Below are 112,960 nucleotides of genomic sequence, written 5' to 3'. Positions count from 1 at the left end.
TGCGTCAAGCGATGGGCGTGGTCCCAGCGCCGAATGGCGTGCTCGCGGCCAACATCGCGCACGCGGCCGAGAACGCCGCCGACCACCTCACGCACTTCTACATCTTCTTCATGCCCGACTTCGCCCGCGACGCCTACGCGTCTCACGCGTGGCACGGCGAAGCGGCCGAGCGCTTCACTGCCACCAAGGGATCCGCGGCCCGCGAGGCGCTGCCGGCGCGGGCGCGGCTGCTGGAGATCATGGGCGTCATCGCAGGCAAATGGCCGCATAGCCTGGCGTTCCAGCCGGGCGGCACGACGCGTGCAATTGAGCTTGGCGAGCGTATCCGGCTGAATGCGATCGCGGCGTCGTTTCGCGGCTTTCTCGAACGCGTTGTGTTTGCCGACAAGCTCGAACACGTGCTGGCGCTGTCGACGCCGGATGAACTCGATCAGTGGCGCGACGGGCGCGGCGGCGACTTCGCGCACTTCCTTCGCCTGGCCGATGCGCTCGATCTCGCGCATCTGGGGCCGGGACCCGGTCTGCTGATGAGTTTTGGCGCGTATCACGATGCTGATGCTGCGCGCTTTCGGGCCGGGCTTCGGACCTCCGATGGAAAGATCGAAGCGCTGCCGTCCGGTCAGATCACCGAGGACGTGTCGCACGCCTGGATGCGCGATACGTCGCGCGATCCGGCCGAGAGCCGCACCGAGCCGGATGCCGACAAGCCTGACGCCTATAGCTGGTGCAAGGCGCCGCGGCTTGCGGGAGATCCCGTCGAGGTCGGCGCGCTGGCGCGGCAAGCGGTCCACGGCCAGCAGCTGATCACAGCATTGCTGTCCGAGAGCGGCAGCAATGTCCGCAATCGCGTCATCGCACGCCTGATCGAGACGGCGCAGCTTGCAATCTCGATCGAAGGCTGGATCAAGGGTCTGCGCCTCAGCGAGCCGTTTTGCGAAGCCAGCGGCGAAGCGGCCGATGGCAACTATGTCGGCCTTGTCGAGGCCGCGCGCGGCAGCCTCGGCCACTGGCTCGCGGTCCGCTCCGGCCGGATCGCGCGCTATCAGATCATCGCCCCGACCAGCTGGAACTTCTCGCCGCGCGATGCCGATGGCGTCGCGGGCCCACTCGAACAGGCGCTGGTCGGAACAGAGGTCGGCGATGCCGGCGCGCGTGCCGTCAGCATCCAGCATGTCGTGCGATCGTTCGATCCCTGCATGGTCTGCACCGCGCATTGAGCGCGCTTCGCGAGGGCGGAAACTAGCTTATCGGGTGCAAAGCGCGTGATTTCCGATATGCGGCCGATCAGCGAGCCCGAACTGCTTGTCTCTTAACGAGCCTCATCCCAACCATCTGGAATCATTATGATTCAAATCTAGCAATGATGCTGGCCCGCATCTTGCTGTCCCCTCTCGCCAGATCGCGATCGGATGATCGCCAAGGCGATAGCAGGGGGAGGACTCATGGGCGCGACGACGGAAACTTTTTACAGCGTGATCCGGCGCCAGGGCATCACGCGGCGCAGCTTCCATAAGTTCTGCAGCCTCACCGCGACGAGCCTCGGCCTCGGGCCGCTGGCGTCGGCGCGCATCGCCAATGCGCTGGAGACCAAGCCGCGCACGCCTGTCATCTGGATGCACGGGCTGGAATGCACCTGCTGCTCGGAGAGCTTCATCCGCTCGGCGCATCCGCTGGTGAAGGACGTCGTGCTGTCGATGATCTCGCTCGACTATGACGACACGATCATGGCGGCGGCCGGCCAGCAGGCCGAAGAGATCCTCGAAGAGACGCGCGCGAAGTACAAGGGCCAGTACATTCTCGCCGTCGAAGGCAATCCGCCGCTCAACGAAGGCGGCATGTTCTGCATCGACGGCGGCAAGCCGTTCGTCGAGAAGCTGAAGGTGATGGCCGAGGACGCGATGGCGATCATTGCCTGGGGGGCCTGCGCGTCCTGGGGCTGCGTGCAGGCGGCAAAACCCAATCCGACGCAGGCAACGCCGATCGACAAGGTGATCACCAACAAGCCGATCATCAAGGTGCCCGGCTGCCCGCCGATCGCGGAGGTCATGACCGGTGTCGTCACCTACATCACCACCTTCGGCAAGCTGCCCGAGCTCGACCGCCAGGGCCGGCCGAAGATGTTCTACTCGCAGCGCATCCACGACAAATGCTATCGCCGGCCGCATTTCGACGCCGGCCAGTTCGTCGAGGAATGGGACGACGAGGCGGCGCGCAAGGGCTATTGCCTCTACAAGATGGGCTGCAAGGGCCCGACCACCTACAACGCCTGCTCGACCGTGCGCTGGAATGGCGGCGTCTCGTTCCCGATCCAGTCGGGCCATGGCTGCATCGGCTGCTCCGAGGACGGTTTCTGGGACAAGGGCTCGTTCTACGACCGGCTCACCACGATCAAGCAGTTCGGCATCGAACGCAACGCGGACGAGGTCGGCATGGCCGCCGCGGGCACTGTGGGCGTCGCGGTTGCGGCGCATGCCGCGGTTACCGCCGTCAAGCGGCTCGCCACCAAGCGCGACGACGCCAGCGCCAAGCAAGATCATTAATTCAGTTCAGGGCAGGCAACGATGGGCATCCAGACTCCCAACGGCTTCAATCTCGACAATTCCGGCAAGCGCGTCGTCGTCGATCCGCTCACGCGCATCGAGGGACATCTGCGCGTCGAGGTGAACGTCGACTCCAACAACGTCATCCGCAATGCGGTGTCGACCGGCACGATGTGGCGCGGCATCGAGACCATCCTGCGCAATCGCGATCCGCGCGACGCCTGGGCCTTCACTGAGCGGATCTGCGGCGTCTGCACCGGCACGCATGCGCTGACCTCGGTGCGCGCGGTCGAGAATGCGCTGGGGATTTTGATCCCCGACAATGCCAACTCGATCCGCAACATCATGCAGCTCTGCCTGCAGGTGCACGATCATCTCGTGCACTTCTATCACCTGCATGCGCTCGACTGGGTCGACGTCGTCTCGGCGCTGAAGGCCGATCCGAAGGCGACCTCGGCGCTGGCGCAGTCGATCTCGGACTGGCCGCTGTCATCGCCGGGCTATTTCAAGGACCTGCAGATCCGGCTGACCAAGTTCGTCGAATCCGGCCAGCTCGGCCCGTTCAAGAACGCCTATTGGGGCCACGCCGCCTACAAGCTGCCGCCGGAAGCGAACCTGATGGCGGTCGCGCATTATCTGGAGGCGCTCGATTTCCAGAAGGAGATCGTCAAGATCCACACCATCTATGGCGGCAAGAACCCGCATCCGAACTGGTTGGTCGGCGGCGTGCCCTGTGCGGTCAATGTCGACGGCACCGGCGCGGTCGGCGCCATCAACATGGAGCGGCTCAACCTCGTTTCCTCGATCATCGACCGCTCGATCGAGTTCGTGCAGAAGGTCTATCTGCCGGACGTCGTCGCCATCGGCTCATTCTACAAGGACTGGCTCTATGGCGGCGGTCTCTCCGGCAAGAGCGTGATGTCCTACGGCGACATCCCCGAGAATGCCAACGACTATTCGGCCAAGAACCTCAAGCTGCCGCGCGGCGTGATCCTCAACGGCAATCTGAACGAGGTGCTGCCGATCGATCATGGCGATCCCGAGCAGATCCAGGAGTTCGTGACGCATTCCTGGTACAAATATCCCGACGAGAGCAAGGGTCTGCATCCCTGGGACGGCGTGACAGAGCCGAACTATCAGCTCGGACCGAATGCCAAGGGCACCAAGACCGACATCAAGGAGCTCGACGAGGGCGGCAAATATTCCTGGATCAAGGCGCCGCGCTGGCGCGGCAACGCGGTCGAGGTCGGGCCGCTGGCGCGCTACATCATCGGCTATGCGCAGAACAAGCCGGAATTCAAGGAGCCGACGGACAAGCTCCTGAAGGCGCTCAACCTGCCGGTCACGGCGCTGTTCTCGACGCTCGGCCGCACTGCCGCCCGCGCGCTGGAGTGCGACTGGGCCGCGACGCAGATGCGCTACTTCCAGGACAAACTGGTGGCGCGCATCAAGGCGGGCGACTCCTCGACCGCCAATGTCGAGAAGTGGAAGCCGGAGAGCTGGCCGAAGGAAGCCAAGGGCTACGGCTTCACCGAGGCGCCGCGCGGCGCGCTCGCGCATTGGATCAAGATCAAGGACACCAAGATCGACAACTACCAGTGCGTCGTGCCGACCACCTGGAACGGCTCGCCGCGGGATCCCAAGGGCAATATCGGCGCCTTCGAGGCGTCGCTGATGGATACGCCGATGGCGGATCCGGAGAAGCCGCTGGAGATCCTGCGGACGATCCATTCGTTCGATCCGTGCTTGGCGTGCTCCACGCACGTCATGAGCCCGGATGGCCAGGAAATGGCGACGGTCAAGGTCAGGTAGCGGGAGAGCAGCATGATGGATGCCGTTGCACGTCCGCCGGAGACCGAGTCCAACCTCGCCGCGATCGCGGCCGACGCCGCCGGTGAGCGCGCGATCGGCCGGCCCACGGTCTATGTCTACGAAGCCCCGGTGCGCATCTGCCACTGGGTCAACGCGTTCGCGATCGTCGTGCTGATGGTGACAGGCTATCTGATCGGGACGCCGCTGCCGACTGTCGAAGGTGAGGCCTCAGCCAGCTTCGTGATGGGCTACATCCGGTTCACGCATTTCGCGGCCGGGCAGGTGTTGGCGGTGTTCTTCCTCGCCCGCATCCTCTGGGCCTTCGTGGGCAACCACCACTCGCGGCAGATCTTCTACATTCCCGTGCATCGCAAGCAGTTCTGGAAGGAAGTGCTGCACGAGATCCGCTGGTATGCCTTCCTGGAGCGCGAGCCGAAAATGTATGTCGGCCACAATCCGCTGGCGCAGACGGCGATGTTCACGGGCTTCACGGTGTTCGTCGCCTTCATGATCGTCACCGGCTTCGCGCTGTATTCGGAAGGCGAGGGGATCGACAGCTGGCAGTACAAACTGTTCGGCTGGGTGTTCTCGATCTGGCCGAACAGCCAGGATGTGCACACCTATCATCACCTCGGCATGTGGGCGCTGGTGATGTTCGTGATGGTGCACGTCTATGCCGCCATCCGCGAGGACATCATGTCCCGTCAGAGCATCATCTCCTCGATGATCTCGGGCGAGCGGCAGTTCCGCGAGTAGGAGCCGCGTGATGGCTGAAGCAAAGCTCGACCGCATCCTGGTGCTCGGGATCGGCAACATCCTATGGGCCGATGAAGGGTTCGGCGTGCGCGTGGTGGAGGAATTCCACCGCCGCTACGCCGTGCCCGACAACGTCACCATCCTCGATGGCGGCACGCAGGGGCTCTACCTCGTCAACTATGTCGAGGAAGCCGACGGGCTGATCGTGTTCGACGCCATCGACTACGGCCTCGCTCCGGGCGAGCTCAAGCTCGTCCGTGACGAGGAGGTGCCGCGCTTCACCGGCGCCAAGAAGATGAGCCTGCACCAGACCGGCTTCCAGGAGGTGCTGAGCGCCGCCGACCTGCTCGGCCGCTATCCCCAGCGTCTGGCGCTGATCGGCTGCCAGCCGCTGGATCTCGAGGACTGGGGCGGGCCGCTGACCGCGCCGGTGCGCGCGCAGATTGCCCCGGCGATCGAGTTGGCCTGCGCTGTGCTCGCCGAGTGGGGCGTCTCGGCGGTGTTGCGGCCCGAGCCGCTCGCCGGAGACGCGCGCCTGCTCGCCAACGACATCGATCATCATAGCTACGAAATGCGCGCGGACCCGGCCGAATAACCCGGGGGATCGCGAGGGAGTCTGCCATGTGCCTGGGCCTGCCGATGACGATCGTGGAGACCGACGGCGTCTCGGCGCGGTGCAGCTTCGACGGTGAGGAGCGCCGCGTCTCGGTGCTGCTTCTCTCAAGCCCGCCGGTCGGCGCGAAGGTCCTCGTCTATCTCGACAACGCGGTGCGCCTGCTCGATGACGAAGAGGCGCGGCTGATCGGTGAGGCGCTGCGCGGCCTGCAGGCCGCGATGAACGGCGAGAACTGCGACGACTTCTTTGCCGACCTGGTCGGCCGTGAGCCGCAGCTGCCGGAGCATCTGCGCTGATCTCGGGGCTGTCATCCTGTCAGGTTTCTGACAATATGGTTTCCACAAGAAAACAAACTTACCATCTCCTGTATGGAAACCAACTTTGCCGTTTCCTGCTGAAAACTTAATCGTCTGAAAATATTTTGTTAAATCAAAAGCTTGCCTGAGTTGGTCGGACGCCGGCATCTGGCACGTCGATTGCTGACCAATGGGACGACGGAAACGATAACTGGTCAGGGGGAGACATCCATGGAGATGCTGCAGCACGAGCCTGCGCGCAGGCGAGGTGGGCTGCCGGAGGTCGATGCTGGCTCCGTCGATCGCTTCCTGGCTGAGGCACACGGCGCTGGTGCCGTTGCCGTGCTGCTCTCGGCCGGCGATCCCGCAAGGTTTCCGGAAGCGCTCGACGTGGCCATCGTGTTGCCGGAGCTGATCACCGCGTTTCAAGGACGGCTGCGCGGCGCGGTGATCGCGCGAAACGCTGAGGCCGAGCTCGGCGCGCGCTTTGGCGTACGCGTGCAGCCGTCGCTGATCCTGTGCCGCGGCAGCGACGTGCTCGGCGTCATCGCCAAGATCCAGGACTGGTCCGTCTATGTCGACCGCATCTCGCGCCTGATCGATCGCCCGGTCGGAGCCGCCGCAACGGTCGTCGCCAGCATCGTTCCCGCGCATCAGCCTTCAGGAGTCGACCGATGAAGCCCGGATTCTGGATTGCGCCCGAAGGCGCCGAGCAGCCGGTCAGCGTGTTTCCGATCGGCGAGGAGGCGCTCGATGTTCAGTACAAGGGGCTGACCGCCTCCGGCGCCCTGGCCAAGCTCGCGACGCTGGATTCGGAGGAGTTGGCGCGGAGCTGTCCGCGCGCCGTCGAGTTGCTGTCGACGATCGCGTCGGCCATCGGATCGCAGACCGCGGATGCTCCAACTCAGTTGTTTCGTCTTGCCGGCCTCAACGATCTCGAGCGCCGGCTGATCGACGACGTGCTCGGCGAGGGCGAGGTCGCCGGCGTGGTGGCACTGCCCGACGGCTCGCTTGCGCAGATCCAGGAATCGGTGCTCGCGGGCATCTGGCGCGTCCGGCTCGAGCGCGACGAGAGCCACGACTATATCGAGATCGGCGCGGTGCCGGAAATCGTCGCGCGCGCGGCGATCGATCTGACGGCCGGCGACGTCGTGATCGGGCCGGCACCGGAGGGCACGATGAACGCGCTGCCGGTGCTCGCCGAGATTCGCGAGCGCGCGCTCGCCTGGCGGCCGGGCCAGCGCTCGCAGACCATCAACTTCACGCTGCTGCCGATGAGCCCGGTCGACATGAGCTTCCTGCAGCAAACGCTCGGCAATGGTCCCATTCAACTGATGTCGCGCGGCTACGGCACCTGCCGCGTGCTCGCGACCGGCGTGCGGCATGTCTGGTCGGTGCAGTTCTTCAACGCCATGGACACGATCATCCTCGATACGCTCGAGGTCGGCGGCGTGCCTGTGGTTGCGCTCGCCGCGCCCGAGGATTTCGAGGATTCGGCCGAACGCCTCAAGCAGATCATCGAGGCGTATTTCACATGAGCGCCGGCTTCGAGAATTTTGGTGTGCGCAGCGATCTCGCCGACGAGGTGACGCTGGAGTGCGGCATCTGCTGGACGCGCTACAACCCGGCCGAAGGCGACGGCGTCGCGCAGATCGCACCGGGCACGCCGTTCTCGGCCCTCCCTGATGATTGGCATTGCCCGAATTGCGACGCCCCGAAGGCCAAGTTCATGGTGGTGGAGTCATGAGTGCGATCGCGGCCGGGCAGGAGATCTACGAGCTCGCGCCGGCCGCATGGGGCGAGCGCCTTGCCGGCGCCTATCGCGAGATCGGTGAGCGGGCCATGCGCGACTTGCCGATCTACCACGATGTGCTCGACGTGGAGGCGGTCGGCTTCACCAGCGTCCAGGGACGGACGATCGGGATCATCATCACGCCCTGGTTCATGAACGTGGTTACTCCGGGGGAACAAGGCAGCGTCGGATCAACCATCGAGATCGCGCTGCCCGCCGGCGCATTTGAGTTCACCGTCGGTGACGTCGCCGAGGTCGGGCGCATCGCCAGTTGTTCGCTGTTCTCGCCGATGTCCGAGTTCGAGGACATGACCGCCGCGCGAATCGCGGCCGAGGCCGCGCTGGCGGCCATGCTGACCGCGTCCGAAGACGAAGCCCATGCCGCGCGGGCGTCGCGCGCCATCGATCGCCGAGCGTTGCTGCGTGGAGCCTTGTCGGAGCGCCGCGCATGACGCTCGCCTTCCGCAACCGGATCGACGTGACGCTGTCGGTGGCCGACGGGCGGATCACGCGCGTCGAGATCCAACCGCGCACGCGGCCGCCGGTCGGGCGTCTTGGCGCGGGTAGGCCCGTCGAAGTGCTACTCGCAGCCTTGCCCCGATTGTTTTCGCTGTGCGCCACGGCGCATCAGGTCGCGCTGCTCACGGCCATCGAGGCCGCGCGCGGTCAGCCGGCGGCACCGTTGACGCGGCATCGCCGGATCAAGGCCGTGCTGACCGAGCGCGTTGCCGAGTTGTTGCGCGGCCTGCTGCTCGGACCTCTCTCCGGCGATCGCGAAACGCTGCCGCTGGCGCAAGCCATTGCGGCGCTGCAGAACGGCTTTCGAGCCGAGGCATCCGTAAGCTCCCGCGCAGAAACCTTGTCACAGATCAAGATGGCCTTGGAGAAACTGGGGGTAGGCTCCGCCTCGGGGATCTTTGCGCCGGGAACTCCACTCGCAAGGCTGATGGCGGCGCTTCGCAAGGCCGCCGAAGATGGAGGATGGAGGCACATGCCGTCAGCGCATGGCGCGCTGTCTGCTGCTGACGATCGCGCCGTCGTCACCCGGCTGATGGAGGAGGGGCCCGCATTCGCGGATGCGCCCGAGCTCGACGGCCGTGTCCCCGAGACCGGCGTCTGGGCCCGTCAGGCACGCAACGCGCCGCACGCGGCGGGGGCAGCCGAGCGGCTGTCGGCCCGGATCGCAGAGTTGACCGCGCTGCTCCGCTGGATCGAGGACGGTGAGACCGAGGATGCCACTGAGGAGGACCTGGTCGCGGGTTATGCACTGGGGCCTGGCCGTGGTGCGGCTGCGGTGGAATGTGCGCGTGGCCGGCTGCACCACGTCGTCGAGCTGGATGCGCTGGGCAACATCGCAAGCTTCGACTATCTCGCCCCGACGGAATGGAATTTTCATCCGCGCGGGCCGGTCGTGACCTGTCTGACGGGCGCCATGCTGCGCGGCGCCGAGGATCGTGATTCCGTCCATGGCATGATCGCATCGTTCGATCCCTGCGTCGGCTTCGGCCTGACGGTGCGGGAGATGGCCGATGCATGAGATGGCGCTGTGCGAAGGCATCGTCGAGATCGTCGAGGCGGAGGCGCGCAAGGGCGCGTTCTCCAAGGTGAAGACGGTGTGGCTCGAGATCGGCGCGCTCAGCCATGTCGCGCCGGAGGCGCTGCGGTTCTGCTTCGAGGCCGTCACGGCGCATACGATCGCGCGCGGCGCGGCGCTTGAGATCATCGAACAGAAGGGCACGGCCTGGTGCCTCGGCTGCTCGCGCAGCGTCGAGATCAGCCAGCGTTACGAGCCCTGCCCCGAATGCGGCAGCCATCAGCTGCAGGTGACGGGCGGCGAGGACATGCGGGTCAAGGAGCTGGAGGTCGAGTGATGTGTACGGTGTGCGGCTGCGGCGACGGCAAGTCCTCGATCGAAGCGGGTGATCATCATCACGATCACGGCGATCACGATCATCATCATGCGCATGGACATGATCACAGCCATGATCATGCCGGGCATCATCACCATCACGGCCATCACCACCATGATCACGACCACGACCACGATCATGGCCACCATCATCACCATGATGATCATGCGCATGACCATCATCACGCGCATAGCGCGGCGGATCATATCGACTGTGCGGCCAATCCGGCGGGCCAGGAGATCGCCGGCCTGTCGAGTGGACGCATCATCCAGATCGAGCGCGATATTCTCGGCAAGAACAATCGCCTCGCCGCCGAGAACCGCGCGCGGTTCGCCGCGCACGACGTGCTCGCGTTCAACTTCGTCTCCAGCCCCGGCGCGGGCAAGACCTCGCTGCTGGTGCGCGCCGTCTCGGAGCTGAAGCAGAGCCGCCCGGTCGCCGTGATCGAGGGCGATCAGCAGACTTCGAACGATGCCGAGCGCATCCGCGCGACCGGCGTGCCCGCGATCCAGATCAACACCGGCAAGGGCTGCCATCTCGATGCGGCCATGGTCGGCGAGGCCTATGGTCGGCTGCCGCCGCTGCGCGGCGGGCTGCTGTTCATCGAGAATGTCGGCAATCTCGTCTGCCCGGCGGCGTTCGATCTCGGCGAGGCCTGCAAGATCGTGGTGTTCTCGACCACCGAGGGCGAGGACAAGCCGCTCAAATATCCGGACATGTTCGCAGCCTCGGCGCTGATGCTCATCAACAAGATCGATCTGGCCGCGGTGCTCGACTTCGATCTGGCGCAGACCATCGAATATGCCCGCCGCGTCAATCCCAAGATCGAGGTGCTGACGATCTCGGCCAAGACGGGCGAAGGCTTCTCCGCCTTCTATGCCTGGATCAGGAAGCAGGCTGACCGCATGCGCGCGGGCGCGCTGGGCGCGGTGCAGAGATGACCTCAGCAGGCCCGACATTGGCGGCGGATCGCACGCGCCTCAGGCTCCGCGTTCGCGGCGCCGTGCAGGGCGTCGGCTTCCGTCCCTATGTCCATGGCCTCGCCACGCGCCATCGCCTCGGCGGCTTCGTCGCCAACGACGCGGAAGGCGTCGTGATCGAGATCGAGGGCGAGAACGTCGTGCCCTTCGTCGAGGCGCTGCCGCAGCAGGCGCCGCCTCTGGCGCGCATCGACGACATCGCCGTCGAGGCGATCGCAATTGAAGCCAGCGCGGACTTCCGCATCGACGAGAGCGTCGGCGGCCGGGTGACGACTCGCATCGTTCCGGATGCCGCGACATGTCCGGCGTGCCTCGCAGAGCTGTTCGACCCCGATAGCCGTTTCCACCGCTATCCCTTCGTCAACTGCACCCATTGCGGTCCGCGCTACACCATCGCCGAGCGGCTGCCCTACGACCGCGCGACGACGGCAATGAAGCGCTTTCCGATGTGCGAGGCTTGCCGCGCGGACTATGAAGATCTGCGCGGCCGCCGGTTTCATGCCGAGGCGATCTCCTGCCCGGATTGCGGACCTCGCCTCAGCCATAGTGTCAACGACATCGCTTCCACGCTCGCCGACGGCAAGATCGTCGCCATCAAGGGACTGGGCGGCTACCAGATGCTGTGTGATGCGCGCAAAGAGCGCGCGGTTCAGCGGCTGCGCGCGCGCAAGCAGCGCGATGGCAAGCCGTTCGCGGTGATGTTGGCCTCGGCCGAGGCCGCCGGCCAGATTGCCGTGATCGATGCGGCGGAATGCGCGTTGCTGGAACAGGTCGCGCGACCGATCGTGGTGCTGACGTCACGCCACACTGTTGCGCCCTCGGTTGCGCCGGGCCTTGCCAGGATCGGCGCGATGCTGCCGGTTGCGCCGCTGCATCATCTGATCTTCGACGCGCTGCGCGCGCATGGAGATGAGGCGAATTGGGCGCTGGTCTGCACCAGCGCCAATCCGAGCGGCGAGCCGCTGCTGACCGACAATCATGAGGCTCTTGCCGAGCTGGCTGATATCGCCGATCTGATCGTCACCCATGACCGCGACATCGTGATCCGTGCCGATGATTCCGTCGTGGCCATGATGGCAGGTGCACCGCGATTCATCCGGCGCGCGCGCGGCTATGTGCCGGAGCCGATCCGGCTGCCGCGCGCTTTGCCGCCGCTTCTGGCGGTCGGTGCTCATCTCAAGTCGACGGTGACGGTGATCCGCGGCGACGAAGCGTTCGTCTCGCAGCATCTTGGCGATCTCGACACTGTCGCATCAATCCGCTTCTTCGAGGAGACCATCGAACATCTCACGTCCATCCTCGACGTCGCGCCGGTGGCGATCGCGCATGACCTGCATCCGGACATGGCGTCGACGCGGTTTGCGCAGGCGCAAGGCTTGCCCACCTTCGCCGTACAGCATCATCACGCCCACGCGGCGTCGGTGATCGCTGAGCACGCCGTACGAGAGCCCGCGCTGGCGGTGGTGCTCGACGGCTACGGCTATGGCAGCGATGGCGGCGCCTGGGGCGGCGAACTGCTGCTGTGCGAAGGCATCCGCTTTCAGCGCCTTGGCCATCTCGCGCCGCTGAAGATGCCGGGCGGCGACCGCGCGGCGCGCGAGCCGTGGCGCATGGCGGCGGCCGTGCTCCATGACCTCGGACATGACGCCGAGATCGCCGCGCGCTTCATGGATCAGCCCCAGGCGCGCCATCTGCCGATGCTGCTCGATCGCACCGATGCGGCCGTGACCACCAGCGCCGGCCGATTGTTCGATGCCGCGGCGGGATTGCTCGGCGTCAATGCGGTTCAGAGCTACGAGGGCGAGGCCGCGATGCGGCTGGAGGCGCTGGTGCGCGCACCGATGGTGCTCGAACGCGGCTGGTCCATGGCCGACCGCGTGCTGTCGCTGCGTCCGTTGCTCGCGCATCTCGTCGCGAACGACCTCGACCAAGCCGAAGCCGCCGGCCTGTTTCACGGCACCCTGGCAGCGGCCTGCGTCGATTGGATCGCGGACGCCGCACGCGCGACCGGCGTCGACACCGTCGTGCTGAGCGGCGGCTGCTTCCTTAATACGCATCTGGCGGAGCTGATCGTCAGCGGCTGCCGCGCTGCCGGCATTGCGGCGCTTCTCCCCCGCCGTCTGCCGCCCAATGACGGCGGCCTGAGCCTGGGGCAGGCCTGGATCGCCGGGCTGCGACTGATCGACAACGACAACACAGCTGGAGGGATCGTCTGATGTGCCTGGCCATTCCCGCCGAGGTGATCAAGCTGCTGCCCGACGACATGGCGATCGTCTCGATCGACGGCGTCAGCAAGGAGGTCTCCGTCGCGCTGATCGAGCAGGTCGCGGTCGGCGACTACGTCATCCTTCATGTCGGCCACGCGCTGGCCAAGATCGATCCGGAGGAGGCGCGCGAGACGCTGGACCTGCTCCGGCAGATGGGCGCAGCGACGGCGGAGGTTGCATCATGAAATATGCCGACGAGTTTCGCGACAAGGAGCTGGCGCTGGGCCTCGCGCGAGCCATCCGCGCCAAGGCGGATCCTGCGCGTGCCTATCGTTTCATGGAGTTCTGCGGCGGCCACACCCATGCGATCGCGCGCTATGGCCTGGAAGACATGCTGCCTGAGAATGTCCGCATGATCCACGGCCCCGGTTGTCCGGTCTGTGTGCTGCCGGCCGGGCGCATCGACATGGCGATCGCGCTGGCGGAACGGCCGGAGGTCATCCTCTGCGTCTATGGCGACCTGATGCGCGTGCCGGGCTCGCGCGGCGCCTCGCTGCTCAAGGCCAAGGCGCGCGGCGCCGACATCCGCATGGTCTATTCGACGCTCGATGCCATCGCGCTCGCGGAGCAGAACCCAAGCCGGGAGGTCGTGTTTTTCGCCATCGGCTTCGAGACCACGACGCCGCCGACGGCGGTGATGATCTGCGCCGCTGAGAAGAAGCGGCTTTCGAATTTCAGCGTGTTCTGCAACCACGTGCTGACGCCCCCCGCCATGCGCGCGATCCTCGACAGCGAGACGCCGATCGAGATCGACGGCTTCGTCGGTCCGGCGCATGTCTCGACCGTGATTGGCACCGAGCCCTATGCGCCGTTCGCGCGCGACGACGGCAAGCCCGTCGTCATCGCCGGCTTCGAGCCGCTCGACATGATGCAGGCGATCCTGATGCTGATCGAGCAGGTCAATGACGGCCGCCACGAGGTCGAAAACCAGTATCGCCGCGCCGTCACTGGCAGCGGCAACCAGCGCGCCATCCGCGAAGTGGCCGAGATCTTCGAACTGCGCGACCAGTTCGAATGGCGGGGCCTCGGCAGCATTCCGGCGAGCGCCTTGAAGCTGCGGCCGGCCTTCGCGCATCTCGATGCCGAGCTGCGTTTCGCAATGCGTGAACTCGTCGTCGCCGACAATCCGGCGTGCGAATGCCCCGCGATTTTGCGCGGGCTGAAGAAGCCGGTCGACTGCAAGCTGTTCGGCACGGCGTGCACGCCGGAGACGCCGATCGGCTCCTGCATGGTGTCGTCGGAAGGCGCCTGCGCGGCGCATTGGACCTATGGCCGCTTTCGCGACCATCAGCGGAGGCTCGCCTCATGAGCATGCATCAGCGCCGGCTGGACATGAAGAACGGCTGCGTCGATCTCTCGCATGGCGCCGGCGGCCGCGCGATGGCGCAGCTGATCTCGGGCCTGTTCCACGAAGCCTTCGGCAATGAATGGCTGGCACGCGGCAACGACCAGTCGGCATTCGACGTGGCGGCCGGCCGCATGGTGATGACAACGGACGGCTATGTCGTCTCGCCGTTGTTCTTTCCCGGCGGCAATATCGGCTCCCTCGCCGTGCACGGCACCGTCAATGACATCGCCATGGCCGGCGCGAAGCCGCTGTATCTCTCGGCGAGCTTCATCATCGAGGAGGGCTTTCGCTTCGACGATCTGAAGCGGATCGCCGATGCGATGGGCGAGGCGGCGCGCGAGGCCGGTATCGCGATCATCACCGGTGACACCAAGGTGGTCGAGCGCGGCAAGGCCGATGGCGTGTTCATCTCGACCGCAGGCGTCGGCGTGTTGCCGGAGGGGCTCGATCTTTCCGCCGACAAGGCGACGCCCGGCGATCGCGTGCTGCTGTCCGGCAGCCTCGGCGATCACGGCGTCGCGATCATGTCGAAGCGGCAGAATTTGACCTTCGATACCGAGATCGTCTCCGACTCGGCCTCGCTGCACGGGCTCGTTGCCGACATGGTGGCCGCCGGCGGTCGTGGCATCAGATTGATGCGCGATCCCACGCGCGGCGGGCTCGCCGCCACGATGAACGAGATCGCGCAGCAGTCCAATCTCGGCTTCCGCTTGCAGGAAGAGGCCATTCCCGTGAAGCCGGCGGTCGCCGCGGCCTGCGAGCTGCTCGGGCTCGATCCGCTGCACGTCGCCAATGAAGGCAAGCTGATCGCCGTGGTGGCGCCTGACGTGGCCGGCGCCGTGCTCGCGGCGATGAAGGCGCATCCGCTGGGTTACGACGCCGCCGACATCGGCGAGGCCGTGGCGGATGATCATCGCTTCGTCCAGATGGCGACGAGCTTTGGTGGAGGCCGCATCGTCGACTGGCTGTCGGGCGAGCAGCTGCCGCGGATCTGCTGAGACATGGGAATCCAGGGAACCATATTGGTCGTCGACGACGAGGTCCGGTCGCAGGAGGCGCTGCGCCGCGTCCTCAACCAGGATTTCGAGGTCTTGTGCGCCGGCAACACGGCCGATGCGGAGAAGCTGCTCGAAGGCGAGATCGTGCACGCGGTGATCTGCGACCAGCGCATGCCGCAGGAATCCGGCGTCAGCTTCCTGAAGCGCGTGCGTGAGATGTGGCCCGATCCGGTCAGGATGATCATCTCGGGCTATTCGGATTCCGAGGACATCATCGCGGGACTTAACGAAGCCGGCATCTATCAATACATTACCAAGCCCTGGCAGCCGGACCGCCTGATCGACATCGTGCGCGAGGCCGTGCAGCTCTATCGTCTGCAGAAGGAGACGGAGACCGCCGGTGTCGACGTCAAGGCGACGCCGGCGCACATCAAGCAGGTCGTCTCGGTCAAGCGCGGCGCGGCCAAGAAGCTGTATGATTTCGATCGCATCGTGCACTCGGCGGCGAGCCCGATGCGCAATGTGATCGATCTCGGCCGCCGCGCCGCCGACTACGACATCTCGGTGCTGATCACGGGCGAGTCCGGTACCGGCAAGGAGCTGCTGGCGCGTGCGATCCATTACGGCTCGGCCCGCGCCAACAAGGCGTTCGTCGTCGAGAACTGCGGCGCGCTGCCGGACGAGCTCTTGGAAAGCGAGCTGTTCGGCTGCAAGAAGGGCGCCTTCACCGGCGCCTATCAGGACCGCATCGGCCTGTTCGAGGTCGCCGATGGCGGCACCATCTTTCTCGACGAGATCGGCGAGACCTCGCCGGCGTTCCAGGTCAAGCTGCTGCGCGTGCTGCAGGAGAGCGAAATCCGGCCGCTCGGCGCGCAGCGCGTGCGCAAGGTCGATGTCCGCGTCGTCGCCGCCACCAATCGTGACCTTGAAGCCGAGGTCGAGGCCGGCCGTTTCCGCCGCGATCTCTATTACCGGCTTGCCGCGTTCCCGGTGCACATGCCGTCGCTGCGCGAGCGGCCGATGGACATTCCGCTGATCGCCGAGGGCGTGTTGTCGGCGGTGAAGACCTCGTTCAACCGGCCGCATCTGCGCTTCGCACCCGCGGCGCTCGACGAGTTTTCCAAGTATCACTGGCCGGGCAACGTCCGCGAGCTGCAGAACGAGATCCAGCGCATGGCCGTGCTGGCCGATGCCGACGAGCTGCGCTGTCCGCCTTTCGCGGGCCGCCGTAGCGCGCGCCGGGCGGCGCCCGCCGCCGCCAACGGCAAGCTGAACGGCAGCGGCAGTCTGAAGGACCGCGTCGAGGATCTCGAAAAGACGATCATTGTCAGCTGTCTCGAAAAATACGAGGGTAACATCAGCCGCGTCGCCAGCGAACTCGGCCTGTCCCGCGTGGGCTTGCGCAACAAATTGTCGAGATACGACCTGAAGAAAAATGGCAAAGGCCACGCACTCTCCTGAGTCCGGCGCTGACACGCTGCTGAAGCTGATCGCGAGCAGCAGCTCGCTGGAATTCGACAGCGAGCGCGAGGGCGTGTGGATCGAGGTCATCCGCAAGATGGACGAGGTCTATTCAGACCTCCTGCGCTACGAGGTCGACCTCGAGCACAAGAATGCCGAGCTCGAGGAGGCGCAGGCCTTCGTCACCAATGTCATCGAGTCGGTCTCGGACATCCTCGTCGTCTGCGACGCCCGGGGAACGGTGCAGCAGGCCAACTCGGCATTCCAGCGGACATCCGGCCGCACTCTGCCGGAGATCGCGGGACGCAATATCGCCGAGATGATCGATCTCGACCACCACGGCAGGCTGGCGGCACTGTTGAACCCGCGCAGCAATGCCGAGGTCGTCGATGGCGAGCTGCGCTTTGCGGCGGGCGGATCGAGTTCCGATCTGTTCGCCATCAACAGCTCGCCGCGTCACGACCATCGCGGCCGCTTCATCGGCGTGGTGCTGACGGGGCGTCCCATCGGTGAGCTGCGCCGCGCCTATGAGGCATTGCACAAGGCGCATCAGGAGCTGCAGCGCGCGCAGCGGCAACTGGTCGAGCAGGAGAAGATGGCGAGCCTCGGCCGCCTCGTGGCCGGCGTCGCGCACGAGCTGAACAACCCGATCAGCTTCGTCTATGGCAACGTTCACACCTTGATGCGCTATCGAACGGCGCTGGTCGGCTATCTCGACGCGGTCCATGAGCAGCCGGTCTCCGACGAGGTCGCAGCGTTGCGCAAGGACCTGCGCATCGACGCCATCCTGGAGGATTTCGGGCCGCTGATCGAGGGCACCATGGAAGGCGCGGTGCGGATCAGCGAGATCGTCAAGAATTTGCGCCGGCTGTCGTTCTCCAAGCTCGGCGAGGTCGAGCGCGTCAACATCGAGCGGCTGATCAACACGGCCGTGCTGTGGGCCGGGCGCACCAAGCAGCATCGCGTCGATATCCAGATCGAGGTCGAGCCGGATCTGTGGATCTCCGGCAATGAGGGCCAGCTGCATCAGGTGATCGTCAACCTGGTGGAGAACGCCATCGACGCGATGCGATCGATCGAACTGCCGCGCCTCGTCGTTGCGGCCGCGCGGCAAGGGAACGAGATCGTGTTCCGGATCACTGACAATGGCCCGGGGATCGACAGGGATCATCTCACCCACATCTTCGAGCCGTTCTTCACCACCAAGCGCGTCGGCGAGGGCACCGGGCTCGGGCTGTGGATCAGCTATGGCATCGTGCGGGAGCACGGTGGCGAACTGGTGGTGAGCAACGAGCCCGAGGGCGGCGCGACATTCTCGTTCGCTCTGCCTGCCGCGTGATGGCCGGCTCGTGCCCGGTCAGTCGTCCTGATCGAGCTCGGCCGCGACCTGCCCATAGTTGAGAATAGCCACCAGCGTCGTGCCGCCGACGATGTTGCCGAGCAGGGTCGGGACGAAGAACGCGCCGGCATAGTCGGCAAGCGAGACCTCGCCCTTGAAGACGAGGAATGCGCATTCGACGGAGCCGGCGACGATGTGCGCGAACTGCCCGAGCGCCACCAAATAGGTCATCACCACCACGATATGGGCGCGGGCGCCGCGCACCGCCGGCAGCAGCCAGGCCATCAGCGCGATCAGCCAGCCTGCGAACACGGCGCGCGCGAACGTCGTCGAGAACGGGCCCTCGACCGTGTGCCGGCTGATCTCGATAAAGGCATCGACGATCCGCGGCTCGAACACGTGCGTATACGCCAGTGCGGCGGCCGCCGCCCATGTCCCCGCCACATTGGCTGCTAGCACCAGGCTCCACAGGCGCGCGACCTGTCCGAGCGTCTTGAGGTCGCGATGATGCAGCAGCGGCAGGATCGGCGTCAGCGTGTTCTCGGTGAACAATTGCTGCCGGCCGAGCACCACGACCAGAAAGCCGGCGGTATAGCCGAGCGGAGCAAACAACCGTCGCACCGCCTCGTCGGAGACGAAGGCATGGAATTCCCCCTGCACGATGAGCGACAAACTGATCGACAGGCCCGCGGCGAGTCCCGACAGCAGGATGGCCCACCAGCGCCGTTCGAGCTCGCTCTCGCCCTCGGCGCGGATCGTCTCGTGAATCAGTGCGGCGTTGGGCCGGCTCTGCGCTTTGATCTGCTGCCGCTGCTCATCCGAGACGCCCTCGATGTCGTCGGCGGGGCTGAAGGTCGGCGCGGTCGCCTTGCTGCTCACGTTGGTCGTTCCGTCGGCTGGCGTGGGCACGTGCCGACGCTGGGCGGAGAGCTGTAATCTCCGTGCGGCCAGAACGTCCGACGCGTTGGCTAGGTTCCAGGACGGGGGCGCGACAACGTTGCGCGGCAGCGTGCGGACATCATCAGGTCGGCGTGGCGACCGGCACGCGGTCGCGCTGCCTGGACAGCCGGGCCAGCAGCACCGCGGCGGTGCGCGTGATGTGCTGCCGGGCCAGATCCTCGGCCCTCTGCGCATCGCCCGCGATCACGGCGTTGAGGATGTCCTCGTGCTGATCCCAGATCCGCCGCGGCGTCTCGTCACGCATCAGGACTTCGCCCATCAGCCGGCGCAGATGCAGCCAATGCGGCTGCGTGGTGTCCTGAATGACGGAGTTGCCTGAGATCTCATAGAGGAACTCATGAAACTTGACGTCCGCCTCGATCAGTTGCTCGACCGAATGCTCGCGCTCGGCGCGACGGCCTTCCGCGATCAGCTTCGGTCCTTCCTCGGCGGCGCGCTCGGCGCCGCGGGTCGCTGCGAGTCTGCACGCGAGGCCCTCCGCGACGGCGCGGATTTCGTAGACATTGCGGATGAAGTTGGTGTCGATCGGCATGACCTCTAGGCCGCGTCCCGGCGCCTCGCGGACAAAGCCCTGGTTGCGCAACAGCAGCAGCGCCTGCTGCACCGGCTGGCGCGACACGCCGAGGTCGCGCGCCAGATCGTCCTGGATCAGCCGCGCCGATTCCGGCAACTCCCCGCCGACGATGTCGGACAGGATGCGCTGGTAGACGCGCTCCGTCAGGTTCGGCTGGGTCTTCAGCGGCGCCACGCGGCCTCCTGCATCCGATCGGCAATGTCTCTTCCGCGACCGCTCATAGCGACGTCTTTCGTCCCGAGAGCGTGCGGCGCTGCTTCGTCCTGTCGCCCTGCTGGGCCTCCAGATGGTGAATGAAAACGCCCGCCGCCTGCGAAATGTGGTCGCGGCTCAGCCGTTCGGCCTCGGCGCTGCGGCCCGCGATGATGGCAGCGAGAATGTCCTCGTGCTCGTCCCAGACCGTCTGGGACATCCTCTCCTCCTTCTGCAGCACGTCGGACATCACGCGCTTGAGGCAGGGCCAATGCGGCGTCATCGTCTCGTCGATCAGGGCGTTGCCCGAGAGTTCGCCGAGAAAGCGGTGGAAGGCGATGTCACTCTCGATCTTGCGGCTCACGAGTCCGCTTTTGACCGCCTCGTGGCCGGCGGCGATGTAGGCGGGGCCTTCGCGGGCCGCGCGATCGCTGGCGCGTTCGGCCGCGAGCCGCGCCGCCAGGCCTTCGAGCACGGCGCGCATCTCATAGAGATCGCGCACGAAGCTCGGGTCGAGCGGCGCCACGATCAAGCCGCGTCCGGGCGCGCTCTGCACCAGCCCGCAGCCGCGCAGCAGGATCAGCGCCTGCTGCACCGGCTGCCGCGATACGCCATAGGCCTGCGCGAGATCGTCCTGAATCAGCCGTGAGCCGGACGCCAGCACGCCGCTGACGATTTCGTCAGTGATCGCTTCGACGACCTGATCGACCAGGGATGGAGCAGGGGGCACGATTCTCATGGGCATCACATTTTCGGGAACACTAACACGCGGAGCGCGAAAATCCATTTGCGAGGAATTCGTATTCAGAGTACGAATTCAGAAGCAAGGAGCCAAGCGAAAACGGCTTCAACATCTCCGGGGAGGGCGTCCGTGTCGGATCAACCGGCTCGTTCGAGGCGTGATGACGGCTGCGCGGCGTCCTTGGAGGGCAGCGCGCGCTCCGGTGTGTGGGCGCTCGTCTCGCGAGGGGGAGCGGCAGCGTCTGCCGTTCTATTTGTCGCGTTGGCATCTCAGGCGGCGCTGGCTGGCGAAGGCCTCACCTTGTCCGATGCCTGGGTGCCTGCGGCCCCCGAAGTCGGTCGCGATATCCCGCTGTCGCTTACAATCAAGAACGAGACGTCGGCGCCGGAAGCCTTGATGCGCGTGCGCTGTCCGATCGCGAATTTTTCCGAACGCCACACCGTCGACCGCGGCGAGGGCGCCCCGTCGATGCGCGCCATCCCCAACATTCCGATTGCCGCCGGTAGCACGCTGGTGCTGTTGCCGACCGCCTATCACGTGATGCTGCTGCAGACGCGCGAGCCGCTCGAGCCCGGAAAGCGCTTCACCTGCACCATCGTGTTCCAGAAGGCTGGATCCATCGAAACGGAGGTTGAGGTTCGCAAGTCCCCCTGATGCTTGTCTGTCGCCTGCTGCCCTTCGCTACACGGCGGAGCGGTGTTCGATCCAACTCATAATCAAAAAGTGGGAGAAGGAAACGATGAGGAATCACGTCAGGTCTACGTTGCGGGCAGTACTGCTCGCCGGCGCAGCCTTTGCCTGTTTCAATCTGGCAGCACCGGCGCAGGCCGCCGACGAGATGACGCCGGAGCGGCTGCTCAACGCCGACAAGGAAGCCGGCAACTGGCTGCATCATCACAAGAACTACTCGGGCACGCGCTTCTCGACGTTGAAGGAGATCAACAAGGACAACGTCAAGAATTTGAAGGTCGCCTGGACGATGCATCTCGGCGGCGTCGAGGGCGGCGGCATCTGGAGCCATGGCGGTCTCGAAGGCACGCCGATCGTCGAGAACGGCATGATGTATGTGACCGACGGCTGGGGCTCGGTCTACAAGATCGATGCGCGCGGCGGCAAAGGCCAGATGGTCTGGAAGATGGATCCGAAGACGGATCATGACTGGGCCGGCGCCATCGCCTGCTGCGGCGTCGACAATCGCGGTGTTGCGCTGTGGGGCGATCTTGTCGTCTCGCACACGCTCGACGGCCGGCTGATCGCAACGAACAAGGAAACCGGTCAGGTCGCCTGGCAGCGCCAGGTCGCCGATCCCGACAAGGGCGAGGTCATCACCGGCGCGCCGCTGATCGTGAAGAACATGGCCATCTCCGGCGTCGCCGGCGCCGAATACGGCATCCGCGGCTGGATCGCCGCGACCGACCTGACCACGCAGAAGGAAGTCTGGCGCACCCACACCATTCCGGCCAAGGGCGAGCCCGGCAGCGAGACCTGGAAGGACAGCAACGACGCGGCCGCGGCCGGCGGCGGCTCGACCTGGGTGACCGGCACCTACGACCCGGCGACCGACACCATCATCTGGGGCGTCGGCAACCCCGGTCCGGACTGGGACAACGCCTATCGTCCGGGTGACAACCTCTACACGGACAGCTCGCTGGCGCTCGATGCCAACACCGGCAAGATCAAGTGGCACTACCAGCACACGCCGAACGATCCGTACGACTATGACAGTGTCGCCGAGAACGTTCTGGTCGACGTGCCCGCGCCGAACGGCCAGACGTTGAAGCTCGCGCTCGAGGCCGACCGCAACGGCTTCGCCTATGCGATCGATCGGACCAACGGCAAGTTCATCTGGGGACTGCCCTTCGTCAAGAAGGTGACCTGGACCAAGGGCCTCGATCCCGAGACCGGCAAGCCGATCGAGTACGATCCGAAGAATCCGGTGCAGCGTTACAACGCTGCGGTGACACCGCATCGTGAGAACAAGGTCGCGGACATCTGCCCGGGCAACATGGGCGGCAAGAACTGGCCGCCGACGTCCTACAATCCGGATCTCAAGCTCTGGTACATCCCGGTGATCGAGAGCTGCAACCGGATCACGGTCGAGGAAGCCACCAAGGACAAGCTCAAGCCGCGCGAGTTCTGGACCGGCGGCGGGCCGAGCCAGCCGTTCCGGATCACGGGCAGTGTGACCGCGATCGACGTCACCACCGGCAAGATCGCCGGCAAGATGGAGACGCCGTTCCCGAATCTCGGCGGCATGCTGTCGACGCCTGATCTCGTCTTCACCGGCCAGCCTTCGGGCGAGGTGATGGCGCTCGACGCCAAGACCCTGCAGAAGCTGTGGGAGTTCAACACCGGCGGCGGCGTCAACGCGCCTCCCGTGACCTTCTCGGTGGACGGCAAGCAATATGTTGCGATCCTCGTCGGTCTCGGCGGCGCCTGGGACAAGTGGTTCATCGAATCCACGCCCGAGCTGAAGAAGATCCAGCCCGGCTCGATGCTCTACGTCTTCGCGCTGTAAGTCGATCAAGGAGCGGAGGCACTGCCTCCGCTCCTCCCGTTTTCGCGTTTGAAAAGAAGATCAGATGAAATTCAGTGCGATCACGTCCGCCATGGCGTTGGCTTTCGTTCTCGTCTCCGGTTCGCTCGCCTCGGCTCAGTCTGCTGCCCCCACCGATCCGACCGAGGCCGGCAAGGCGGTGTTCAAGCGCGCCAACTGCGTCGGCTGCCACAAATGGCACGGCAATGGCGGCGGCGGCTACGGCGGCGACGCGCTGTCGCTGCGCAAGACCGAACTCGACCGTCAGCACATCATCGAGACCGTGACCTGCGGCCGCCCAGGCACCGGCATGCCGTATTTCGCCCGCGGCTCGTACGACACGACGAAGTGCTACGAGATGAACCGCCAGGACGTCGGCGAGCGCATGCCTCCGGAAGGTGGCACCTTCCTGCGCCCCAACGACATCGAGGCCGTCGCGGACTACGTGCTCGCGCACATCAAGGGGCGAGGCGAACCCACCTATGACGAGTGCACCGCCTTCTTCGGCAACACGTCGCGCGTCTGCGACATCTACAAGGCCAACGCAACCCAGCCCGCAAGCGAGCCATCCAAATGAAGCGCTCAACCTGCACAGCGATTTTTGCGACCTTCCTGCTGAGCGTCGTCATGCACGCGGCCTCGGCGCAGGCCGTGCCGAGCTATGACCTGCGGGACATTACGGTCGGCATGTCGATCGGCAACCTGCCGAACGAAGGCTATGTCAACCTGAGCTGCGCTGGGCAGCCTGATCGCCAGCTCGCTGCTTGGTCGAGCTGGCGCGATTGTCCGGCCGATGAACAGGGACGGCGCGCGGTGCGCTTCGAATTCGATCCGGAGACGAGTCAGGACGGCACCAAGGTGGCCGGCCATCCGGTGCTGCTCACGGCCGTCATCGACGGTAACGCCACGGTGTTCGGGCTCACCATCCAGACCGATCCGAAGGCGCGCCTCTACATCCGCAAGAAGGCGTTCCTGCTCGGCAACCAGGTGAAGTCGCGCTACGGCGCCGAGGGCTGGGATTGCAAGGAGCAGCAGCCGAGCGCAGGCGAGCAGCCGGTCGGCGGCGTCTTTCTGCGCGAGGTCTGCAAGAAAGCCATCCCCGGCCGGATGCTGACGGTCGAGCGTGAGCTGTTCCGCAAGCCCGACCAGGACATCAAGAACTTCGTCGACCAGACCATGGTCCAGATCACGAAGCTGACGAACTAAGCATTGGGTTCCGCGCCTCGCCCCAGCGCGGCGAGGTTCGCGTGTCATGCCTGCGATCGCCGGGTGCGGAGAGTTGCCGGAGATGCAGGGCGCCGTCTGTCGTGCGGCGATGATCATCCTCTCCGGGAGAACGAGCATGAGCTGGACTGCCCCCAAGATCGTCGAAGTGCCGGTCGGAATGGAAATCAACATGTATGCCTGCGCCAGCCGGCAGTCCGCTCAGCGCAAGAGCTGAGCCACGACCGTTCAAGGTCTGCGGTGGCAGCGATCGCAGCCGTTGTTGTCGCTGCCACCGATTGAGCTGCAATTCACCCTCGGACACCGCGCGAATGATGGGGTAGCGCGTTGCCGAGACGTGCCGGAACGCCGATGGGCGTTCGCTTCAGAGCAAATCCGTCCCGTAAGGAGGTTCTTGGCAATGGCGAAACTTAGTATCAACGGCAGAGACGTCTCTGTCGACGCGGCGAACGACACGCCGCTGTTGTGGGTCATCCGCGAGGAATTGCAGATGACCGGAACCAAGTTCGGCTGCGGCGCCGGGCTGTGCGGCGCCTGCACTGTGCATGTCGAGGGCGAGGCGGTGCGCTCGTGCCAGACCATGGTCGGCGACGTCGCCAACAAGAAGATCACCACGATCGAGGGCCTGTCGGAGAAGGGCGATCATCCGCTGCAGAAGGCGTGGATCGCCGAACAGGTGCCGCAATGCGGCTACTGCCAGTCCGGCCAGATCATGCAGGCGGCCTCGCTGCTCGCGAAGACCACGAGCCCCAGCAAGGAGGAGATCACGGCGCATATGGACGGCAATCTGTGCCGCTGCATGACCTACTCGCGAATCCAGAAGGCGATCTCGCGCGCCGCAGCCGAAATGCGCACCGCCTCCAACGCCACCTCGAACGAGCGGAGCCCCACATGAATACGCATGTGACGAACGCCGCGGGCGAGCGCATCGCCAATCCCACGACCGATCTCAGCCGCCGCTCCTTCCTGGTCGGCACTGCCGCCACCGGCCTCGTGCTCGGCTATGCCGGTTTCGCCGACAGCGCGCTCGCGGCGACGACGCCCTCGGCCTTCGAGCCGACCGTATGGTACTCGATCGCGCCGGATGGTCTCGTCACTGTGACCTGCGGCAAGGCCGACATGGGCCAGCACATCGCCTCGACGATGGCGCAGATCATCTGCGAGGAGCTCGGCGCCGCCTGGAAGGACATGCGCGTCCAGCTCGCCTCCAACGATCCGAAGTTCAACGATCCCGTGCTCGGCGCCCAGATCACCGGCGGCAGCTGGAGCACGATGATGAACTTCGACGCGATGAGCCGTGCCGGCGCCGCCGGGCGCATTGCGCTCACCGAAGCGGCTGCGACCGCGATGGGCGTGCCGGCCAAGGAGCTCGTGGCGCGTGACGGCGTCGTGGTGCATCCGAAGTCGAAGAAGCAGATGAGCTATGCCGAGATCGTCAAGAGCGGCAAGATCACCAAGAGCTTCACGCCGGACGAGCTGAAGGCGATCACGCTGAAGACGCCGGATCAGTACACCATGATCGGCGTCTCCGTGCCGCAGCTCGACATTCCCTCCAAGACCAATGGAACGGCGAAGTACGGCATCGATACGATGCTGCCGGGCATGGTCTACGGCAAGGTGGTGACGCCGCCGGTGCGCTTCGGCGCGACCGTGAAGTCGGTCGATGACTCGGAGGCCAAGAAGGTCCCCGGCTTCATCAAGGCGGTGACGCTCGACGACAAGACCGGCTCGACGTCGGGCTGGGTGGTGGCCGTGGCCAACACCTACGCCAATGCCAGGAAGGCGGCGGACGCGCTGAAGATCAGCTATGACAAGGGGCCGTACGCCAATGTCAGCACCGAGAGCATCCTCGCCGAGGCCAAGAAGCTGCAGGCGCAGGACGATTCCGGACAGTTCTTCGTCAAGGACGGCGATCCAGCATCGGCGCTGTCAGGCGCGGCCAAGGTATTGGAGGCGGAGTACACCACCAGCATCAACATCCACGCGCCGCTGGAGCCGATGAACGCGACCGCCGAGTTCAAGGGTGACATCCTGCACATCTATTCCGGCAATCAGTTCGCCACCCGCTCCGGCGCAATCGCGGCGGGCGCGGCCGGGATCGATCCCAAATATGTCGTGATGCATCAGGCCTGGCTCGGCGGCGGCTTCGGCCGCAGGCTCGATGCCGACATGATGGTGCCGGCGGTGCAGGCGGCCAAGGCCGTCGGCAAGCCGGTCAAGGTGATCTATTCCCGCGAGAACGATATGACGATGGACTACTCGCGGCCGCTCACCTACCAGAAAGTGAAGGCCGGTCTGGACAATGACGGCAAGCTCATTGCGCTGAGCCACGACGTCGTGTCGGCCTGGCCGACGGCACGCTGGGGCATCCCGGACTTCCTGACGCCCTCGGTCGACAAGAAGGGCCCGCTCGACTCGTTCACGGTCAACGGCGCCGACTTTTTCTACACCGTGCCCAACCACCATGTGCGCGCGATCAAGAACGAGCTCGCGCACAATGCGACGCCGTCCGGGCAGCTCCGCTCGGTGGCGCCGGGTTGGACGTTCTGGGCGGTCGAGAGCATGATCGACGAGATCGCGGTGGCCTCCGGCCAGGACCCGGCGCAGTTCCGCATCGCGCTGCTCGACGGCAAGGGCAAGAACGATGGCGGCGCGCAGCGGTTGCGCAACACGCTGCTCGCGGCGATGGGCCTGTCCGGCTACGGCGCCAAGAAGCTGCCGAAGGGCGAGGGCATGGGCGTGGCCTGCGTGTCGTCCCAGGAGCGGGCGACCGCGAGTTGGACGGCCTGCGTCGCCCATGTCGCGGTGGCTGAGAGCGGCGAGGTCACGGTGAAGAAGCTCACCGTGGCGACCGATGTCGGCACGCAGGTGCATCCCGACAACATCCGCGCCCAGGTCGAGGGCGCGGCGCTGTGGGGCCTGTCGCTGGCGATGTACGAGAAGGCGACCTTGAAGGATGGCGGCATCGAGCAGACCAACTTCGACAGCTACACGCCGCTGCGCATGAGCCAGGTGCCGGAGGTCGCAATCGCCGTGATCGCCAATGGCGAGAAGGCCACCGGCGTCGGCGAGCCCGCGGTGACGGTGGTGGCGCCCGCGCTCGGCAACGCCATCTACAACGCCTGCGGCGCGCGGCTGCGCGCGCTGCCGATCACCGCTGCGGCAGTGAAAGCGGCGATGAAGGCGTAGCGTCTACAAGCAGGGTGGGGCGGCCTGCGCCGCTCCACCTCATCATTTGAGAGTTTTCGTTTGGACCCATACGGCCCGTGGCTCAGGCCTGTTTTTCGCGATGAGTTCGTCGATTTTGATGTCGGCTCTATGACTCGACGCCCGCGGCAGATCGTTCGCCTGCAGATGCCAACGCTGCCAAACTCAAGGCTCAGTGTCGTCCCGGACAAGCGCGCTCCGGCAACGCGGAGCGTTGCTGGCATTCGCGCGCAGATCCGGGACCCATAACCCCAGGGAGATGTGCGAGGCACCATGGCTGACCGATCTCGCCCAGCCGCGTCCGCCACGGGGAATGGATGCCGGGTCGGCGTCCGCCAACGCTGCGCGTTGCCGGACTTGCCCGGGATGACACCTTTGCTTGTCGCGGCCCGTGTGACCGAACCAGACACAGTAACGCCTCTTCACCTCGGGACGGGATCATGCGAGGCGCCGAACAAGGCTATTGCTTTGAATTCGAATTCGGAATACGAATTCGTGAAGGGGAGGAGCCTGGAATGAGGGACCTGCTGAACTTCGGGCAGATGCTGTCGGCGCACGCCCGCATGTCGCCGGAGCGCACCGGTGCGCGCGACCGAGAGCGCGCGATGAGCTTCCGGCTCTGGAACGAGCGCGCCTGCCGGCTCGCCAATGCGCTGCTCGGCCTCGGTCTGGCCAAGGGCGATCGCGTCGCGATCCTTGCCTACAATTGCGTCGAGTGGTGTGAGATCTATGCGGCGACGGCCAAGGCTGGCCTGGTTGCGCTGCCGATCAACTTTCGCCTGACAGCGCCCGAGGTGCTGTTCATTGTGCAGAACGCCGAAGCGTCCGCCGTCATCGTGCAGGACGAGCTCGTCGGGCTCGTCGAGGAAACTCGCAAGGATCTCGGCATCCCCGACGATCGCTTCATCCACTTCGGTACAAAGCCGCGCCCGGCCGGCTATCGCGGCTATGAGGACATCATCGCTGCAGCGTCGTCCCGCGAGCCGGATCAGCACGTCGCGCTGTCCGATCCCTGGACCCTGATGTACACCTCGGGCACGACTGGCAAGCCGAAGGGCGTGCTGCGCAGCCACCGCAGCGCCGTGCTGCTGTCGATGGTCACCGAGATCGAGCTGAAGCTCAGCCGCAACGACGGCGCGCTGCTGGTGATGCCGATGTGCCATGCCAATTCGCTGAACTTCTTCGGCGCGTTCGGCTACATCGGCGGCGTCAGTTCGATCTATTCACGCAAGAGCTTCGATCCCGAGCACGCGGTGACGACGCTCGCCGATGGCGGCTCGACCTTCACCTCGCTGGTGCCGACCCACTACATCATGATGCTCGATTTGCCGCGCGCGATCCGCGCGCAGCACGATTTCAGCGCGGTGACCAAGCTGATGATCTCCTCGGCGCCGGCGCGACCGGAGACCAAGCGCGAGGTGATGGAGATGTTTCCGAAGTCCGGTCTCTACGAGCTCTATGGCGCGACCGAGACCGGCTGGGTGACGATGCTGCATCCGCATGAGCAGTTCACCAAGCTCGGCTCTGTCGGGCGCGAATGCGTCGGCGCAGCCCCCATCCGCATCCTCGACGAGGCCGGCCATGAGGTGCCGGACGGCGAGGCGGGCGAGCTCTATTCGTCCAACGCCCACACCTTCGACTGCTATTGGCGCCTGCCGGACAAGACCAAGGAGGCGTTCCGCGGCGACTATTGCTCGGTCGGCGACATGGCGCGCCGTGATGCTGACGGTTACATTCACTTGGCCGACCGCAAGAGCAACATGATCATCTCCGGTGGCGAGAACATCTATCCGTCCGAGGTCGAGGCGCTGGTCGGCGCACATCCCAGCGTCAAGGACATCGCGGTGATCGGCCTTCCCGACGACAAATGGGGCGAGCGCGTCCACGCCGTGATCGTGCCGCGCGACGGGGTGACCGTGAAGGAGGGCGAGCTGGTCGACTGGGCCAAGGAACGTCTCGCCGGCTTCAAGCGGCCGCGCTCCTACGCCTTGATCACCGACGCCGAGATGCCGCGCAACGCCACCGGCAAGATCCTGCACCGCGAGCTGAAGAAGCGATTTTCGTGAACGGGTGGCTGCGATGTGGTGCGGTCTGATATGTAGCTGCGATGCAGGCCGTTCTCAATTCCGCTCTTCCCATTTTCGCGCTGATCCTCACCGGATTCCTGTGCGGACGCTTCGGTGTGTTCGACCGCACCGCAACCGACAATCTCAACCGCTTCGCGGTGTACCTGGCGCTGCCGGCGCTGATCTTCACGGCGATGTCCAGGATCGGCGTCGAGCAGGTCAGCCAGTTCGGCTTTATCGGCGCGTTCTGCGGCGGCATCGCCGCGACCTTCGCGACCGGCTTTGTCATCAGCCGCTTGCGCGGCCGCCGCGTCGCCAACGCCAGCATCGAGGGGCTGGATGCCGGCTACAGCAATGTCGGCTTCATGGGCATCCCGATGTGCCTCCTGGTGTTCGGCCCGGACAGCGCGCCGGCCTCGATCATTGCGACCTTGTTCACGGCCTGCGTGTTGTTCCTCTTCGCGATCGTCGTCGTCGAGATGGATCTGCAGAAGGGCGCGACGCTCGGCACCACCATCGCCAAGGTCGCGCGCTCGCTGCTGACCAGCCCGCTGTTCATCGCGCCGGTCACAGGCCTCGCGGTCGGGCTCAGCGGCATCGCGCTGCCGGCGCCATTCATGAGCTTCACCAGCCTGCTCGGCGGCGCGGCCTCGCCTGCGGCGCTGGTCTGCATCGGTCTCTTCTTGGCGCAGGAGCGTGTCGTTACGCACGATGCGACATCGATCGCCATCCTCGTCTCGTTGAAGCTCGTGATGCAGCCGGCCGTGACCGCGCTGCTCGCCTTCCACGTCTTTGCGATGCCGCCGCTGTGGTCGCATTCGGCCGTCATCCTGAGCGCGCTGCCGATCGGCTCGGGGCCGTTCACGATCGCCAAGCTCTACGGCCTCGAAGCCGGCGTCACCTCGGGCTCGATCCTGGTCTCGCACATCTTCGCCGTCCTCACGGTCTCGCTGCTCGTGGCTTGGCTCGCCCCGGGCTGATCGCATCTTCATCCGGAGTGGTCCGATGAAAGTCTTGCCCGACAGTGCCGCCGACCTGATCGCCCGCCTGCTCAAGCGCCGTGGCGTCACCCGCGTGTTCGCGCTGTGCGGCGGCCACATCATGCCGATCTGGATGCGGCTTGACGCGGAGGGCATCCGCATCGTCGACGTGCGCGACGAGCGTGCCGCCGTGCACATGGCGCAGGCGCATGCGGAGCTCACCGGCGAGCTCGGCGTCGCCCTGGTCACGGCGGGACCCGGCATGACCAACGCGATCACCGGCATCGCGAACGCCCATGTCTCGCGCGCGCCGGTGCTGGTGATATCTGGCGGCAATCCGCGGCCGCAGGAAAATCGCGGCGGCCTGCAGGACATGGATCACACCCAGCTGGTGCGCTCGATCACGCGCTATGCCCGCACGGTGCGTGAGCCGTCACTGGTGTTGCAGGAGCTCGACGAGGCGATCGCGCGGGCGTTCGGCGATGGCGGCGAGCCGGGGCCCGTCTTCATCGATTTCCCGGTCGACACCCTGCGCGGGATCGTGCCGAAGGCACTGCAATTGGAGGAGCATCTCGGACCGAAGCCGCGCGCGGCGACGCGCCCCGATCCGGCCGAGGTCGAGAAGGCGGTCGAGCTGCTGTGGTCGGCCCGCCGCGTGCTCGTCATCTCCGGCCGCGGCGCGCGCGGCGCAGGGCCCGAGCTGATCGGCCTGCTCGACCGGCTTGGCGCGGTCTATCTCGACACCGGCGAGAGCAGGGGCCTCGTGCCCGATGATCATCCGTCCGTGGTGGGCGCGATGCGCGGCGCCGTGATGGGCGATGCCGATGTCGTACTGACGGTCGGCCGCAAGCTCGACTTCCAGCTCGCCTATGGCTCGCCGGCGGTGTTCAAGGACGCCAGGTTCGTGCGCATCAGCGACACCGCGTCAGAGCTGCGCGATAATCGCCGCGGCGCGGCCGAGATCCTGGCGTCGCCGGCCGAGACGCTTCGTGCGATCGTTGCGCTCGCGGGCAATCGCGAATCGGCTGTCGATCGGCAATGGGCCGCGAAGCTGCGCGCGGCGCATCAGGAGCGCGCCGCCAAGCTGAAGCAGAGCATGGCGACGGCGGCACCGGGCTCCGACGGCCGGCTGCATCCGAACCGCGTGCTATCTGCGATCCAGGACGCCATCGGCAACGACGCCGTGGTCATCACCGACGGCGGTGACTTCCTGTCCTTCGCCCGTGTGGGCCTGAGTGCGCCCTTGATGCTCGATCCCGGCCCGTTCGGCTGCATCGGCATCGGTGTGCCCTACGGTATCGCCGCCAGCCTCGCTTATCCCGACAAGCCCGTGGTGGTCGCGACCGGCGACGGCGCGTTCGGCTTCAACGCGATCGAGGTCGACACCGCCGTGCGCCACAAGGCGCCAGTGTTGATCGTCGTCGCCAACAACGGCGCCTGGCAGATCGAGGTGTACGACCAGACCGTCACGCATGGCAAGGTCGTCGGCACGAAATTGCAATTCGCCGATCACGCCGCCATGGCGCGCGCCTTCGGCATGCATGCCGAGCGGGTCGAGACGGAGGAGCAGCTCGGGCCTGCGATCGAGCGCGCGCTGGAGAATCGTCCGTCTCTGCTAGACATGATCGTGACGCCGGAGGCGGTGTCGTCGGATGCCAAGACGGGACTTGCCTGGGTGCCGGACCTGCAGCCGCTCGCGGCGTGGGACGACGCGGAGCGGAAGTGGCGGGGGAGTTGATCTGTCGTTGGTCTGCAACGTGTCGCCTGTCTCGGAACCCCACTCTCTCCATGAACACGCCTCTCGGCGTGTTCATGGTCCGGTGTGCAGTGCCGCCCCGGCTGTTGAACCTCATGGTGAGGAGCGCCGCGCCGCAAGCTGCTTGACGCAAGCTGAGATGGTTCGGGCGCGGCGCGTCTCGAACCATGAGGCCCGAGCTGTGGCCTCGCCCTTCGAGACGCCCGCCTTCGGCGGGCCCTCAGGGTGAGGGTGGAAGTCGTTCCGAGCAGGGCGAAGCGCGCAATTCCGAGCGAAGCTTTCGATCGTCTTGATCAATACGCTGCTCGCGGCCGGAAGCTCACTCAGTCAAAGAGGACCAAGTGAAGCGAATTGTGTCGCCCCGCTTACTTCTGCTCCAGCTGCCGCGGCGCACTCAGCCACAGCGCGAGCAGCGTGCACACCGCGCCGGACAGCAGATAGCCGCCGGCCGACAGCAGGCCGAAATACGACGCCAGCAGCAGCGCCGCCAGCGGCGCAAAGCCTGCGCCGAACAGCCAAGCCAGGTCCGCGGTCAGCGCCGAGGCGGTGTAGCGATAGGTGCGGGCGAAGTTGGCGGCGATCGCGCCCGAGGACTGGCCGAACGACAGGCCGAGCAGGATGAAGCCGAGCACCATGTAGACGGTCTCGCCGACCGGGCCGGCATCGAGCAGCTGCGGCGCGAAGCCGGAGAACACGGCGATCGCGATCGCGGAGCCGATCAGGAGCGACTTGCGGCCGATGCGGTCGGCGAGCATGCCGGAGGCGATGATCGCGACCACGCCGAACACGGCGCCGACGGCCTCGATGATCAGGAAGCGCGCCGGCGTCTCCTTGGTGAACAGGAACACCCAGGACAGCGGAAACACCGTCACCATGTGAAACAGCGCAAAGCTCGCCAGCGGCGCGAACGCGCCGATCACGATATTGCGGCCCTCGTGACGGATGGTGTTGGCGACGCTGGCGGGCTGCAGCTCACGCGACTGGAACAGCTCGTCATATTCGGGCGTCACCACCATGCGCAGCCGCGCGAACAGCGCCACGACGTTGATGGCAAACGCGACGAAGAACGGATAGCGCCAGCCCCAGTCGAAGAAGTCGGCCGCCGAGAGATGACCGACGAAGAAGGCGAACAGCGTGCTGGCGACGATCAGCCCGAGCGGCGCGCCGAGCTGTGGGATCATCGCATACCAGCCGCGCTGATGCTCCGGCGCGTTCATCGCGAGCAGCGAGGCGAGGCCGTCCCAGGCGCCGCCCCAGGCGAGGCCCTGGCCGATTCGCGCCAGCGCGAGCAGCCAGATCGCCCCGGCGCCCACGGTGTAGTAGCTCGGCAGGAAGGCGATCGCGACGGTCGAGGTGCCCAGCAGGAATAGCGCGATGATCAGCTTGGCGCTCTTGCCGTAGCGGCGGTCGATCGCCATGAAGATCACGCTGCCGAACGGGCGGGCGATGAAGGCGAGCGCGAACAGCGCGAAGGAATACAGCGTCTGCGTCAGCTCGTCGGCGAACGGAAAGACGAGCCGCGGAAACACGATCACCGAGGCGATGGCGTAGACGAAGAAGTCGAAGAACTCCGACGTGCGGCCGATGATGACCCCGATCGCGATCTCGCCGGGATTCGCCTCATGCCTGCGGGAGAGATCGGTCTCGCCGTCCATGGCCGCTGCCTGTGTCATCGCTGCTCGCCGTCCTCTCGCGCACTCTATCTCCGCCCGTAAATGTCTGCCCGGGCGTCGGTCCGGTATTGGACAAATTGTCCAATGTTGGGCGTGACGTCCGGTCGTTACGTGAGGCCTCGTTCAGAGATCCGCGCTTCGACGAGGTTAATCGTGCGTTACTGGAAAACGTTGGCCCTGCTCCCCCTGGGGCTTGCGCTCGGGGGCTGCAATCTGGTGGTGCTCGCACCCTCCGGTGACGTCGCGGCCCAGCAGCGCGATCTCGTGATCATCGCCACCGTGCTGATGCTGCTGATCGTGGTGCCGGTGATGGTGGCCACCGCCATGATCGCCTGGCGCTACCGCCAGTCCAACAAGACCGCGACCTACACGCCAGACTGGGACCACTCCACCCAGCTCGAGCTCCTGATCTGGGCGGCGCCGCTGCTGATCATCATCTGCCTGGGCGCCGTCACCTGGATGGGCACGCATCTGCTCGATCCCTACCGCACGTTGGGCCGCATCTCGGCCGATCGCGCGGTGACGCCGCAGGACAAGCCGCTCGAGGTCAACGTCGTCGCGCTCGATTGGAAGTGGCTGTTCATCTATCCCGAATACGGCATCGCCAGCCTCAACGAGCTTGCCGCGCCGGTCAATCGCCCGCTCGATTTCCGTATCACCTCGTCCTCGGTGATGAACTCGTTCTATATTCCGGCACTCGCTGGCCAGATCTATGCAATGCCGGGCATGCAGAGCCGCCTGCACGCCGTCATCAACAAGCCCGGCGTCTATCGCGGCTTCTCCGCGAACTACAGCGGGGCCGGCTTCTCCGGCATGCGCTTCGCTTTCCATGGCCTGTCCGATACCGAGTTCGCGGGATGGGTCGAGAAGGCCAAGGCGAGCGGCAATGCGCTGGGCAAGCCTGAATACCTGACCCTGGAGCGTCCGAGCGCCAACGAGCCGGTGCGCTACTACGCTTCCGTCGACAACGACCTGTTCCGCGCCATCCTCAACATGTGCGTCGAGACCGGCAAGATGTGCATGAGCGAGATGATGGCGATCGACGCCAGGGGCGGCATGGGCATGGCCGGTGTGCGCAACACGCTGCCGCTCGCCTATGACAAGTTCGCCGGCCGCGGCGCCGTGTTCGGCGCCGAGCCGAGCTTCGTCGCCGGCGGCGTCTGCCTGCCGGGCGACCAGGTCACGCGCATGGCCGAGGACTCCTCGCCCACCGTGCTGGCGCCGCTCGACTGGACGCCGCTGCAGGGCCGTGGCCTGGAGCGGCCCGGCCTGATGCGGCCGTCCAAGGCGTCGTTCATCCCGTTGCCGACCTCCAAGTCGAATTCCTGACGTTCGGATTCGCGAGGATCACATCATGTTCGACACTGCCAATCTCACCAAGCTCATCTTCGGCCGGCTGACCCTGGAGTCGCTGCCGCTGCACGAGCCGATCATCGTCGGCACCTTCGCAATGGTCGCGCTCGGCGGCCTCGCGCTGTTGGGCGCGCTGACCTATTTCCGGCTCTGGGGTTATCTCTGGAAGGAGTGGTTCACCACCGTCGACCACAAGCGCATCGGCATCATGTACATGGTGCTCGGCATCGTCATGCTGCTGCGCGGCTTCGCTGATGCGCTGATGATGCGGCTACAGCAGGCGATCGCCTTCAACGGCTCCGAGGGCTATCTCAATTCGCACCACTATGATCAGGTGTTCACGGCCCATGGCGTGATCATGATCTTCTTCGTGGCAATGCCGCTGGTCACGGGCCTGATGAACTATGTCGTGCCGCTGCAGATCGGCGCCCGCGACGTGTCGTTCCCGTTCCTGAACAATTTCAGTTTCTGGATGACGACCGCCGGCGCCGTGCTGGTGATGTGCTCGCTGTTCGTCGGCGAGTTCGCCCGCACCGGCTGGCTCGCTTATCCGCCGCTGTCGAACCTGTCCTATAGTCCCGATGTCGGCGTCGATTATTACATCTGGGCGCTGCAGGTGGCCGGCGTCGGGACGCTGTTATCCGGCGTCAACCTGATCTGCACCATCGTCAAAATGCGCGCGCCCGGCATGACCATGATGAAGATGCCGGTCTTCACCTGGACCTCGCTGTGCACCAACGTTCTGATCGTCGCCTCCTTCCCGGTGCTGACGGCGGTGCTGGCGCTGCTGTCGCTCGACCGCTACGTCGGCACCAACTTCTTCACCAATGATTTCGGCGGCGATCCGATGATGTATGTCAACCTCATCTGGATCTGGGGCCACCCGGAGGTCTACATCCTGATCCTGCCGGCGTTCGGCATCTTCTCCGAGGTCACCTCGACCTTCTCGGGCAAGCGGCTGTTCGGCTACACCTCGATGGTCTACGCCACGGTCGTCATCACCATCCTCTCTTATCTGGTCTGGCTGCACCATTTCTTCACCATGGGCTCCGGCGCCAGCGTGAACTCGTTCTTCGGCATCACCACGATGATCATCTCGATCCCGACCGGCGCGAAGATGTTCAACTGGCTGTTCACGATGTATCGCGGCCGCATCCGCTTCGAGCTGCCGATGATGTGGACGGTCGCCTTCATGCTGACCTTCGTGATCGGCGGCATGACCGGCGTGCTGCTCGCGGTGCCGCCGGCCGACTTCGTGCTGCACAACAGCCTGTTCCTGGTGGCGCACTTCCACAACGTCATCATCGGCGGCGTGCTGTTCGGCCTGTTCGCCGGCATCGCCTACTGGTTCCCGAAGGCGTTCGGCTTCAAGCTCGATCCGTTCTGGGGCAAGATGTCGTTCTGGTTCTGGACCATCGGCTTCTACTTCGCCTTCATGCCGCTCTATGTGCTCGGCCTGATGGGCGTGACCCGTCGCCTGCGCACCTTCGATGATCCGAGCCTGCAGATCTGGTTCATCATCGCCGGCATCGGCGCGTTCCTGATCCTCCTGGGCATCGCCAGCTTCCTGATCCAGATCGCCGTCAGCGTCCTGCGCCGCGAGCAGCTCGTCGACACGACAGGCGATCCATGGGATGCCCGCACCCTGGAGTGGGCGACGTCGTCGCCGCCGCCGGCCTATAACTTCGCCTTCACGCCGGTCATCCACGACAATGATGCATGGTGGGACATGAAGCGCCGCGGCTACGTCCGTCCGCTCACCGGCTTCAAGGCGATCCACATGCCGAGCAACACCGGCACCGGCGTGATCCTGGCGGGGCTCAGCACGACCATGGCGTTCGGCCTGATCTGGTACATGTGGTGGATGGCCGCCGGCAGCTTCGTCGCGCTGCTGGCGGTCGCGATCGGCCATACCTTCAACTATCACCGCAGCTTCCACATTCCGGCCGAAGAGGTCGTGAGCGTCGAACGTGCCCGCACCGAGCTGCTCGCGGCAGGAGCCAAGTCATGACGATCGCAACAGGCACCATGAAGGCCGGCCAGCCGGTCTTCTACGTCGTCGACGAGCACGACCATCCGGAAGGCAGCAGCACGCAGCTCGGCTTCTGGATCTATCTGATGAGCGACTGTCTCATCTTTGCGATCCTGTTCGCCGTCTATGGCGTGCTCGGCGCCAAATACGCCGCGGGCCCGGCGCCGAAGGATCTGTTCGACCTGTCGCTGGTCGCGCTCAACACCTCGTTCCTGCTGCTGTCCTCGCTGACCTACGGCTTCGCAATGCTGTCGATGCAGCAGAATCGCGTCGGTGCGATGCAGGCGTGGCTCGTGGTGACCGGTCTGTTCGGCCTCGCCTTTCTCGGCATCGAGCTGACCGAGTTCGCGCACATGATCCATGAGGGCGCGACGCCGCAGCGCAGCGCCTTCCTATCGTCGTTCTTCACCCTGGTTGGAACCCACGGCCTGCACGTGACGTTCGGCCTGATCTGGCTCGTGACCCTGATGGTGCAGGTCAAGCGCTTCGGCCTGATCGAGGCCAACCGCCGCCGGCTGGTCTGCCTCAGCATGTTCTGGCACTTCCTCGACGTGATCTGGATCGGGGTCTTCACCTTCGTCTATCTGATGGGGATGCTTCGATGAGCTCTGACGCCCACGCTCACGCCCACGCCGATGCGCACGGGTCGGCCGATGACCATGCCGGCACGCGCTCCGGCCAGTTGATCGGCTTCGGCCTCTCGGTCGTCCTGACCGCGATCCCGTTCCTGCTGGTCATGACCGGCTCGCTCGACAAGCAGGTCACGGCGCTGATCATCATGGCGTTCGCGGCCGTGCAGGTCGTCGTCCACATGATCTTCTTCCTGCACATGAACACCAAGGCCGAGGGCGGCTGGACCATGATGGCGCTGATCTTCACCATCATCATGGTGGTGATCGCGCTCTCGGGCTCGCTCTGGGTTATGCATCATCTGACCACCAACATGATGCCGGTGCACGAGATGGGCTCGACGCCGTGATGTCGGGCCCTGCCAATGGGGCAGGGGGACGAGAAGCGCCGGCCGCGTGGCGGCCGGCGACGTTGGCGATCGGCACCGCGTGGGTCGCCTGCGTCGCGGTCCTGCTGGCGCTCGGTGTCTGGCAGGTCGAGCGCCGCGCCTGGAAGCTCGATCTGATCGACCGGGTCGATCGGCGCGTGCACGCCGCGCCGGTGCCGGCGCCTTCTCCCGCACAGTGGCCGGCGATCAATCGCAGCGACGACGAATACAAGCGGGTGACGCTCAGCGGCCGCTTCCTCAACGATCGCGAAACGCTGGTGCAGGCGCTCACGGTCGAAGGCCCCGGCTATTGGGTGGTGACGCCGCTGCAGACGGCCGACGGCCTGGTGCTGGTCAACCGCGGCTTCGTGCCATCCGAGCGCCGTGAGCCCGCCAGCCGCAGCGCCGGGAACCCGGACGGCATCGTCAGCGTGACCGGATTGCTGCGGATCTCCGAGCCCGGCGGCGGCTTCCTGCGCCACAATGATCCCGCGGCCAACCGCTGGTATTCACGTGACGTTGCGGCGATCGCCGCGGCGCGCGGCCTGTCGCAGGTGGCGCCCTTCTTCGTCGATGCCGATGCGACGCCGAACCCGGGCGGTTACCCGATCGGTGGTCTGACCGTGATCGCATTTCCGAACAACCATCTGGTTTACGCGCTGACCTGGTTTACATTGGCCCTGATGCTGGCCGGGGCCGGCGTGCAGCGGCTGCGCCGTGCGCGCGGTCCGGCGGCAACGCAGGATGTGGAATGGGATCATCGGCAGCAGAGCATGCACGGGCACGGGGCTTCGCCATTGTGAGCGAATGCGGCTCGCCGACAGCTGCGCCGATCCCGGACGCCGCCGCATGAAGAACGAAGTGCCGAACCTGCCGATCGGAGCGGTCGCCGCGATCGCCGCGCCGGAAATCCACGCGCCGGTTCCGACCAAGGACGCAACCAACCGCAAGAACATGGTGTTGCTGATCCAGCTGCGCTGGATCGCGGTGGTCGGGCAGATCGTTACCATCGCCTTTGTCACTTTCTGGTTCGGCATCGCGCTGCCGGTGGTGCCGATGGCCGCGATCATCTGCGCGCTGGTGGTGCTCAATATCGCCAGCCACGTCTGGCTGCGCACCCGCGATGACGTCGGCAACCGCGATTTGCTGATCGCGCTGATGCTCGACGTCGTGGCGCTGACCTCGGAGCTCTATCTCACCGGCGGCGCGTCGAACCCGTTCACCTGTCTTTATCTGTTGCAGATCACACTCGGCGCCGTGCTGCTCGATGCGCGCTCGTCCTGGTCTCTGGTCGCGCTGACGGTGCTCAGTTTCGTCTGGCTCACCATCGAGTACCGGCCGCTGGCGCCGCCGCTGCATCATGTCAGCGATCCGTTCGACCTGCACATCACCGGCATGTTCGTCGGCTTCGTGCTCGACGCGGTGCTGCTCGTCGTGTTCGTCACCCGCATCAACCGGAACCTGCGCGAGCGCGACGCCAAGCTCGCCGATCTGCGCCAGCACGCCGCCGAGCAGGACCACATCATCCGCATGGGCCTGTTGGCCTCCGGCGCCGCGCACGAGCTCGGCACGCCGCTCGCGTCGATCTCCGTGATCCTCAACGACTGGCGGCGGATGACGGCGATCTCGGCCGATCCTGCACTGGCGGAGGACTTCACCGAGATGGAAGCCGCGGTGCAGCGCTGCAAGTCGATCGTCACCGACATTCTGGTGTCGGCGGGGCAGGCGCGCGGCGAGGGCTCGGCGCCGACGACGTTGAAGGCCTTCCTGACCACGCTGGTCTCGGAATGGACCACGGCACGTTCGGCACGCAATCTGATGTTCCGCAACGAGTTCGGCTCCGATCCCGCGATCGTCTCCGATGTCGCGCTCAAGCAGGCGATCGTCAACGTGCTCGACAATGCCTTCGAGGTCTCCCGCGACTGGGTCGAGTTCGTCGCCGAGCGCGACGGTGAGTCATTGCTGCTCAGCGTCAGCGACCGCGGGCCGGGCTTCGATCCGGCGATGCTGGCGCAGATCGGGCGGCCCTATCAGTCGAGCAAGGGGCGTCCGGGGCGCGGCCTCGGCCTGTTCCTGGTGGTCAATGTGATCCGCAAGCTCGGCGGCGGCGTTTCGGCCTGGAACCACCGGGGACGCGGGGCAACCGTGCGGCTGTCCTTGCCGCTCTCGATGCTTGCGATTGGAGAGCCCAGTGGAGATTGAACGCTCTCTCCTGATTGTCGAGGACGACGACGGCTTTGCGCGCACCTTGAAGCGCTCGTTCGAGCGGCGCGGCTACGAGGCCGTGATCGCGGCCTCGCTCGAGGAGGTCGACGACATCATCAAGGACAGGGCGTTCGGCTACGCCGTCGTCGACCTCAAGCTCGGCGGTGCCTCCGGCCTGGTCTGCGTCGAGAAGCTGCACGCACATGATCCGGAGATGCTGATCGTCGTTCTCACCGGCTTCGCCAGCATCGCCACCGCCGTCGAAGCGATCAAGCTCGGCGCCTGCCACTATCTGGCCAAGCCCTCCAACACCGACGACATCGAGGAAGCCTTCCGCAAGGCCGAGGGCAACGCCCAGGTCGCACTGCCCGAGCGCTCCACCTCGATCAAGACGCTGGAGTGGGAGCGCATCCACCAGACCCTGATCGATACTGATTTCAACATCTCCGAAGCGGCGCGGCGGCTCGGGATGCATCGGCGGACATTGGCACGGAAGCTTGAGAAGCGGCCGGTGAAGTAGGACGGAATCTTGTAGTTCCTAGCTAGCGATAGAAGAACGCTACTTCGACAGAGCGCGGCGCGCTCCCTCTCCCCGTCCTTCACGGGGAGAGGGTTGGGGTGAGGGGCCGCCACGAGCACCGGCCTCGCGGAGAGCCCCCCTCACCCGGATTGCATCTGGCGATGCAATCCGGCCTCTCCCCGCAAGCGGGGCGAGGTTGCGCCTGCGCAAGCTGCGACAGCAGCGGTATCACGCAGGCAGGTGAGCGTCTGCCCATCACACCGGGTGATGCGACATGTAGGCGGCCGTCTTCAGCACGACCATCAAGGTGAGCAGGGCGGAGGCGCCGGTCAGCACCAGCGCGAAGCGCGTGAGCCGGCCGAGCAGGGCGCGTGTGGCCGCGTTGGCGCGCTCGTCACGAAGAGACCACGACGCACGGTGAAGGTGGTTCTGCTCAGTGGTGAGAGGAGACATCGGATCCATCCCTATCGAGGGCCGGCGAAACCGGCCGTTGTCAGGATGAATATCCTCCGGCATGTCATAGGAATGCGAGACGCGGCCACAGGCGATCGCATAGGAATGATATAAGAGCGCGGTGCGATCCTACTACCAATGTCCGAGCGACGGCACCGCGCTACTCCGCCGCCTCGCTCTTGCCCTCGATCAGCAGCACGTCCAGGCTCTCGATCTCCTGCATCGCGCGTCCCGCGATACCCTGCAGGTCGCCGTACAGCCCCGCCGTCGAATCCAGAACGCCGCGCAGCTGCTCCTCGCGCTTGGCCCACAGACGCATCATGGTCTTGCGCTCGCGGTCGAGATCCGACTGCATCTCGGTGAAGCGCTCGACGATGGCGTCGATGCGGTGGCGGAAGCGGGGGCCTGTGAGATAGGCGTAGACCATCTCCATCTTGGTCTGCTGGCCCTCCTGCGCAAGCTTGCTCGAGGCGACGTCGATCAGCGACTGGCGCAGCGCCTGCGACAGCGGCAGCGCGAAGCGCGGCTCGGCGACCCAGACCCCGTCGATCAAATCGAAGCCGTCGACGCCCTTGGGCAGCGCTGACGAGACGATCAGCGCGATGTCAGCCTTGGCCGCGCGCAGGTCGCCACGCAGCTTGGCGAGCCACCCGTCGCTCCAGTTCTTGGTGCGCTTGGATTCCCACAGGATCGCGCCGCAGGCCTGTCCGCCGGGGCCGACCACGCGATGGATCACGTCGCCGCCGAACTCACCCTTCGGCACGGGTTCGACGAGGTCGCGCGGAAACCGCGCGCGCAGCTGCGATTCCAGCTCGATTTCCAGCGCCTCTCCCTGCAGCTGTTGCGAGCCCTGCTCGGCCTTGCGGCGGAGCTCCTCGATCTGGCGCTGCATGCCGGCGATCTGGGTCTCCTTCTCGGCGACCTTGGCCTTCAGCGATTCCTCGGCTTCGAGCCGCGCCTTGTCGCGGACAGCAACGAGGTTCTCCTGCACCTTGGTCTCGATGGTGAGATCGAGCTCGCGGCGGGCCTCGTCGAGCTCGCGCTGCTTGCGCAGCATCTCGGCCTGCGCCTTCTGCGCATCCGCGAGCTTGGCATCCTTGCTGACGATCACCTGATGCAGCTCGGCGAGCTGGCGGTCGCGGTTGCCCATCTCATCGGCGACAGCCTGGCGCGCCCGCTCGGCCTCGGCCTGCGCGATCGCGGCGCGCTCGGCCTTCAGCTTGGCGGCAACCTGCTGGTCGATCGCGGCCTTGGCTTGCGCGATCTGCTCCTGCGCGGCGCGCAGTTGCGCCTCTCGGCGGCCGAAATCGGCCTCCTTGGCGGCAAGCTGCTTCTCGAACTGCCGGCGCGTCTCCGCGATCAGGGGCGCTGCGAGCTGCTCGGTCAGCTTGATCTCGGTGCGGCAGGAGGGGCAGACGATCTGAGGATCGGTCATGATTCGCATCTCTCCATGGAGATGCAATCTAACCGGCCGCCGCGGGGCGTTTAAGCCACGCGGACGGCTTATCCCGTGCAATTATCCGCGATTCACGCCCCGTGCGGCTTGGCTTCCGGCTCGGTTGTCTCCGCGGGCGCCTTGATCCGGAACCAGGCGACATAGAGCGCCGGCAGGAACAGCAGGGTCAGCACGGTGCCGACGATGATGCCGCCCATCATGGCATAGGCCATCGGGCCCCAGAACACCTCGCGCGCGATCGGGATCAGCGCGAGCGAGGCCGCCGCCGCCGTCAGCATGATCGGCCGCATGCGGTGCTCGGTCGCCTCCATCACGGCCTCCCAGGGCGGGTGGCCCTCGTCGCGCAAATGCTCGATCTGCACGATCAGGATGACGGAGTTGCGGATCAGGATGCCGATCAGCGCGAGCACGCCGAGGATGGCGACGAAGCCGAGCGGCGCGCCGCTCGGCAGCAGCGCCGCGACGACGCCGATCAGCGCCAGCGGCGCCACCGCGAACACCAGGAACAGCCGGTGGAAGCTCTGCAGCTGCAGCATCAGGATCGTGGCCATCGTGAACAGCATGATCGGCACGACCGCGACGATCGGCGCCTGGCTCTTGGCGCTTTCCTCGACCGCGCCGCCGGTGACGACCTTGTAGCCGGCCGGAAGCTTGGCGTTGAAGGCTGCGAGCGCCGGCTTGAGCTGATCGACCACCGTGTTCGGCTGCACCTGGTCGATCACGCTGGCCTTCAGGGTCAGCGTCGGCAGCCGCGAGCGGCGCCAGATCTCCGGCTGCTCGATCTGGTAGCGCAGGGTCGCCAGCGCCGCGAGCGGGATCGACTGGCCGTTGGAGCCCGAGAGCTGCAGGTCGCGCAAGGTCTCCAGCGACTGCCGCTCCTTGGCCTGGGCGCGGCCGCGCACGTCGATCAGATAGATGTCGTCGCGCACCTGGGTGATCGAGGTGCCGTCGAGCACGCCGTTCAGCGCGTTGGCGATGTCGGAGGAGGTGACGCCGAGCTGGCGCGCCTTGTCCTGCAGCACGTCGACCTTCACGACGCGTGACGGCTCCATCCAGTCGAAGATGACGGCGCCGAGATGGCTGTTGCCGCGCATCACGCCGGCGAAGTCCTGGGCGATCTCGCGCACCTTCGCCACCTCAGGCCCGCTGACGCGGTACTGCACGGGACGGCCGACCGGCGGCCCGATGTCGAGCAGATGCACGTAGGCGTCAGTGCCGGGGAACGTCTTGGTCAGATAGGCCTGCAGCTTGCCGCGCGCGCGGTCGCGTGCCTCCAGGCTCTTGGTGACGATGATGATCTGGCCGAACGACAGATCGGCCGGCTGCACGTCGAACGACAGCACGAAGCGCTGCGCGCCGGAGCCGACATAGGTCGACCAATGGTCGATGTCGGGATCGCCCTTCAGCGCCTCCTGCTCGAACTTCGCCATCTGCGCGTCGGTCTCGGCAATCGAGGAGTTCTGCGGCAGGTTGAAGTCGATGACCAGCTCGTTGCGGTCGGAGGACGGGAAGAACTGCTGCTGCACGAAGCCCATGCCGAAGACCGACAGCCCGAACACCAGCACGGTCACGATGATCGTCGTCCAGCGATGTCGCATGCAGGCGTTGAGCATGGCGCGGAACATCCGCGTCAGCCGTCCGCCTTCGGCGTGATGGGCCGGCAGCGACGCGGGCAGGATGGTGACGCCGAGCAGCGGCGTGAACAGCACGGCCACGATCCACGACACCACCAGCGACACCGCGATCACGACGAACAGCGTGAAGGTGAACTCGCCGGCGGCGCTGTTGTTGAGGCCGATCGGAATGAAGCCGGCCACGGTGACGAGCGTACCGGTCAGCATCGGGAACGCGGTGGAGGTGTAGACGTAGGTCGCCGCCTTGCGCAGGGAATCGCCGACCTCGAGCCGCGCCACCATCATCTCGACCGCGATCATGGCGTCGTCGACCAGCAGGCCGAGCGCAATGATCAGCGCGCCGAGCGAAATGCGCTGCAGCGAGATGCCGGTATAGGCCATGAACAGGAAGGTGATCGCGAGCACCAGCGGGATCGAGATCGCCACCACCAGGCCGGCGCGCACGCCGAGGCTGACGAACGAGATCGCAAGCACGATGATGACGGCTTCATACAGAGCCTTGGTGAAGCCGCCGACGGCCTCCTCGACGATCTTGGGCTGGTCCGAGACGAGATGCACGCCGACGCCGACGGGCAGGTCGGCCACGACCTTCGTCATCTCCTCCTTCAGCGCATCGCCGAAATCGAGCAGATTGGCGCCGGCCTTCATGCCGATCGCGAGACCGATCGCGGCCTGGCCGTTGAAGCGGAACAGCGAGGTCGGCGGGTCTTCATAGCCGCGGGTGATGGTGGCGACGTCGGTGAGCGGGAAGAAGCGGTCGTTGATGCGCAGGTTGATCTGCTTCAGGCTCTCTTCCGAGGTGAACTGCCCGGAGACGCGCACGGCGATGCGCTCAGGTCCCGCCTGCAGCACACCGGACGGCGACACGGCATTCTGCGCCTGCAACGCGTTGAGAATGGTGCGCTGGTCGATGCCGAGGGCTGCGACCTTGCGCGGCGAGAATTCGAGATAGATCACCTCGTTCTGCGCGCCGACGATGTCGACGCGGCCGACATTCGGCACCGTCAGCACCTTGGCGCGGACCTCCTCGACGCGGTCGCGCAGCTGGCGCTGGCTCAATCCGTCGCTCGTGAAGGCGTAGATGTTGCCGAACACGTCGCCGAAGCGGTCGTTGAAGCCCGGGCCGACCACGCCCGAGGGGAAGTCGCCCTTGATGTCGTTGATGAGGTTGCGGACTTGCAGCCAGGTCGGCACCACGTCGCGCGCCTTCGTCGTGTCGCGCAGATTGACGAACACCGTGGTCTGGCCGGGCACGGTGAGGCTCTTGGTGTAGTCGAGCGCCGGCAGCTCCTCGAGCTTCTTCTCGATTCGGTCGGTGACCTGCCGCGTCATCTCCTCGGCGGATGCGCCCGGCCATTTGGCCTGGATCAGCATCGTCTTGATGGTGAAGGACGGATCCTCCTCGCGTCCCAGATGCAGGTAGGAGAACAGGCCCGCCGCCATGAAGGCGATCATGAAGTACCAGACCAGCGAGCGGTGCTCGAGCGCCCAGTCGGAGAGATTGAAGGACTTCACGGCTGAGATTCCTGATCGATGCGGATGGCCTGGCCATCCTTGAGACTGTTCACGCCGGCGGTGACGACGCGCTGCCCGGCTTCGAGGCCGCCGGTGACGCGCAGGCTGCCGTCCTCATTGGTGGCGACCGTGATTTCCTGCCGCTTCACCGTCTTGCTCGCGGCATCGACCAGCCAGACGTATCGCTTGTCGTTCTGCTCCAGCACGGCCGAGCGCGGCAGGCGGATGACCATCTTCTGCTCGGCGTCGATGCTGGCCGTGACGGTGGTTCCGAGGCGCATGATCTCAGGCGGGCTTTCCAGCGTGATGCGGATGCGGCGCGTGCGCGTCGTGGCGTCGGCGCGCGGCGCGATCTCGCGCACCTTGCCGGTCGCGCTGACGCTCGGATCGACCTGCAGCCGTACCGTGAACGGCGTGCCTGCCTGCAGGCCGCCGGCGATGTCGTCGCCGACATCGATGACGGCTTCGCGGATGTCCGGCCGCGCCACCGTGACCACGCTCTGGCCGGGCGACACGACCTGGCCGACCTCGGCGCTGACGGCGGTGACGATGCCGGCGAAATCCGCCTTCAGCTGCGCGTAGCCGAGCTGCTCGCGCGCCTTGGCGAGATTGGATTGCGCCTTGATCACCGAGGCCTGTGCGGCCGCGCGCGACTGCTCGGCGCTCTCCAAGGTGGCCTTGGTCGTCGCGTCGGTTTCGAGCAAGGTGCGCTGCCGCCCCTCGGTGCCCGTGGCATTGGTGAGCTGCGCCTGGCTGCGCGAGACCTCCGCGGCGGAGGCGCGCACCGCGAGTTCGAGCGCGGCCGGATCGATCGCGGCGACCACCTGGTCCTGCTTGACGGCGTCGCCGACATAGACGGGCCGCGCGATCAGGCGGCCGAGCACGCGGAAGCTCAGATCGGCCTTGTAGCGCGGCTCGATCGTGCCGGTGACCGCGGCGGCGTTGGCCGCCTGCGGCTCGACCTTCATCGACAGCACCGGCCGGACCGGCTCGGGCGCCTCGGTCTTTTCGTTACATCCGGCGAGCACGCCGAGCGCGAGCAGGGGAAACACGGTACGCATCGGCATCATCACGACCGAGCCTCCTCGTTGAAGCTGATCTGCTGTCCGACGCTCAGGAGCTTGCCGCCCTCGGTGACCACGCGATCGCCCGGCTTCAGTCCGCCGGACACGACGATGGCGCCGGTCTCGTAGTCCTCGATCGTGATCGGCTTCAGCGACACCGTCTTGTTCGCGTCGACCAGCCACACCGCCGGAGTCTTGCCGGCGGCATTCAGCGCGCTCCACGGCAGGATGATGCGCTGCTCCGGCTTGATGAAGCCGGTGGCGCTGACGGCGCTGCCGAGGACCATCTCGGGCGGCGGATTCTCGATCGTGATCTTGACACGCACCGTGCCGGATTTCGGATCGATGGTCGGCGACACCTCGCGCACGGTGCCCTTGGCGGTGACGGACGGATCGGACAGCAGCGCCAGCGCCACCTTGCTGTCGTCGAACTTCAGCGACAGCGCGGCTTCGTAGACGTCGATCACCGCATCGCGGTTGCCGTCATGCGCCAGCGTGAACACCGATTGCGCCGCCTGCGCGACCTGGCCGACCTCGATGTTGCGCGCGGTGATGGTGCCGTCGGCATCGGCGCGCAGTTCGGTGTAGGTCAGCGCATCCTTGGCGGTGCCGAGCTGCGCTCTCGCGGCTTCCAGTGAGCCTTCCGCCGTGCGCAAGTTCTCCTGCGCCTGGTCGAAGGTCGCGCGGGTCGTGAACCCGCTGGTGATCAGGGTCTGCTGCCGGTTGAAATTGGAGGTCGCAACCTTGACCTGCGACTCCGCGGCGGCGACCGCAGCCTGGGCGGAGTCGAGATCCGCCTGCTGCTCGGCCGGATCGATCCTGGCGAGCACCTGGCCGGCCTTGACGTGCGCGCCGACCTCGACCAGCCGCTCGGTGACCCGGCCACTGACGCGGAACGACAGCTCGGCCAGCACACGCGCCTGCACGTCGCCCGTCAACGTAACCGATTGCCGTCGCTCCGACAGTTTCACCACTTCGGTGCGGACAAGCCGGGCCGTCGGCGCGGTCGCGGCCGTCTTCTGCCCGCAGCCAGCGAGCAGCAGCCCGATGGCGGCACAGCCGAACAGGGACAGCAGACGGGGACTGAAGGCGCGCGCGGCGGGGGGAGATCGCGTGGATGACGTCATGGTTGCACGTTGGGACTCGGGGCTGGCGGGTTGATCGTCGTCGGTTCGACCGGGTTTTGAGACCCGGTCCTGAGACCTGCGGTCGTCGTGCGTCCGGCGCGTTCTAGGGCGTTTGCACATCGAGCCGATGAACCCACGCCGGGTTCGCCGGTTGGCAGGGCATGGCCTTCGGGAACAGCAGACCATCGTTCCCTTGACGGCGCGTGAATTAGACAATCATTTCTAGAAAAAATTGTCTAGTAAATTTCCCGTTGGCGGGCTTAAAATCGACGATGCGGGCCTGAAACGGGAAAAGCGGCGGGCCGCCAAAATCCGTTTCGCTGCAGCCGGGGCGATCCGAACGAGAGCTGAACCAGACGTGCGACGAAAAGATCCGACGAACGGGGAGGCTGCGGGACGCGCGACCGCCCGGGCGCCGCGCCAGGCGCGCGGGCGGGAGCGGCGCGAGCAGTTGCTCGATGCGGCCGCGGCGCTGATTGCCGAGTCCGGGCTTGCCGCCGTCAGCATGCATGCGGCGGCCGAGCGCGCCGGCGCCTCGATCGGCTCGGTCTATCACTTCTTCCGCGACAAGGATCAGATGCTCGATGCGCTCGCCGAGCGTCACGATGCCGAACTGCAGCCCGCCTTCGATCGCGTGCTGCAGCGGAGCGACGCCGAATGGGCGGCGCTGTCGGCTCCGGAGGTGATCGAGCATCTCATCGGCTGGGCGATCCGCTATTTCGTCCGCCATCCCGACGCGCTGGTGACGCTCGATCTGCACGACAAGACCATGCACGACGAGTTCAAGACCCTGATCGACCGCGTGATGCGCGCCAAGCTCGGCGACGAGCTGGGAGCGCAGGCGGCGACCACGCTGGATGCCGTCGTGCTCGGCACGCTGGTGTTCACGCGCGAGCAGGACGCGCGCAGCCGCGACATCGTGGTCGCCGCGTTGCCGGAGGTGATGGCGACCTATCTCGTGGCGCTCGAGGCGAAGCGGAAGCGGAGCTGATTGCCCGACGGCCGCGGCGCGCGACCGGCGCGGCTATTTGAAGGTCCATTCGCCCTTCTTGCGCGAGAGCGCGACGAGGCGCGGCGAGGCCGTGTCGCCGATCGGCTTGGCCATCAGGATGAGCTCGTCTTCGCCCTCCCAGCGCTCGAACTCATAATGCCACTTGCTGTTGTCGGGCGTGCGGAAGTGCCAATCCTTCACCAGCCGATCGCGCTTTGCTGGGATCACGTCGATCCCGTCCGGCGGACCGGACGGACCGAGACGGGATGTGACGGCCACCAGCCAGCGCCTCTCCGGCGAGTAGTGCGGTGGAGCGACGAGGCCGATTTCATCGCCATTGTCGGCGCGCACCAGCAGCCAGTCGATGCCCACGGAGCGGCCGCGCTCGAGCAGGATGAGGTCGTGATCGGGGAAGTAGCCGGTCAACTGGTACTTGACGCACTCCTCGGTCGCCTCGCCGGCGCATTTGGCGTCCTGATTACGGTACAGCCGGGTGCGCTTGTTGCGGAAGGTGACTTTCAGCGTGGCGCCGCTGCGCTGCGCGACGTCGGGGATCTGCGCGAGACAGGCCGGTTCGGAGCGATCGAGGTCGCCACGGCCTTGATCATCGACGCAGCGTCCATCCTGGGAGGGGCGATCGACGATCGAGAAGGCGGGCCGCTCGGCGTGGGCGATCCCGGTACCGATCAGCCCCAGCAGCAGCGCCGGCCAGATTGCATGAAGCCTGCTCATGGCACGTGTCCCGCAGTCGACGGAGCGTCGGTATGATCCACTGGCGTGATCGGCAGCGGCGTCCGATCCTGATAGGAAAGCAGGTGGCGTGCCAACTGCTCGTCGCCGCTGCGGTGACGCTGGCGCGGGAGCCGTTCGACCAGCCAGGCGACGGCGCCCACCACCGCAAAGCTGACGAGCAGCGAGATGCAGAGCAGGCTGAGATAGAGTTTCAGGACCGAGCTTGCGAAACAGGCAAGCGCAATGAGCGCGACAATGGCCAGTCGGCCTTTGACGGAGATCGACATGATGGGGCGTTTCGCTGGATGCTGGTTGTTGTTCTCACTGTAGCGCCGAGGCGTTCGTAGCCAAGCCAAGTCCAGACAGCTGGTAAATTTTGCCGCAAGTTCATGACGACAATCGGACGAGGTTGAACTCGATCGTACCTGTGTTGGCTGACGCTCAACTATCCGTTGCGATGATCCGGTTGTCCGGCCATGAGCTTCGCGCGATCGTCGCAGGACATCGACGCATGAGATCGGCGTTCGGAAGCGCAGGGGTCGTTGCCGCCAGCTTCGTAAGCGCGTCGCGATCTTGTACCGCTGATCACTCGTGAGGAGCGCAGGCCGGCAGCCTTGCTCCCCGCCGTCATCCCGGCGAACGCCGGGATCCATAACCACGGAATGTCCTCTGACGCACGCTGACAGTCGCGTTCTCCGCCACGGCGCCACAAGAAACGATATCGCGAGGCGCCCCGGCGCATGCGCGACTATCTCCAATTCGCCAGTCCTTTCAAACTGATTTGGCCTGTCCAGTAGGCTCGTGAAAAATATTCTGCTTTCGCTTTATCAGAATATGTGGTTCTCTCTCGCCATCCCGCCTCATGCAGAGGGACGTACGCGTCGTCACGATACGTGGAGGTGGGGAGTGGTGGCCGTGCCTGGCAGCGACAGACGAGCGTTGTCGGCGCGGACGTGAAAGCGTGTGGTCCTGGCGCCCCGAGGCTGGCGTCAAGTCTTCGCGGGAATTGATGACCCCGAAGGCGACGGTGGCTAACAGCCGGACACCGGGGAGAGCGCGCCATAAGCGTGAAAACCATCGCGCAGGGAGGGCTGGATCAAACCGGCTGTACCTGTGGTTCCTGCCCCGTGCATTTTTCTCGCACGGGGGCCACGGGCCTCAGCCGAGGTCCGGTCCTTCCTGCACCCTCTCGCTGCCGAGGGGGACACGGTCGATGCATCACCCGGGCGCGATGTGCCGCGGGATTGCGATCGCATGTCGCGTGATGCCCTGATGTTCGTACTGATTCCTGATGTTAGTACTGCCCCGCTACGCCGCGCTCTTTGAAATGTGAATCAGCTGCTCCCCCCATCGTCGTCCCGGACAAGCCACGACGCGCGACAGCGCGTCGCGGCGCCGATCCGGGAGCCCTGAGAAAAACCTCTCACCCAACCGAGCGTGCGGCACCTTCGTACATGCCCTCCCACAAGGGGAGAGGGCACTGCATTGGACAGCGGCGTTGTGCCTACTGTGCGACCGCCCACGCCGCAAGCACGGCGCGCTCCTCTCCGGTGATCTCGGTGATGTTGCCGGGCGGCATCGCACTCGACCACGCCGCGTTGCGCGCGATCAGCCGCGCATTGCGCTGGATGTGCTCGGCGGTATCTAGCCGCACGCCCTTGGGCGCGGTGACGATGCCGTCCCAGACGGGCTCAGCCGCGTGGCACATGCTGCAACGGGAGGTCACGATCTCCTCAACCTGCGCGAAGCTCGGCTGCGCGACAGCGGCGGCCTTGGCATCGCGCGGGCCGGCTGCCGACAACAGCAGGATCGCAACCATGCCCGCCGCAGCGACGCCCCACACCCACCATGGCGACGGATTGCCCCTGTGACGCTCGTTGAAGAAGTGCCGGATGACCGGGCCGAGCGCCAGGACGATGGCGAGGATCAGCCAATTGTAGCGGGTGCCGAACAGCAGCGGATAGTGGTTGCTGATCATCAGCACCACGACCGGCAAGGTCAGGTAGTTGTTGTGGACCGAACGCTCCTTGCCGGCCTTGCCGAGCTTGGGATCCGGCGCCTCGCCGGCGAGCAGCGCGGCCACGATCTTCTTCTGGTTCGGAATGATCACCGCGAACACGTTGGCGACCATGATGGTGCCGATGATCGCGCCGATCTGGTTGAAGGCGCCGCGGCCGCTCAAGACATGCGTGAAGGCATAGGTGAGCACGACGAGGAAGATGTAACCGCCGATCGCGAACGGCAGCTCATGCCGGGCGAGCCCGCTGCGGCAGGCGGCTTCATACAGCAGCCAGGCCAGCGCCAGCGAGCCGAAGCTGAACAGCCCCGCCTGAACAGGCGTGAGATCGAGGATCGACTTGTCGACCAGGAACAGGTCGGCGTTGAGGTAATACACCACGATCATCAGCACGAAGCCGGACAGCCAGGTGGTGTAGGCCTCCCATTTGAACCAGGTGAGCTCGCTCGGCATCTGCGCCGGCGCCACCAGATATTTGACGATGTGGTAGAAGCCGCCGCCATGCACCTGCCACGCTTCGCCCATCACCCCCTTCGGCAGCCCCTCGCGCGGCTTCAGGCTGAGGTCGAGCGCGATGAAGTAGAACGAACTGCCGATCCAGGCGACGGCCGCGACCACATGCAGCCAGCGGAAGATCAGGCTCAGCCATTCCGATACGATCGAAGCCCACATCGCGGGGTTATCTCCTGGTGTCGTTCATTTGAGTCCGCACGGTGCGACGGGCTCGGTCGTTACCTCTCCCCGCGTGCGGGGAGAGGTCGGATTGCATCGCCAGATGCAATCCGGGCGAGGGCGGCTTTCCGCGAGGTCGGTGGGTGTGGCTGCCCCTCACCCCAACCCTCACAGCGCGAGCGAAGCTCGTCGCGCCCCCGTGAAGAACGGGGAGAGGGAGCGCAGCTTCCGTGCGGCGATGACTCGATCGCTCTCTGCGAATTAACAGCCAACACGAGTCTAGGTGGTACTCGTCCGATGCAATGGACTTCTTCGATGCGATTGCGTTCAATGGGACCAACAGGGAAGCAAGGCAGTCGTGATGAAGAGATCGGGTCTGATCATTCTGGTAGCGGCGCAGTTCGCGCTGACGCAAGCCGCATGGGCGCAGTCTGCATCCGCACCGAAGGCCGCCGCCAAGCGCGCCGAGGCCTGTGCGCCGATCGGGCGGACCGAGGACGGCAAGCTGGTGTACTCGATGAAGTGCGAGACCATCCCGAAGCCGGTCGTGCCCGCGGCCCCGCCGCAGGCCGCCGCTCAACCAGCGCCGGAGCCGGCCGCGGAGCCGGAGCCCGAAACCCAGCGCAGCGGCCTGTTCGGCTGGTCGTACGATCGACGCCCCAAGCAGTAGCCCCCTCATGTCGCGCCTCAGACGTGCTGTGCCGAGGATGCGGCGGCGGCCGCATCGGCCTCCGCAGCCTTGCCGCTGCCGAGCCCGTTGAAGAACGCGTTGAGCAGCACCGCGACGAGCGCGCACAGCAGAATGCCGGATTCCAGCAGCGGCTGCAGATCCCTCGGCAGGTTGTGGAAGAAGCCGGGCGCGGCGAGCGGGATCATGCCGAAGCCGATCGCGATCGCGACGATGAACAGATTGAAGCGGTTGGTCTTGAAGTCGACTGTGGCCAGGATGCGGGCGCCGGTCGCGGCCACCATGCCGAACATCACGAGCCCGGCGCCGCCAAGCACCACCTGCGGCACGGCTTCGACGAGCGCGGCCATCTTCGGCAGCAGGCCAAGCAGCAGCATGATCGCTCCGCCGGTGATCGTGACCCAGCGCGTGCGCACGCCAGTGACGGAGACGAGGCCGACATTCTGCGAGAACGAGGTATAGGGGAAGGTGTTGAAGATGCCGCCGAGCAGGGTGCCGACGCCGTCGGCGCGCAGCCCGCGCGACAGCGCCTCGCGGTCGACGGTCTTGCCGGTCATCTCGCCGAGCGCCAGGAACATGCCGAGCGATTCGATCATCACCACGATCATGACGACGCACATCGTGACGATCGGCACCAGGCTGAACTGCGGCAGGCCGAAGCGGAAGGGGATGACCAGCGCGCCCCACGGCGCGGCGGCCACCTTGTCGAAATGCATCACCCCGAGCAGGGTGGCGAGCACCGCGCCGGCGATGATGCCGAGCAATACGGAGACGTTGGCGACGAAGCCGGTGCCCCATCTGATCAGGCCGAGGATGAACAGCAGCACGAACAGCGCGATGCCGAGCCCCTGCAACTGGCCATAGTCCGGATTGGGAAACGCGCCGCGCACGCCGTCAACGACCTTGGTGACCGTCGGCTGGCCGCCGCCGGCCCAGTTGATGCCGACGCGCATCAGCGAGATGCCGATGATGAGGATGATGGTGCCGGTCACGACCGGTGGAAACAGCGGCAGCAGCCGGCTGATGAAGGGCGCGACGACGATGCCGAAGATGCCGGCGGCAATCACCGAGCCGTAGATGCCGAGCAGTCCGACGTCGGGCGCGGCGGCCATCGACAGCATCGGTCCGACCGAGGCGAAGGTGACCCCCATCATGACGGGCAGACGGATGCCGACGCCGGGAAAGCCGATGCACTGCACGAGGGTGGCGAGGCCGCAGGCGAACAGATCCGCGCTGATCAGGAAGGCGACATCCTCCGGCGGCAGCTTCAGCGCGCGGCCGATAATCAGCGGCACCGCAACAGCGCCGGCATACATCACCAGCACGTGCTGCAGCCCGAGCGCGAGCAGCTTCGGCACGGGCAGCATCTCGTCAACCGGATGTATCGTCTCGCTCATGCGTCCCCCCACTTGATCCCCCAGACGACGTCAGTTGCCAAACTTCTCCTGCAGCTGCGGAAACAGCCGGTCCGGCTTGAACGGCACGGCGGTGAAACGGATGCCGGTCGCGGCGCGGATCGCGTTGCCGAGCGCGGCGGCGACCGGATTGTACGGACTCTCGCTCATCGACTTCGCGCCGAGCGGACCGATGCTGTCATGGGTCGCGGCGAACAGCACCTCAGTGCGCGGCACGTCGGCATAGGACGGCAGATGGTAGTCGCGGAAGCGCGGGTTGACCACGCGCCCGGTGTCATCGATGACGATCTCCTCATACAGCGCGGCTCCCAGCGACTGCGCGACGCCGCCCTCGATCTGGCCTCTGCACTGCATCGGATTGGCGACGCGACCGGCATCCGCGGCCTGCACACTCTTCAAGATCCTGACCACGCCGGTCTGCTTGTTCACGGCCACGCGAAATCCCTGGACGTTGAACGCAACCGAGCGCGGCGTGCCCTGCGAGTTGCCGGTTGCGGTGAGCCGGTCTTCGCCAAGGCTGGCGATGCTTGCGAAGGAGAGCCGCTGCGTGCCGCAACTGACGGCGTTGTCGGCGATCCGGCAGTCAGCGGGATTGATCGTCCAGCGATCCGCCGCGAAGCTCTTGATCCGCTCGACCAGCACTTCGGCCGCAGCCTGCGTCGCACGCCCCGCCACGAACGTGCCGGTCGAGCCATAGGCGCCGGTGTCGTGGCCCCCATGCGCGGTGTCGGATTGCTTGAGGCTGATGCGGTCGACCGTGGTGCCGAGCACGGTCGCGGCGATCTGGCGGTGCACGGTGCTGGTGCCGTTACCGAACTCGGCGGTTCCGACCGTGAGCGTGAAGCCGCCGTCGTCGCGCAGGCTGATGGTGGCGTCGGCGAAGTGGCCATCGGGCGGCACGGTGTCGATCATGGTCAGCGCGATGCCGTCGCCCGTGAGCCACTCGTCCGACAACTTCGGCGCCGGCGTCTCCGCGGCCATCGCACGCTCGACGAGATCGATGCATTGGTCGAGACCGTAGGAGCCGTACAGCACGTCACTGTGGTCGGAGCCGGGCGGGGTCAGCATGGGATCGCCCGGCTTGACGATGTTGCGTCGACGCATTTCGAACGGATCGATGCCGAGCTTGAGCGCCAGCTCATCGATCGCCGCCTCCACGGCGAAGGTCGTCTGCGGCAGGCCGTAGCCACGATAGGCGCCGGCCGGCACGGTGTTGGTGTAGACCGCGCGACCGTCGACCTTCTTGTTCGGGCAATTGTAGACCGAGATCGACTCGCCGCAGGCATGGAACAGCACGGGTCCGGCGTGATTGCCGTAGGCGCCGGTGTTCGAGAGCACGTCGAGCTGCAGCGCGGTGAGCCTGCCATCCTTGTCGGCGCCGGCCCTGACGGTGACGCGCATCGGATGCCGCGTCGAGGTCGCGATGAACTGCTCCTCCCGGGTGAATTCGAGCTTGACAGGACGGCCCGTCTTCAAGGCCGCGAGCGCCAGGATATCCTCGACGAACATCTCCTGTTTGCCGCCGAAACCGCCGCCGACGCGCGCGCAGAACACGCGGACCTTGTCGGGCGCGAGATCGAAGATCTCGCACAGCGCCCGCCTGGTCAGGAATGGCACCTGTGTGCTGGAGCGGACGGTGAGCAGGCCGTCGTCGTCGAGCCAGGCAAGACCGCCATGCGTCTCCAGCGCGGCGTGCTGGACGCGTTGCGTCGTGAAGGTGCCTTCGTAGGTCGCGGCAGAGGACGCAAGTGCGGCGGCGACGTCGCCGAATTCGCCATGGGTCTCGGCGGCGATGTTGCGGCTGACATCGGCGATGCGATGCTCGCTGCCGCGGCCGGCGTGAATGGCCGGTGCGCCCGGCGCGATCGCTGCTTCGGGATCGATCACGGCAGGAAGAATTTCGTAGTCGACTATCAGGCGCCTGCAGCCTTCCTCGGCGGCGGCCTCGGACTCCGCAACCACCGCCGCGACCTTCTGGCCGATGAAGCGCACGGTATCGTCGAGCACGCGGGTGTCGGCCGGATCCATCCAGTCCTGCTCGTGCCGCGCCGTCGAGAACAGCGTCGCCGGCGCATCCTCATGCGTGAGCACCGCATGCACGCCGGGCACGGCCAGCGCATGAGTCTTGTCGATGCCGATGATCCGCGCATGCGCGTGCGGCGAGCGCACGAGCTTGATGTGCAGCAGGCCCTCGATCGCGGTGTCGAAGGTGTAGCGCGCCTCGCCGCGCACGACGTCGGGGCCGGCGGGGGCGGGCAGGCTGCGGCCGAAGGCTTCGCCGGCGGCGACCTCCTCGACATGCGTGCGGCCGAGCAGCGCGTCCTCGATCGCGCGATAGCCGGTGCAGCGGCACAGATTGCCCTTCAGCGCGGCGTCGAGATCCTTCTTCTGCGCCTGGTTCAGCGACGCGCAGGTGACGATCATGCCGCCGGTGCAGAAGCCGCATTGAAACGCCTGCGCGTCGAGAAAGGCCTGCTGCATCGGATGCAGGCTGTCATCGATGGCGAGACCTTCGACGGTCGTCACCGCCTTGCCGTCGGCGCGAAACGCCGGGATCAGGCAAGAATGCACCGGCTCGCCGTCGAGCAGCACGGTACAGGCGCCGCAGTCGCCGGCGTCACAGCCCTTCTTCACGCCGAAATGGCCGGTGTCGCGCAGGAACGTGCGCAGGCACTGCCCCGGGCGCGGCGCAGCATCGATTGTCTTGCCGTCGACGATCACGCTCATGGCCTGATGCCTGCAAGTTCGGCGCGGATCTCCTCGGCGAGGCGCAGCGTCATCGCCTTGCGCCAGGCCGGCTTGCCATGGACATCGTCATGATAGAGCGCATCAGGAATGTCGCTGAGAATGCTGGCGCGGAGCGCGGCTTCATCCGGGATGGTGCCGAAGCGGAGCTGCAGCGGCTTCACGGTCGCGCCGGTCACGGTGAGCAGCAGGTCGCCGTCGCGGCCTTGCGTGCCGATCAGCAACGCACCGGACCGGCCGACCGGGCTCAGCGCGATCTGCCTGAATGCGGCGCGCCGCTTCAGCGCGGTCAAGGGAATGTCGATCTGGCGCAGGAGATCGCCGGGCGCGAGCACGTTACTGTTGTTGCCGGTGACGAAGTTTGTGACCGCGATGCGCTGCTCGGTGCCGTCATTTTTCCAGATCGTGCAGATGCCTTCGAGCGCGGCGAGCAGCGAGATCATCGGACCGGCCGGCAGCGACATGCAGAGATTGCCGCCGACGGTCGCCGTCTTCCAGATCTTGAACGAGGCGAGGAATGCCCGGCAGCATTGGTCGATCAACGGCGCCGCGATCCAGTCGGCCGGGCAGGACAGCGCATCGAGCTCGGCGACGCTACAGGTCGCGGCGATGCTGAGCCCGTCCTCGCTGATGGTCAGCGGCGGCCAGGCGAGTTCGCCGAGATCGATCAGCCGCGACAGCTGCGCCTGCGGTTCCGAGAACAGCCAGGTGCCGCCGGCCAGCCAGGCATCGCCTGCCTTCCAGGCGGGCAGCTCGGCCCGCGTTCGCGGGCGCACGACCTCGGTGATGGTGTTCAGGTCCATGGTGACGCAAGCTCATTCGCGCGGCGGATCGCGGGTCAAATCCTTGCAAGACCGACGCCAACTGGCAATAGCTTGACGCTGGCCCTGCGCTTGCAGGCCAGCAGGCGATACGAAGACGTCATCAGCGAGACGAGGCAGCCATGAGCACGACGCCGATCTGGATCAAGGACCCGCTCGCCATCCTGGCCGATGACGCCGCGCGCGGTGTGGTCGTCGACGGCGGCCGCATCGTCGAGCTCGTGGCCGCCGGGGCAGAGCCGGCGACCCCGGCCGCGGTGGCGTATGACGCCAGCGCGCATGTCGTGATCCCCGGGCTGATCAACACGCACCATCACTTCTATCAGACCCTGACGCGCGCGCTGCCGGCGGCGATGGACCGCGAGCTGTTCCCTTGGCTGAAGGCGCTGTACCCGATCTGGGCGAAGCTGACGCCGGAGTCGCTCGATGCCGCCGTCACCCTCGCCATGTCCGAGCTGATGCTGTCGGGCTGCACGACCACCACCGATCATCACTACGTCTTTCCCGCCGGTCTCGAGGATGCCGTCGGCATCGAGGTCGCCGCGGCCAGGCGCCTCGGCATCCGCGTGCTGCTGACGCGCGGCTCGATGAACCTGTCGGAGCGCGACGGCGGCCTGCCGCCTGATAGCGTCGTGCAGGACGAGGATACGATCCTGGCCGACAGCGAGCGGGTGGTGGCGGCCTATCACGAGCGCGGACCGGATGCGATGGTGCAGATCGCACTGGCACCGTGCTCGCCGTTCTCGGTGACGGGATCCTTGATGCAGAAAACCGCGGCGTTGGCCGACAAGCTCGACGTCCGGCTGCACACGCATCTGGCGGAGACCGAGGACGAGAACCGTTTCTGTGAAGAAATGTTCGGCTGCCGTCCGCTCGATTATCTCGAGCAGAACGGCTGGCTCGGCCCGCGCACCTGGCTGGCGCATGGCATCTTCTTCAACGCCGAGGAGATGAAGCGGCTCGGCAAGGCGAAGACCACCATCAGCCATTGCGCCTGCTCGAACCAATTGCTCGCCTCGGGCTGCTGCCCGGTCTGCGAGATGGAGGAGGCGGGTGTCGGCATCGGGCTCGGCGTCGACGGCTCCGCCTCGAACGACGGCTCCAATTTGATGCAGGAGGTGCGCGCGGCCTTCCTGCTGCAGCGGGCGCGTTATGGCGTCAGCCGCATCAGCCACAAGGATGCGTTGCGCTGGGCGACCAAAGGCTCGGCCGCCTGTGTCGGCCGGCCGGAGCTCGGTGAGATCGCGGTCGGAAAGGCCGCCGATCTGGCGCTGTTCAATCTCGACGAGCTGCGCTTCTCCGGTGCCGGCGATCCCATCGCGGCGCTGGTGTTGTGTGGCGCGCATCGCGCCGATCGCGTCATGGTCGGCGGCCGCTGGACCGTCATCGATGGCGTCATTCCGGGCCTCGACGTCGCCGGCCTGATCGGCCGGCACAGCGCGGCGGCGAAGCTGATGCGGGGAGGGTGAGACGACGCTTTGTGGAAAGTGCGATAGTGAAACTCTCTCCCCGCACGCGGGGAGAGAGTTGATGGACGGAGCGGAGCGACTACTTGCCCGGCAGCTTGTCGTCGACGCCCTTGACGTAGAAGTTCATGCCGAGGATCTGGCCGTCGGCGAGATGGTCGCCGCCCTTGCACTCGACCTCCTTGCCGTCCTGCGCCACGATCGGGCACTTGAACGGATGCAGCTTGCCGGAGGTGATCGCGGCCTGGGTCTCCTCGGCCAGCTTCTTCACGTCGTCGGGCATGTTGGTATAGGGCGCCATCTCGAACATCTTGGAGTCGAGGCCGCCCCAGGTGTCCTCCGACTTCCAGGTGCCGTCGAGCTCGGCCTTGACGCGGGAGATGTAGTAGGGACCCCAGGTGTCGAGGATCGAGGTCAGCTGCGCCTTCGGGCCGAACTTGATCATCTCGGAATCCTGGCCGAAGGCGAGCTTACCGCGCTCGGCCGCGACCTGCATCGCCGCCGGGCTGTCGGTGTGCTGCATGATGATGTCGGCGCCCTGGTCGAGCAGCGCCTTGGCGGCATCGGCCTCCTTGCCGGGATCAAACCAGGTGTTGACCCAGATGATCTTGACCTTGATGTTCGGATTGATCGACTGCGCGCCGAGCATGGTGGCGTTGATGCCGGAGACGACCTCGGGGATCGGGAACGAGCCGATATAGCCGAGCACGCCGGCCTTCGACATCTTGGCCGCGATCTGGCCCTGGATGTAGCGCCCCTGGTACCAGCGGCCCGAATAGGTCGACATGTTCTTGTCGCGCTTGTAGCCGGTGGCGTGCTCGAAATGCACGTTCGGATACTTCTTGGCGACCTTGAGGGTCGGATCCATGTAGCCGAACGAGGTCGTGAAGATCAGCTTGTTGCCGGCGCGGACGAGCTGCTCGATGGCGCGCTCGGAGTCCGGGCCTTCCGGCACGTTCTCGAGATAGGTGGTCTCGATCTTGTCGCCGAGCTCCTTGACCAGCGCCTGCCGGCCGAGCTCGTGCTGATAAGTCCAGCCGAGATCGCCGATCGGGCCGAGATAGATGAAGCCGACCTTCAGCTTGTCGGCGGCATGCGCCACGCCGGCGATGCTGCCCGCCAGCACCAGCGCGGCGGCCGCGCCCAGAAGCCTTTTCATCATGGTCAATCTCTCCAAACGGTCAGGGGAAAAACCGGTGATCCCGAGCGTCGCGCCCCATCGCAGGCGCCCGGGATGAAATCGCTAGCGATCGGGCACGAACACGGTTCCGAGTGCTGCCGGCGCCGTCGAGCCGCCGGTGCGGGCGCGCGACAGCAGCACCAGCACGATCACGGTGGCCAGATAAGGCAGCGCCGACATGAATTGCGAGGGAATGCCGACGCCCGCGCCTTGCGCATGCAGCTGCAGGATCGTCACCGCGCCGAACAGATAGGCGCCGATCACCAGGCGGCCGGGCCGCCAGGATGCGAACACGACCAGCGCCAGCGCGATCCAGCCGCGCCCCGCGGTCATGCCGGGAATGAAGAAGGGCGTATAGGCGAGCGGCAAATAGGCGCCGGCCAGTCCGGCGCAGCCGCCGCCGAACAACACGGCGAACAGTCGTATGCGCAGCACGGGATAGCCGAGCGCATGCGCGGAGACATGGTTGTCGCCGCAGGCGCGCAGCACGAGGCCGGCGCGGGTGCGATACAGGAACCACCAGACGGCGACGATCAAGATGAGCGACAGATAGACGAAGGCGTCCTCGCCGAACAGGATGCGGCCGACCAGCGGGATATCGGTCAGACCGGGGATGGCGAGTTTCGGTGCGGTGGTGATGCGTTCGCCGACGAAGCGGGCGCCGATCAGGCCGGAGAGGCCGATGCCGAGGATGGTCAGCGCGAGCCCGGTCGCCACCTGATTGACGGCGAGGCCGAGCGTCATGAAGGCGAAGATCAGCGACATCAGCATGCCCGCGCCGATGCCGCAGAGCGCGCCGATGATGATCGAGCCCGACATCCAGGCGCCGGCGAAGCCGCAGGCGGCGCCGACGATCATCATGCCCTCGACGCCGAGGTTGAGGACGCCGGCGCGCTCGGTCACCAGCTCGCCGGTGGCGGCCAGCAGCAGCGGCGTCGATGCGGCGAGCACCGACAGGATGATGGCTTCAACGAGCAGCACTTTGCACCTGCCGCGCGGCGGAGACGAGCTTGAAACGGTAGAGGATCAGCGAGTCGCAGGCGAGCACGTAGAACAGCAGAATGCCCTGGAACACCTTTGTGACGTCGAGCGGAATCTTCATCGTGATCTGCGCCTGCTCTCCGCCGATGAACGTCAAGGCGAGGAAAAGCCCTGCAATGAGTATTCCAACCGGGTTCAGCCGGCCGAGGAAGGCCACGATGATCGCGGTGAAGCCATAGCCGGGCGAGATGCCGGGTTGCAGATGCCCGATCGGTCCGGCGACCTCGATGATGCCCGCGAGGCCGGCCAGGGCGCCCGAGACGGCGAAGGTCAGGAGGATGAGCTGATTGGCATTAAAGCCGCCGAAGCGCGCCGCGCGCGGCGCGACGCCGACGACGCGGATCTCGAAGCCCTTGATGGTGCGGTCAAGCAGCACGAACGCTGCGGCGACGACGATGAGCGCGATGATGCTGCCGAGATGCAGGCGGCCGCCCTCGATCAGCACCGGCACGGTGGCGACCGGATCGAATTCGGCCGTGGTCGGAAAGTTGAAGCCGGCGGGATCGCGCCAGGGTCCGCGGACGAGATAGTCGAGCAGGAGGTCGGCGACATAGACCAGCATCAGGCTGGTGAGGATCTCGCTGGCTCCGAACTTGACCCGGCACAGCGCCGGGATCAGCGCATAGAGTGCGCCGGCCACGGCGCCGGCGACCAGCATCGCCGGCAGCACCCAGGCGCCGGCGTCGGTGCCCTGCGTCTTCACCGCGATCCAGCTGCCGGCGACCGCGCCGATCAGGAACTGGCCCTCCGCGCCGATGTTCCAGGCATTGGCGAGGTAGCACAGCGAGAGACCGATCGCGATCATCACCAAAGGTGTCGCCTTCACCGCGATCTCCTGCAGCGAATAGCCGTCGGTCAGCGGCGCGATGAAGTAGACGCCGAGCGCGGTGAGCGGGTTCTTGCCGAGGATGGCGAACAGCACGCTCATGGTGACGAGCGTCAGCCCGATCGCAATCAGGGGCGACACCAGGGCGATGGTGCGCGAGCGCTCGGCGCGCTTCTCAAGCACCAACTGCATGCGCGGCCTCCTTCTGGTCGAGACTGGCGCCGCCCATCAGCAGGCCGAGCTTTTCGCGTGTGGCCTCCGCGCGCGGCAATGCTTCCGAGAGATGGCCATGGAACATCACCGCGATACGATCGGCGATCTCGATGAGCTCGTCGAGGTCCTGGCTGGTGACGAGCACCGCGGCGCCCGCGCTGGCGAGATCGATCAGCGCCTGGCGGATGATCGCCGCCGCACCTGCGTCGACGCCCCAGGTCGGCTGGTTGACGATCAGCACCGCCGGCCCGCGCAGGATCTCGCGGCCGACGACGAACTTCTGCAGATTGCCGCCGGACAGACTGGCGGCTTCCGGATCGCGCTTGGCCTTGCGGACGTCGAATGTCTCGGTGGTGCGATCGACGGTGCGCAAGGTGGCAGCGGCGTTGATGAAGCCGTGGCGGACCATGTCGCTGGCGGCGTGGCCGGTGAGCAGCGCATTTTCCGACAACTTCATGCGTGGCGCGGTGCCGTGGCCGAGCCGCTCCTCCGGGACGAAAGCCGCGCCCATCTTGCGCCGCTGCGTGATGGAGAGATGGCCGCAAGCGAGGCCGTCGATGATGATCGTGCCGGGCTCCTTGACGAGGCGCTCGCCGGACAGCGCGGCGAACAGCTCGTCCTGGCCGTTGCCGGCGACGCCGGCGATGCCGAGGATCTCGCCGCCCTTCAGCTCGAAGGAGATGTTTTGCAGACGGACGCCGTGCAATTCGGCAGGCGCAAGCGTCAGATCACTGACGACGAGGCGCGGCACGGTGGTGCGCCGCTCGGCCGGAGGCTTCACCTCCTTGATCTCGGTGCCGACCATCATGCGGGCCAAGGACGCCGCAGTCTCGAGCTTTGGATTTGTGGTCGCGACCTTCCTGCCGCCGCGCAGGATGGTGGCGGTATCGCAGAGCCGCTTCACCTCGTCGAGCTTGTGGCTGATGTAGAGGATGGCGCGGCCTTCGGCCTTCAGGCGCTCCAGCACGACGAACAACTGATCCGCCTCCTGCGGCGTCAGCACGGCGGTGGGCTCGTCGAGGATCAGGAATTTCGGATTCTGCATCAGCGCGCGCACGATCTCGATGCGCTGCCGCTCGCCGACCGACAATTGCCAGACCTCGCGCTTCGGATCGAGCGGCAGGCCGTAGTCGCGCGCGACGTCGGCAAGCCGGGCCGAGATCGCCTTGAACGGCTCCCTGCCGTCGAGCCCGAGTGCGACGTTCTCGGCGACGGTGAGGTTGTCGAACAGCGAGAAATGCTGGAACACCATGCCGATCCCCAGCGAGCGCGCTTCCGCGGGCCCGGACAGCTTGATCGGCGTGCCTTGCCAGAGCAACTGGCCCGCGCTCGGTTGGACGAGCCCGTAGATGGTTTTGACCAGGGTCGACTTGCCCGCGCCGTTCTCGCCCAGCAGCGCGTGGATTTCGCTGGGGACAATCTCGATGTCGATGCGGTCATTGGCGAGAAAGTCGCCGTAGCGCTTGGTCAGTCCGACCGTCTGCAACAGCGGATGCAAGGTCTGAGGAGTGGCCGGCGCGGGGTCAAGCATGTGGGTCTGGACAGAAATGGAACTGCCTCAATTGTGAGCTAATTCGCGGCGGCGCGTAAGAGCCGAAAAGCGCCAACCTGTGCTCAACTCTTGCCCAGCACAGCCACGACGGGGGGCGAGAGCCAAGTTGCAGCATCCATTGCCCGCAACTTTCCACGCCAGCGGTCCGAACTAACATGTGGCACTTTTGCGACAGTCTTTGAAATTACACCGGGCCGCAGCATCCTGCCCGTTGGATGAGCAGCGTCATGTCATGAGCGTGGGAGGCCTGAGCTCGCGAGGCAAGGCGGGCGCAAAGGCCGCAAATCCGGCGCTGCCGTGTTTCGGAAAAACTCAGCAATGTGAAGCGCGAAGATCGGATTCCGCCGCGATTGCCGCGCGGCGAATCGTCTCACGCCCCGCGGGCAGGTCGGCCGCGCCGTGGTTCAACAAGGCGGAACTTTGGTCAAACCGCGAGCAAGGCCTGGAGAAAGTTGAGGCTTCTCGGACCTCAGGAACGGCGCAACTGTGCAAGGCAAGTCGGGAATCGGCGCTGTTAACTGGGGGTGTTGAAATGTCGTTTCGTCAATCCATCGTGGCTGCCATTGCGCTCGGCGCGGCCGCGCTGACTTCGGTCGGTGTCGCCGGCGCCGCCGATCTGCCGGCCAAGGCCATCGCCAAGAAGGCGCCGGCCGACGTGCCGTTCTTTCTCGTCGTCGACAACCGCGTCAGCTACTCCTACATCTTCAACGCGGTTCAGCCGGGCGCGTGGAGCGTGAAGCCCAACGGCGGCTTCGACCCGAACACGGCCAAGCAGGTCTACTCGTTCACCCATTTCGACGTCTGGGGCTACGGCACCAACTTCTTCACCATCTCGCTGTTCAAGTCTGACCACAACGACCCGGCCGGGCCATGCACGCAGACCGGCGGCATCGTCTCGCCCAATGCCGGCTTCGCGTTCACGCCGGCGACCTGCGCCGGCGCCACCGAGATCTATGGCCTGTTCCGCTCGACCTTCGGCTGGAACCAGATCTTCAACACCAAGGCCTTCACGGTTGGCCCGCTGCAGAACATCTCGTTCGAAGTGGGCATGGATGCCAACACCGAGAACCGCTATTTCGGCGCCGCCAAGCGTGACGTCGTCGCCGGTCTGCAGTTCGCGTTCAACCTGCCCTACAAGGGCTATTTCAACGTCGCGCCACTGATGTACTGGGAGTTCGCTAACCACAATTCCTTCACGCAGTGTGGTGCGGGCTGGTCGAATCCCTGCATCGTCGACGGCAACACCAAGTTCAAGCCGACCTGGGCGGTCGAGACCAACTACTACATGGATCTCGGCTTCCTGCCGGAGAGCATGCAGTTCTTCTCGATTTCGGGCCGCGCTGGCTGGTATGGCAAGAAGGGCACCGACGCCGAGCCGCTGCCGGCCAGTGTCGCCAACGGCGTCTATCCGACGAAGATCGAGTTCAACTCCGAGCCGATCCGCCTGACGCTGGATGCGTCCAAGGCGATGTGGGGCGAGAAGTACAGCCACATGGTCGATGTCTGGGTCGCCTATCGCTACTGGCAGAACAAGTTCGGCCTCGACCACAACAATGCTGTCGGTTGCTCGGTCGCCGGGGCTGGGGGCAATCGTGTCAGCACGGGCGCTTGCACCGAGTCGTCGCTTTACTCGGGTGTGACCGTCAAGTTCTGATCGACTGTCGATCTTCTGAGCGCCGCGGCAATCGTCGCGGCGTTCTCCTTCTGAGAGATCATTTGTCCCAGACGCCGACGTGGAGCGCGGCCGCCTCGTTCTCCAGCAGCGGCCCGACGACCTCCGTGGCGCGCTGCCCGCTGGCGAACACGTCACGGCATGGCAGGTCGAGGGTCGGATTTTCCGGATGGTTGCCGGTGAAGTCGCGTAGCCGCCGCTCGCTCAGGCCATAGACGACCCGGCCGATGCCGGCCCAGTAGATCGCGCCGGCGCACATCGCACAGGGTTCGGCCGAGGAATACAGCGTGGCTGCAGCCCGAATCTCCGGTTCGACCGAGGTGCAGGCCTGCGTCGCGACCAGCCGCTCGGCATGCGCGGTGGCATCTCGGGACGGCATGTAGCCGTTCTCGGCTTCGATCAGCACACGGCCGCCGGCGTCGACGAGAATGGCAGCGAAGGGGTGGTTGCCATGCGCCAGTGATCGGCGCGCGACGGCAAAGCTGTGGCGGAGGAAATGCGCATCGCGTTCTTCTGCATCAGCAGGTCTGGTCTCGTCCGTTGGACTTTCGCCGCTCACAATCGACCCTCCGCTCTACCGTCCGATGCTGCGCCGTTCCGCCGGAACGCGCAAGGGAACCCGATGCGGCAAGGCCGCGTTCTCGCGGCGTCGACAACGGGACAAGCAGGCGGGCAATGGCGGCGAACACGGATTCGAAGTTTGCGGTGTACGCCGCACTCGCTGGAAATCTGCTCGTTGCCTGCACCAAGATCGCAGCCGCGGTCTGGACGGGCAGCTCGGCGATGATGAGCGAGGCCATCCACTCCGTGGTCGACACCTCGAACGAGCTCGTCCTGCTGTATGGCTTCTATCGCGCCGCCCGCCCGCCCGATCGAAAGCATCCGCTCGGCCATGGGCGCGAGCTGTACTTCTGGAGCTTCATCGTTGCGCTGCTGCTGTTTGCGCTCGGCGCTGGCGTCTCGCTGTATGAAGGCGTCGCGCATCTGATGCAGCCGGAGCCGATCGAGAATCCGGCCGTCAATTATGTCGTGCTTGGCCTGTCCTTCATCTTCGAGGCCGCTTCGTGGTGGGTGGCGGTCAAACGCTTTCGCGCCTCGGCCCCGGAGCTGTCCTACATCGAGGCGTTCCGGCGCAGCAAGGATCCGCCGGCCTTCATGGTGGTGTTCGAAGACAGTGCGGCACTGATCGGCATCGTCATCGCGGCTGCGGCGACCGCTGCGGCGGTGACGTTCGACGAGCCGGCCTGGGACGGCATCGGCTCGATCCTGATCGGGCTGGTGCTGGCCGGGACGTCCATCGTCCTGGCGCGCGAGAGCAAGAGCCTCCTGATCGGCGAGCCGGCGGATCCGGAGCTGGCAAGCTCGGTGCTGGAGATCGCACGGACGTCGGCAGGCGTGCGCGCGGCCAACGGCCTGCTCACGGTACAGCTGTCGCCGCAACAGGTCGTGGTCGCGCTCAGCATCGAGTTTGCCGATGAGCTGCGCGCCGACGATATCGAGCGCGCCGTCGTCGCGATCGAGACTGAGCTGCGTGCTCGCCATCCGGTCATCGCGACGCTGTTCGTGAAGCCGCAGACCGCTCATCGCTTCCGAGAGATGAGCGAGCGCGAGTTGGGGGGATCGGCGCCGGCCGAGACATGATCGTCCGTCGCCGGCGCACCATCCCCTGTGCTCAGCGATAGACGACGTCGCTGCGTGCCGACGACAGCCGCACCAGCATGCCGATCTGATAGATCGCCGAGAGTGCCACGAGGATGTAGACGATCCGTGCGATCGGGGACGAGGTCGCGGTCTCGGCGGCGCCGTTGCCGAAGATCGCGGTGACGAGATCGAAATCGAACAGGCCGACGAGGCCCCAGTTCAATCCTCCGACGATCACGAGGAGGAGGGTGATGATGTTGAGTGCGCGCATGGTTCTGCTCCTTGGCAAATGCATTTGATGCGGACCAAAGCGTCGCCTCGCGGCTCGTTCCTATTGCGGTGCCCTTGCGACCAACGGCGCGCTCGCGAGCACGATGACGAGCAGCGCGGCAAGTCCCCAGAACGCGGCCGTCAGGCTGGTGGCCGCGGCGACGAAGCCGATGCCGGCGGGGCCGAGCAGCACGCCGGAATAGCCGGCGGTGGTGACCGCCGCGACCGCAAGACCGACGGGCATCGCGGACTGTGCACCGGCCCGGCGGAACAGCACCGGGACGAGATTGGAGGCGCCCAGGCCGATCAGGGCAAAGCCGAACATCGCGGCGATGATGGAGGGAACGCTGAGCAGCACGACGAAGCCGGCGATGGCCAGCGCGCTTCCCCACAGCAATGTCGCGCGGTCGCCGATGCGCGCGACCACGGCATCGCCTGCAAGGCGCCCGGCGGTCATGGCGATCGAGAACATGATGTAGCCGAGCCCGGCCTGCGCAGCCGGCAGGCGGCCGGAGCCGCTCAGCAGCAGTGCGCTCCAGTCGAGCATGGCGCCTTCGACCAGGAACATGATCGCGGCAAGCGCCGCCAGCAGCAGCACCGCGCCATGCGGCACGACGAGCAGGGGGCCGGCCTGCGCCGGCTTGCCGGCGAGCAGACGCGGTGTTGCGAGCACCATCGCGGCGAGCGCGAGCGCGGCGCAGGCGAGCGTGCCGGGCAGCGGGGCGAGCTCGAGCGCCAGCAGTGCCGTCATCACGCCGGAACCGGCAAAGCCGCCGATACTGAATTGCGCATGAAAGCCGGACATCAGCGGCCGCTCGCTGAGCCGCTCCACCTCGATGGCCTGGATGTTCACGGAGACGTCGAGCGAGCCGAGCGCCGCGCCGAAGGCGAACAGCGCCAGCGCCAGCGAGACCGGGGTGGCGGCGACCGCGAGCGGAGGCAACAGGAGAGCGAGGGCAAAGCCGCTGACGATCACCACCGGCTTGCTGCCATAGCGCGCGCTCAGCACGCCCGCAGCCAGCATCGATGCCACCGAACCGACGCCAAGCGACAGCAGCAGCAGCCCGAGCGTGGCGTCGTCCACCGCCAGACGCTGCTTGGCGAACGGCACCAGCGGCGCCCAGCAGGCGATGCCGAAGCCGGCGACGAAGAAGGCGAGGCGGGTCGCGAGCTGCGCCGCGCGGGGGGCGGAGACTGTCATCGATGAGATCCGGCGGTGCGGGCGCGGGGCACGCGGGAGGGGATGAGCACGACGCCCCAGGGGAACGCGAGAGCTCGGGCGGCGTCGCGCGACCGCGATGTCACGCTTGTCGGCGGCCCATATCATGCCTATAGGGCTGGCGTCACCCACACCGACGTTTCGCGGTGTCGCAGCCCGGCCGACGAGGAACGATGAGCTCGGCAGATACGTCCCATGCGGCCTTCGTCGCCGTCGACTGGGGAACCTCCAGCTTCCGTGCCTGGCTGATGGCCGCGGACGGCACAGAGCTTGCGGAGACGCGCGGCAGCGAGGGCATGTTGCATTGTGCGGCGTCAGGCTTTGCGCCGGTGCTGCACCATCATCTCCACAAGCTCGGCGCACCGGGCGACCTGCCCGTCCTGATCTGCGGCATGGCCGGCGCGCGGCAAGGCTGGGTCGAGGCGCCCTATCTGCACACGCCGACGCGGCTCGATGCTCTGCACGACGGTGCTGTCAGCGTGAACACGGACGGCGATGTCCGAATCCTGCCCGGACTCGCCCAGGCGCGCGCCGATCGGCCCGATGTCATGCGCGGCGAGGAGACGCAACTGCTCGGCGTCACCGAGCCCGCTTTCTCCGGCCTCGTCTGCATTCCCGGCACCCACAGCAAATGGATCCGGATCGAGGCCGGCGCCGTGGTCGAATTTGCGACCTACATGACAGGTGAGCTGTTCGCTGTGATCTCTCAGCACAGCATCCTGATGCACGCCGTCGAGCCCGGTGGCTCGCAGGCCGATGACGGCGCCCCATTCCGCGCGGGACTCGCGACGGCTTTGGCGGCACCGACCGCCCTGACCGGCGCGCTGTTTCGGCTTCGCGCGGCACAACTGCTCGGTTTCGAGCAGCGTCCCGATGGCGCTGCCCGGCTGTCGGGTCTGCTGATCGGCCATGAGATCGCCGACGCCCGCGCGCAATTCGGCGCCGATCGTCCGCTCCGGTTGATCGGGTCCGGCCGGCTTGGCGCTCTCTATCGCGGCGCGTTGAGCGCGGCCGGTTTCGATGTCGACGACTATGATGCCGAGCAGGCGTCACGCCGCGGACTGATCAAGGCCGCCGGGAAAATCTGGGGAGCGCGCTTCCGATGACACAGTCCGTTGCCTGGCCGCCGGTGAAGCGGTCTCTCGTTGCGATCCTCCGCGGGATCAGGCCCGAGGAGTGCGAGGGCATCGTCGAGGTCCTGATCGAGGCCGGCTTCGAGATGATCGAGGTGCCGCTCAACTCGCCGGATCCGTTTGTCTCGATCGGACGCCTTGCCCGGCGGTTCGGCAATGACAGCCTGATCGGCGCGGGGACGGTCGTGAGTGCGCCGGATTGCGTGCGCGTCGCGGAGGCGGGCGGGCGGTTGATGGTCAGCCCGAATGTCGATGCGGAGGTGCTCGCGACCGCGCAGGCCTACGACATGGTGACCATGCCGGGCGTGTTCACGCCGACCGAAGCGTTTCTTGCGCTGCGCTGCGGCGCATCGGCCTTGAAGTATTTCCCGGCGTCCGTGCTCGGCCCGTCCGGCATCGCGGCCCAGCTCGCCGTGTTGCCGAAGGGCGTCGTAGTCGGAGCCGTCGGGGGCGTGTCCGAGAAGAACCTGGCCGGCTACGTTGCTGTCGGTGTGAGCGCATTCGGGCTTGGTTCGAGCCTGTACAAGCCCGGCATGCGGCCTGACGACGTCAGGGTCACGGCGCTGGCCTCGATCCGGGCCTATGACGACGCCCTGATGCAGCAAGCCTGATTCAGGCCTATCCGGCCGGTCTTCGGCTGGGCGAGCCGCTGACATATCGTCGGCATGCGCGGGAAGCAGAGCCGTTCCTCAGCCTTTGCGCGCCAAAATGACTTGAATTCAAACGATTTGAGTTCAATCAATTGGCCGATGGCAACGTCTGACCCCACCGCGCGCCTGCGCTTCGGTTTTGCGCTCGTCGGCCTGGCCCGCCGGTGGCGGCGGGCGCTGGACGAGCGCATGGATGCGCTTGGATTGTCGGACGCGGCTTGGCCGCCGCTGGTGCACCTCGATCGGTCCGGCGACGGCATTACCCAGAACGAGCTCGCGGCCCGGTGCGGAATCGATGGATCGAGCCTCGTGCGGCTGCTCGACAAGCTCAGCGAGCGCGGGCTGATCGAGCGTCGGGTCTCCCCGACGGACCGCCGGTCGCGGCTGGTCTTTCTCACCACGAAGGGGCGGCGCGTGCTGACGTCCGTCTATCGCATCCTGCAGGATGCCGAGATCGCGATGCTGAGAGACATCAACGACAGGCAATTGCAATCGACCCTCGACGTCTTCGAGCGGATCGAGCGCCGCCTCGCCGATCCGGACGAAACCATATCATGACGTCGATCATGCCGCGGCTCGGCTTTGACGGTCCCAAGCTTGCGTTCGGTTTCAGGACCGCGATCGCAGCCTGTCTCGCGCTGGCCGCCGCCTGGCTGGCCGGGCTCGAACATCCGCAATGGTCTGCGATGACCGTGTGGGCGGCGTCGCAGCCGCTGCGCGGACACCTCCTGGAGAAGAGCGCGGCTCGGTTCGGCGGCACCGTGATCGGCGCCCTTTTCGGCATGATCTTGATGCGCATCTCGCAGGGCGATCCCATCGTGCTCGTGATCGGGATCTCACTGTGGATCGGCGTGTGCGCCTTTGCCGGCAACCTCGTCCGCGGCTACGCATCCTATGCGGCCATGCTGTCGGGATATTCGGCGGCGATGGTAGCGCTGCTCGATTCGGCTCATCCCGAGCATGTGCTGGCCCTGGGTGCCGATCGCGTGCTGACGGTTTCCGTGGGCATCCTCGCGGCGTTGTTGATCGGGCTGCTGTTCGCCGCGCCGGGTGACGACATCTCGCTGCTGGAAAAGGCGCGGCTGCTCAGCGGGCGGCTGGCTGCCGACCTCATCGCGCGACGGCGCGGGGCGCCGGTCTCGGAAGATCGGCAGCAGTCGATCCTGTCGGATATTGCGACGCTCGAGGGCACGCTCGACCTGCACGGCGCCGGCTCGCGCAGGCGCCGAAGGCTGGTCCGGCAGATGCGCGCCCTGCTGTCGGCGCAGGTGTCCGCCGCGTTGTGGCTGCGCTCGGATGAAAGCCGCGCGATCGAAGCAACCGTGGGGGCCGCGGCGACGACGATGGAGACGTCCCCGGCCGCTGACCCCGCGGAGGCGCTCCAGCGGCTGTATGATGTTGCGGCCGCTACGGATCCGAACAGTGCACTGACGGCGGTCTTGGGCGAACTGAATGCGGCGACGAGACATCTCGACGATCTCGACGGCTCTCCCGCCGCTGATCCACTGCTCCATCGCGAGTGGCTGCTGGCACGCCGCGCGATGGTCCGCGCCTTCGCCGCGATGTCGGCGACCGGTGTGATCTGGCTCGTGACCGGCTGGGAAATGGGCGGCTTCATGATGCTCGGGACCGCCATCATGCTCTCGATCTTCTCGACATTCGAGAATCCGGTCGCGACCCTGCGCCATGTGCTTGTCGGGCAAGTGATCGGTGCAATGCTCGGCCTGATCTGCCGATGGCTGGTCTGGCCATTTGCGGCTGGATCGTTCGGGCTGGTCGTGGCGATGGTCCCGTTCATCCTGCTTGGCGCGCCGCTCTACGCTCATCGCCGGACCGAGCGCATGGCGTTCGACATCAACATGGTGCTGCTGCTGATGCTGCAACCGGTGTGGCCGCAGACCATGAGCCTCGCGCATTCGCTGATGGCCAGTCTTGCCGTGGTTGTCGGACCGGTGGCCGCGCTGATCGCCTTTCGCCTGATCTACCCCGTCGACAGCCGTCGGCGGTACGAGGCGGTCAGATATTCGATGATCGACGATCTCGAACATCTCGCTGCGAGCGCCCTGCGATCGGACCGGCGCAAAACATGGCGCGCGCTGCTTCACCATCGCATCCTGCTCGCGACCTATTGGGGCGAGCGCGCATCCTACTCGCCGACGCGCTTGGCCGAGGATGCGCTGGCGCTGCTGTATGTCGGCCAGGCGATCGAGCAACTCGGCGCGCTTGGCGCGCGCATGGCGTCGCCGCGCGCCCAGCGGCGCATCGCGGCGACGCTGGAGCGCTTGCACCGAGTCGGTTCAGATCCGGCACGCGCGGCGCGCGCCCTTCTGCACGCGGCCCATCGGCTGCCGGCCGAAACATCCGGCTGCTTACCGGCTCTGTGTCGTGCCGCGACCGCGCTTGCGGAAAGACCTGCAGCCTTCCGCAAGTCCGAAGGCCGGTGGTCGCGTTAGCTCGCTGCGGCGTTGATCTCCAGCGAACTGCTGTCGTCACCCGACTGTGTGAACGCCTGCAGCGCCTCGGCCATCTGCATGCGGCCGCCGACGCCGGTGATGACCACGTCGACCATCGTGAAGGACGAGTGGAAGTGCCCGCGCGCCTTGAGCTGGCCGACCGGTACGCCCGCGGCAGCCAGCGCCTCGGCATAGGCGATGCCCTCATCACGCAGCGGATCGAATTCGCAGGTGACGATGTAGGCCGGCGGCAGCCCCTTCAGCTGACCGCGCAGCGGCGACACCCGCGGGTCGGTCCGGTCCGCCGGCGAGCAGTAGATGTCCCAGAACCAGAACATCAGCCCGCGTGTCAGGAAGTAGCCGGCCGCGTTCTCGGTGTAGGATGGACGATCGAAGCTGCAATCGGTCACCGGGCACACCAGCAGCTGGCCGCCGATGGCCGGCCCGCCGCGATCGCGCGCCAATTGGCAGGTGACGGCGGCGATGTTGCCGCCGGCGCTCCAGCCTGCGACCAGCACCGGGCCCTCGCGGCCGCCAAGCTCTGCGGCGTGCTCGGAGACCCACTTCGCCGCCGCGTAGCCGTCCTCGGCCGCCGCCGGGAAACGATGCTCGGGCGCGTGGCGATAGTTGACGCTGACGAAGATCATGTTGGAGCGGCGGCACATGTCGCGGCAGAACGGATCGTCCGACTGCTCGTCGCCGAGCACCCAGCCGCCGCCGTGGAAGTACACGACGATCGGATGCGGGCCAGGCGTCGCCGGACGATACAGGCGGTAGGCGAGGGGACCCTCCGCGCCCGGCAGCGTGCCGTCCGTCACCTCGCCCACGGGGCGTCCGGGCGGCCGGGCCTTGTTGAACTCGGCGATGAAGTCGCGTGCACCTTGCGCGCCCATCGATTCGATCGGCGGCAGGTTCATCTCGGTGAGCATGTTCAGCACCAGCCGCACATCCGGCTGCAGCTTCACGATCTCGCCGTCGTTGCACTGGGTCGCGCCGTCCGGACCCGTGAGTTTGAAGCCGAGCATCCCGCGCTTCACGATCTCGTTGCAGATACCGCGATAGGGTCCGACGCCACCGGTATAGGGCATCAAGGTCTGCGGCTTGCCCGGCACATTGGCGCCCGTGTACCAGGTGTTGGCGAGCCGGTGCAGCGTCACCGTCGAGCAATCCGCCATGTGGCGCATCCAGCCGGCCTGCGCCGTCTCTGTCGGCTCGATGGTGGTGAAGCCGGCGTCGCGCAGCGCCGCCAGCCGGTCGACGACGAAGTCGACATGCTGCTCGATGGACACCGCCATGTTCGACAGCACCGACGGGCTGCCGGGCCCGGTGATCAGGAACAGATTCGGGAAGCCGGCGACTGTCAGGCCGAGATAGGTCTCCGGCCCGTCAGCCCAGCTGTCGTCGAGCGACTTGCCGCCGCGCCCCTTGATCGGATGCACCGCGCGGATCGCGCCGGTCATGGCGTCGAAGCCGGTTGCGAACACGATGACGTCGACGTCGACGCTGCGCTTGTCGGTCTTGATCGCGCCAGCGGTGATCGCCGCGATCGGCTCCTTGCGCAGATTGACCAAGGTGACGTTGGGGCGGTTGAACGTTGCGTAGTAGTTCGTATCCAGGCACGGACGCTTGGCGCCGAAGGGATGATCGTGAGGCGTGAGCGCCTCGGCGGTCTCTGGATCCTTGACGATCTCGCGGATCTTCTCGCGGATGAGGTCGGCGAGCAGCGCGTTGCCGTCGGCATCGACGCCCTGGTCGGCCCAGAGCTGGGTCAGCATGCCGACGAGATCGCCAGACGCCCACATCTTCTCGAAGCGCTCGCGGCGCTCGGCCTCGCTCAGTGCCCAGCTGAACTCGGTGGCCGGCGGAATCGGCACCCCGGTCATCGACCAGCGCGCCTGCTCGCGCAGGCCGGCGCGATCCTGTGCCAGCTGCGAAGCACGGTCCGCCGGCAGCGGGCCGTTGTGCGCGGGAAGCGCAAAGTTCGGCGTGCGCTGGAACACCGTGAGCTGCGCCGCCTGCTCGGCGATGATCGGGATCGACTGGATGCCGGAGGAGCCGGTGCCGATCACGGCCACCCGTTTGCCCCGGAGGTCGACGCCGTCATGTGGCCAGCGGCTGGTGAAGTAGATCTCGCCCCTGAAGTCGTGCACGCCGTCGATCTCCGGCGGCTTCGGCTGTGACAGGCAGCCGGTCGCCATGATGTAGTGGCGGCAGGACACGGCAGGGCCGTTGTCGGTGGTCAGCAGCCAGCGCTCCTGGGATTCGTCCCAGGAAGCGCCGAGCACGCGGGTGCCGAAGCGGATGTCACGGCGCAGGTCGTAGCGATCGGCGACGAAGCCGAGATAGCGCAGGATCTCCGGCTGGGTGGCGTATTTCTCCGACCACTGCCAGGCGGTCTCGAGTTCGGGATCGAAGGTGTAGCTGTAGTCGACGGTCTGGATGTCGCAGCGCGCGCCCGGATAGCGGTTCCAGTACCAGGTGCCGCCGACATCGTGGGCGGTATCCAGCGCCACGGTCGAGAATCCCGCCTTGCGCAGCCGATGCAGCAGGTACAATCCCGCGAACCCCGCGCCGACGACGGCGACATCGACCGTCTGGGTTTCGCCCTGAGTCGATTCCTGCGCGCGTGCCTCGACCATTCCGTCTGACATGCTGACCTCCCGGTGATTTTTTGATTGCCGGAAAGGCTAGCTCTGCTCGCGGGGTTTGTCAGTACACAAAACAACGATCTGCGGTTGTTGCGCCGCAAGAAGCGCATGAATTCGTTATGCCAGGCGCCGATTTTGCATTGCCGCTGAAAACCGCGTTGCGGAGTGGACAAGACCCTGAGAAAGCGACAGAAAGCGGCGTTGCCGCGTCGCATTCACCAAGTTTCAACGCAACGCGACTGTAACAACCGCTACACTACGCCACACCCACGACTGATTCAGGCTAGGTCCATGCCGCTCTCGCTGCCCAAGCAAAAGATCCGCGTTCTGCTCCTCGAGGGTGTGAACGACTCGGCCGTCCGTATGTTCGAGGCGAACGGTTATACGGAAGTCGAACGGCTTCCCAAGGCGCTCGGCTCGGCCGAGCTGAAGCGGATGCTGTCCGGCGTGCACATGCTCGGCATTCGCTCGCGCACCAATTTGACGGCGGACGTGTTGCAGGCGGCGGACCGGCTCATGGTTGTCGGCTGCTTCTCGGTCGGCACCAATCAGGTCGATCTCGATGCGGCCAAGCGTTTCGGCATTCCGGTCTTCAACGCACCGTATTCGAACACGCGCAGCGTGGCAGAGCTGACCATCGCCGAGGTGGTCATGCTGATGCGACGGATCTTCCCGCGCTCGGTGTCGGCCCACGCCGGTGGCTGGGACAAGTCCGCCAATGGCAGCCGCGAGGTGCGCGGCAAAACGCTCGGCATCATCGGCTACGGCAATATCGGCTCGCAGCTCTCGAACCTTGCCGAAGCCATGGGCATGCGGGTGATCTTCTTCGATCTCACCGACAAGCTGCGCCACGGCAATACCGAGCCGGTCGAGAGTCTCGATGAGCTGCTCGCGGTCAGCGACGTCGTTTCGCTCCACGTGCCGGAGACGCCGGCGACCGCCAACATGATCGGCGAGCGCCAGATCCGGCACATGAAGGACGGCGCCTATCTCATCAACAATTCGCGCGGCACGGTGGTCGACATCGACGCGCTGGCCAGCGCGCTGCGCGAGGGCAAGCTGTCGGGCGCCGCCGTCGACGTGTTCCCGGTCGAGCCGGCCTCGAACGCCGATCCGTTCGTCTCTCCGCTGCAGGGTCTGCCCAACGTGATCCTCACCCCGCATGTCGGCGGCTCCACCGAGGAGGCGCAGGACCGCATCGGCGGCGAGGTCGCGCGCAAGCTGATCGACTATTCCGACGTCGGCTCGACCTTCGGCGCGGTCAACTTCCCGCAGGTGCAACTGCCCGCGCGTCCGACCGGCACGCGCTTCATCCATGTCCACCGCAATGTTCCCGGCGTGCTGCGCCAGGTCAACGAGGCGGTGTCGCGGCACAACATCAACATCCTCGCGCAATATCTGCAGACCGATCCCGAAGTCGGTTACGTCGTGCTCGAGACCGACGTGGTCGGCGGCGAGGGCGAGGAGCTGTTGTCGGAGCTACGCGCGGTTGAAGGCACGATCCGTGTGCGCGTGCTGTACGATCACGACCGGCCGTAAAGTGAGGGAGGCCGCTGCGCGATGACTGCCGAGGCCCCATCGTCTTCAGCCGCATCGATCGTTCTCTCGACGACGGTGCCGGCGCGGGTGCTGCGGCATGATCCGCAATACGGCCTGTCGACCTTGTTCTTCGCCGACGGCGAATTGCGGGTGCCGATGGTCGATGCCGCCGTTGACGCCGGCGTGTCCGTGACCATCGAGGCGCGCGACGTCTCGATCGCGCTGTCGCGGCCGATGGATGTCTCGATCACCAACCGGCTGCCCGGCCGGATCGAGGAGATCCTGCCGCTCGATCCGCCCTATGTGCGGGTCACCTTCGATCTCGGGACCACCAGGCTGCATGCGCTGGTCACGCTCGAATCGGTCGAGCGGCTGGCGCTGGAGCCGGATCTCTCCGCCTGGGCGATGATCAAGAGCGTCGCGATCGGGCCCGGCGCGGTTCGGCCTTCGGAGCTGCCTCGGCCGCGCCGCTGGCCCGCTTCTGATAGCGAGGATCGGTAGCCTTCTGCAGTTCACCGAGCGCTGCGGCCGTGGCCGTGCGCGTGCGCCGCTCCATCGAACCATACAGCGCGACCAGCCGCTCGCCGAACGGCGTGATCTCGGCGCCGCCGCCGCGGCGTCCGGGATGGGTCTCGAAGACGGGCGTCTCAAAAGTGCGGTTCAGCGCATCCACCATCAGCCAGCATTTGCGGTAGGATATGCCGCTCGCGCGCGCCGCGCCGAGGATCGAGCGTTCCTTGCGGATGAACTCGATCAGCCGCAGATCCTCAGGCGACAGCGTGCCGCCATTGCTGAAACTGATGGTCAATGCGATCTGAGCTTCGCGCTTCATCCCATTCCGATCCGCTCGCGTTCGGCGCCGATCATCGCACGCGAGTTCTGCGATGTCACCATGCGGCCGGACCACGCCTCGATCCAGCCCGGGCTGCGCGCAACGTCGACCGGGACGCATTCAGCAAAGACGCCTGCGAATGTCGTCCAGGCCTCCATCATCGCTGGCGAGACCGCCGTGATGATGGGGCGCCCGGCTGCGATCGCCGATCCGAACGCATCGGCGAGCCCGCTGCCGGCCGCCTCCTGCTTGCCGAACTTGCTGAGGATCACGACGTCCGTGCCCCGCGCGATCGACCGCTGCACGGCCGCGCAGGCGAGCGCCAGGCCTTCGGGATCGAGGTTGCAGGCCTGTGACCCCGGGCCGAGATCCTGCGAGATCGAGAACACGCTGTCATCATCGAGGCTGCGCAGCATCATGGCCTTGCACGGCTTGGCCTTGTCGGCGCTGCTCTCGATCACGCCGGAGACGCGAAGGCCCGCCGTGCTGAGCCGCATGGCGAGATCACCCAGAAGGTCCTGGATGACGCTGGATGCGGCGCCCTGCAACGCCACGATTTGACGGCTCTCGACATCAGCTCTTCCCATCGCAGTCCTCCTCACACCTTGGCGGAGACGCGGCCCGCCTTCCGATCGGTTTGCATGATCTGGTGAACGGCCGAGACGACGCTGGCCGCGATTGCTCGACCGCGCTCGTCCATCCCGGTCCAGGTGGCGGCGCGTCCGCGCGGATCGATCTCGAGCAGCTTGACGTTTGTCGGCACGCGCAGGCCGTCGCGGGCGATGCCGCGCAGCGCACCGTCCAGCGGGGCGAGCACCGGCGCGCCACCGAGCGAGCCGAGCTGCAGTCCCTTGTAGACGCGGGTGCCGATGTCGAGCGGCGTGTGCCAGACCGCCTCCTGGTTCGAATAGACGAAGCGCTCGCGCCCGGCGCCGCCGAGCTCCCGTGCCCTGCCGTCGGCATTGCGCGTGGTGCCCTGGGCTACGATCGCGCCGGTCTCGCAGGGGTGCGTCTCGATCGCGACGTCGCAATTGCGCGCGACCGCGAAGCGCGGGCCGATGCCGACGGCGATGCCGGCGACGCCACGCAGATCCGGCGTCATCACGTGCTTCTGCATGCGCGCGTCGACGATCACGGCCGGATAGCGGAAGGCGATGATATCGGTGAGATGCATGGCCGTGACCGCGACATGGCCGGCGTCGCGATGAATGCGGACGACGTCCGCGATGCTGTCGGCGCGGCTGCCGGTGACGCAGTCGACGGTGCGCGCCTCGCCGAACAGCACGTCATGAAAGGCCATGCCGCGCCGGATCACCGGCGGGAATGCGTCGTGGCAGAGTACGATCGCAAAGCGGGCGTGGCTCAGCCTGGCCGCGACCGCCGAGGCGATCTCATTGGTGCCGAGCACCAGCGCAAGCGGCTTGGGCGCATTTGGATGCCAGGTGACGGCGGCGTTCATGCGGATGACCTCGTGTTGCGAGATCGAGATAGCAAGCGCCGGGCCACTCGAGCGTGGAGCAGCCAAGCCTTTTGTTTCGTTGATGAAACTCAGCCATGTCTATCGGGGTGTGATCTTCAGCTGTATTGTCAAGGATATAACATGGAATGCTATATTGTCGCGTATATAACACGACGCGCGCTGCGGACTGATACGCCGGATGCTGGAAGTCAGGGCAGGGGATCTTCGCGGCGGACCAGGGCGGCGCCCTTGACCTGCGCGTAGACCGCAAGTCCCGCCTGCAGGCCGAGCTCGTTCCACGAGCGCTGGGTGACGCGGGACAGCAGCCGTGCGCCCGCGCCATCCTCGCCGAGGCCGAGCAGGGCGGTGACGCGATGGTCCGACTGGCTGCGAATCTCGAGGATCTTCGCGCGCAGCACGTTGACGATGGTGCTGCGGCTCGGGGCCTCCAGCGCGAGGCTGACGTCGTCCGCGACTACCCGCAGCCGTCGGCGGGTCCCGGGTTGAAGCGTCTCGGCGGGGAGCAGAAACTGGCCGCCGGGGACGGCGAGCGTCGCCATCCCGTCGGTCGCATCCTGGCTCACGACCGTGGCATCGAGGCTCACGGCCGCATCGCGTGACAACGCGAGCGGCAGCGACAGATCGGCCTGCAGATCGCGCAGCCGGCCCGAGGCGAGGACGGCGCCGCCGCGCATCAGCACCAATTGGTCGGCGAGCCGCTCGACCTCGGCGATGTCGTGGCTGATGTACAGGATCGGCAGGTCGAGCGCGGCGTGCAGCCGCTCCAGATAGGGCAGGATCTCGTCCTTGGTCATCTGGTCGAGCGCAGACAGCGGCTCGTCCATCAGCAAGAGCTTGGGCTGGCTGAGCAGCGCGCGGCCGATCGCGACGCGCTGGCGCTCGCCGCCTGAGAGATGCCGCGGCGAGCGTTCCAGGAGTTTTCCGATGCCGAGCAGCGCGACCACCTCGTCGAAGCCGATCGCCGTCCCGCCGGTCTGTCCGGGATGTCCATACATCAGGTTGCGGCGGACCGAGAGATGCGGAAAGAGGTTCGCTTCCTGAAACACGTAGCCGATCGGCCGCTGGTGCACGGGACGAAAGTGCTTGTCGTCCTGCCAGACCTCGCCGGCGACCGAGCACAGCCCGTCCAGACGGTTGAGCCCGGCGATGCAGCGCATGACGGCCGTCTTGCCGCAGCCGGAGGGGCCGAAGATCGCGGTCACGCCGCGGGCCGGCACCTCGAACCGTGCATTCAGCTCGAAACGCCCGAGCGTGCCGCGGAAGTCGACCTTGACCGTGCTCATGACGTGCTTTTCGTCATCTTCTTCTCGATCAGCATCATCGTCAGAATGACGCCAAACGAGAACACGACCATGCCGAGCGCGAGCACGGAAGCCTCCGTCCATTGCGAGGTCTCGACATAGTCGTAGATCGCAACCGACAGCACCTTGGTCTTGCCGGGAACGTTGCCGCCGATCATCAGCACGACCCCGAACTCGCCGACGGTGTGGGCGAAACCGAGGATCGCGCCGGTGAGAAAGCCGGGGCTCGCGAGCGGCACGGCGATGGTCCAGAACGCGCGCCAGGGCGAGGCGCGCAAGGTGGCCGCAGCTTCCATGGGCTTCTCACCCATCGCCTCGAAGGCGTTGCGGATCGGCTGCACCACGAAGGGCATGGAGAACAGCACCGAGCCGATGACAAGGCCGGGGAAGGTGAAGGCAAGTGTGCGCGCGCCCCACAGCGAGGCCAGCGCGCCGCCGGGGCCGCTGGGCCCAAGCGCGACCAGCAGATAGAAGCCGAGCACGGTCGGCGGCAGCACCAGCGGAATGGCCACCAGCGCCGCGACCGCTTCCTTCCACCACGCCCGCGAGCGCGCCAGCCACCAGGCGATCGGCGTGCCCACGATCATCAGGATGACGGTCGTGAGCGCTGCCAGTTCGAGCGTGAGCCGGATCGGCTGCCAGATTTCGGCGGAGACGTGGAGGTTCATCCCTGAAGGTTCATCGGTGCCTAGCTGCCGGACTTCGGATCCAGAGCATAGCCGAACTTCTCGATCACGGCACGCGCTTCCGGCGTCTTGAGGAAAGCCAGGAACGCCGTCGCCGCCTCGTTGCCGGCGGAGGCTTTCAGCAGCACGGCATCCTGGCGGATCTCGCTGTAGAGGTTCTGCGGCACCAGCCAGCGCGAGCCGCCGACATTGGGCATCAGTTGCGACAGCGCCACGAAGCCGAGCTCGGCATTGCCGGTGTCGACGAACTGGAAAGCCTGCGAGATAGTGTTGCCCTGGACGATCTTGGGCTGGATCGCCTCGTAGAGCTTCAGAGCCTTCATCGCTTCGATCGCGGCGGCGCCATAGGGCGCGGCGGTCGGATTGGCGATCGAGAGCTTGTTGAACGCATTCGCCTTGAGGGTCTCCTCCCCCTTGACGGTGTTCGGATTCTTGCTCCACAGCACGAGCTTGCCGATCGCGTAGGTGAAGCGGCTGTCGGCGACGCCCAGGCCGTCATCCACCAGCTTCTTCGGGCGCTCGTCGTCCGCGGAGAGCAGGATCGCGAACGGCGCGTTCTCCTTGATCTGGGTGTAGAACTGTCCGGACGAGCCGAAGCTGAGCACCAGCTCGTGCCCGGTCTTGGCCTTGAACAGGCCCGCGATCTCCTTGGCCGGCTCGGTGAAATTGGCGGCGACGGCAATGTTGGCGCTGCCGGCAAAGGCATTCGTGCCGGTCAGGAGGGCAACGGCCGCACACAGGGCGGCGGTGGCGAAGCGCATCGATCTCATCACTATGTCCTTGTTGTATTCACCGGGACGAATGCGTCCAGTGAACTGCAAGTCCTGTTCCGTCACATCGGCGAAAGCCGAGCTCGTGCTATATCCATTCGTATACATGAGAATAGACGGCCCGGCCGGTTCCCGTCAACACGAAGGCAACCTCGTGCTGACGTGAAGTGCGCCAGTGTTCGGCTTTCGACAATCGATGCGGCGCCGTGTCGCAAACACGACGGCCCGAGGATCGCGTTCCCCGGGCCGCTGTCCGATTAGGCCATGCGCTCCCAGAGCTGGCGAACCAGCATGCCCGCGCGCTTCTCGATCGCCGCGGCGGCATCGAGCGCGAGGTCCTCGCGATAGCGTCCGGCGATCAGCTGCACGCCGATCGGCTGGCCATTGTGGACGGTGACCGGCACGACGGCGCCGGGCAGGCCGAGGACGTTGATGGCGGAGATGAAGCGAATGTCGTTGAAGAAGATCTCGCGCACCCGCTCAGGGCTTACGGTGTCCTCGCGCGGACCCGGCGTCGGCTTGACGGTGGTGGGGGCCAGCACGACCGGGTACTCCTCGAAGAACAGCTGCCAGGCACGGATGTGCGTCGAGCGCTGCGCCGTTGCGTTCATCCAGCCTGCGAGGTCGAGCTCCGCGGCCTTGGCCTTCATGCCGCCCCACGCCTTGTGGAAGTCCTCGGAGGTCACCGCCAGCATCTTGGCCTCCTGCAACACCACCACCTCGTTGGTGATGATATCGCACCAGGTCTGCCAGACCCCGGTGATGTCGGGGACCTCGACCTCGCTGACCCGGTAGCCCGATCGCTCCAGCGCATCCGCGGCCTGCCGGAGCGCGGCGGTCACGGAGGGATCGACATCCATGTCGCCTGGAAGCTTCGCAAGCGCGACCTTGATCGGACGCTTCGGCTTGTCGCCTTCGAGCGGGGCCGGCACCCACCAGGGATCGCGCGGGTCGCGCCGGCTCATCACGTCCAGCGCCAGCCGGACGTCGGCGACGCTGCGCGCCAGCGGGCCCTGCGACGACATCAGATGCGCCAGCATCGGCCGCTCCGCAGCGGCACTTTCGTTATAGGCCGGGATGCGCCCCTGGGTCGGCTTGATCGTGACGACACCATTGCAATGCGCCGGCCAGCGCAGCGAGCCGCCGATGTCATTGCCATGCGCGATGGTGCCGATGCCGGCGGCGACAGCCGCGCCCGCGCCACCCGACGAGCCGCCGCAGGTGATCTCCGGATCCCACGGGTTCAGCGTGAGTCCGTGCAGCGGGTTGTCCGTGAAGCCGCGGAACGAGAATTCCGGCGTGTTGGTGAGCCCGAGCACGATCGCGCCGGCCTTCCTGAGGTTGCGCACGACGGGCGCGTCGGACGGCGCGATGATGCCCATCTGCGCCGGGACGCCGTTGGGATTGGGACGTCCTTCGTAGTCGACGTTCTCCTTGATCGTGACGGGCACGCCATGCAGCAGGCCGGACTTGTCGCGGGCCTTGTCGGCGGCGCGCGCGGCCTTCAGGGCGTCGTCGCTGAGATCGACGACGACGGCGTTGAGCTTCGGATTGACCGCGTGCATCCGCGCGATGTGCGCCTGGGTTACCTCCAGCGAGGAGACGGCGCCCGAGCGGATCGCCGCCGCGGTCTCGACCGCCGACCATTGCCAGGCCGGTCCCTTCGGCAGCCGCGGCTTGGGCGCGGCTGCCTTCACCTGCGGCTTGGATGGCGCCTTGGTCGTGGCTTTCGCCTTGGCGGACGGTTTCGCCTTGGTCACGGTACGCGCGGTGGCGCGCTTCGGGACCGGCCGGGCGGCCTTCGCCGCCGGCTTCTTCGCTGCCTTTGCCATCGTATTCTCCCCCGGTTTTCGTTCTAGGCGACCGACATCGTCAGTGGCGGCTCGACGTCGGCCGGCAGCGGGCTGACATACGGCGTGCGCGTCGTCCGCTTCTTCAGGTCGGCCTTCGCCGCCGCGATCAGCGCGGGCTCGTTGAGCGCCTTGATGCCGAGAGCGGCCATCGCCTTCGAGGCCTGCACCATCGCCTTGTGCGCGGCGGGCGTCTTGCCCTGCGCGACGACCTGCCAGGTGTGGAAAGGGGTGCCGATCGCCACCGTCGGCGCGTGCACCTGCACGGTCGGCACCACCCAACTGACGTCGCCGACATCGGTCGAGCCGATCTGCGGATTGCGCTTGGTGTTCAGCGGCACCAGGAAGTCGGCGAGCGGCTTGGCGGTCGGCTCCATGCCGATGCTGTAGTAGACCGACTCGATGTCCTTGTCGGTCAGGGTCGCCTGGATCTGGCCGGCGAAATCGCGGTCGGTTTCGTCGAAATGCGGCGGCCCGAGTTCTTCCATGATGCCATACAGCGCCTCTTCGAGCGGCGTGTTCGGCAGGATGTTGGACACCGCCGAGATGATCTTCATCTCGACCTTGGTCTCGGTCATCAGCGCCGCGCCCTGGGCGATCTTGTGCACGCGTCCGACCAGCTCGTTCATGCCGGGGAGGTCGCGGGCGCGGATCGAGTAGCGCACGCGGGCATGCGCCTGCACCACGTTTGGCGCGATGCCGCCGGTGTCGAGCAGCGCGTAGTGCACGCGCGCATCGCTCGGCATGTGCTCGCGCATGTAGTTGACGCCGACATTCATCAGCTCGACCGCGTCGAGCGCGCTGCGGCCGAGATGCGGCGAGGCGGCGGCATGCGATGTGCGTCCGGTGAAGATGAAGTCGGCGCGGGTGTTGGCCAGCGACGGCGTCATCACCACTTCCCAGAAGCTAGACGGATGCCAGGTGATGGCGATGTCCGCATCCTCGAACGCGCCCGAGCGCACCATGAAGGCCTTCGCGGCGCCGCCTTCTTCGGCAGGGCAGCCATAGTAGCGCACGCGGCCGGGCACCTTGTTGGCGACAAGCCAGTCCTTCACGGCGGTGGCGGCAAGCAGTGCGGCCGAGCCGAGTAGATTGTGGCCGCAGCCATGGCCGTGGCCGCCGGTCTCGATCGGACGGTGCTCGGCAACGCCGGCTTCCTGCGAGAGGCCGGGCAGGGCATCATACTCGCCCATGAAGGCGATGACCGGACCGCCTTCGCCCCATTCGCCCATCAGCGCGGTCGGAATGCCCGCCACCTTTTCGGTAATGCGAAAACCCTGGTGCTTCAGCTCGGCGAGGTGTTCGGCGGAGGAGCGGGCCTCCGTGTAGCAGACCTCGGGCATGCTCCACACCCGGTCGCTGAGCTCGATGAAACGGGTCTTGATCGCGTCGACGCCGCGCCAGATCTCGCTGCGGTTATCCATCTCCGGTCGTGTCCTCTGTAGCCAATAAAGAGGCCGGTATGGTTATCAGCTAAGTTCCCTGACGCCTAGCGATCCCCGGCGGGAGCAGCCATGCGGACGGTGCCAAGCCGCGGGGCAGCGCTTGAGCAAAGAGTGCTGCGTTTGAATGCAGCGCGGTGATTTCCGCGCCGCAACGCAACCCGCCTCGCTCGTGCGTTCTCGCATTCCGGAACTGCCGCCCGCCGTCATTAAAGCACCGTCAGGAACGATCACGGGCGGCTCCTGTTCTCGCCTGCAGGAGCGCGATCGCATGCGTGCAGGACCCATCACGATCGTTGTCGCATTGCTGGTGATTCTCGCCGGCGCCGCCGTGTTCGCCTACCAGGGCCTGACGCTGCCCGGCGATCCGATGCCGACCGAGGGCTGGATCGCGCTCACGCTGGGCGTGGTGTTCTCGCTGATCGTGGGGGTCGGCCTGATGGTGCTGGTGTTCTACAGCAGCCGCAAGGGTTACGACGAGGCATCCCAGTTCCGGTCTGATGATCGCCCTGAATGAGACGTCTCACACCGGCCGGGGCGGATGCTGGGTGCGCGGATGCCGGTCGTGCAGGAGCTTCGCCAGTTGCAGCCGCAGATCGTCCTGGCCGCGCATCGCGGTCTCGAACAGCGCTTCCTGGAGGTCGCGCGGGATGTCGCCCCACACACTGATCGCGGCGTTGCCCAGCAGTTCTGCGAATCGCTTGTCGTCCATGCTGCACCTCCGGACGAGGTGACGTCCGTGTGTGCCGAAGGTTCCAAGTGAGCCTACTGGGTGACGAAGAGCACCGTTGCGATCGCGACCGAAGCAGCAATGGCCGAGACCGTGCCGGTGGTCGACAGCACCCCCATCCGCCGCAGCGCGGCTGCGAACACGATGATGATCGGCGTGGCGGTGACGAGGCCGAGCTGTGCTTCGGTCATAGAACTGCTCCTGGGGTCTGCTGCTGGCGGTGTCGCCGATCCCTAGCGCAGTCCGGTGCCGCACTGTTTGTGCACCGACAAAGAGGACCTCGGCTCGCCTGACTACCTTCGCGGCATCCAACCGGAGGGCGAGATGTCGGCACTGACATGCGAGACGGACCAGGACGAGCGCTGGGGTGTGTTCGGCGGGTTGCCCGGCGATCCCATGATGTGGGTGCTGATCTTGAGCGAGCTCGTCGCATTCGGCCTGCTGCTCGGCGCCTTCATCGTTGCCCGCGCGATCCATCCAGTGGTGTTCGCGTCCGGGCAGGCCGTCCTCGACGGACCGCTCGCAGCATTGAATACGATCGTGCTGGTGACGAGCGGCTGGGCCGCCGCGCGTGCTGCTGCGGCCGCGCGGGCTGAATCGCCGCATATTGCACGGCGCTGGATTGCACTGGCCACGATGCTCGGTGCGGCATTCGCCGTCATCAAACTGACCGAGTACAGCAACGAGATCGCGTCCGGCGCGAGCCTCGAATCCTCGGTCTTCTTCACGCTCTACTTCCTCCTGACAGGGTTCCACCTGCTGCACGTTGGGCTTGGCATCGTCATCCTCGCCGTCGTCAGCCATCGCGCCACGTCGAGCGGCATCGAGACCGGGGCAGCATTCTGGCACATGGTCGACCTGGTCTGGATCGTGATGTTCCCCATCCTCTATCTGGTGGGGTGAGGCATGTTCCGGAGCCCACTTGATATGGCTTGGCTGCAATTGCTGAGTTTCGTGCTCGCCACGCTCGCAGCCTCGCTGCTGGTGCCGAACAGATGGCTCGTCGATGCGCTGGTTCTCTCGCTCGCCGCTGCAAAGGGCAGGGTGATCGTACTCGACTATCTCGGCCTGCGCAGTGCGCCCGCGCTGTGGCGCGGCCTGCTCACCACCTGGGGTGCCGGTCTCGCCGCCTTTGCCGCGCTTGCGGTTGCGATCCGGGCTCTCGTCTGACGGCCGATCTGCGCGCTCGTTGCGCCCCGACAAAGAGCCCCGCGGCAGCGCCAGTAGATTGCTTCCACACCATTGATCCTCACCAACCGGAAAGGACGTGTCATGGCGGAACGCCTGACCAAGTCGGCCGCGCGGAACGTCTTCTACGGCGGTTCGGCCTTCTTCTTCGCGATCTTCCTCGGGCTGACCGCGCACAGCCACTACTACATGGTCACGACCTCGACCAAGGCGTCGACGCTCTCAGATGGCGTCGCGCGCGGCAAGCATGTCTGGGAAAGGAACTCCTGCATCAATTGCCATACGCTGCTCGGCGAGGGCGCCTATTTCGCGCCGGAGGTCGGGAATGTCTGGGACCGTTGGGGCGGCAGAGAGGACCCGGCAGCAGCCCGCGAGATGCTGAAATCCTGGATGCAGTCGCAGCCCTCCGGCGCGCCCGGGCGGCGGCAAATGCCGCAGTTCAACCTCACTGACCAGGAGATCAACGATCTCGCCGATTTCCTGCAATGGACCGACACCATCAAGCGCCAGGACTGGCCGCCGAACAAGGCCGGCTGAGCCCTGCATCCCGCCCTTCATCCACGAAAGACATCCGCGATGAGATATGAGACCCAGAAGGTCGCGATGCTGTATTTCTACGGCGCGCTGACGCTCTTCCTCGCCCAGGTCCTGTTCGGCCTGCTCGCCGGCACCATCTACGTGCTGCCGAACACGCTGTCGGTCCTGCTGCCCTTCAACATCGTCCGCATGATCCACACCAATGCGCTGATCGTGTGGTCGCTGATCGGCTTCATGGGCGCGACCTACTTCCTGTTGCCCGAGGAGACCGAGACCGAGATCTACAGCCCGCTGCTCGCCAAGATCCAGTTCTGGATGTTCTTCGGAGCCGCAGGCGCCGCCGTGGTGGGCTATCTCTTCCACTACCATGAAGGCCGCGAGTTCCTTGAGCAGCCCTTCATCATCAAGGTCGGCATCGTCGTCGTCTGCCTGATGTTCCTGTTCAACGTCACGATGACGGCGCTGAAAGGCCGCAAGACCACGGTGACCAACATCCTGCTGTTCGGGCTGTGGGGCGTCGCGATCTTCTTCCTGTTCGCGTTCTACAACCCGGCCAATCTCGCGGTCGACAAGATGTATTGGTGGTACATTGTCCATCTGTGGGTCGAGGGCGTCTGGGAGCTGATCATGGCCTCGATCCTGGCCTTCCTGATGATCAAGCTCAACGGCATCGATCGCGAGGTGGTCGAGAAGTGGCTCTACGTCATCATCGGCCTGGCGCTGTTCTCCGGCATCCTCGGCACCGGCCACCACTTCTACTGGATCGGCGCTCCCGGCTATTGGCAGTGGATCGGCTCGCTGTTCTCGACGCTGGAAGTCGCGCCGTTCTTCACCATGGTCATCTTCACGGTGCAGATGACGCTCAAGGCCGGCCGCAAGCACCCGAACCGCGCTGCGCTGCTGTGGTCGGTCGGCTGCTCGGTGATGGCGTTCCTCGGCGCCGGCGTGTGGGGCTTCCTGCACACGCTGTCGAGCGTGAACTACTACACCCATGGCACCCAGGTGACCGCCGCGCACGGCCATCTCGCTTTCTTCGGCGCCTATGTGATGCTCAACCTCGCCGTGATGGCCTATGCCGTGCCGCAACTGCGCCAGCGCGCGCCCTACAACCAGTGGCTCTCGATCGCGAGCTTCTGGATCATGTGCACGGCGATGATGGTGATGACCTTCGCGCTGACCTTCGCCGGCATTCTTCAGGTGCATCTGCAGCGCGTGCTCGGCCAGAGCTACATGGATGTGCAGGACCAGCTTGCGATGTTCTACTGGGTGCGGCTCGGCTCCGGCGTGTTCGTCGCGATCTCGGCGCTGATGTTCGTCTGGGCTGTGCTGGTGCCCGGCCGCGCGAAGCAGGCCGTAATTTCCGGGGCCCTGCAGCCCGCGGAGTGAACGCTGGCAGGCGGCGGCCCCGCGGTCGCCGCCTGCAGTCCCCGATATTGGAGAAAGACCATGAAAGCCGCGCTGCACGCGATCGACACCGTTCCTGTGTTCCCGCTTTACACGCCGACCGCCAATGAATGCGCGCTGTTCGAGCATGCGTTCCGTCATCGGCTGCCGGTGCTGCTGAAGGGCCCGACGGGCTGCGGCAAGACCCGCTTCGTCGCTCATATGGCGGCGCGGCTCGGCCTGCCGCTGCATACGGTCGCCTGTCATGACGACCTCACCGCCGCCGATCTCACCGGCCGCTATCTGCTCAAGGGCGGCGACACCGTCTGGACCGACGGACCTTTGACCCGCGCGGTGCGCGAGGGCGGCATCTGCTATCTCGACGAGGTGGTCGAGGCCCGCAAGGATGTGACCGTGGTGCTGCATCCTCTCACGGATGACCGCCGCATTCTTCCTTTGGAGCGAACCGGCGAAGAGCTGGTCGCACCCGACGGCTTCATGCTCGTGGTGTCCTACAATCCGGGCTATCAGTCGCTGCACAAGGCGCTGAAGCCGTCGACGCGGCAGCGCTTCATTGCGATCGAGTTCGGCTTCCTGCCCGCGGAGCAGGAGATCGCGGTCGTCGCCGCCGAGAGCGGGCTGACGCCTGACCGTGTGCGGCCGCTGGTGGCATTGGCGCATCGGCTGCGGGCGTTGCAGGGACACGATCTGGAGGAGGGCGTCTCGACCCGGCTGCTGGTCTATTGCGCCACGCTCGTCGCTGCCGGGACGCCCGTCGCCGAAGCCGTGCTCGCTACGATGATCGAGCCGCTGACCGACGATGCCGACGTCAAGGCCGCGCTGCGCGAGGTCGCGCAGGCCGTGATCGGGTGAAGCATGCTCGACTTTCTCGAACTGGAAGAAACCGTCGGCCGTGCCTGGCATCGCCTCGTCGGCACCACGTCGAGCTATTCGGTTCATCCCGATCACGCGGTCGCGTTGAATGACGTCAGCGGCCGTATCGCCGTGATGTTCCGCGCGCTTGGCGGAGAGAGCGGTGTGCAGATCGCAGGCGCCAAGGCGCGCAAGTCGGGCCATCGTCTCGGCTGGCGCCAGCGCATCGGGCTCGGTGACGAGTGCCTCGACCAGGCCGGATGCGACGGCGCCACTGTGTTTCTCCCGGACACCATCGCGCTGCTGCCGGATCGCGCTCTCAACGCCCAGCTCTATCACTGGCTCGCGGCGTGGTTCGCGACCATGGAGGTCGAGCCGATCGCGGACAGCGACCCGCTGCGGCGGGATCTCCTCGCGCTGCGCCGCGCGCGCGAGACCGCGATGGTGGTGCTGACGCGCTTCCCCGGATTGAACCGATCCTACGCCCAGCTCGCGCGTGCCCTGGCCGTGACCCGACCGCGACGTCCGCTGCCGCGTCTGGAGCAGCAGGTCGAGCACATCGTCATGGCGCTGCTTGGAGCGGCCGTGCCGCCGCAGGGCGTGCTGTGGAATGCCGTCATCGCCGACGGCGAACTGCCGCATCGCGCACCGCCGGGCTACCGACCGATGCTGCCGTGCCCGTTGTGGGGCGATTGCTGGAGCCGCGACGCTGTTGCTGCCGAACGCGACGACGAGGAGACGTCGACGCCGCCCGAGCAGGTTGAGACGCAAGACACCCGCAAGCGCTTTGCGCGGCGCGAACGCGACGATGGCGTCAGGCGCGATCCGTTCATTCTCAACCGCTTCGAGAAGATTCTCGCGATGGCGGAGATGGTCAATGTCGATCGTCCCTCTGACGATACCGACGATGACGACGCCCGCAAGGCCGCCGACGATCTCGATGAGCTCGCGATCTCCAGGCGCAAGGGACGTCCCGCGAGCAAGCTGAAGTTCGATCTCGATCTGCCGCCCGAGGCGGTCGACACCGCGCGGCTCGACAGCGGGCGGCTGTACCCTGAATGGAATTACCGAAGCGGCGACTACCTGCCGGATCATTGTCGCGTCGTCACCGGCGCCGCGGCCGAGACAGGCGAGACGTGGGCGCCCGATGAGGCGATGCGCCGTCGTATTCGCAGCGTGCGGCGTCGCTTCGAGACGTTGCGGCCGCGCGAGGAGGTGATGCGCGCCCAGGCTGACGGGCACGACCTCGATATCGACGCGCTGGTCCGCGCGCGCAGCGATCTCAATGCCGGCCATGGCGGTCTCGATCGCGTCCACCTCGCGATGCGTCCGCTCGCGCATGATCTTGCGGCGACCCTGCTGGTCGACGTCTCCTTGTCGACGGATGCGTGGATCGACGGCGTTCGCGTGCTCGACGTCGAGAAGGAGGCGCTGCTGGTGCTCGCTCACGGCCTGTCGGCCTGCGGTGACAGCCACAGCATCCTCACCTTCACCTCGCGGCGGAATTCCTGGGTCCGACTGGAGACCGTGAAGGCGTTCGGCGAGAAGATGAGCGGGCAAATCGAGCGCCGCATCGGTGCGCTCTGTCCCGGCTACTACACGCGGATCGGCACGGCCGTGCGCCATGCCGCCGGCGAGCTTGCCGAGCGCCCCGAGCGCAAGCGGCTGCTGCTGGTGCTGACCGACGGCAAGCCGAACGATGTCGATCACTATGAAGGGCGGTTCGCGATCGAGGACACGCGCAAGGCCGTGCAGGAGGCGCGCCTCGCCGGCGTGGCGGTGTTCGGCGTCACCATCGACGCATCGGCGCAGTCGTATTTTCCAACGCTGTTCGGCCGCGGCGGCTATGCGATCGTCGGGAACATCCGTCGTCTGCCTGCCGCGCTGCCGGCGCTCTACCGGCAGCTCGCGCATTGAGCACGCGGCAGTCCTCAGGTCGCGGGTTCGCGCAGGTTCCTGAGCGGCACCGGCAGATGGCCCATCAGCTTGTCGAACTCGCCGGGATCGAGCTTCTCCCAGAGAATTTCGAAGATGCCGCGCGCGGCCTTGAGCGGATCGACCGGGAATTGCGGCGGCAGCTGGCGGAAGATGTCGTCGACGAACTCTTCGAGATGCCGGTCCTTGGTCGGCGTCGCCGCGTGACGCCAGCCCTCGTAGTAGACGCCTCGGATCAGCATCGGCAGCTGAGCGCCGAAGTTGACGGCGGTGGCCAGCGGCAAGCGGTCGCGCAGCACATGTAGCACCGCGCGAAGCGCGTTGTAGGCCTGCTGCCGGCTCGCCAGCGCCAGCCGCTGCTCGATCACCTTCAGCCAGATGTTGGTTTCCTGGACGGTATGGTCCAGCGCGGTGACGCCGATTTCGCTCATCTGATTCTCCATGGCCATGCACAGGAACCGTTGGCGGCACGCCGAACCAGGGAACCGCAACGTGATTCGCTTGGACGTTGCGGCAGTAGGCGGTGCGTTCGGATCGGGAATGTTGACTTGCATCAAAGTCACGATCTCGTGGCCGACAGGGAGGTAAACGAACGGTCAAGGCGAAGCCTCGGCGTTTACCGTTCCGGCGGCCGGAACGAAGCATCCTCGAATGCTCGTGGTGCGCGGTCACGCCATCAGGTTGAACCGTAATCGCACCGCTTGTGAAGAACGCGTCTTCGCTTGCTCGCTGCGACAGACTCACCTTACATCGGTGTCGTTCGAGGCGCGGAGACCCGCGCACTCGGCACCCCCGCAACTCACGAATCGACGTCGGCTCGCAATGCTCAAGTCTGCCCAAGAGAAGTCTGTCCACAACAAGCCTGCTCAAGACAAGTTCGGCAAAGACCTTCCGCTGACCGGCTACGCGGTCGTGGTCGACGGCCAGATCAAGACCGAGTTCAAGACCAAGGACGGTGCGCATAACGGCGCGCACGATCTCAAGCGTCGATTCCCGATGCTGCAGATCAAGGTGTACGACGCCGAGACCAAGCAGACGCACGAGATCGAGCTGGCGCGGGCGTGAGATCGCTGCGGAGGCGTTGGAGCCAACGATAGAATTTCCACTCCTCTTATATCGCCGCAAGCGCGGTGTTCGTGAATGTGCCCTCGCCCCCAAGGCGAAGCGAAGCTTCGCTAGGGTGGGAGAGGGCATGTTGGGCAGAGCATCGAGCTCGGTTGGATGAGGGCTCTGCTTCGACAAGTCGCGCTTGTGGAAAGAGACCCCTCACCCAACCGAGTCTGTGGAGACGCTGGCGATGCCCTCTCCTACAGGAGGCGAGGGCGCTGTATTTGGCGGCGCCGTTGCTGGACCAGTTGTGTTTGCCTTTTCGCTGAGACTCCGGCTCGCGTTCCGCACCTCATTCCGAAACGTCTTCGCCAAGTTCGACAGCGGCCTCGCCTCCGACCACAGCACGTAGGCCGAGACCGTCGTGCTCGGCGTGAACGGCCTCACGACGAGATCATGCCCGCCCTGGCGCGGCGAGAAGGGATCGACCACGGCGATGCCCACGCCGGTCGACGCCAGCACGCAGGCCGTGTTGCAGTAGCGGACCTCGACGGTGGGCTGATAGTCGGCATCAGCTTCGCGAAAGCTGTCGCGTACCGCTTCGCCGAGGCGTGTGCCGCGCTCCAGGCCGATCAACGGGAAGCCCACGAGGTCCCGCGCCGAAATCACATCGCGCTCGGCCAGCGGATGCTGCGGCGGCATCACGCAGACCATCTGGCCGGTGTGCACGACCTCATGCGCGATGCCCGGATGGTCCGACAGGCCGAGCGCGAAGCCGAGCTCGGCGACATTGCCGAGCACGCCTTCGATGACGCCCTCGTAGCGCCGGACGTCGAAGAACATCCGCGTCTGCGGCCGGCGCCGCAGGAAGCCCGACAATGTCGGAGGGATGATGCTGTAGGCGAGCGGCGGCGTCGCGACGATCGACAGATGCCCCGTCTTCTGCTCGCGGAGATCACGCACCCGGTTTTCCAGCCGCGCATGCAATGTGAAGATCGCCTCGCTCTCCTCATACAGCGTCATCGCCTCCGGCGTCGGAAACAGCCGGTTGTTGACGCGCTCGAACAGCGTGAAGCCTGCCTGTGCCTCCATCGCCTTCAGCGCGTTGCTGATCGCCGGTTGCGACAGCGCAAGCTCCTCCGCGGCGGCGACCGTGGTGTGATGGCGGATGACGGCCCGCAGGATCTCCAGCTGTCGCAGGTTCATGTGAACGCCCTATAAGCCCCGGTTATGGTCTCGGCCAAAATATCATAGCGCGCGGCCGCGAAGGTGGATTGCAAATCCCACGCCGGGTTCGCCAAGATGGCCCCTTCTTTCGGTGCGCATCTCCAGGCGATCTTCGCCTGATCGTTCGGCATGGCGCACAGATCGGAGGCAGTCTTGAGCCGTATTTTCCGCGCCGCCGCCGCCCAGCTGGGGCCGACCCAGCGCGCCGACAGCCGGGCGCACACGTTGTCCCGCCTGATAGAACTCCTGGAGCAGGCCGCCGCCCAGGGCGCCAAGCTGGTGGTGTTTCCCGAACTCGCCTTCACGACCTTCTTCCCGCGCTATATCCTGGAGGGCGATGCGCTCGACCAGTATTTCGAGCGCAGCATGCCGAACGCCTCCGTCGCCGCACTGTTCGATCGCGCGCGGGCGCTCGGCGTCGGCTTCTACGTCGGCTATGCCGAACTGACGCCCGATGGCCGCCGCTTCAACAGCTCGATCCTGGTCGATTCCGACGGCGAGATCATCAGCAAGTACCGGAAGGTGCATCTGCCGGGCTCGGTCGAGCCGCGCGAAGGGGCCAAGTACCAGCAGCTCGAGAAGCGCTATTTCGGCTATGGCGATCTCGGCTTTCCCGCCGTGCGCGCCGGCCCCGAATGGGGCGGCGCGATCATGGGCATGATGATCTGCAACGACCGGCGCTGGCCGGAATCCTGGCGCATGCTCGGCATGCAGGGCGTCGAGCTGGTCTGTGTCGGCTACAATTCCGCGGCCTATGATCCGAACGGCGGCAACACCGAGGATGCAACCTTGCGCACCTTCCACTCCACGCTGGTGGCGCAGGCCAACGCCTATATGAACGCGACCTGGGCGATCGCGGTCGCCAAGGCCGGCGACGAGGACGGCAGCGGCCTGATCGGCGGCTCCTGCATCGTCGATCCCAATGGCTGCATCGTCGCGCAGGCGAAGACGCTCGGTGACGAGGTGCTCGTCGCCGATATCGATCTCGATCTGTGCCGGCAGGGCAAGGACAAGATGTTCAACTTCGCGGCGCATCGCCGGCCCGATCAGTACAAGCTCATCACCGAGCGTGCCGGCGTGGTCGAGCCGGTCGCCGTCGACTGACGGCACCGCGATGAGCCGCAGCGAGACACTGGCCGAAGGTTTCCCGGATCTGTCCGCGCACAGAATCGTGCGGCAGGCGCATTGGGGGCGCTGGCTCACGGCGGCAATCATCGTCGTGCTTCTCGTTGCGATCGGCCGCGCCTTCGCGCGCGGGCAGATCGAGTGGTCGTTCGTCGAGCGCTTCATCACCGCGCCGGTCATCCTGCGCGGCATCGTCAACACCATGATCATGGCGGTGGCAGCGATGGCGCTGGGCATCGCGCTTGGCGTGGTCGTCGCGATCATGCGGTTGTCGCCCAATCCGGTGCTGCGCTCGGTCGCGGCCGGATATACGTGGCTGTTCCGCGGCACGCCGCTGATCCTGCAACTGCTGCTGTGGTTCAATCTCGCGCTGGTGTTTCCGACCATCGGCATCCCCGGCCTGTGGAGCGCGCGCGCCGTCGATGTGATGACGCCGTTCCTCGCGGCGCTGCTCGGGCTCGGCATCAACCAGGGCGCATACACCTCGGAGGTGATGCGGGCCGGGCTGCTGTCGGTCGACATCGGCCAGTACGAGGCGGCGCAGGCGATCGGCATGGGCCGGCTGCAGGCGCTGCGCCGGATCATCCTGCCGCAGGCGATGCGGGTCGTGATCCCGCCGCTCGGCAACGAGTTCATCGGCCTGGTCAAGGCGACCTCGCTCGCCAGCGTGATCCAGTACCCGGAGGTGCTGCATTCGGCCGAGAACATCTATTACGCCAACTCCCGTGTCATCGAGCTGCTGATCGTCGCGGGCCTCTGGTATCTGCTCGTGGTCTCGATCCTGACGCCGCTGCAGATGCTGCTGGAACGCCGCTTCGCGCGCGGCATTGCGCGGGGCCGCTGATGAAGCCGCTGGTCGCGATCCGTCAGGTCAGCAAGCGCTTTGGCGAGTTCCAGGCGCTGAAGCAGGTCTCGCTCGACGTGTTCGAAGGCGAGGTCGTCTGCCTGATCGGGCAGTCCGGCTCCGGCAAGACCACCTTGCTCCGCTGCGTCAACCAGCTCACCACGGCCGACAGCGGCGGCATCTGGCTCGACGGCGAGCTGCTCGGCTTTCGCGAGCAGGACGGCCGGCTGCATCGCCTCTCCGAGCGCGAGATCGCGCGGCAGCGGCTCGCCTGCGGCATGGTGTTCCAGCGCTTCAATTTGTTCCCGCACATGACGGCGCTGGAGAACATCATCGAGGGCCCCGTGCAGGTGCAGAAGCGCAAGCCGGCCGAGGCGAGGGACGCGGCGATGGCGTTGCTGCGCCGGGTCGGGCTGGCCGACAAGGCCGGCTCCTATCCGTCGCAATTGTCCGGAGGGCAGCAGCAGCGCGTCGCGATCGCACGCGCGCTGGCGATGGCGCCGCGGCTGGTGCTGTTCGACGAGCCGACGTCGGCGCTCGATCCGGAGCTGGTCGGCGAGGTGCTCGGCGTGATGAAGCAGCTTGCGACCTCCGGCATGACCATGCTGGTCGTCACGCATGAACTCGGCTTCGCGCGCGAGGTCGCCGACCGCGTGGTCTACATGGACCAGGGCGTGATCGTGGAGAGCGGTCCGGCCGGCGAGGTGCTGCGCGCGCCGCGCGAGGCGAGAACCAAGGCATTTCTGGCAGCTGAAGTGGGGTGAGATCATGAAGGTCAAGTCGATCATGTGGGCCGCCGTCGCGAGCGCGGCGATGGTGGTGGCAAGTGCTGCGGCCGAGCTGCCGGCCGACATCAAGCAGAACGGCCTGCGCATCGCGGTGGTGCCGAACTATCCGCCGATGGAGTTCAAGGATCCGGCCACCGCGACCCTGACCGGCTTCGATGTCGAGCTCGGCGAGGCGCTGGCCAGGAAGCTCGGCGTCAAGGCGGTGTGGCAGGAGACCAGCTTCGACCAGCTGATGCCGGGGCTCGCCACGCAGCGCTTCGATATCATCCTGACCGGCATGACCGACCTCAAGAGCCGGCAGGAGACCGCGAGCTTCATCGATTATCTGCGCAGCGGCCCGCGCTTCTTCGTGCAGGCCTCGCGCGCCGCCGAGTTCAAGGAGCCGGCGGCGCTGTGCGGCAAGAAGGTCGGCGCCAGCAGGCGCACGATGTTCCCGAAGGACATCGCGGCCTGGAGCGACAAGAACTGCGGCGCGACTCCGATCGAATTCGTCGGCACCGAGGGCTCGGCCGATGCGCGCACGCAGCTCAAGCAGGGCCGGATCGACGCCGCCGTGCAGGGTAACGAGACCTTGCCCTACATCATGGATCTCGAACCCAACACCTATGTGCCGGTGGGCACGCCGATCGCCTTTCAATACACGGGGCTCGCGACGCCGGTGAAGGCGGAGGAGTTGCGCGAGGCGTTGCGCGGCGCGCTTGAAGGGCTGATCGCCGATGGCAGCTACAAGGCGCTGCTGGCGAAGTGGAAGCTCAGCGATAACGCGATCGAGAAGGTGACGATCAATGCCGGACAGTAAGGCGCTCGCGGGCATTCCGCTCATTCCCTCCAACACGGCGCCGCCGGCGCCCGAGTATCCGTGGCCCGCGCCGTACAAGGCGGCGATGTTCCTGTCGTTCGACATCGACGCCGAGAGCGCCTGGACATCGAAGGACCCCGCGCACGCTGCGCGCCTGGTTACGATGAGCTTCGGCGGCTTCGAGGCCCGCGTCGGTACGCCAAAACTGCTCGAGCTGCTGGCCGAGCTCGATCTGAAGGCGACGTTCTTCATTACGGGCTGGGCGGTCGATGCGCATCCGGCTATGGCCGAGGCCGTGCTCAAGGCCGGCCACGAGATCGGCCATCACGGCTATCATCATCTGCTGCCCGATCCCGGCGATCCCTTCATCATCGAGGAGATCGAGCGTGGCTTCGAGACGCTGCAGCGCCGGCTCGGCGTCCGGCCGATCGGCTACCGCGCGCCGTTCGGCGAGTTCTGCGAGGAGCTGCGCGTCGCGCTTGTCCGGCAAGGCATCGTCTACACCTCGTCGTTCCGCGACGACGTCAGGCCGTATCGCCATCGCTTGGCCTCCGGCTCGCCCGGCACGATCGAGATTCCGGTGACGTCGAGCTACGACGACTGGATGCACGGCCTGTCGGCGCGGTTCTCGCCGCGCTCGATCTTCCCGAAGGAGCATGTGCTGTCGATGTGGAAGGACGAGCTCGACGAGGTCCGCGACTGGGGCGCGATGGTCACCACCGTGCTGCATCCGCAGGTGTCGGGGCGGCCGATGCGCTTCCGGCTGCTGCGCGAGTTCCTCAACTACGCCAAATCCTGCCAGGACGTCTGGATCACGACAGGTGCGGAGATTGCGGCCAACTACCAGCGGCATGAGGCTGCGGAAGCGAAGGGCGCATGAACACGACCGCGATCTTCGGCAGCTACGTACTGACCCGCAAGGATGGCGCGCAACACGTGCTGCGTGATCACTGGGTGCTGGTCGAGGGCAAGAAGATCGCGGCGGTCACGCCGATCCGTCCCTCCGCCAGCGAGGTGTTCGACCGTCCCGGCCGCTTCGTGTTGCCGGGCCTGTTGAATCTGCACAACCACATCTTCAGCGAGGCGATCGCGCGTACGCTCACCGAGGATGGCAACGGCCGCCGCAACAACAAGAGCATCGTCTACACGGTGCTGCTGCCGCTGTCGAAGCGCGGTGCAGAGATCCTGAGTGTCGAGGAGCGGCTGGCGATCGGCCGCATGGGTGTGCTGCAGCTCCTGAAGGGCGGCGCAACCACCGTGATGGAGCCGTTCCGCAATACGATTCCCGAGCTGTTCGACGCCGCGCTCGAGATGGGCCTGCGCTTCTACGGCGCGCCCTATCTGTTCTCGACGTCGGACGCCAAGGCCGATGCCTCCGGCGTCGTGCACTATGCCGGCGACGACGGCGAGGCCGACATGGCGACCTGGAACGCGCTGCATCGGCGCTGGCACGGGCAGGGCGACGGGCGCATTCGGCTGGCGATGAGCCCGCATGCCACGGACACCTGCGGACCGGATCTGCTGCGTGCTGCCGCGGCGCGGGCGCGCGAGGTCGACGTTCCGATCACGACGCACATGGCGCAGAGTGCCGGCGAGGTTGCGACCATCGGGCTGCGCTATGGCGGGCGTACGCCGGCCGAATATCTCGACTGGCTCGGCCTGCTCGGGCCCGACCTGCTCGCCGCGCATTGCCATGCCTCGACCGATGACGACCTCAAGCTGATGGCGGCGCGGGGCGCCGGCGTGCTGAACTGTCCGCGCGTGTTCGCGCGCGCCGGCGTCACGGCAGCGTTCGGCCGCTTCGCCGCGCATGGCGTGCGCACCGCCGTCGGCACCGATGGCTACAACATGGATCTGCTCGGCGAGCTCAACGCCGCGTCGCTGATCTCGAAGGTCGCGCTCGGCAACGCCGAGATCGCGAGTGCGCCGGAGCTGATCGACGCGGTCACCGCGACTGCGGCTGCGATGATCAAGCGGGACGATCTCGGCGTGATCGCGCCGGGCGCGACCGCGGATCTCACCGTCGTCGACATGGCGCATCCGCATCTCCAGCCGCTGCATGACCCGCGCCGCGGCCTGATCGCGCTCGCCAACCGCGCCAACATCGACCAGGTAATGGTCGACGGCCGGCTGCTGATTCACGACGGCCGCTATCTGCATGGCGACGAGACGGCGATCACGGCAGCAGGTGCTGCGGCGATCGAGAAGATCTGGGCGCTGCCGGAGGCGCAGGCCGCGTTCGCGGGCTGAAGCGCTTTCCTTCATCTTACTGAACCTTGTCAAACAGCTGGCCAAGCAGGATCGTTGCCGCAGCGCGGATCGCGCCCGGGTGATGCTATCGTCGTTGCCCTCGCGACGTGATGAGGGCGCAGGGAAGGCCGGGTGCCGGTCGCACCCGCGGTCCGCGTGCAGCAAGATAAGCACGCGGCAGAACCACAGGTACGGACCGGAGCATCCGGCCTTCCCTGCGCGATGGTTTACGGCTTATACGCGATCTCCCCGGCGCCCGGCTCGTTGGCCGCCGTCATCGATCCGATGCGTCACACCGGCCGACTTGATACCAGCTTCGGGGTATCAGGACCACGCGACTTCGCCGTCCGCGAAGCACCGCTCGTCCGCGCAAGCGCATCCGATGCTCCGACGTCCACCGCATTGCCGATCCAACGTTTCGTGACGACGCGTACGCCCCTCATCCGGACCGGAACGGAGGGAGGATAAACCGAATATTCTGATATTTGGAAGAGGTATATTTTCGCGCAGGCTCTTGAACTCGAGCTTGTTGTTGGAATTACTGGTGATAATCGCGTTTTCGCGCGGCGCAGATCGATCACCCCGACACACAAATTCGGCGCGATCAAGCGACAGACTGCGCCCGTCGGGCAAATCAGGGTATCTGGTAGCTGGGCTCGTCTGATGGTGCGATTGATGACTTTTGGAGCAGTGTTGCTCCTGAGCCCGCCGACTTCACGGCGTCGCGGACGAAAACATCAGGCCGTAGCCCCAAATTCGACTGTCGTCCCGGGCAAGCCATGGCGTCGCAACGCGACGTCATGGCGCCGACCCGGGACCAATAACCACAGGCCTCGTTGAGGCGACGAACGACTCTCCATCGTGCTTCAACAACGGCAAGCCGTGGTTATGGATCCCGGGTCTGCGTCCCGACAACCCTGTCGCGTTGCCGTGACTTGCCCGGGATGACAGCGGAGTTTGTTGCCATCAGCGCGCCCCAGCGCGAACGCATCAACGATCGCGATCTCTCGACCTTGGCCTCATGGTTCGAGACGGCGCGCGCTTGTTCGTCGATTGCTCTCACGCGCAGATCGGCGCGCGCCTCCTCACCATGAGGGTCCGGCACCGACGTCGGTGCTGGATCCCGTGCCATGAACACGCCGACAGTCGTGTTCCTGGAGACCTGCCCCTCGCGAGGCTTCGGCGCAGAGGATTTTGGCGACGCCGAATCTTGCCACTCCTCACCCTGAGGAGCGCGCCGAAAGGCGCGCGTCTCGAAGGGCGAGGCCCGGATTACTACGTCCTCGTTGTCGAGTTGATGCGAGCCTTACCGCGTCCCATACGCCCGGTCGCCGGCGTCGCCGAGGCCGGGGACGATGAAGGCGTCGTCGTCGAGGCCGTCGTCGATCGCCGCGGTCCACAAGGTGACGTCGGGATGCAGGCCGCGGACGCGCTCGACGCCTTCGGGGGCGGCGATCATGCAGACCATGCGGATGTCCTTGGCGCCGCGCTCCTTGAGCCGGTCGACCGCGGCGACCGCGCTGTTTCCGGTCGCCAGCACCGGCGTGACGACGACGGCGAGACGCTCCTGCAGGTCGGAGGGAGCCTTGAAGAAGTACTCGACGGCGGTGAAGGTCTGCGGCTCGCGATAGAGCCCGATATGGGCGACGCGCGCGGTCGGCACCAGGTCGAGCATGCCGTCGACGAAGGTGACGCCGGCGCGCAGCACCGGCACGAACACCAGCTTCTTGCCGGCGATCTTGGCCGATTGCATCCGCGCCAGCGGCGTCTCGACCTCGACTTCCGTGAGCGGCAGATCGCGCGTGACTTCGTAGCAGAGGAGCATGCCGATCTCCTTCAGGAGCTCGCGGAACGACTTGGTCGAGATCGACTTGTCGCGGATCAGGGTCAGCTTGTGCTGCACCAGCGGATGATCGACGACCGTGACGCCTTCCATGGCTTTCATCTCCGACACGTAGGGTGGGCAAAGGCGCGACGCGCCGTGCTCACCGCGATGCTAGCTCAGACCGGAGCGGTGGGCACGCTGCGCTTTGCCCACCCCACGGATACCTTATGGGTTCGTCATTGCGAGGCGCGGAGCGACGAAGCAATCCAGACTTTCTTCGGGGCCCTGGATTGCTTCGCTGCGCTCGCAATGACGGAGCCGCAAGGTCGGTAAGTGTGGTCCAAACCCCTTAAAACACCGTGCCGTCGCTGATGATGGTGAGCGGCGGCGAGCCGTCGGGACGCCGGGCGAAGGCGAGCTTGCGGCCGGCGGCCCAGGTGCCGCCTTCGAGGATGCGGGCCAAGGGCAGTTGTTCTGCGGTCTGGCTTGTACGCTCGCGGATCAGTCCGGCCAGCCGGTCGAGCAGGGCGACCGTCAGCGCGCGCCATTCCACGACCAGCGGCGAGTCGACTTCATGGGCGCGAGAGGCATCGGCGGGATCGCGCAGGACCAGCACGCCGCCGTCGACGAACAGGCCGCCGTTGCGGTATTCGGCGAGGCCGGTGAGGCCGTCGATGTTGTCCACCACGAGGCCGGCGCGCTGCAGCGGTTCGATCAGCGAATAGCTCAGCCATTGCGACAGCTTGTGCAGCGGGACGAGACCGGTGGTCGCATCGTCCGTGACCAGCGAGGCATGCCGCCAGCAATCGCCGAGCGCGACGCCTTGCAGCGTCAGACGTGACGGCCAGATCGGGCCGAGCTGCAGCAGCACCTGCTGCAGAATATCGGCGGCCTGCAGATGACCGCCGGACGCGCCGGCGGCGAGCTGATCAAACAGACCGCCGGGACGCGGAGCATCCTGTGTTCCGAAGATCTCCGGCTTTGCCGCCGTTGCCTCGCCCAGCCGCCGCAGCAGGGCGACGCGACCTTCCAATCCGACCAGCGGATTTTCGGGGCCCACCAGAAAGCCGCGTTCGAGATCGGCAACGGTGAGCTGCTTCAGCTTCGCCGCATCAGCGCGCAGCGGATCGCGCACATCGGCCGAGAAAGCGCCGCGCGCGAACATGTCGAGGCTCGCCAGCGCAAGTCCCTCGGAGCGGCCGATCTTCGCGCCGGTGACGGCATCCTGATAGCGCCAGGCGGCGCCGGCGCCGGCGTCGAGCAGCACGCTGGTGATGGCGAGATCGAATTCGGCGCGCGCGCGCGCAGCGGCATCCGGCCACTCCACCTTTTCAGCGATTGCAGCCCAGCGATCGACGCCGCCGACCACGAAGTGCCGCCAGCGTGAATGAAACGGCACCTCGCCGCTCGGATACGCCTTGTTTGTCACATCGCGCACGAGATCGGCGAGCGCATCGAGCTTGCCGAGATCGATGCGAAAATGCGGCAGCTTGTCGTCGAGCCCGAGGGCAAGCAGCTGATGCGCCCGCTCGCGGACGGCGCGGGCGGACAGGAGAGATGAAACGTCGGTCATGATCGGCCGCTGCGCTCAGTACTTCTCGAGCGGGCGGCCGACGGTGTCGCCGAGCGCTTCGGGCTTCTGCGGCTCCAGCGAGAAATAGCCGGCCGCCTTCTTCGCCGCGATCTCGACATGGGCGTCGGCCGGGATCAGCTCGTCCGGGATCGGCACGCGCTCGACGATGTCGACGCCTTGTCCGACCAGCGCATCATGCTTCATGTCGCTCATCGAGATGAAGCGGTCGATGCGCGTGATGCCGAGCCAGTGGATGACATCTGGCATCAGCTGCTGGAAGCGCGCATCCTGCACGCCGGCGACGCATTCGGTGCGCTCGAAATACGCCGCGGCGGCGTCGCCGTCCTCCTGGCGCTTGCGCGCATTGTAGACCAGGAATTTCGTCACTTCGCCGAGCGCGCGGCCTTCCTTGCGGTTGTAGACGATGATGCCGAGCCCGCCGTTCTGTCCCGCGGCGACGCATTCCTCGATGCCGTGGATCAGATAGGGGCGGCAGGTGCAGATGTCCGAGCCGAACACGTCGGAGCCGTTGCACTCGTCATGCACGCGACACGTGATCTTCGTCCTGGAGTCGTTCAGCTTGGTGACGTCGCCGAACAGATAGACCGTGGTGCCGCCGATCGGCGGCAGGAACACCTGCAGGTCCGGCCGCGTCACCAGCTCCGGATACATGCCGCCGGTCTGCTCGAACAGGCCGCGGCGCAGATTGGTCTCGCTGGTGCCGAAGCGCGCGGCGACGCCGGGCAGGTACCACACCGGGTCGATCGCGATCTTCACCACCGACACGCTGCCATTGGCATGCACCACCTCGCCGTCATGGACGAGGCGCTTGGCGGCGAGCGCGGCGTGCAGCTCCGGCAGCTCGATGCGCGCCTTGGTCACCGCGATCGAGGGGCGGATGTCGATGCCCTCGGCGATCTCGCCGCCAAAGTTCTCGGCGACCAGATGGCCCCAGGGATCGAGCGCGACGATCTTGGCGGGATCGCGCCACTGGCCGAACGGGCCGATGGTGGCGGCGGGATGGGTGTTGGTGAGGTCGGGACGGCGGATCGGATCGAGCGCGCCGGAGGAGACGGCGAGCGCGCGGTAGATCGTGTAGGAGCCGCCATGGCTGCCGATCACGTTGCGGTCCTGCGGGCGCGATACCGTGCCGATGATCGGCCCGCGCTCGCGCGCGGTCTCGGCGCCCCAGTGGAGCGGGAAGTTATGCTTGGCGCCTGGCACCGGGTGCGAGGTCAGGCGGATGTGATCCGTGCGGTTGGAGCGAGTCATCGGACAGCCACCCCCAAAACGGCAACGGCCCGCCTTGACGACGGGCCTGAGCAGAACGAGTTCACGTTTTCCATACGGGAATATAGCAGCTTTTCCGCAGCAAACAAGGGCGTCGCCGGCACCATCTATTTGTAAACGAATGGTGACGACGGCCGGCCTGTGATGCAGCACGGTCTGGTCCGCTGGCATGGCGCTTGCCTTTTGAGCGCCGCGCCGCCAGCTTGGCGCGCGTGGATTCGTCGGCGGCAAAGGCGGCATGGACCTGATCATTCGCAACGCGGTACTGGCGCAGCAAGGCGAGCTGCGCCGCGCCGATATCGGAATTTCCAAAGGCAGCATCGTGGCGATCGAGGCCGCGCTGCAGGCGGACGGCGAGGAGCGCGATGCCGAGAGCTGCCTCGTCGTGCCCGGCTTCATCGAGACGCACATTCATCTCGACAAAACCTGCATCCTCGATCGCTGCACCATCCGGGAAGGTACGGTGGCCGAGGCGGTGCGCGAGACGGCGGCGGCGAAGCGCAATTTCACGGCGGAGGATGTCTACGCCAGGGCGAAGCAGACTGTTGAGCGCTGCGTCAGCCACGGCACGATGCGGATGCGCACCCATGTCGAGCTCGATCCCGGCATCGGCTTCATCGCGTTCGAAGCCATTCAGCAGCTTGCGCGTGACTACGCCTGGGCGCTCGATCTCGAAATCTGCGTGTTTCCGCAGGAAGGCCTGACGAACTATCCGGGCACCGAGGAACTGCTGATCGAGGGCCTGCGCCGCGGCGCGCGCACCATCGGCGCCGCGCCATATTTCGACACCGATCCGCCGGCGCAGATCGACCGCATCTTCGCGATCGCGCGCGAGTACGACGTCGACATCGACATGCATCTCGATCTCGCCGAGACGCTGGATCACATGCAGATCGAATATGTCTGCCGCAAGACCGAGGAGTACGGCTGGGGCGGCCGCGTCGCGGTCGGCCATGTCACGCAGCTGTCGCTGCTGCCACCGGAGCGCTTCAACGCGATTGCTGTCAAGCTCGCCAATGCCGGCGTTGCCGTTACCGTGTTGCCCTCGACCGATCTGCATCTGATGGGCCGCCGGCAGGATCACGCCATCCCGCGCGGCGTGGTGCCGCTTGAGCCGCTGCGCGAGCACGGCGTGACGTGCTCGCTGTCGACCAACAACGTGCTCAATCCCTTCACGCCCTATGGCGACGGCTCGCTGATCCGCATGGCCAATCTCTACGCCAATGTCTGCCACGTCTCGCGCCCCGACCATCTCGCCGGCTGCCTGGACATGGTGACGCATGACGCGGCGAAGCTGATGCGGCTGGAGGATTACGGCGTGAGGGTGGGCGCGCCCGCCGATCTCGTCTGCATCGATGCCCGCGATCCGACCGAAGCCGTCGCGACCCTGGCGCAGCCGCTATGGGGCCTGAAGCGCGGCCGGCCCTCGTTCTCGCGCACGCGGCCGGTGCTGCATCGGCCAGGATGATCTAGTTGTTACAATGTGATGGTCTATCAACGCGTCATTGCGAGCGAAGCGAAGCAATCCAGAGTCCTTGCGCGGCCCTGGATTGCTTCGCTTCGCTCGCAATGACGGCGGAGTTACTATAGGAGTTCCTTCATGCGCATCATCAACGTTGCCGCCGCCCAGATGGGGCCGATCCAGCGGGCCGAGAGCCGCGAGGCCGTCGTCGCGCGCATGATCGCGCTGCTCGACGAGGCCAAGCGCAAGGGCGCCGATCTGGTCGTCTATCCGGAGCTGGCGCTGACCACGTTCTTTCCGCGCTGGTACATGGAGGATCAGGCCGAGGTCGATACATGGTTCGAGCGCGACATGCCGAACGCCGCGGTGCAGCCGCTGTTCGATCGCGCCGCGCAGCACGGCATCGCGATGTATCTCGGCTATGCGGAGCTGACGCCGGATGGGCACCACTACAACACAGCTGCTCTCACCGACCGCGCCAGCAACATCGTCGGCAAGTATCGCAAAGTGCATTTGCCCGGCCACGAGGAATTCGAACCGGAGCGCAGCCATCAGCACCTGGAGAAGCGCTATTTCGAGCCTGGCGATCTCGGCTTTCCGGTCTGGCGCAATCTCGGCGGGATCATGGGCATGGCGATCTGCAACGACCGCCGCTGGCCGGAGACCTATCGCGTGATGGGGCTGCAGGACGTCGAGCTGGTGCTCATCGGCTACAACACGCCGTCGGTGAACTCGCTGAAGTCAGCCGAAGGACTGCAGCAGCGGCTGTTCCACAATCGTCTCTCCGCGCAGGCCGGCGCGTATCAGAATTCGTGCTGGGTGGTCTCGGTGGCCAAGGCCGGGTTGGAAGATGGCCATCATCTGATCGGCGGCAGCCTGATCGTCAATCCCGACGGCGAGATCGTTGCGGAAGCTGTGACGGAGGGCGACGAGGTGCTGGTCGCGCCGTGCGATATGGATGCGACGCGGTTCGGCAAGCAGACGATCTTCGACTTCGCGCGGCATCGCCGCGTGGAGCATTACGGCCTGATCACCAGCCGCACCGGCGCGGTGCCGCCGGAGTGAGGTATGCTGCCTTGTGAGTTGCAGATGGCGCTGTGTCGCAGACCCCAGTGCGCTCCCTCTCCCCGTTCTTCACGGGGAGAGGGTTGGGGTGAGGGGCAGCCACGCCCACCGACCGTGCGGAGGGTCTCCTTCAGTCGGATTGCATCTTGCGATGCTACCATACCGCGGAATCTATCGAGGGACGTCACTGGTAGTTGCCTGCCTCATCCCGGCCGGTGGCTATGGGTCCCGGCTCGGAGGCCGGGACGACAGCGGAGGGTGGGTCGGGCAGAGCAGCGCAGGCGGCGCCGCGAGATTTGCGAAGCAATCAGCTGCTAAACGCCACCGCGCCAAGCGCCATGGTCACCGCGGCCTGCGTCGGGTCGATCACCGGAATGCCCAGCGCGTCCTCCAGATTCTTGCGATGCCGCGCCATGCCGGCGCAGCCCATCACGATGGCGCCGGCGCCGTCTTCGTCCCGCAGCGCGCGGCCGACCGTAATCATCTTCGCCAGCGTGCCTTCGCCCGACGCGGTCTCCGCCACCGTCATGTCGAGCGGCCGTTCCGCGGCGAGCCTGTCCATCAGGCCCATCTGGCGGAGATAGCGGATGTGGCGGCGGATCGAACGTTGCGCGATGGCGAGCACGCCAAAGGTGTCGGCGCGCGTCAACGCGGTCAACACGCCGCATTCGGCGATGCCGAGCACCGGCCGCGTCGTCGCCTCGCGGCAGACATGCAGGCCGGGATCGCTGTAGCAGGCGATGACGAAGGCACTCGAGGCGTTGTCGCCCTCGACGAAGCGGCGCAGCGGCAGCGCGACGCTGTCGGCATCCTTCTGGCTCTCGACGCCGTAGGGGCCTTCCTTCAACGTCTCGCAGACGATCTCCGGTCCTTCCGCGAACATCAGCGGCTTGAGCGCCGCCGCGAGGCCGTCGGTCACCACCTGGTTGGAGTTCGGGTTGATCACGGTGATGCGCGGGCGGGACATGGGTGTTACCTGCTTCTTCGGAGTTGACGTCGCCCGACAGGCAACCACTATGCCACCGCGGACGCAAGCGGGCCTCAACTGCTCCGCGCGTCCACGCCGTTCCATCTGGCAGAACTAGGAGATCGCGATGACCGAGCCGGCCTATGACCTGATCATCCGGGGAGGGCGCGTCGCCACCACCACCGACACGTTCGAGGCCGACGTCGCCATCTCCGGCGAGACGATCGCGGCGATCGGCCGCGGGCTCGGGCCGGCCAAGCGCGAGATCGACGCGCGCGGCAAATACGTGCTCCCTGGCGGCGTCGACAGCCACTGCCATATCGAGCAGCTCTCCGCCGCCGGCATCGTCAATGCCGATACGTTCGAAAGCGCGACGACCTCTGCGGCGTATGGCGGCACCACATCAGTGATCTCCTTCGCCGCGCAGCATGTCGGTATGCAGCTGCCGCAGGTGCTCGAGGACTACCACGCGCTGGCGCGCAAGGGCGCGGTCATCGACTACGCGTTCCACATGATCATTGCCGATCCGACCAAGGAGACCTTGGAGCGCGATCTGCCGGCGCTGATCCGGCAGGGCCATGGCTCGATCAAGATCTTCATGACCTACGACCGGCTCAAGATCGACGATGAGCCGCTGCTCGACATTCTCGTCGCCGCGCGCGAGGGCGGCGCGATGCTGTGCGCGCATGCCGAGAACCACGGCATCATCTCCTGGATGGTGAAGCGACTGCTGGCGCGCGGCTACACCGCGCCGAAGTATCACGCCATCAGCCATGCGCGCTTTTCCGAAGCCGAGGCGTTCAATCGCCTGATCGGCATGGCGGCGCTGGTCGATCAGCCGATCATGATCTTCCACGTTTCGACCGCCGAAGGCGCCAAGGTCATCCGCGACGCGCGCGGGCAGGGGCTGAAGGTGTTTGCCGAGACCTGTCCGCAATATCTGTTCATGACCGCCGACGATCTGGACAAGCCGGGCATCGAAGGCGCGAAGTGGATGTGCAGCCCGCCGCCGCGTCGCGCGCCGGACCAGGAGGCGCTGTGGCAGGCGCTGTCGCTCGGCGATCTGCAGACGATCTCGTCGGACCACGCGCCGTACCGCTTCGACGAGACCGGCAAGCTGCGCGCCGGTCCCAACCCGAACTTCAAGCAGATCGCCAACGGCCTGCCGGGCCTGGAACTGCGGCTGCCGCTGCTGTTCGACGCGATGGTGTCGAAGGGCCGGCTCGGCCTCAACAAGTTCGTCGAGCTGACGTCGACGGCGCCGGCCAAGATCTACAATCTGCATCCGCGCAAGGGCGCGATCGCGATCGGCGCGGATGCCGACATCGCGCTGTGGGATCCGGACAAGCGCGTGACGATCAGCGATGCCGCCATGCACGACCTCGCGGGCTACACGCCGTTTGCCGGCCGCAGCGTGCAGGGCTGGCCGGTGACCGTGCTGTCGCGCGGCCGCGTGATCGTCGACGACGGCAAGGTCTCGGTGCAGCCCGGGTCCGGCCAGTTCCTCGCGCGCAGCGGCGGCGAGGCGGCGAAGCCGACCGGGCGGCTGGTGGCGGACATGGACCCCGAGCAGAACTTTGGGGCGACGCTGCTGTGAGCATGTCGGCGAGAGATCACGGGCCTCGTCCTTCGAGACGGTCGCTTCGCGACCTCCTCAGGATGAGGGGAGAGAGCAGGGCAGGCGGCGCGCACGCTGCGTTTCCTCTCCATGAACACGCCTCTTGGCGTGTTCATGGTCGGTGTGCAGGACCCGCTTGGGTGCCAGAACCTCATGGTGAGGAGGCTGCGCCAGCAGCCGTCTCGAACCATGAGGCCCCGATGGAGAGGCTTCTCGCATGCATGTCCTGATCTTCGGCGGCGCCGGCTTCGTCGGGCTCAATATCGCGCAAGGCTTGTTGGAGCGCGGACACCGCGTGACCGTGTTCGATGCGGCGCCGCTGCCGAGTGCCGCGCAACGCGCCTTCGCTTCTCATGGTGAGCGGCTGCAAGTTATCAAAGGCGATGTGACCGATGCGGCTGCCGTCGCGACGGCGGTCGGCTCCGGCTGCGATGCCGTGGTCATGGGCGCTGCGATCACCGCCGGTCCCGAGCGCGATGCGTCCGATCCCGAGCGCATCCTCGCGGTCAACCTGCTGGCGCAAGTGCCGATCCTGCAGGCGGCGCGGCGCAGCGGTGTCCGGCGCGTGATCAATCTGTCCTCGGCTGCATCCTATGGCGCCAGCGGCCAGCGCTTTGCCGTGCTGGAGGAGACGACGCCGTGCGAGCCGGTGTCGCTGTATGCGATCACCAAATTCACCTCCGAGCGCGTCGCCGCGCGGCTGTCGGACCTTTGGAAGACCGACGTCATCAGCGTGCGCCTGTCGGCGGTGTTCGGGCCGTTCGAGCGCGGCGGTGGCGTGCGGGACACGCCGTCACCGCAGGCGCTGATCGCGGGCTGCTGTGCGCGCAATGAGTCGGCGCTGCTGAACGAGCCCGGCGAGAAGGACTGGGTCTACGCCGTCGACGTCGCCGATGCTGTTTGCCTGCTGCTGGAGGCCGAGAAGCCGCAGCAGACGCTCTACAACATTTCGAACGAGGCGACGTTCACGGCCGAGGCGTGGGGCCGCGCTTTCGCGACCGGCCGGACTGGATTTACGTGCCGGCTCGCGGAGCCCGGCGAGACGCCGACGGTGCCGGTGTTCGCGCCCGTGCGCGGGCGGCTGTCGACGACGCGGCTGGCCGATGAATTCGGCTGGCGCGCGCGGTTCGACTGTGCGGCCTCGGCCGAGCATTTCGGCCGCTGGTTCGATCAGTACGGGAGAGACTGACATGAGGATGAAGGATAAGGTCGCGGTCATCACCGGCGGCGGCTCGGGCATCGGCCGCGCCAGCGCCGTGATGTTCGCGCGCGAAGGCGCGTTCCTCGCCGTGGTGGATCGCGATGCCGCCGGCGCCGATGAGACGCTGGCGCTGGTCCGTGATGCCGGCGGGAACGGCAGCGTCCATGTCGGCGATGTCGGCGATGCCGCGTTCGCCAAGGCGACCATTGAAGGCGTGGCCGCGGCGCGTGGCCGGCTCGACGTGCTGATGACCGCGGCGGGCTTCTCCTGTGGCGGCACGGTGGTCACGACCGATCCTTCCGATTGGGACGCGGTGTTTCGCGCCAATGTCGGCGGCACCTGGCTGTGGGCGAAGGTCGCGGTGCCGATCATGCAGGCGCAGAGGGCGGGGTCGATCATCACTGTCGCTTCGCAACTCGCCGTCGCCGGCGGCAAGGGCAACAGTGCCTATATCGCCGCCAAGGGCGCGATCATCAGCCTGACCCGCACCATGGCGGTCGATTTCGCGACCGACGGCATCCGCGTCAACGCGCTGGCGCCAGGCGCCATCGATACCCCGCTGCTGCGCCGGAGCTTCGCGCGCCATGCCGATCCCGAGCCGGTGCGCGACGCCTCGCGCCAGCGCCATGCGATGAAGCGGTTCGGCGAGGCGGATGAGGTGGCCGCGGCGGCGCTGTTTCTGGCGAGCGACGAGGCGTCATTCACGACGGGCATCGTGCTGCCGGTGGATGGCGGGTGGCTGGCGGCGTAGGGCCGCAAGTTTCGAGGTGAGCTGGTAGGCGACGCCTGACTTTGATTTGAAGCGAAGCTCGCGCCGCGGCGGCGGTCGGCTCCCCTCCCCCTTGCGGGCAGGGGAATCGCATGTGAAATTACGCTGTAAGGCATTGTGATCCGGTCAAAAATCGAT

The 112,960-nt window shown here is 66.2% G+C and carries 105 protein-coding genes (1 of these 105 cut by a window edge); 66 read left to right on the top strand and 39 right to left on the bottom strand.

Annotated elements, in window-relative coordinates:
• The 19 genes from ACQR1L_RS00525 to ACQR1L_RS00435 form a co-directional block, all read left to right on the top strand.
• Positions 1-1,217: the 3' portion of a nickel-dependent hydrogenase large subunit gene (locus ACQR1L_RS00525; RefSeq protein ID WP_434855984.1), read on the top strand. Its footprint begins 223 nt before the window's first position; the window shows 1,217 of its 1,440 coding nt (coding positions 224-1,440); the start codon falls outside the window, past its left edge; the stop codon is at positions 1,215-1,217.
• Positions 1,218-1,442: 225 nt separating this feature from the next.
• Complete coding sequence (locus tag ACQR1L_RS00520; protein ID WP_434855983.1) at positions 1,443-2,540, top strand: hydrogenase small subunit; 1,098 nt, start codon at positions 1,443-1,445, stop codon at positions 2,538-2,540.
• A 21-nt stretch (positions 2,541-2,561) separates the two neighbouring features.
• Positions 2,562-4,352, top strand: a complete 1,791-nt coding sequence (locus ACQR1L_RS00515; RefSeq protein WP_434855982.1) for a nickel-dependent hydrogenase large subunit — start codon at positions 2,562-2,564, stop codon at positions 4,350-4,352.
• A 12-nt stretch (positions 4,353-4,364) separates the two neighbouring features.
• A complete protein-coding gene (gene cybH, locus ACQR1L_RS00510) occupies positions 4,365-5,108 on the top strand; it encodes a Ni/Fe-hydrogenase, b-type cytochrome subunit (RefSeq protein ID WP_434855981.1) in 744 nt (247 codons plus the stop codon).
• A 10-nt stretch (positions 5,109-5,118) separates the two neighbouring features.
• Positions 5,119-5,703, top strand: a complete 585-nt coding sequence (locus ACQR1L_RS00505) for a HyaD/HybD family hydrogenase maturation endopeptidase (protein ID WP_434855980.1) — start codon at positions 5,119-5,121, stop codon at positions 5,701-5,703.
• A gap of 26 nt (positions 5,704-5,729) precedes the next feature.
• A complete protein-coding gene (locus ACQR1L_RS00500; RefSeq protein WP_434855979.1) occupies positions 5,730-6,020 on the top strand; it encodes a HypC/HybG/HupF family hydrogenase formation chaperone in 291 nt (96 codons plus the stop codon).
• 231 nt (positions 6,021-6,251) lie between these two features.
• A complete protein-coding gene (locus ACQR1L_RS00495) occupies positions 6,252-6,698 on the top strand; it encodes a hydrogenase accessory protein (RefSeq protein ID WP_434855978.1) in 447 nt (148 codons plus the stop codon).
• Positions 6,695-7,558 (top strand): hydrogenase expression/formation C-terminal domain-containing protein, encoded by an 864-nt coding sequence (locus tag ACQR1L_RS00490; RefSeq protein WP_434855977.1) that lies wholly within the window; start codon positions 6,695-6,697, stop codon positions 7,556-7,558. Before ACQR1L_RS00495 ends, ACQR1L_RS00490 begins: the two co-directional genes overlap by 4 nt.
• Complete coding sequence (locus ACQR1L_RS00485) at positions 7,555-7,767, top strand: rubredoxin (protein ID WP_434855976.1); 213 nt, start codon at positions 7,555-7,557, stop codon at positions 7,765-7,767. Before ACQR1L_RS00490 ends, ACQR1L_RS00485 begins: the two co-directional genes overlap by 4 nt.
• Positions 7,764-8,264, top strand: a complete 501-nt coding sequence (hybE, locus tag ACQR1L_RS00480) for a [NiFe]-hydrogenase assembly chaperone HybE (protein WP_434855975.1) — start codon at positions 7,764-7,766, stop codon at positions 8,262-8,264. The genes ACQR1L_RS00485 and hybE overlap by 4 nt, the downstream gene beginning before the upstream one ends.
• Complete coding sequence (locus ACQR1L_RS00475; RefSeq protein ID WP_434855974.1) at positions 8,261-9,349, top strand: nickel-dependent hydrogenase large subunit; 1,089 nt, start codon at positions 8,261-8,263, stop codon at positions 9,347-9,349. The genes hybE and ACQR1L_RS00475 overlap by 4 nt, the downstream gene beginning before the upstream one ends.
• The gene (gene hypA / locus ACQR1L_RS00470; RefSeq protein WP_434855973.1) at positions 9,342-9,683 is read left to right on the top strand and encodes a hydrogenase maturation nickel metallochaperone HypA; all 342 of its coding nucleotides are present in this window, start codon (positions 9,342-9,344) and stop codon (positions 9,681-9,683) included. Before ACQR1L_RS00475 ends, hypA begins: the two co-directional genes overlap by 8 nt.
• Positions 9,683-10,663, top strand: coding sequence for a hydrogenase nickel incorporation protein HypB (gene hypB / locus ACQR1L_RS00465; protein ID WP_434855972.1), 981 nt, complete (start codon positions 9,683-9,685; stop codon positions 10,661-10,663). Before hypA ends, hypB begins: the two co-directional genes overlap by 1 nt.
• Positions 10,660-12,918: a carbamoyltransferase HypF gene (gene hypF / locus ACQR1L_RS00460; RefSeq protein ID WP_434855971.1), complete on the top strand. Its 2,259-nt coding sequence runs from the start codon at positions 10,660-10,662 to the stop codon at positions 12,916-12,918. Before hypB ends, hypF begins: the two co-directional genes overlap by 4 nt.
• Positions 12,918-13,154 carry a HypC/HybG/HupF family hydrogenase formation chaperone gene (locus ACQR1L_RS00455; protein ID WP_434855970.1) on the top strand — a complete coding sequence of 79 codons (237 nt, stop codon included), beginning with the start codon at positions 12,918-12,920 and terminating at the stop codon, positions 13,152-13,154. The genes hypF and ACQR1L_RS00455 overlap by 1 nt, the downstream gene beginning before the upstream one ends.
• Positions 13,151-14,278, top strand: coding sequence for a hydrogenase formation protein HypD (gene hypD / locus ACQR1L_RS00450; RefSeq protein WP_434855969.1), 1,128 nt, complete (start codon positions 13,151-13,153; stop codon positions 14,276-14,278). The genes ACQR1L_RS00455 and hypD overlap by 4 nt, the downstream gene beginning before the upstream one ends.
• Positions 14,275-15,315 carry a hydrogenase expression/formation protein HypE gene (hypE, locus tag ACQR1L_RS00445; RefSeq protein ID WP_434855968.1) on the top strand — a complete coding sequence of 347 codons (1,041 nt, stop codon included), beginning with the start codon at positions 14,275-14,277 and terminating at the stop codon, positions 15,313-15,315. Before hypD ends, hypE begins: the two co-directional genes overlap by 4 nt.
• A gap of 3 nt (positions 15,316-15,318) precedes the next feature.
• Positions 15,319-16,776, top strand: a complete 1,458-nt coding sequence (locus ACQR1L_RS00440; RefSeq protein ID WP_434855967.1) for a sigma-54-dependent transcriptional regulator — start codon at positions 15,319-15,321, stop codon at positions 16,774-16,776.
• The gene (locus ACQR1L_RS00435; protein ID WP_434855966.1) at positions 16,751-18,115 is read left to right on the top strand and encodes a sensor histidine kinase; all 1,365 of its coding nucleotides are present in this window, start codon (positions 16,751-16,753) and stop codon (positions 18,113-18,115) included. The genes ACQR1L_RS00440 and ACQR1L_RS00435 overlap by 26 nt, the downstream gene beginning before the upstream one ends.
• A gap of 18 nt (positions 18,116-18,133) precedes the next feature.
• Here the strand turns inward: ACQR1L_RS00435 and ACQR1L_RS00430 are convergent, their stop codons facing one another.
• From ACQR1L_RS00430 to ACQR1L_RS00420, 3 genes are all read right to left on the bottom strand, one after another.
• Entirely contained in the window at positions 18,134-18,994 is an 861-nt protein-coding gene (locus ACQR1L_RS00430) for a formate/nitrite transporter family protein (RefSeq protein WP_434855965.1), read from the bottom strand.
• A gap of 142 nt (positions 18,995-19,136) precedes the next feature.
• Positions 19,137-19,823 carry a GntR family transcriptional regulator gene (locus tag ACQR1L_RS00425; protein ID WP_434855964.1) on the bottom strand — a complete coding sequence of 229 codons (687 nt, stop codon included), beginning with the start codon at positions 19,821-19,823 and terminating at the stop codon, positions 19,137-19,139.
• A 43-nt stretch (positions 19,824-19,866) separates the two neighbouring features.
• On the bottom strand, positions 19,867-20,580 hold the full coding sequence (locus ACQR1L_RS00420; protein WP_434855963.1) for a GntR family transcriptional regulator: 714 nt from the start codon (positions 20,578-20,580) through the stop codon (positions 19,867-19,869).
• Positions 20,581-20,844: 264 nt separating this feature from the next.
• Between ACQR1L_RS00420 and ACQR1L_RS00415 the strand changes: the two genes are divergently transcribed.
• The 10 genes from ACQR1L_RS00415 to ACQR1L_RS00370 all read left to right on the top strand — a co-directional run bounded on the left by ACQR1L_RS00415 (position 20,845) and on the right by ACQR1L_RS00370 (position 32,334).
• On the top strand, positions 20,845-21,237 hold the full coding sequence (locus ACQR1L_RS00415) for a copper chaperone PCu(A)C (protein WP_434856537.1): 393 nt from the start codon (positions 20,845-20,847) through the stop codon (positions 21,235-21,237).
• Between the two features lie 85 nt (positions 21,238-21,322).
• On the top strand, positions 21,323-23,101 hold the full coding sequence (locus ACQR1L_RS00410; protein WP_434855962.1) for a methanol/ethanol family PQQ-dependent dehydrogenase: 1,779 nt from the start codon (positions 21,323-21,325) through the stop codon (positions 23,099-23,101).
• Positions 23,102-23,198: 97 nt separating this feature from the next.
• On the top strand, positions 23,199-23,696 hold the full coding sequence (locus ACQR1L_RS00405; RefSeq protein ID WP_434856536.1) for a c-type cytochrome: 498 nt from the start codon (positions 23,199-23,201) through the stop codon (positions 23,694-23,696).
• Positions 23,693-24,325 (top strand): hypothetical protein, encoded by a 633-nt coding sequence (locus tag ACQR1L_RS00400; protein ID WP_434855961.1) that lies wholly within the window; start codon positions 23,693-23,695, stop codon positions 24,323-24,325. Before ACQR1L_RS00405 ends, ACQR1L_RS00400 begins: the two co-directional genes overlap by 4 nt.
• A gap of 136 nt (positions 24,326-24,461) precedes the next feature.
• Entirely contained in the window at positions 24,462-24,560 is a 99-nt protein-coding gene (gene pqqA, locus ACQR1L_RS00395; protein WP_434855960.1) for a pyrroloquinoline quinone precursor peptide PqqA, read from the top strand.
• Between the two features lie 183 nt (positions 24,561-24,743).
• Positions 24,744-25,238 (top strand): (2Fe-2S)-binding protein, encoded by a 495-nt coding sequence (locus tag ACQR1L_RS00390; RefSeq protein ID WP_434855959.1) that lies wholly within the window; start codon positions 24,744-24,746, stop codon positions 25,236-25,238.
• Positions 25,235-27,532, top strand: a complete 2,298-nt coding sequence (locus ACQR1L_RS00385) for a molybdopterin cofactor-binding domain-containing protein (protein WP_434855958.1) — start codon at positions 25,235-25,237, stop codon at positions 27,530-27,532. The genes ACQR1L_RS00390 and ACQR1L_RS00385 overlap by 4 nt, the downstream gene beginning before the upstream one ends.
• A 533-nt stretch (positions 27,533-28,065) precedes the next feature.
• Positions 28,066-29,616, top strand: coding sequence for an AMP-binding protein (locus tag ACQR1L_RS00380; protein ID WP_434855957.1), 1,551 nt, complete (start codon positions 28,066-28,068; stop codon positions 29,614-29,616).
• 41 nt (positions 29,617-29,657) lie between these two features.
• Positions 29,658-30,596 (top strand): AEC family transporter, encoded by a 939-nt coding sequence (locus tag ACQR1L_RS00375; protein WP_434855956.1) that lies wholly within the window; start codon positions 29,658-29,660, stop codon positions 30,594-30,596.
• 25 nt (positions 30,597-30,621) lie between these two features.
• The gene (locus ACQR1L_RS00370; RefSeq protein WP_434855955.1) at positions 30,622-32,334 is read left to right on the top strand and encodes a thiamine pyrophosphate-binding protein; all 1,713 of its coding nucleotides are present in this window, start codon (positions 30,622-30,624) and stop codon (positions 32,332-32,334) included.
• A gap of 383 nt (positions 32,335-32,717) precedes the next feature.
• On the opposite strand, the gene ACQR1L_RS00365 is transcribed toward ACQR1L_RS00370, so the two are convergent.
• Entirely contained in the window at positions 32,718-34,025 is a 1,308-nt protein-coding gene (locus tag ACQR1L_RS00365) for an MFS transporter (RefSeq protein ID WP_434855954.1), read from the bottom strand.
• A gap of 153 nt (positions 34,026-34,178) precedes the next feature.
• Between ACQR1L_RS00365 and cyoA the strand changes: the two genes are divergently transcribed.
• The 7 genes from cyoA to ACQR1L_RS00330 are packed head-to-tail and all read left to right on the top strand — an operon-like array spanning position 34,179 to position 41,132.
• On the top strand, positions 34,179-35,354 hold the full coding sequence (gene cyoA, locus ACQR1L_RS00360; RefSeq protein WP_434855953.1) for a ubiquinol oxidase subunit II: 1,176 nt from the start codon (positions 34,179-34,181) through the stop codon (positions 35,352-35,354).
• A gap of 25 nt (positions 35,355-35,379) precedes the next feature.
• Complete coding sequence (cyoB, locus tag ACQR1L_RS00355; protein WP_434855952.1) at positions 35,380-37,389, top strand: cytochrome o ubiquinol oxidase subunit I; 2,010 nt, start codon at positions 35,380-35,382, stop codon at positions 37,387-37,389.
• Entirely contained in the window at positions 37,386-38,015 is a 630-nt protein-coding gene (gene cyoC / locus ACQR1L_RS00350; protein ID WP_434855951.1) for a cytochrome o ubiquinol oxidase subunit III, read from the top strand. The genes cyoB and cyoC overlap by 4 nt, the downstream gene beginning before the upstream one ends.
• The gene (gene cyoD, locus ACQR1L_RS00345) at positions 38,012-38,389 is read left to right on the top strand and encodes a cytochrome o ubiquinol oxidase subunit IV (protein WP_434855950.1); all 378 of its coding nucleotides are present in this window, start codon (positions 38,012-38,014) and stop codon (positions 38,387-38,389) included. Before cyoC ends, cyoD begins: the two co-directional genes overlap by 4 nt.
• Positions 38,389-39,210: an SURF1 family protein gene (locus ACQR1L_RS00340; protein ID WP_434855949.1), complete on the top strand. Its 822-nt coding sequence runs from the start codon at positions 38,389-38,391 to the stop codon at positions 39,208-39,210. Before cyoD ends, ACQR1L_RS00340 begins: the two co-directional genes overlap by 1 nt.
• Before the next feature lie 46 nt (positions 39,211-39,256).
• Entirely contained in the window at positions 39,257-40,609 is a 1,353-nt protein-coding gene (locus ACQR1L_RS00335; protein WP_434855948.1) for an ATP-binding protein, read from the top strand.
• Entirely contained in the window at positions 40,599-41,132 is a 534-nt protein-coding gene (locus ACQR1L_RS00330; RefSeq protein WP_434855947.1) for a response regulator transcription factor, read from the top strand. The genes ACQR1L_RS00335 and ACQR1L_RS00330 overlap by 11 nt, the downstream gene beginning before the upstream one ends.
• 255 nt (positions 41,133-41,387) lie before the next feature.
• Here the strand turns inward: ACQR1L_RS00330 and ACQR1L_RS00325 are convergent, their stop codons facing one another.
• The 5 genes from ACQR1L_RS00325 to ACQR1L_RS00305 form a co-directional block, all read right to left on the bottom strand.
• The gene (locus ACQR1L_RS00325; protein ID WP_434855946.1) at positions 41,388-41,585 is read right to left on the bottom strand and encodes a hypothetical protein; all 198 of its coding nucleotides are present in this window, start codon (positions 41,583-41,585) and stop codon (positions 41,388-41,390) included.
• Between the two features lie 160 nt (positions 41,586-41,745).
• Complete coding sequence (locus ACQR1L_RS00320) at positions 41,746-43,020, bottom strand: DUF2130 domain-containing protein (RefSeq protein ID WP_434855945.1); 1,275 nt, start codon at positions 43,018-43,020, stop codon at positions 41,746-41,748.
• A gap of 92 nt (positions 43,021-43,112) precedes the next feature.
• Entirely contained in the window at positions 43,113-46,190 is a 3,078-nt protein-coding gene (locus ACQR1L_RS00315) for an efflux RND transporter permease subunit (RefSeq protein ID WP_434855944.1), read from the bottom strand.
• Positions 46,187-47,263, bottom strand: coding sequence for an efflux RND transporter periplasmic adaptor subunit (locus ACQR1L_RS00310; RefSeq protein WP_434855943.1), 1,077 nt, complete (start codon positions 47,261-47,263; stop codon positions 46,187-46,189). Before ACQR1L_RS00310 ends, ACQR1L_RS00315 begins: the two co-directional genes overlap by 4 nt.
• A complete protein-coding gene (locus tag ACQR1L_RS00305) occupies positions 47,260-48,381 on the bottom strand; it encodes an efflux RND transporter periplasmic adaptor subunit (protein ID WP_434855942.1) in 1,122 nt (373 codons plus the stop codon). The genes ACQR1L_RS00310 and ACQR1L_RS00305 overlap by 4 nt, the downstream gene beginning before the upstream one ends.
• Before the next feature lie 358 nt (positions 48,382-48,739).
• On the opposite strand from ACQR1L_RS00305, the gene ACQR1L_RS00300 reads away from it, so the two are divergent.
• On the top strand, positions 48,740-49,372 hold the full coding sequence (locus ACQR1L_RS00300; RefSeq protein ID WP_434855941.1) for a TetR/AcrR family transcriptional regulator: 633 nt from the start codon (positions 48,740-48,742) through the stop codon (positions 49,370-49,372).
• 33 nt (positions 49,373-49,405) lie between these two features.
• On the opposite strand, the gene ACQR1L_RS00295 is transcribed toward ACQR1L_RS00300, so the two are convergent.
• The 3 genes from ACQR1L_RS00295 to ACQR1L_RS00285 form a co-directional block, all read right to left on the bottom strand.
• Positions 49,406-50,104 (bottom strand): hypothetical protein, encoded by a 699-nt coding sequence (locus ACQR1L_RS00295; RefSeq protein WP_434855940.1) that lies wholly within the window; start codon positions 50,102-50,104, stop codon positions 49,406-49,408.
• Positions 50,101-50,391, bottom strand: coding sequence for a hypothetical protein (locus tag ACQR1L_RS00290; protein WP_434855939.1), 291 nt, complete (start codon positions 50,389-50,391; stop codon positions 50,101-50,103). Before ACQR1L_RS00290 ends, ACQR1L_RS00295 begins: the two co-directional genes overlap by 4 nt.
• A gap of 1,217 nt (positions 50,392-51,608) precedes the next feature.
• Positions 51,609-52,793 (bottom strand): urate hydroxylase PuuD, encoded by a 1,185-nt coding sequence (locus tag ACQR1L_RS00285; RefSeq protein ID WP_434855938.1) that lies wholly within the window; start codon positions 52,791-52,793, stop codon positions 51,609-51,611.
• Between the two features lie 361 nt (positions 52,794-53,154).
• On the opposite strand from ACQR1L_RS00285, the gene ACQR1L_RS00280 reads away from it, so the two are divergent.
• Entirely contained in the window at positions 53,155-53,463 is a 309-nt protein-coding gene (locus ACQR1L_RS00280) for a hypothetical protein (RefSeq protein WP_434855937.1), read from the top strand.
• A 17-nt stretch (positions 53,464-53,480) separates the two neighbouring features.
• Here ACQR1L_RS00280 and ACQR1L_RS00275 read toward each other — a convergent pair whose 3' ends face one another.
• From ACQR1L_RS00275 to ACQR1L_RS00265, 3 genes are read right to left on the bottom strand one after another with little or no spacing between them, the layout of a single operon-like run.
• Entirely contained in the window at positions 53,481-54,878 is a 1,398-nt protein-coding gene (locus ACQR1L_RS00275; protein ID WP_434855936.1) for a nucleobase:cation symporter-2 family protein, read from the bottom strand.
• 30 nt (positions 54,879-54,908) lie between these two features.
• The gene (locus ACQR1L_RS00270; protein ID WP_434855935.1) at positions 54,909-57,623 is read right to left on the bottom strand and encodes a molybdopterin-dependent oxidoreductase; all 2,715 of its coding nucleotides are present in this window, start codon (positions 57,621-57,623) and stop codon (positions 54,909-54,911) included.
• On the bottom strand, positions 57,620-58,444 hold the full coding sequence (locus ACQR1L_RS00265) for an FAD binding domain-containing protein (protein WP_434855934.1): 825 nt from the start codon (positions 58,442-58,444) through the stop codon (positions 57,620-57,622). The genes ACQR1L_RS00270 and ACQR1L_RS00265 overlap by 4 nt, the downstream gene beginning before the upstream one ends.
• 140 nt (positions 58,445-58,584) lie before the next feature.
• Here ACQR1L_RS00265 and ACQR1L_RS00260 point away from each other — a divergent pair, with 140 nt between their 5' ends.
• The gene (locus ACQR1L_RS00260; protein ID WP_434855933.1) at positions 58,585-59,931 is read left to right on the top strand and encodes an 8-oxoguanine deaminase; all 1,347 of its coding nucleotides are present in this window, start codon (positions 58,585-58,587) and stop codon (positions 59,929-59,931) included.
• A 79-nt stretch (positions 59,932-60,010) separates the two neighbouring features.
• On the opposite strand, the gene ACQR1L_RS00255 is transcribed toward ACQR1L_RS00260, so the two are convergent.
• The 4 genes from ACQR1L_RS00255 to ACQR1L_RS00240 form a co-directional block, all read right to left on the bottom strand.
• Positions 60,011-61,090, bottom strand: coding sequence for a BMP family ABC transporter substrate-binding protein (locus ACQR1L_RS00255; RefSeq protein WP_434855932.1), 1,080 nt, complete (start codon positions 61,088-61,090; stop codon positions 60,011-60,013).
• Positions 61,091-61,171: 81 nt separating this feature from the next.
• Positions 61,172-62,089, bottom strand: coding sequence for an ABC transporter permease (locus ACQR1L_RS00250; RefSeq protein ID WP_434855931.1), 918 nt, complete (start codon positions 62,087-62,089; stop codon positions 61,172-61,174).
• Positions 62,076-63,167, bottom strand: a complete 1,092-nt coding sequence (locus ACQR1L_RS00245; protein ID WP_434855930.1) for an ABC transporter permease — start codon at positions 63,165-63,167, stop codon at positions 62,076-62,078. Before ACQR1L_RS00245 ends, ACQR1L_RS00250 begins: the two co-directional genes overlap by 14 nt.
• On the bottom strand, positions 63,151-64,719 hold the full coding sequence (locus ACQR1L_RS00240; protein ID WP_434855929.1) for an ABC transporter ATP-binding protein: 1,569 nt from the start codon (positions 64,717-64,719) through the stop codon (positions 63,151-63,153). The genes ACQR1L_RS00245 and ACQR1L_RS00240 overlap by 17 nt, the downstream gene beginning before the upstream one ends.
• 553 nt (positions 64,720-65,272) lie before the next feature.
• Between ACQR1L_RS00240 and ACQR1L_RS00235 the strand changes: the two genes are divergently transcribed.
• On the top strand, positions 65,273-66,394 hold the full coding sequence (locus tag ACQR1L_RS00235; RefSeq protein ID WP_434855928.1) for a hypothetical protein: 1,122 nt from the start codon (positions 65,273-65,275) through the stop codon (positions 66,392-66,394).
• A 58-nt stretch (positions 66,395-66,452) separates the two neighbouring features.
• Here ACQR1L_RS00235 and ACQR1L_RS00230 read toward each other — a convergent pair whose 3' ends face one another.
• Positions 66,453-66,971: a nucleoside deaminase gene (locus ACQR1L_RS00230; RefSeq protein ID WP_434855927.1), complete on the bottom strand. Its 519-nt coding sequence runs from the start codon at positions 66,969-66,971 to the stop codon at positions 66,453-66,455.
• A 116-nt stretch (positions 66,972-67,087) separates the two neighbouring features.
• Here ACQR1L_RS00230 and ACQR1L_RS00225 point away from each other — a divergent pair, with 116 nt between their 5' ends.
• The gene (locus ACQR1L_RS00225) at positions 67,088-68,053 is read left to right on the top strand and encodes a cation diffusion facilitator family transporter (protein WP_434855926.1); all 966 of its coding nucleotides are present in this window, start codon (positions 67,088-67,090) and stop codon (positions 68,051-68,053) included.
• 31 nt (positions 68,054-68,084) lie between these two features.
• Here the strand turns inward: ACQR1L_RS00225 and ACQR1L_RS00220 are convergent, their stop codons facing one another.
• Both ACQR1L_RS00220 and ACQR1L_RS00215 read right to left on the bottom strand, forming a co-directional pair.
• Positions 68,085-68,324, bottom strand: a complete 240-nt coding sequence (locus tag ACQR1L_RS00220) for a DUF378 domain-containing protein (protein WP_006612838.1) — start codon at positions 68,322-68,324, stop codon at positions 68,085-68,087.
• A 60-nt stretch (positions 68,325-68,384) separates the two neighbouring features.
• The gene (locus ACQR1L_RS00215; protein ID WP_434855925.1) at positions 68,385-69,524 is read right to left on the bottom strand and encodes an MFS transporter; all 1,140 of its coding nucleotides are present in this window, start codon (positions 69,522-69,524) and stop codon (positions 68,385-68,387) included.
• Between the two features lie 191 nt (positions 69,525-69,715).
• Between ACQR1L_RS00215 and ACQR1L_RS00210 the strand changes: the two genes are divergently transcribed.
• The 4 genes from ACQR1L_RS00210 to ACQR1L_RS00195 are packed head-to-tail and all read left to right on the top strand — an operon-like array spanning position 69,716 to position 73,778.
• Positions 69,716-70,648 carry a 2-dehydro-3-deoxygalactonokinase gene (locus tag ACQR1L_RS00210; RefSeq protein WP_434855924.1) on the top strand — a complete coding sequence of 311 codons (933 nt, stop codon included), beginning with the start codon at positions 69,716-69,718 and terminating at the stop codon, positions 70,646-70,648.
• Positions 70,645-71,286 (top strand): 2-dehydro-3-deoxy-6-phosphogalactonate aldolase, encoded by a 642-nt coding sequence (locus ACQR1L_RS00205; RefSeq protein ID WP_434855923.1) that lies wholly within the window; start codon positions 70,645-70,647, stop codon positions 71,284-71,286. Before ACQR1L_RS00210 ends, ACQR1L_RS00205 begins: the two co-directional genes overlap by 4 nt.
• 54 nt (positions 71,287-71,340) lie before the next feature.
• Positions 71,341-71,883: a MarR family winged helix-turn-helix transcriptional regulator gene (locus ACQR1L_RS00200; protein ID WP_434855922.1), complete on the top strand. Its 543-nt coding sequence runs from the start codon at positions 71,341-71,343 to the stop codon at positions 71,881-71,883.
• Positions 71,880-73,778: an FUSC family protein gene (locus ACQR1L_RS00195; RefSeq protein WP_434855921.1), complete on the top strand. Its 1,899-nt coding sequence runs from the start codon at positions 71,880-71,882 to the stop codon at positions 73,776-73,778. The genes ACQR1L_RS00200 and ACQR1L_RS00195 overlap by 4 nt, the downstream gene beginning before the upstream one ends.
• Here ACQR1L_RS00195 and ACQR1L_RS00190 read toward each other — a convergent pair.
• Positions 73,775-76,429, bottom strand: a complete 2,655-nt coding sequence (locus ACQR1L_RS00190; protein ID WP_434855920.1) for an alpha/beta hydrolase fold domain-containing protein — start codon at positions 76,427-76,429, stop codon at positions 73,775-73,777. The two genes, ACQR1L_RS00195 and ACQR1L_RS00190, sit on opposite strands and share 4 nt — an antisense overlap.
• Before the next feature lie 288 nt (positions 76,430-76,717).
• Here ACQR1L_RS00190 and serA point away from each other — a divergent pair, with 288 nt between their 5' ends.
• Positions 76,718-77,965, top strand: a complete 1,248-nt coding sequence (serA, locus tag ACQR1L_RS00185; RefSeq protein ID WP_434855919.1) for a phosphoglycerate dehydrogenase — start codon at positions 76,718-76,720, stop codon at positions 77,963-77,965.
• A gap of 21 nt (positions 77,966-77,986) precedes the next feature.
• On the top strand, positions 77,987-78,466 hold the full coding sequence (locus ACQR1L_RS00180; RefSeq protein ID WP_434855918.1) for a TOBE domain-containing protein: 480 nt from the start codon (positions 77,987-77,989) through the stop codon (positions 78,464-78,466).
• Here the strand turns inward: ACQR1L_RS00180 and ACQR1L_RS00175 are convergent.
• From ACQR1L_RS00175 to ACQR1L_RS00140, 8 genes are all read right to left on the bottom strand, one after another.
• On the bottom strand, positions 78,375-78,797 hold the full coding sequence (locus ACQR1L_RS00175) for a winged helix-turn-helix domain-containing protein (RefSeq protein ID WP_434855917.1): 423 nt from the start codon (positions 78,795-78,797) through the stop codon (positions 78,375-78,377). The genes ACQR1L_RS00180 and ACQR1L_RS00175 overlap by 92 nt on opposite strands.
• On the bottom strand, positions 78,794-79,384 hold the full coding sequence (locus ACQR1L_RS00170) for a DUF2478 domain-containing protein (RefSeq protein WP_434855916.1): 591 nt from the start codon (positions 79,382-79,384) through the stop codon (positions 78,794-78,796). The genes ACQR1L_RS00175 and ACQR1L_RS00170 overlap by 4 nt, the downstream gene beginning before the upstream one ends.
• A gap of 11 nt (positions 79,385-79,395) precedes the next feature.
• Positions 79,396-80,256, bottom strand: a complete 861-nt coding sequence (locus tag ACQR1L_RS00165) for a xanthine dehydrogenase (protein WP_434855915.1) — start codon at positions 80,254-80,256, stop codon at positions 79,396-79,398.
• Between the two features lie 209 nt (positions 80,257-80,465).
• The gene (gene modC, locus ACQR1L_RS00160; protein WP_434855914.1) at positions 80,466-81,560 is read right to left on the bottom strand and encodes a molybdenum ABC transporter ATP-binding protein; all 1,095 of its coding nucleotides are present in this window, start codon (positions 81,558-81,560) and stop codon (positions 80,466-80,468) included.
• Entirely contained in the window at positions 81,557-82,246 is a 690-nt protein-coding gene (gene modB, locus ACQR1L_RS00155) for a molybdate ABC transporter permease subunit (protein ID WP_434855913.1), read from the bottom strand. Before modB ends, modC begins: the two co-directional genes overlap by 4 nt.
• 20 nt (positions 82,247-82,266) lie before the next feature.
• Entirely contained in the window at positions 82,267-83,034 is a 768-nt protein-coding gene (gene modA, locus ACQR1L_RS00150) for a molybdate ABC transporter substrate-binding protein (RefSeq protein ID WP_434855912.1), read from the bottom strand.
• A 257-nt stretch (positions 83,035-83,291) separates the two neighbouring features.
• On the bottom strand, positions 83,292-84,866 hold the full coding sequence (locus tag ACQR1L_RS00145) for an amidase family protein (protein ID WP_434855911.1): 1,575 nt from the start codon (positions 84,864-84,866) through the stop codon (positions 83,292-83,294).
• Positions 84,867-84,889: 23 nt separating this feature from the next.
• Complete coding sequence (locus ACQR1L_RS00140; protein WP_434855910.1) at positions 84,890-86,308, bottom strand: M20 family metallopeptidase; 1,419 nt, start codon at positions 86,306-86,308, stop codon at positions 84,890-84,892.
• A 289-nt stretch (positions 86,309-86,597) separates the two neighbouring features.
• On the opposite strand from ACQR1L_RS00140, the gene ACQR1L_RS00135 reads away from it, so the two are divergent.
• The gene (locus tag ACQR1L_RS00135) at positions 86,598-86,843 is read left to right on the top strand and encodes a hypothetical protein (protein WP_434856535.1); all 246 of its coding nucleotides are present in this window, start codon (positions 86,598-86,600) and stop codon (positions 86,841-86,843) included.
• A 6-nt stretch (positions 86,844-86,849) separates the two neighbouring features.
• On the opposite strand, the gene ACQR1L_RS00130 is transcribed toward ACQR1L_RS00135, so the two are convergent.
• A complete protein-coding gene (locus ACQR1L_RS00130; protein ID WP_434855909.1) occupies positions 86,850-87,038 on the bottom strand; it encodes a hypothetical protein in 189 nt (62 codons plus the stop codon).
• 53 nt (positions 87,039-87,091) lie between these two features.
• Positions 87,092-87,247, bottom strand: coding sequence for a hypothetical protein (locus tag ACQR1L_RS00125; protein ID WP_009028352.1), 156 nt, complete (start codon positions 87,245-87,247; stop codon positions 87,092-87,094).
• Positions 87,248-87,380: 133 nt separating this feature from the next.
• On the opposite strand from ACQR1L_RS00125, the gene ACQR1L_RS00120 reads away from it, so the two are divergent.
• The 6 genes from ACQR1L_RS00120 to ACQR1L_RS00095 all read left to right on the top strand — a co-directional run bounded on the left by ACQR1L_RS00120 (position 87,381) and on the right by ACQR1L_RS00095 (position 92,954).
• Positions 87,381-87,959: a cytochrome c oxidase subunit 3 family protein gene (locus tag ACQR1L_RS00120; RefSeq protein ID WP_434855908.1), complete on the top strand. Its 579-nt coding sequence runs from the start codon at positions 87,381-87,383 to the stop codon at positions 87,957-87,959.
• A 3-nt stretch (positions 87,960-87,962) separates the two neighbouring features.
• Complete coding sequence (locus tag ACQR1L_RS00115; RefSeq protein ID WP_434855907.1) at positions 87,963-88,226, top strand: cytochrome C oxidase subunit IV family protein; 264 nt, start codon at positions 87,963-87,965, stop codon at positions 88,224-88,226.
• A 102-nt stretch (positions 88,227-88,328) separates the two neighbouring features.
• Positions 88,329-88,781, top strand: coding sequence for a c-type cytochrome (locus ACQR1L_RS00110; protein ID WP_434855906.1), 453 nt, complete (start codon positions 88,329-88,331; stop codon positions 88,779-88,781).
• A gap of 39 nt (positions 88,782-88,820) precedes the next feature.
• Positions 88,821-90,167: a cbb3-type cytochrome c oxidase subunit I gene (locus ACQR1L_RS00105; protein ID WP_434855905.1), complete on the top strand. Its 1,347-nt coding sequence runs from the start codon at positions 88,821-88,823 to the stop codon at positions 90,165-90,167.
• 60 nt (positions 90,168-90,227) lie between these two features.
• The gene (locus ACQR1L_RS00100; protein WP_434855904.1) at positions 90,228-91,037 is read left to right on the top strand and encodes a CbbQ/NirQ/NorQ/GpvN family protein; all 810 of its coding nucleotides are present in this window, start codon (positions 90,228-90,230) and stop codon (positions 91,035-91,037) included.
• A gap of 3 nt (positions 91,038-91,040) precedes the next feature.
• On the top strand, positions 91,041-92,954 hold the full coding sequence (locus ACQR1L_RS00095; RefSeq protein ID WP_434855903.1) for a nitric oxide reductase activation protein NorD: 1,914 nt from the start codon (positions 91,041-91,043) through the stop codon (positions 92,952-92,954).
• 14 nt (positions 92,955-92,968) lie between these two features.
• On the opposite strand, the gene ACQR1L_RS00090 is transcribed toward ACQR1L_RS00095, so the two are convergent.
• Positions 92,969-93,403, bottom strand: coding sequence for a DUF2267 domain-containing protein (locus tag ACQR1L_RS00090; protein ID WP_434855902.1), 435 nt, complete (start codon positions 93,401-93,403; stop codon positions 92,969-92,971).
• A gap of 391 nt (positions 93,404-93,794) precedes the next feature.
• Between ACQR1L_RS00090 and ACQR1L_RS00085 the strand changes: the two genes are divergently transcribed.
• Complete coding sequence (locus ACQR1L_RS00085; protein ID WP_434855901.1) at positions 93,795-94,037, top strand: hypothetical protein; 243 nt, start codon at positions 93,795-93,797, stop codon at positions 94,035-94,037.
• Positions 94,038-94,238: 201 nt separating this feature from the next.
• Here ACQR1L_RS00085 and ACQR1L_RS00080 read toward each other — a convergent pair whose 3' ends face one another.
• Complete coding sequence (locus ACQR1L_RS00080) at positions 94,239-95,225, bottom strand: LysR family transcriptional regulator (protein ID WP_434855900.1); 987 nt, start codon at positions 95,223-95,225, stop codon at positions 94,239-94,241.
• A 150-nt stretch (positions 95,226-95,375) separates the two neighbouring features.
• Here ACQR1L_RS00080 and ACQR1L_RS00075 point away from each other — a divergent pair, with 150 nt between their 5' ends.
• Genes ACQR1L_RS00075 through ACQR1L_RS00050 form a run of 6 tightly spaced genes read left to right on the top strand, consistent with a single transcriptional unit; the run spans position 95,376 to position 101,052 of the window.
• Entirely contained in the window at positions 95,376-96,350 is a 975-nt protein-coding gene (locus ACQR1L_RS00075) for an N-carbamoyl-D-amino-acid hydrolase (RefSeq protein WP_434855899.1), read from the top strand.
• A gap of 10 nt (positions 96,351-96,360) precedes the next feature.
• Positions 96,361-97,215: an amino acid ABC transporter permease gene (locus tag ACQR1L_RS00070; RefSeq protein ID WP_434855898.1), complete on the top strand. Its 855-nt coding sequence runs from the start codon at positions 96,361-96,363 to the stop codon at positions 97,213-97,215.
• Positions 97,212-97,979 (top strand): amino acid ABC transporter ATP-binding protein, encoded by a 768-nt coding sequence (locus tag ACQR1L_RS00065; RefSeq protein ID WP_434856534.1) that lies wholly within the window; start codon positions 97,212-97,214, stop codon positions 97,977-97,979. Before ACQR1L_RS00070 ends, ACQR1L_RS00065 begins: the two co-directional genes overlap by 4 nt.
• Positions 97,980-97,983: 4 nt before the next feature.
• Entirely contained in the window at positions 97,984-98,802 is an 819-nt protein-coding gene (locus ACQR1L_RS00060) for an ABC transporter substrate-binding protein (RefSeq protein WP_434855897.1), read from the top strand.
• Complete coding sequence (locus ACQR1L_RS00055) at positions 98,789-99,682, top strand: polysaccharide deacetylase family protein (protein WP_434855896.1); 894 nt, start codon at positions 98,789-98,791, stop codon at positions 99,680-99,682. The genes ACQR1L_RS00060 and ACQR1L_RS00055 overlap by 14 nt, the downstream gene beginning before the upstream one ends.
• Positions 99,679-101,052, top strand: coding sequence for an amidohydrolase family protein (locus tag ACQR1L_RS00050; protein ID WP_434855895.1), 1,374 nt, complete (start codon positions 99,679-99,681; stop codon positions 101,050-101,052). The genes ACQR1L_RS00055 and ACQR1L_RS00050 overlap by 4 nt, the downstream gene beginning before the upstream one ends.
• 1,306 nt (positions 101,053-102,358) lie before the next feature.
• On the opposite strand, the gene upp is transcribed toward ACQR1L_RS00050, so the two are convergent.
• The 3 genes from upp to ACQR1L_RS00035 form a co-directional block, all read right to left on the bottom strand.
• Positions 102,359-102,988 (bottom strand): uracil phosphoribosyltransferase, encoded by a 630-nt coding sequence (gene upp / locus ACQR1L_RS00045; protein ID WP_315721502.1) that lies wholly within the window; start codon positions 102,986-102,988, stop codon positions 102,359-102,361.
• Between the two features lie 238 nt (positions 102,989-103,226).
• Positions 103,227-104,450 carry a URC4/urg3 family protein gene (locus ACQR1L_RS00040; RefSeq protein WP_434855894.1) on the bottom strand — a complete coding sequence of 408 codons (1,224 nt, stop codon included), beginning with the start codon at positions 104,448-104,450 and terminating at the stop codon, positions 103,227-103,229.
• 15 nt (positions 104,451-104,465) lie between these two features.
• On the bottom strand, positions 104,466-105,722 hold the full coding sequence (locus tag ACQR1L_RS00035) for a GTP cyclohydrolase II (RefSeq protein WP_434855893.1): 1,257 nt from the start codon (positions 105,720-105,722) through the stop codon (positions 104,466-104,468).
• A gap of 256 nt (positions 105,723-105,978) precedes the next feature.
• On the opposite strand from ACQR1L_RS00035, the gene ACQR1L_RS00030 reads away from it, so the two are divergent.
• Together ACQR1L_RS00030 and ACQR1L_RS00025 are read left to right on the top strand one after the other, a co-directional pair.
• Entirely contained in the window at positions 105,979-107,208 is a 1,230-nt protein-coding gene (locus ACQR1L_RS00030; protein WP_434855892.1) for an amidohydrolase family protein, read from the top strand.
• A 132-nt stretch (positions 107,209-107,340) separates the two neighbouring features.
• Positions 107,341-108,267, top strand: a complete 927-nt coding sequence (locus ACQR1L_RS00025; RefSeq protein ID WP_434855891.1) for an N-carbamoyl-D-amino-acid hydrolase — start codon at positions 107,341-107,343, stop codon at positions 108,265-108,267.
• Positions 108,268-108,574: 307 nt separating this feature from the next.
• Here ACQR1L_RS00025 and ACQR1L_RS00020 read toward each other — a convergent pair whose 3' ends face one another.
• Entirely contained in the window at positions 108,575-109,234 is a 660-nt protein-coding gene (locus tag ACQR1L_RS00020; protein ID WP_434855890.1) for an aspartate/glutamate racemase family protein, read from the bottom strand.
• Between the two features lie 127 nt (positions 109,235-109,361).
• On the opposite strand from ACQR1L_RS00020, the gene hydA reads away from it, so the two are divergent.
• The 3 genes from hydA to ACQR1L_RS00005 all read left to right on the top strand — a co-directional run bounded on the left by hydA (position 109,362) and on the right by ACQR1L_RS00005 (position 112,804).
• The gene (gene hydA, locus ACQR1L_RS00015; protein WP_434855889.1) at positions 109,362-110,831 is read left to right on the top strand and encodes a dihydropyrimidinase; all 1,470 of its coding nucleotides are present in this window, start codon (positions 109,362-109,364) and stop codon (positions 110,829-110,831) included.
• A gap of 238 nt (positions 110,832-111,069) precedes the next feature.
• Positions 111,070-112,041: an NAD-dependent epimerase/dehydratase family protein gene (locus tag ACQR1L_RS00010; RefSeq protein ID WP_434855888.1), complete on the top strand. Its 972-nt coding sequence runs from the start codon at positions 111,070-111,072 to the stop codon at positions 112,039-112,041.
• Between the two features lies 1 nt (position 112,042).
• The gene (locus tag ACQR1L_RS00005) at positions 112,043-112,804 is read left to right on the top strand and encodes an SDR family oxidoreductase (protein WP_434855887.1); all 762 of its coding nucleotides are present in this window, start codon (positions 112,043-112,045) and stop codon (positions 112,802-112,804) included.
• Positions 112,805-112,960: the final 156 nt, after the last annotated feature.

It is taken from the genome of Bradyrhizobium sp. HKCCYLR20261, assembly GCF_051168435.1.
Taxonomy (GTDB): Bacteria; Pseudomonadota; Alphaproteobacteria; order Rhizobiales; family Xanthobacteraceae; genus Bradyrhizobium.
The sequence above is the reverse complement of the archived record's forward strand: the minus strand, read 5'-3'. Positions and strand labels throughout refer to the sequence as shown.

Excerpts from the sequence above, each read along its gene's own strand:
- ACQR1L_RS00170 (WP_434855916.1), bottom strand. The coding sequence starts at position 79,384 with ATGGGAAGAGCTGATGTCGAGAGCCGTCAAATCGTGGCGTTGCAGGGC.
- ACQR1L_RS00085 (WP_434855901.1), top strand. The coding sequence starts at position 93,795 with ATGCTCAAGTCTGCCCAAGAGAAGTCTGTCCACAACAAGCCTGCTCAA.
- ACQR1L_RS00140 (WP_434855910.1), bottom strand. The coding sequence starts at position 86,308 with ATGGATAACCGCAGCGAGATCTGGCGCGGCGTCGACGCGATCAAGACC.
- ACQR1L_RS00235 (WP_434855928.1), top strand. The coding sequence starts at position 65,273 with ATGTCGTTTCGTCAATCCATCGTGGCTGCCATTGCGCTCGGCGCGGCC.
- ACQR1L_RS00290 (WP_434855939.1), bottom strand. The coding sequence starts at position 50,391 with ATGTCGATCTCCGTCAAAGGCCGACTGGCCATTGTCGCGCTCATTGCG.
- ACQR1L_RS00390 (WP_434855959.1), top strand. The coding sequence starts at position 24,744 with ATGGCGAAACTTAGTATCAACGGCAGAGACGTCTCTGTCGACGCGGCG.
- ACQR1L_RS00100 (WP_434855904.1), top strand. The coding sequence starts at position 90,228 with ATGAAAGCCGCGCTGCACGCGATCGACACCGTTCCTGTGTTCCCGCTT.
- cyoD (WP_434855950.1), top strand. The coding sequence starts at position 38,012 with ATGAGCTCTGACGCCCACGCTCACGCCCACGCCGATGCGCACGGGTCG.
- ACQR1L_RS00220 (WP_006612838.1), bottom strand. The coding sequence starts at position 68,324 with ATGCGCGCACTCAACATCATCACCCTCCTCCTCGTGATCGTCGGAGGA.
- ACQR1L_RS00435 (WP_434855966.1), top strand. The coding sequence starts at position 16,751 with ATGGCAAAGGCCACGCACTCTCCTGAGTCCGGCGCTGACACGCTGCTG.
- ACQR1L_RS00455 (WP_434855970.1), top strand. The coding sequence starts at position 12,918 with ATGTGCCTGGCCATTCCCGCCGAGGTGATCAAGCTGCTGCCCGACGAC.
- ACQR1L_RS00115 (WP_434855907.1), top strand. The coding sequence starts at position 87,963 with ATGTTCCGGAGCCCACTTGATATGGCTTGGCTGCAATTGCTGAGTTTC.
- cyoB (WP_434855952.1), top strand. The coding sequence starts at position 35,380 with ATGTTCGACACTGCCAATCTCACCAAGCTCATCTTCGGCCGGCTGACC.
- ACQR1L_RS00495 (WP_434855978.1), top strand. The coding sequence starts at position 6,252 with ATGGAGATGCTGCAGCACGAGCCTGCGCGCAGGCGAGGTGGGCTGCCG.
- ACQR1L_RS00520 (WP_434855983.1), top strand. The coding sequence starts at position 1,443 with ATGGGCGCGACGACGGAAACTTTTTACAGCGTGATCCGGCGCCAGGGC.
- ACQR1L_RS00375 (WP_434855956.1), top strand. The coding sequence starts at position 29,658 with ATGCAGGCCGTTCTCAATTCCGCTCTTCCCATTTTCGCGCTGATCCTC.
- cybH (WP_434855981.1), top strand. The coding sequence starts at position 4,365 with ATGATGGATGCCGTTGCACGTCCGCCGGAGACCGAGTCCAACCTCGCC.
- modB (WP_434855913.1), bottom strand. The coding sequence starts at position 82,246 with ATGAACCTCCACGTCTCCGCCGAAATCTGGCAGCCGATCCGGCTCACG.
- ACQR1L_RS00490 (WP_434855977.1), top strand. The coding sequence starts at position 6,695 with ATGAAGCCCGGATTCTGGATTGCGCCCGAAGGCGCCGAGCAGCCGGTC.
- hypB (WP_434855972.1), top strand. The coding sequence starts at position 9,683 with ATGTGTACGGTGTGCGGCTGCGGCGACGGCAAGTCCTCGATCGAAGCG.
- ACQR1L_RS00320 (WP_434855945.1), bottom strand. The coding sequence starts at position 43,020 with ATGACCGATCCTCAGATCGTCTGCCCCTCCTGCCGCACCGAGATCAAG.
- ACQR1L_RS00195 (WP_434855921.1), top strand. The coding sequence starts at position 71,880 with ATGACGTCGATCATGCCGCGGCTCGGCTTTGACGGTCCCAAGCTTGCG.
- ACQR1L_RS00385 (WP_434855958.1), top strand. The coding sequence starts at position 25,235 with ATGAATACGCATGTGACGAACGCCGCGGGCGAGCGCATCGCCAATCCC.
- ACQR1L_RS00215 (WP_434855925.1), bottom strand. The coding sequence starts at position 69,524 with ATGACAGTCTCCGCCCCCCGCGCGGCGCAGCTCGCGACCCGCCTCGCC.
- ACQR1L_RS00125 (WP_009028352.1), bottom strand. The coding sequence starts at position 87,247 with ATGACCGAAGCACAGCTCGGCCTCGTCACCGCCACGCCGATCATCATC.
- ACQR1L_RS00505 (WP_434855980.1), top strand. The coding sequence starts at position 5,119 with ATGGCTGAAGCAAAGCTCGACCGCATCCTGGTGCTCGGGATCGGCAAC.
- ACQR1L_RS00175 (WP_434855917.1), bottom strand. The coding sequence starts at position 78,797 with ATGAAGCGCGAAGCTCAGATCGCATTGACCATCAGTTTCAGCAATGGC.
- ACQR1L_RS00240 (WP_434855929.1), bottom strand. The coding sequence starts at position 64,719 with ATGCTTGACCCCGCGCCGGCCACTCCTCAGACCTTGCATCCGCTGTTG.
- ACQR1L_RS00025 (WP_434855891.1), top strand. The coding sequence starts at position 107,341 with ATGCGCATCATCAACGTTGCCGCCGCCCAGATGGGGCCGATCCAGCGG.
- serA (WP_434855919.1), top strand. The coding sequence starts at position 76,718 with ATGCCGCTCTCGCTGCCCAAGCAAAAGATCCGCGTTCTGCTCCTCGAG.
- ACQR1L_RS00270 (WP_434855935.1), bottom strand. The coding sequence starts at position 57,623 with ATGAGCGTGATCGTCGACGGCAAGACAATCGATGCTGCGCCGCGCCCG.
- ACQR1L_RS00365 (WP_434855954.1), bottom strand. The coding sequence starts at position 34,025 with ATGACACAGGCAGCGGCCATGGACGGCGAGACCGATCTCTCCCGCAGG.
- hydA (WP_434855889.1), top strand. The coding sequence starts at position 109,362 with ATGACCGAGCCGGCCTATGACCTGATCATCCGGGGAGGGCGCGTCGCC.
- ACQR1L_RS00080 (WP_434855900.1), bottom strand. The coding sequence starts at position 95,225 with ATGAACCTGCGACAGCTGGAGATCCTGCGGGCCGTCATCCGCCATCAC.
- ACQR1L_RS00030 (WP_434855892.1), top strand. The coding sequence starts at position 105,979 with ATGGACCTGATCATTCGCAACGCGGTACTGGCGCAGCAAGGCGAGCTG.
- ACQR1L_RS00035 (WP_434855893.1), bottom strand. The coding sequence starts at position 105,722 with ATGACTCGCTCCAACCGCACGGATCACATCCGCCTGACCTCGCACCCG.
- ACQR1L_RS00335 (WP_434855948.1), top strand. The coding sequence starts at position 39,257 with ATGAAGAACGAAGTGCCGAACCTGCCGATCGGAGCGGTCGCCGCGATC.
- ACQR1L_RS00400 (WP_434855961.1), top strand. The coding sequence starts at position 23,693 with ATGAAGCGCTCAACCTGCACAGCGATTTTTGCGACCTTCCTGCTGAGC.
- ACQR1L_RS00110 (WP_434855906.1), top strand. The coding sequence starts at position 88,329 with ATGGCGGAACGCCTGACCAAGTCGGCCGCGCGGAACGTCTTCTACGGC.
- ACQR1L_RS00055 (WP_434855896.1), top strand. The coding sequence starts at position 98,789 with ATGCCGGACAGTAAGGCGCTCGCGGGCATTCCGCTCATTCCCTCCAAC.
- ACQR1L_RS00280 (WP_434855937.1), top strand. The coding sequence starts at position 53,155 with ATGAAGAGATCGGGTCTGATCATTCTGGTAGCGGCGCAGTTCGCGCTG.
- ACQR1L_RS00260 (WP_434855933.1), top strand. The coding sequence starts at position 58,585 with ATGAGCACGACGCCGATCTGGATCAAGGACCCGCTCGCCATCCTGGCC.
- ACQR1L_RS00105 (WP_434855905.1), top strand. The coding sequence starts at position 88,821 with ATGAGATATGAGACCCAGAAGGTCGCGATGCTGTATTTCTACGGCGCG.
- ACQR1L_RS00475 (WP_434855974.1), top strand. The coding sequence starts at position 8,261 with ATGACGCTCGCCTTCCGCAACCGGATCGACGTGACGCTGTCGGTGGCC.
- pqqA (WP_434855960.1), top strand. The coding sequence starts at position 24,462 with ATGAGCTGGACTGCCCCCAAGATCGTCGAAGTGCCGGTCGGAATGGAA.
- ACQR1L_RS00200 (WP_434855922.1), top strand. The coding sequence starts at position 71,341 with ATGCGCGGGAAGCAGAGCCGTTCCTCAGCCTTTGCGCGCCAAAATGAC.
- ACQR1L_RS00515 (WP_434855982.1), top strand. The coding sequence starts at position 2,562 with ATGGGCATCCAGACTCCCAACGGCTTCAATCTCGACAATTCCGGCAAG.
- hypF (WP_434855971.1), top strand. The coding sequence starts at position 10,660 with ATGACCTCAGCAGGCCCGACATTGGCGGCGGATCGCACGCGCCTCAGG.
- ACQR1L_RS00285 (WP_434855938.1), bottom strand. The coding sequence starts at position 52,793 with ATGTGGGCTTCGATCGTATCGGAATGGCTGAGCCTGATCTTCCGCTGG.
- ACQR1L_RS00020 (WP_434855890.1), bottom strand. The coding sequence starts at position 109,234 with ATGTCCCGCCCGCGCATCACCGTGATCAACCCGAACTCCAACCAGGTG.
- ACQR1L_RS00205 (WP_434855923.1), top strand. The coding sequence starts at position 70,645 with ATGACACAGTCCGTTGCCTGGCCGCCGGTGAAGCGGTCTCTCGTTGCG.
- ACQR1L_RS00075 (WP_434855899.1), top strand. The coding sequence starts at position 95,376 with ATGGCGCACAGATCGGAGGCAGTCTTGAGCCGTATTTTCCGCGCCGCC.
- ACQR1L_RS00500 (WP_434855979.1), top strand. The coding sequence starts at position 5,730 with ATGTGCCTGGGCCTGCCGATGACGATCGTGGAGACCGACGGCGTCTCG.
- ACQR1L_RS00370 (WP_434855955.1), top strand. The coding sequence starts at position 30,622 with ATGAAAGTCTTGCCCGACAGTGCCGCCGACCTGATCGCCCGCCTGCTC.
- cyoC (WP_434855951.1), top strand. The coding sequence starts at position 37,386 with ATGACGATCGCAACAGGCACCATGAAGGCCGGCCAGCCGGTCTTCTAC.
- ACQR1L_RS00070 (WP_434855898.1), top strand. The coding sequence starts at position 96,361 with ATGAGCCGCAGCGAGACACTGGCCGAAGGTTTCCCGGATCTGTCCGCG.
- ACQR1L_RS00275 (WP_434855936.1), bottom strand. The coding sequence starts at position 54,878 with ATGAGCGAGACGATACATCCGGTTGACGAGATGCTGCCCGTGCCGAAG.
- ACQR1L_RS00305 (WP_434855942.1), bottom strand. The coding sequence starts at position 48,381 with ATGACGTCATCCACGCGATCTCCCCCCGCCGCGCGCGCCTTCAGTCCC.
- ACQR1L_RS00050 (WP_434855895.1), top strand. The coding sequence starts at position 99,679 with ATGAACACGACCGCGATCTTCGGCAGCTACGTACTGACCCGCAAGGAT.
- ACQR1L_RS00135 (WP_434856535.1), top strand. The coding sequence starts at position 86,598 with ATGCGTGCAGGACCCATCACGATCGTTGTCGCATTGCTGGTGATTCTC.
- ACQR1L_RS00060 (WP_434855897.1), top strand. The coding sequence starts at position 97,984 with ATGAAGGTCAAGTCGATCATGTGGGCCGCCGTCGCGAGCGCGGCGATG.
- ACQR1L_RS00255 (WP_434855932.1), bottom strand. The coding sequence starts at position 61,090 with ATGATGAAAAGGCTTCTGGGCGCGGCCGCCGCGCTGGTGCTGGCGGGC.
- ACQR1L_RS00130 (WP_434855909.1), bottom strand. The coding sequence starts at position 87,038 with ATGGACGACAAGCGATTCGCAGAACTGCTGGGCAACGCCGCGATCAGT.
- ACQR1L_RS00485 (WP_434855976.1), top strand. The coding sequence starts at position 7,555 with ATGAGCGCCGGCTTCGAGAATTTTGGTGTGCGCAGCGATCTCGCCGAC.
- ACQR1L_RS00120 (WP_434855908.1), top strand. The coding sequence starts at position 87,381 with ATGTCGGCACTGACATGCGAGACGGACCAGGACGAGCGCTGGGGTGTG.
- ACQR1L_RS00095 (WP_434855903.1), top strand. The coding sequence starts at position 91,041 with ATGCTCGACTTTCTCGAACTGGAAGAAACCGTCGGCCGTGCCTGGCAT.
- hypA (WP_434855973.1), top strand. The coding sequence starts at position 9,342 with ATGCATGAGATGGCGCTGTGCGAAGGCATCGTCGAGATCGTCGAGGCG.
- ACQR1L_RS00165 (WP_434855915.1), bottom strand. The coding sequence starts at position 80,256 with ATGAACGCCGCCGTCACCTGGCATCCAAATGCGCCCAAGCCGCTTGCG.
- ACQR1L_RS00010 (WP_434855888.1), top strand. The coding sequence starts at position 111,070 with ATGCATGTCCTGATCTTCGGCGGCGCCGGCTTCGTCGGGCTCAATATC.
- ACQR1L_RS00190 (WP_434855920.1), bottom strand. The coding sequence starts at position 76,429 with ATGTCAGACGGAATGGTCGAGGCACGCGCGCAGGAATCGACTCAGGGC.
- upp (WP_315721502.1), bottom strand. The coding sequence starts at position 102,988 with ATGGAAGGCGTCACGGTCGTCGATCATCCGCTGGTGCAGCACAAGCTG.
- ACQR1L_RS00295 (WP_434855940.1), bottom strand. The coding sequence starts at position 50,104 with ATGAGCAGGCTTCATGCAATCTGGCCGGCGCTGCTGCTGGGGCTGATC.
- hypD (WP_434855969.1), top strand. The coding sequence starts at position 13,151 with ATGAAATATGCCGACGAGTTTCGCGACAAGGAGCTGGCGCTGGGCCTC.
- modC (WP_434855914.1), bottom strand. The coding sequence starts at position 81,560 with ATGAGCACGGTCAAGGTCGACTTCCGCGGCACGCTCGGGCGTTTCGAG.
- hybE (WP_434855975.1), top strand. The coding sequence starts at position 7,764 with ATGAGTGCGATCGCGGCCGGGCAGGAGATCTACGAGCTCGCGCCGGCC.
- ACQR1L_RS00340 (WP_434855949.1), top strand. The coding sequence starts at position 38,389 with ATGTCGGGCCCTGCCAATGGGGCAGGGGGACGAGAAGCGCCGGCCGCG.
- ACQR1L_RS00005 (WP_434855887.1), top strand. The coding sequence starts at position 112,043 with ATGAGGATGAAGGATAAGGTCGCGGTCATCACCGGCGGCGGCTCGGGC.
- ACQR1L_RS00245 (WP_434855930.1), bottom strand. The coding sequence starts at position 63,167 with ATGCAGTTGGTGCTTGAGAAGCGCGCCGAGCGCTCGCGCACCATCGCC.
- modA (WP_434855912.1), bottom strand. The coding sequence starts at position 83,034 with ATGAGATCGATGCGCTTCGCCACCGCCGCCCTGTGTGCGGCCGTTGCC.
- ACQR1L_RS00225 (WP_434855926.1), top strand. The coding sequence starts at position 67,088 with ATGGCGGCGAACACGGATTCGAAGTTTGCGGTGTACGCCGCACTCGCT.
- ACQR1L_RS00145 (WP_434855911.1), bottom strand. The coding sequence starts at position 84,866 with ATGGCAAAGGCAGCGAAGAAGCCGGCGGCGAAGGCCGCCCGGCCGGTC.
- ACQR1L_RS00420 (WP_434855963.1), bottom strand. The coding sequence starts at position 20,580 with ATGAGAATCGTGCCCCCTGCTCCATCCCTGGTCGATCAGGTCGTCGAA.
- ACQR1L_RS00410 (WP_434855962.1), top strand. The coding sequence starts at position 21,323 with ATGAGGAATCACGTCAGGTCTACGTTGCGGGCAGTACTGCTCGCCGGC.
- ACQR1L_RS00325 (WP_434855946.1), bottom strand. The coding sequence starts at position 41,585 with ATGTCTCCTCTCACCACTGAGCAGAACCACCTTCACCGTGCGTCGTGG.
- ACQR1L_RS00265 (WP_434855934.1), bottom strand. The coding sequence starts at position 58,444 with ATGGACCTGAACACCATCACCGAGGTCGTGCGCCCGCGAACGCGGGCC.
- ACQR1L_RS00040 (WP_434855894.1), bottom strand. The coding sequence starts at position 104,450 with ATGACCGACGTTTCATCTCTCCTGTCCGCCCGCGCCGTCCGCGAGCGG.
- ACQR1L_RS00440 (WP_434855967.1), top strand. The coding sequence starts at position 15,319 with ATGGGAATCCAGGGAACCATATTGGTCGTCGACGACGAGGTCCGGTCG.
- ACQR1L_RS00210 (WP_434855924.1), top strand. The coding sequence starts at position 69,716 with ATGAGCTCGGCAGATACGTCCCATGCGGCCTTCGTCGCCGTCGACTGG.
- ACQR1L_RS00380 (WP_434855957.1), top strand. The coding sequence starts at position 28,066 with ATGAGGGACCTGCTGAACTTCGGGCAGATGCTGTCGGCGCACGCCCGC.
- ACQR1L_RS00090 (WP_434855902.1), bottom strand. The coding sequence starts at position 93,403 with ATGAGCGAAATCGGCGTCACCGCGCTGGACCATACCGTCCAGGAAACC.
- hypE (WP_434855968.1), top strand. The coding sequence starts at position 14,275 with ATGAGCATGCATCAGCGCCGGCTGGACATGAAGAACGGCTGCGTCGAT.
- ACQR1L_RS00180 (WP_434855918.1), top strand. The coding sequence starts at position 77,987 with ATGACTGCCGAGGCCCCATCGTCTTCAGCCGCATCGATCGTTCTCTCG.